We start from the raw sequence: 115343 nt of genomic DNA, 5'->3' as shown, positions 1-115343 counted from the left end.
ATTGCGACTGGCTCCTCATGAGACCACCGACCGAATGTTAGCTTACATGCGAGCAAGAGGTGAAGGTAATCCACAAACCTATTTAGCCAATTACGACTGGGATAACGCCCAAAAAAACATGAATGAAACTCTAGATACCTTGCTAGAGAAAATCAAAACGCGCTTAATATTCCTGCGAGATGAAGCCAGCAAACTAAAATATGCCTATCTATCTGAAGAAGTATTCGATAAACACATAGATACTGTAAGCACTTATGCTAAAGGGCTACCTGACCTCATCTCTGGAGCATTTAATAAAATGCGCAACAAAGCTGCCGCCTTACTTGCTGACACGAGTAACGTAAAGGTGATTAAAGCCGCTGATGATACACACTCAACCGAAGGTGACGGCATTGAAGCCGTGGTAAACACCACAAAAACCATCGATACGGTCGAGCCATTCATGAACGAAGTGCCTGGTGTGATTGACAATGTCATTCCGATTTATCCAGTACGTTATGGTTACGCGAATTTCTTTGATGAATTGATGCCAGCGCAAGCACCGCCGAGCATGACAGAAATGAGTAGCGCGACAGGGCTTAAAGACACCGGTGGTTATCTGCTTCGCCTTCTACGTGAAGGTTGGTTGTACATCAAAGAAGAGAACGAAGAGGAGGACTCACCTTTACACATCTTCAAGTACGCCCAAACTGAAACCGCGACAGGTGTGATTGAAAAGTTTGAGAAATACTATTTCACTAATGAAGAAAATGCCCAAGGTGGACTAACGCTCGATACCTCTTCGGGTTCCACTTTTTATCCTTTTGCGTTTGTGACGCCGAAAGCGAAAAAAATCTCTATCGTTTACTCTGAGCATGAATGGGCGGCCGAAATCATCGATAACATGAACGGTGATCAAGAGTGGCGGGGCAAAGCAATGCAGCAAGTGGATTTGAGTTCACCGCAAACCGAGTTTAGCCAAGAGGCAACGCAAGAGAACCTCAGCGCCTTGGTTGAGGATTATCGCAGAAGCGATGAGAAGTGGTTGGCTAATCAGAACAACAGTCAAGCCAATCCGATGGGGCTCGATGTTTTCACTACGGAAAATAACCACTACCTTTCCCCTTTAGGGATAGTGGAAACCATGCAAAAAAGTCACAGTGAAAAGAAAGAAGGAACACTTGTCGCTTTGTTTGATCCAGTTGGGCGGCAGGCAGACATCGCATTATCATTATCAATGTTGTTTATCGCAGAAAAGGCTTTTGAAGCAGGCAGAGTATACCCAAAGACAATTGGAGATATTATTTTACAATTGCAAAAAAGCGGCAGTGGAGTGGTCAAGGAATCTATTAATGAAAATGTCGACCTTACCGAACTAAATAACTTTTACCAAGATAATTCCGTTGTCAAAGAGCAAGCGAAAGCGCGAAGAAAAGAAATTTTAGAGCTCTATTCCGCTTTCGCTTACAAGGCGCTTTCAGATAACTCCCTAGGTTCTTTAAATGCTTATTTCGACCTTTATTTTTATTCTCAATCCCCAAAGAATAAAGTGAAAGAAATTGAAAAACTAAGCAGAGTGATGCAAGCCACGTTGGATGGAATCGAAGGTACCGAAGAAGGCCAAAAAGTTGTCTTTTATATGGTGAGTGACGAGGCTGCAGAAGATTCTGCCTACGTAACGTACCAACGGCATTTAGAGGCAATCCTACTTCAATGTCAAGATGATGTTGATTGGAGTGATGTGACCAAAGCTCTTACTAAAAACACAGCGAATATTTTAGAGTTTGTTTATTGTTGGATCAGTTCATCTTCAAAATATGTACAAAAAGGAACGATAACGTCAGCACTAATTTTAAGGCCGCTCGCTTTCACAAAGCTGTTAAACTTCATACCTATCTTCTTTGAGAAAGGATTCGGTATAAAAGAGATCGACGGACATGTGAGAATAACTCTGGACAAACTAGCAGAAGTGTTGGCCAAAAATATTGATTCTATTGGCAAACATGATAGCCCACTGAACAGAGCAATCACAGCTCATCATGCTGGAAAGAAAATGATTAATTGGGCAAATAGTCAATGGAAAAACAGAATGCCCGAATTTGAATCCAGTGCAAAAGGTGCAAAATGGCCTGAACTTGAAATTCCAAGGTTTGGTGGACGTTTCTCCAATTTTACTGCCGAGTCATCACTCGAACTACTTGGGAAAGGAGGGGATGGAGCTATCTCTATGGTTTCACTGCGCGCCAATATTGATGTCCTTATTCAGCTAATACAAAGTAGTGCCTTCGAGAAAGCTGATCCTCTCAGACGTGGAACAGAAACGGATACAATGCTCGACTATGCTAAAATAGTCACGGCTTTGTCTGCGGGCATTACCGATTTTGTTAGTGTGTCTCGCGCAAAGTTACTTCTCCAAAAGAGATTGCTCAATTCAAATGGTGTTCATTATGCATTGAGATCTGGTTTGCCTCAGTTATTGTCGACAAAGGCCATTGGGGCCAGGAACGTGATAACCGCAAAGATTGATTCGCTTATTGGTAGTCTAGAAAGCATTTCAAATGGGAGCACGATTTCTAAGCTTGTTATAATTTCTAACTTGGCAGTAATGGCTTCATCTGGCTACGGAGCTTATGACGCTTATCAAACTGGCAATCGAGCATTATTTAATGGTCATATATATACAATACTAGGATCTACCTTTTTCTTAGCTGGGCCTGTTATGACGCTAAGAAATATGGCAACGATAAGGTATGGTAATGCCTATTTCTTCCTCTTTGGCATGATATTTTTGCTCGCCGCAGATGCGGCAAAAAAAATTGGCTTTAAGTCAGATTTTGATAACTTGTTATATCGTGGGTTTTGGGGAAAAGGTGATAAATATTCGTTCTGGTATTTCGAAGATGGCGGAGAGTTCACGATTCCAAAACGCTTAGCAGTTGCTGCCAAACATTATCAAAGTGACAAATATCAACTGGCACTGCAGATTGAACAACAAGAGTTTTTAAATTATTTTTACCAGCCACGAATGCTTGTGGAAGTCTCCGAGATATCTACAACCAAAAAGTGTTATACATACGAGTTCAGACTACCAAACTTTAAGCTTGGTGAATCAAATATCATTGCGGCGGTTTACAACACAAGAGTGATAAACATAGGGCAAACTTATCCAGCAAAAAATAGTACGCAAGTTGAGGCTTCTTTAAATCCAGAAGCAACGGAAGCCTTTAGAAAAGCATTATCTGAGGCGGAGACCGATATAGAGAGATTCCCACAGTACGCCCTATCTGAGCTCTGTCAAAATTTCAATATCTACTTTTCGGTCATAATGGAGAGTGAACCTGGAGAAACACTGGAAGTTCGTTGGTATTATGAGCAAAGTCCGGGTATCACAGTACCAAAGCGTATGGTTACTCGCGAGGGTCATTTAGTAAAAACCTACCACGGCATGATTGATGGTAACTATAGCAATATTTAATAGGATTAAAAGATGAGTGAAGTCAATACTGAAGATTCCCTAGTTAGGTTTCGGTACGCGCAAAAGTTGGTGGATGGGCGAGATGAATTTGCCAATCGTAAAGTTATAGAGCCTACTGGTCAACCACCAGAGCCATTTATGCAGGTTACGGATGATATTATATCTATCCGCGATGCAAGGCACGATATTCGTTCCGTTTACCTTATTCCTGTTGTGGTAGTGGTTTGGTTTCTATTTATTTTTATATTAAGCGATTTGGGCTTAAATTCAGCTTCTATATCTCGTGGTAAAGAGTTGTTGATTCACTATCAAGAAAAAGAACAAAATGGAGGCTATTTTGATGACTATGATTCGCGAGATTATTCGTATTATAAAATAATGTTTGCTAATAATGGTGATTATTCATTGGTAAATTATATTCGAGCCGTATACAAAGTTGGTCATGAAGGTGCACGTAAAGGCTTAAAAAAACGACTTGAAGCTACTGGTGTTTCGGCTTTAATCGTTTTTCTCGTGACTGTGTTTTTCATAAGAACGTTAAGACCTACAGATATTTTCTTTGACCGAAAACGAGGGATTGTTTACACCTGGTTCTATGGACGTGTAGCCGCTTGTCGATTTGAAAACTTGGGATTCTTGGAGAAAAGTTCCGGTATTGTCTTTTACTTATACGCTGAAAATAAAAAGAGTAAAGGTGGATACGATATGGTTCCAATCAGAATACAACCTACTCGTAAAGTAATCCTTAATACTGCTCGAGACAATAATGACTTCTTTCAACAAATCTTCAACTTTATGGAAAATGGAAAAAGTGCAGTTATTACGGGCGAACAGTTTCACCGTCCGCAACCTAAAACATATTTTATGATTGATAAAAAACCAGAGCCTTTCGAAGAACGATTGGAAAAGCTTTTGGAGCGAGAACATGAGCTTCCAAAATTGTATAGGTATTTACAAGAGTAGTGAGATTTACCGCAACTAACCCGGTTCTATCGCATTATTCTCAAGGCTAGTGGAAGTGCTTAATGATGAAACGTCGATTTTGGGGCATGTTTACTACTAAAGCCCAACCTTTTTCCAAGTGGTGGCAGGAGTTTCGCTCTGAGGTAATTGTCATTCCGATGGAAGACCCACTCGACCCTATAGTGTCGGTAGATGATAAGGTGCTAACCGTAAGAACAGGCTATCATAACCGGCGCAATGCGATCCTTATTCCTCTGATGCTGGTGTTTAGCTTTTTATCGATTTATATGCTTAATGATTTGCTGCCTGATTTTGAAAGTGAGCAGGTGTATGCACATGAAATGCTCGAATATGTTGAGGAACAAAGGGCGCTGCCAAACCCATCTTACAGAACTGACGATATTGAAAAGCGTTACAGAGCACTGCTCAACGAAAATGGCGAGGTGACATGGTCTACTTATATAAGAGCTAAGGAAGTAGCCGGTACACTTGAGCATTTCATGAGTGGTTTTTATCTTTTATGCTTTTTCTTATTACCGAGCATTGCTATGTGGCTCATTTTCTTTCTAAAACCCAGAGATGCCGAAGTCTACTTTGACCGCGAACGCCAAATTGTTTACTCGTGGCGCCATGGAAGGGTTGGAGCTGCCTACTTTGATAAAATGGGGCTGATTGAAAACCAAGTTGGTATCAATATCGTGTTGCAGTTTGAAAACAAAAAGCAGAAGGGCTATCGCCCGATGGCGATTGTCGGTATTGATACGGGTAAGCTCGCTTTTCATACCGAAGCCGATACCACCTACCCATTAGCGCAAATTCTTGCGTTTATGGATCATGGTAAAGAGGCAGTTATCACAGTGCCGTCGTTTAAGCGCAAACCCGCAAAGCTATTTTGGCGAATTGATCCCAAGCCAGAAAACTTTGAAGGACGTGTAGATGCAGCATTAAAGGCTGAAGGGGATTTAGTCCAGCACTACCAAACTCGCAGGCCCAAAGGTCATGCGATATAGGCCTTTTTCCAAACAACAACTGGATAACTAGCTTGAAAAAACAAAAAATCAGTGCTCAGAGATAGAAGCGGTATCAACAAGCTCATTAAGATAAAAGATGAGTGCTTAGATGAAATAGAAATAGTCGCGTTAGATGATCCGCGAGAGCCCATTATGACGGTTAATAATCGTATTTTGGCGATTAGAAGTGGTGTGCATAATTATAGTTCACATTATGTGCTACCTATGGTTATTGGCGCTTGGTGTTTCTTGGCTTTTCTAATCTCTAACATAGGCCCAAGTCCAAGTGAAGTATATGCAGCAAAAAATGCTTTAGAGCACAAATCAGTGTTGAGTGAAGAGGATGTTAATTATTTTGAAGCCCTATTAGGTGATAGTGGAAATGCAACGACTTTTGATTATATTAATGCAGTGTTCAATTATAGCGTTGAAAGTCATAAAAAAACCTTAAAGAGAATTTGGTCATTAATTTTTTAATGTTCCTTATTTGTATAGCGCTAATCTATTGGTACTTCCGCTTTCGTATTATGGCGTATCTCTTTTTCGATAGAGAAAAACAGATTGTTTACACATGGCGCAAAGGACGTGTAGCTGCCTGTCGTTTTGAAAATATAGGTTTTCGCGAAAAGACAGTTGGTTTAAGGCTGTTTTTATATGGCGAAAAGAAAAAAGCAGGTAATGGCTATACATATAAAGAAGTCGAGTTTCTCGTTCAGCCTTCAGAAGCGATGTTTTTCAATCAAAAGCGCGACAATAATCTTCTATTAGCCCAATTATTTGCTTTTATGGACGAAGGAAAACAAGCCGTGATTAAAAGCTCTAGTTTTGAAAGAAAGCTTCCGAAAACATGGCAAACTAAAGACAAAAAGCCAGAAGATTTTGATGCGAGGCTCGATGAAATATTAAAGCATGAGCATGACTTGCCAGGCCTGTACCTCAAGCGTTTGATCTAAGATGTCCGGTGAGTCTTCTTTACGCATGAGAAGAATATGAATCGCAGCTCGAAAGGGATATTGAAAGAGAGCACCAGCGACCAGAACTTTACAATACGATACAGCCCGCTTGTGAGATTATTATCGCTAAGTTGAATTTATCTTCGGTCACAGCTGCTCAAGTACTGCCTAACTTACTCAAGCAAACACGCCCTATTAGTTCTCCAGACTAAAACTGAACAAAGTTCACAAAACGAACAACCAAGTCAAGCTCAAAGTACTGCATTTTATCTAATGTTTATTCTATCTTGACTATAAGATAAGTTATTTACACAACAAAAAAAGTTCACCTAAACATTATTAATGGGGTTAACTGCTTTATATCAAAAGTATTAAAAACAAACTATTCAGTTAAAATTAAAAGTAAACTTATTAAAGTAAAATTTCCATGGATTTAGAGACAGTACTTTATTGGCTAAATGAAGCTACGGAGTTTTTTCAGCGCGTTTTGACTGGAGAAATCCCTATCCCTGCAATGCCTGCTATTGGCGGAAGCCTTCTCTTATTAATGGCTTCACTGAATAGAAAGCACTATCAGCCTATAATGGATTGGGTTGCCCGTTCAGAAAATCATGCTAATTCAGCACCGTACGATGATCCATTACCACCGATCATGTCAGTAAATAACGACATACTGACCATCAAAGATGCATCTTCGCATAAGCTGAGAGTGCTTTTGTTACTACCTATCTTAGCTCTCGTTTGGGCCTTTGGCCTATGGCGTATCGCTGATTTTGGGCCAAGTAATTACCTTGTTAGGGATGCTAACGCTACTTTAGAGGAATTAGAGCAAGATATAACGCCCGATAAAAGCCGATATCTCAGCATAATTTCACGCACTTCCATCAACCCGCGAACCTTTACATACGAATACTTCGTATTTACCAGAAAGCGCAGAGGCGAGGATATTGATGCCCTACTCCAAGATGACCAGCGAAGGATAAACTTCTACCAAGTGTTGATATCCGACAAGGAAACAAGCTCACCAATTCGATATATAAAAGCAATAAATTCACATGGCACAGAGTCAGAAAAAGAACGATTAAAAGAAACAATGAGATTTAATGCCGCTTATCTCTTATTCGCCATCATTATATCTGCCGCCATTCTTGCCATTCCTCGCAGAGCTTATCTGCACTTTGATCGAAAACAAGGGATTGTTTACACATGGCGTTTAGGCAAAATCTCTGCATGCTCATTTCAGAACCTAGGCTATCGATACATCGATTTACATGGCGGATTTTTTTGCCTACTCGGTGAGAAAGCTTTGGCTTTCAGTACCTTTAAGCCTCGTACTTTTTGTCTCGAAACCACCTCACGAAACCATGTAAATAGTGAACAAGGAAACCAAAATTTCCTGCTAGCCCAGATAGTTGACTTCATGAAGTATGGCAAACAAGCAATAATTACGGGCGAGGTATTTGAAAGAGCCCCTCCTAAAACTTACTTTTTTATTTCTAAAAAACCAAAGCGCTTCGAAGAGAGATTAGAAAGAATACTGAGTAAAGAACATGAGCTACCCGCTATTTACAAGGCAAAGAAGTTATAGGGAATGCTTGTAAGCAATCGATATGCTACAGAGACGAATATTATAACTAACATGAATAAAAAACTTTTTGAACAAGCTTTCATTCACCGTCTACTCATCGAACAGAACTATAGTTTGTTAATCGATGCTGACGAGCAAACAACCATGCTCCCTGAGCAAGAGGAATGGGAGTACAAACTAGAACATAGCGAACCGGACTCTCTTGAACAGAATGTTTTAGACTACCTCGAAGCATGCCAAAGCTATCACGACAGCCTACCAACGGTTGGAGGGAGTTTGGATAGAGCAGTCACTCAAGGAGAAAGTGATGACACCTGGAAACCTAATAGAGTTACACTTCCTGAGCTTTTGCCCCTTAAACACTATGGTTCTAGAATTTTAGTGAAGGCAACTCCAGTCAACACTCAAATCATCTTGTTTTCTGAACCAAGCCATTCACTTCCTAGTCGTGAATGGCTTGTCCAACTTTGTAATAATGTTCGAAGAGAAGTTCTAGCAAACTATGAAATTGAAAAGAGCAGTCTTCATACCGTAGCAGTCACGACGATTCTCATTGGTGCATCTAGTAATGAACAATTTCAACTAGTGAAGAAGCTCTCAAACAAATTTGCACGAGACAAAAACTTTTTTCGGTATGTGTGTGTTGACCCTGAAAACAAGCAAGTTAGGACACCTACAACGTTTCATACAATGAAGGAAAGGCATATTATCAAAGCTGTCTTTTCTTCGAATGAACACAGCGTAGAATCTTTATATGCGAACTATCAAGCAAAGGTATTTAGCTGGTGGCGAGTTATTTTGTCAGGAAGTATTGCGTTTTTCTTAACTCACGCTTTCCTGTTGGTCTTCATAGGCTCGGATATCCCCAGCTTGTCGACCCTAAGCCAGATATTTGTACCCATGATTGTATTTACGATTACTTTTTCCACAATGAAAAATAGGCAAAAAGTCTATCAACAAGTCATGTACGGTGTGCTCATTCATGTGACATTAACTGCAGGTTTGTATATTTTGTTTCGCTCTCCCTCCAATTTAATAGAGTGGATACCACTAGCACAGATGTTATTCATAACAGGGGCACCAAGCCTACTAGTCGGCCGCGTCCTAGAAACAACTAACTAAGCAAACGTTGATGGAGAAGCACTTGGATTCAGGTGCCATTTTATATTGTCAGGAGTAATCACTTATGTTGGGTTCCGATGACTCGAACAGAAGACCATTGGCGGTAAGAAATACTGCTATTACAAAAAAGATATCTATATACCTTAATAACAAAGCAATAACCCCCAACCAAATTTCTATTATGAGTATTGTATTCGCTATAGCGGGGTTGTTAGCTTGTAGCTTCTACTTTCAATCACACAATAGTTTATGGCTATTGTCTTTTGCTCTCATGATTCAAATGCGATTGTTATGTAATCTGTTCGATGGCATGGTGGCGATCGAAGGCGGAAAGAAGACACCTGCAGGTGAGCTTTTTAACGATGTTCCCGATCGAATTGCCGACCCTCTACTTATTCTCGCCGCAGGTCTACTCACCTCCTCCCAATGGGGGATGACATTGGCCTGGTTAGCTGCAATATTCTCCATATTCACTGCCTATATAAGAGTGCTCGGGGTAAGTATGGGGTGCCCAGCAGATTTTAGTGGTCCAATGGCAAAACAACATCGCATGGCTTTGCTCACAGGCTCTGCAATCTTGCTATTCATATTATCTTGGTGGCAAGTTATGCCTTCAATCACTGATTATTTGTTTGATGTAAGCCTCGCAGTCATGGTAGTTGGCTGTATCTTTACTTGTTGGCGGAGATTGTCATTTATCTATAGCTATAAATCGGCCTCATTAGCAGAAGGGACACTGCATGATTAATCTCCCTGTACATTCATTACATATGATGGTCGCTATCGTTGCCGTTTTAGTTTTGGGAACATTGAGCTATTTATATTTATCACGCTCAAACCCAGACAAAGACTATCACGAGCTTAAATTGCGCATCCGTTCTTGGTGGTGGATGGTTGGTATCGTGTTTGTCACCTTAGCGCTGCCAACTTCTTACACCTTGGCTTTTGTTGCTTTTTTGAGCTTCATGGCATTCAAGGAGTTTTTGTCGATAGTACCAACTCGTCTAACCGATCGTAGGGTGATTTTTTGGGCGTATCTTTCCATACCGTTCCAATACTATTGGTTATCGATAGAATGGTACGGCATGTATATTATCTTTATCCCTGTATACATGTTTCTTTATCTGCCAATGGTCGCTGTCATCATCGGTGATACAAAAGGATTTATACGTTCGGCAGGAATCATACATTGGGCATTAATGCTGACTGTTTTTTGTGTCAGTCATATGGCTTACTTGCTAGTTTTACCAAGTAAAAATCCATCAGCAGGCTCAATGGGAATGTTGCTATTTTTGTTGGTGTCGACTCAATTTAACGATGTATGCCAATACGTTTGGGGCAAAGCCTTCGGTAAACATAAAATAGTCCCTAAAGTTAGCCCTAATAAAACTTGGCAAGGTTTTCTAGGAGGTGCATTAACGACTATTGTTGTCAGCTATTTTATGGCTCCTTACCTCACTCCATTAACAGCAAGCCAGGGGCTAGTCGCTGGAATCATCATTGCGTTTAGTGGCTTTATTGGTGATTTAGTCATTTCATCGGTAAAACGAGATCTAAAAATCAAAGATACAAGTTTGTTTATTCCCGGACACGGAGGGATCTTGGATAGAATCGATAGCCTAATGTTCACTGCACCATTGTTCTTCCACTACATCTATTATCTGCATTACTAAAGGAGGAAAAGTGAGAATATTTAAGTTTTTGTTCGTACTTTTATTGGTTAAACCTCTGGTTTACATCGGCCTTGGGCTCAATATCATTAACCGAAAAAACCTCCCAGCTAGTGGACCTATAGTTGTCGCAGCTAACCACAACAGTCATTTAGACACTTTAGTTCTACTCGCTCTATTTCCCATCAGTATGGTGCACAAGGTTCGCCCAGTCGCTGCGGCTGATTATTTTTTAAGAAACAAGGTCACTACTTGGCTTTCACTTAATATCCTTGGCATTATTCCTATTCAACGCTCTCCAAGTCAGTCTCAACGTGTTGCTATTTTTGAAGAGTGTCATAATGCATTAAACGAAGGTGACATTTTGCTCATTTTCCCAGAAGGAAGTCGAGGTGAACCTGAAGTAATGAGTGGCCTCAAAAAAGGCATATACCATTTAATTAAAGACCATCAAGATTGTAGTGTCCTTCCAGTCGTCATGCGCGGCTTGGGCCGCTCTTTACCAAAAGGGACCGCCATGTTTGTCCCTTTTAATTGTGATGTCGTATTGGGAGAACCTATCAAACATTTTTCAAGCGCAGATGATTTTCTGATTTGTATGGAGCAGCAATACACCCATTTAGCGCAAGAATGTATTGTCACAAATTTCGAATAGCCTTCATTATCCTTACTACGGAATGTGAATGAAAATAGAGAAATCAAGCTTTCACTATTAACAACAATTGAAACTACAAGTAAGTTTGATTCAAACACTCTAAGGAAAATCTGCATGGCTAAAAAATTCTTTATCGGCTTCGTCCTTCTCATTGGCTATTTTCTAATACCATTTTTACTCGTTAATATCGGGAAAGATTGGTTATCAGAATCCATCCTAATTGGCATTGCTGTAGTAAGTGCTGTTGGCTTCTTTCCTTTCTTTTTTTTCATATCTCGTAAAGTCTTTGTATTTAAAGCCTTACATGGTAATGCAATTGATGAAGGTGAGCTTGTAGGCAAGATCACTCAAATCAAAGTCAAAGACTGCAGCTTTACTGTCGAACAGCATGCTGATGCTCTAGTATTAACATCGCCTTATATGGATGCAGATTTCATTTCTGCCTTCCAAGCTAAAAAGATAAAAGAAACTTACTACATGAAGCTTTGGTTCGACGAAAGCAAGCACTTAGTTCGATTTAAAGATCATCTTGTTTCCAGTAAATCAGTCGTCGGGGCAGATGGTTGTTCATTTGAAGTAAGTGGAAACTCTGGCTATGTCTCTTCGCAAATCTATCTTCTGGATAGTGAGTTGAATTTAGTCAAATTTTCCAATAGCCAGCTGCACAAAGAGCTTATTAAGGTTGTGACTGAAAATGGTTGGGATCTTAGATTAAAAATGATCTAGGAGACCCCTTGCAAGTCATATTATTGGCGTAACTTGTAGCAATTCGTTAAAAGCTAAAGCTTCGCATAATGCGGACACCAAACTGAGACAAAACGCAAGAGGAGCAATATGCTCCTATTATCATATTTTAATCGTTCTTCAAGTTTCTGTCAGGTTTTTCTAAAACATGCAAATCGCCCTTAAATTTTTGGAAGTCGATGCGTAAAATCCCCCCTCTTGTACGCATGATTGACTTGTACGTAGGGTAAAAAACCAATGAGATTGTTGTCTGGATTCTCACTTAAAGAATGGGCCTGTGCCACCGTGTTGCTCGGCGGGTTGAGTGTATTTGCCGTCCACCACTCCAATCAACGCACTTCCGATGCCCGTACCGCTGCCATACAAGTCATCTTTGCCGATATGCAGTATTACGTCTCTGTGCTTCATGACAATGCCAAGACCTTTAAGCAAGACCAAGGGGCAGACCAATGCGTCTTAACCGCCGCTGGGTATCAAGAGTTTTACAATGGCTACCCAGAAACCCAAAGTGAGTGTGGTGAGCAAGTCAGCTTCTTCGATAACCTAACCATCACCGATGAGATGAAACAGACAGATTTAGTCTTCATCGAGAACAACCAATACTCCATGGTTGGGTATGGCAGTGATGAATCACCAGCAGCGCTGATAGCTGGCAAGTGCTACGCGTATTACCGCTTGGACGGAAAAGGGGATGATGGACACAGCTTTAAGGTAGACACCTCTCGCTGTTAGCGCGGATTCACGTTATTTATAACGGATCGTAGAGATCAAAAAAGGGAGCGTTGTGCTCCCTTTCTGCTACTTACAACCTGAGTTTACGCTTGGCTGAGTGTCACTTCTTCCAATGGGAAGTGCGCACTTGGCTCTACAAACTCTTGTTGCGCTGCGATGGTTTGAAGTTCCCATTCGCCAGCTTGGTAAGTCGCGTTAAGTACGCCGTAGCAAGCATCGTGACAGTGTTGGAAGGCTTGTTTTGGCGTCCAACCTTTCAATAGGCCAGCAGTGAAGATCGCCGAGATCAAATCGCCAGCGCCGACAGGTGCTTTGGCAAATTCAAAGTGAGGACGCTTCGCTAGGTAAGTGCCTTCTGGCGTCGCGAGCAACATATTGAAGCTATCATCTGACAGGCAGTAAAGGTGTTTCACCAACACCACTTTTGGGCCTTTCGCTAGCGCACGCTGACAAGCATTAATAGCGTCATCCAACGTGTGAATTTCCATCTCTGCAAATTGGCCTAGCTCGAACTGATTAGGTACGATCACATCTGCCATTGGCATCAGGCGGTTTAACAAGTTTTCTGCGATGCCCGGCGCCACGATACAGCCTTTGTCTGGCGCGCCCATCACTGGGTCACATACGTAAAGCGCTTCTGGATTCGCTTGTTTAACTTTGGTGACGGTGTCTTCTACGGCAAGACATTGCTCAGCACTGCCTTGGTAACCAGTTAAAACGGCTTGGCACTTTTCTAGCGCGCCAATGTTGCCAAGACCACGAACTAATTCGCTGATGTCATCAGCCGAAAACGCACGACCCGTCCAGCCTTCTTGATACTGGGTGTGGTTAGAAAATTGAACCGTGTGAATAGGCCACACTTCGAAACCCATGCGTTGCATTGGGAAAACGGCACTGCTGTTACCAGCGTGACCAAAAGAAACATGAGATTGTATAGAGAGGATACCTTGCATAGTACCAGACCTCTTCTTGTTGTTATCAATAGTTCAAAGACAGCGGCGAACGCCAGATTTGCGAAACCAGTAGTGTATCCGACAAACCAAGATTCTCTAACTCAATTCTAGTCTTCTTCGCTTGAATCGGTTGGAGAGCTGGTTTTCAGAACCATTTTCTTAATTTCCATTTTGTCTTTATTGAGCGCAATTTCGAGGGTGTCCCCTTCCCTTATCCCGAGCTCGCTCAGGATCACGCTTGGAATGACTACGACGGTATCGTCACCGATCTTAACAGGTTGGCTAATCATCTTTCGTCCCCCAATTATCGAAAATGAGTTTTCACGTTACGAGTGGCGAGTAACTTTCTTTTGTGTCCTTAATCTGCCAAATGGATAAAAACAAAAGAGCCTTCCACACCGCGTATGGGAAGGCTCGATTGAAAAAACTTAGTTCACTAGCGGTTCATGCTTAGAAGCAATCAGACCATAAGCGCTCCAACCTAGGAAGGTAACGATAGAGCCCCACATCATGGCTTCATAGCCAGAACCGTACAACGCGTAGAAGCTGTAGAGAGAACCAACCAAAGCGATGATGTTGGTGGTTTTCATTTCTCGGTCAGGCACATGCGCCACTTTTTGCATGATGAAAATCGCACCCATACATAGAATGTAAGGAATAACGTTAGTCACAACCGCAAGGTTAACCAATGCTTCAAACTGCTCGTTCAAAGTCGGAGAGATCGTCATAAGCGACAAGACGGATTGAATGACTGTAATAGCAAGCATACCTTTGATTGGCGTACCGCGTTTATCAACTTCTGAGAACAGTTTAGGGAAGAAGCCCGCATCTGAAGACGATTTGAATACCGACGCGATGGTGAACTGCCAGCCAAGTAATGAACCAGCACAAGCAAGAACTGCCATGCCCGCAACCACTTTACCAGCCGTAGAACCTAGCATCACTGTCCATACCGTTGAGAACGGCGCTGTAGAGGCAGCCAGTTCAGAGTTCGCTACGATACCAGAACAGATGTTGGTTGAAACAATATAAACCACAGCCGCAATCAACGTACCGCCCAATACTGCGATTGGAACGTTCTTCTCTGGGTTTTCTACCGCTTCTGAGTTTGCGCAAGCCGATTCAAGACCTAGGAACGCCCAAAGTGTCATCGCAATTGACGCACTTACCGCTTCACCAAATGGTAAGTGGTGTGGGTTCCACGCTTCTACGTACATAGTTGGGCTGAAGTAGAACCAACCAACAATGCCCAAAGAACAGACAGGAAGGATAACGCCCCAAACCGTAAACGAGCCGATTTGACCTGTGATCTTCGCACCACCAAAGTTAGCGAAGGTACAAATCCAAAGGATAGCGATGGTGTACAGACAGGTCTCTACTGGCGACAAGGTCACTTCAAAAAACGCTGAGCCGTAACCGACACAGGTAATGGCAATTGCGATATTGGCAATCAACAATGACAAGCCGTAGGTCCAACCCGCCATAAACGCACCCGATTTACCAAACGCGTACGACGCATAACCGTTCATACCACCGTCACGTTTGCTAAAGCGACCACATTTTGCGAACACATAAGCGAGAGCCAAAGAGCCAGCAGCTGTGATCAACCAAGACAAAATCGAAATAGTGCCAACCTGTGCTAGCTTACTTGGCAACATGATGATGCCCGAGCCAGCCATGTTAATGAACGTCAGAATGGTAAGCTGCACCACCGACATTTTTTTGGTTTCAGTACTCATAAATTATTCTCCACGAATAAACGGTTCGCACCGCGGTTTTCACGCACGGTGCGAACGGGTAGATTAATCTTTTAGGGCGTAACAATGGGCGGTGGTGCGGCCATTGACGTCTTCTAGGTACACACCTTGGATCTCTGGTGCAAAGCCTGGGAATCGGTTGATGCCTTCTTCTAGAGATAAGAAGTAGTCGACAACGTGCTGTGTCCAAACCTCACCAGTGATCACACAGATGATGCCGGGAGGGTAAGGAAGCGCGCCTTCTGCTGCGACACGACCTACCGCTTCTTTAAGTGGTAAGTAATCACACTCTCCACGGAAGTATTTGCGTGTTGCCACATCTGGTTTGTGCACCATGGTTGGGAAGTATTCGCTACGGAACATCGCTTTTTGTAGCTGTTTGACGTTCAGCTCTTTGTACATGTCATGCATTTCCTGACATAGCTGACGGATGGTGTAGCCGCGGTAGCGTTCTTTGTTTGCTTCATAAACGCGAGGCAGCACGATGTTTAGCGGTGCATCATCACGAATGAACTTCTCGAAGCGGTTGATTTGCGCCACAAGGTGACGGATCTTGCCCATGTCTTCTGCTGGAGTAAGCAGGAACAAGATAGAGTTCAAATCACACTTCTCAGGGATAATGCCGTTTTCACGTAGAAAGTTAGCCAATAACGTGGCAGGAATACCAAAGTCTGCGTAGCTACCATCTTCTGCAATACCTGCTGTGGTGAGTAGCAATTTACAAGGGTCAACGAAGTACTGACCTTCACCGTAGCCTTCGAATTTATGCCAGCTTGCATTTGGCTCGAACATGAAGAATTTCTTGTTAGTTGCGATAAGATCGGTGTCGTAGCTACCCCATGGCTGGCCTTCGACTTCATCCGGAATGAATGGACGGATCAGCTCACAGCTTTTCAGAATTTCTTTACGTGCTTCGATACCTGTCTTAACTGCGTCTCGCCATAGACGTAGACCTGCTTCACCATCGTGGATCTTCGCGTTCACATCTAGAGCAGAGAACAGCGCGTAGAATGGTGAGGTTGACGCATGCATCATAAACGCGTTGTTGAAGCGTTTGTGGTTACAGTAGCGAGCCTGACCTTTAATATGGTGGTCTTTTTTGTGGATTTGCGAGGTTTGTGAGAAGCCAGCTTGTTGCTTGTGAACAGACTGAGTCACAATCACACCCGCATCTTCTGGTTTCAGATCCAGTAGCAATGGAGAACAGTCTTTCATCATAGGAATGAACTGCTCGTAGCCTACCCATGCAGAGTCAAATAGGATGTAGTCACAAAGATGACCAATCTTATCCATCACGTAACGCGCGTTGTAGATAGTACCGTCATAAGTACCTAACTGAATGATCGCGAGACGGAATGGACGTTCATCACGCGCACGCTCTGGTGATACTTTCGCGATTTGAGCACGAATGTATTCCTCATCAAAACAGTGCTCATCCATACCACCGATAAAGCCCCAAGGGTTACGTGCCGTTTCTAGATAAACTGGCGTACCGCCCGCTTGAATTAACGCACCGTGGTGGTTTGATTTGTGGTTGTTTCGGTCAAACATCACCAAATCACCCTCGGTCACTAACGCGTTACAGACCACTTTGTTTGAAGCAGAAGTGCCGTTTAGAACGAAGTAAGTTTTGTCTGAGTTGAACACTTTCGCTGCGTGCGCTTGAGCTTGGTGTGCAGAACCTTCGTGGATCAGCAAGTCACCTAAATCAACGTCCGCGTTACACAAGTCACTGCGGAATAGGTTTTCACCGAAGAAATCGTAGAACTGTTTACCCGCTGGGTGTTTTTTGAAGAACTGACCGCCTTGGTGCCCTGGACAGTCGAATGCAGAGTTGCCCATTTCCACGTAGTGAGTCAATTGTTTGAAGAAAGGCGGTAATAGGCGGCATTCGTATTTGGTCACCGCTTCGTTGATTTGACGACCGTAGTATTCAATTGACTGTCTTTCTAGATCAATAACACCGGTTAACCAGACATAATCGTCGGCGGATACCGGATTTTCATCTGTTACTAAGAAGACCGGGATACCATAACCCGTCTCAGAAATAATTTTGTGCAGACCAGCCTTAATATCTGAAGAAGTAATAATTGCGGCGCCAACGTCGGTTAATTCGACATGCTCTAGCGGTTTTAAAGTTCGGTTAAATTGTTCATCCAAAGATTCAGATAATAAACTGAAGTCTTCTGGCATGTAATTGCTAACACCGATAATTAAACGTTTCATTGAAATATCTCTTATTTGTTCTGTAAAAACGATAAGACAGATATTACAAATTAAATTAATATTTAAAATTCAAAAACCAAATTTCGTGATTATTCGTTCATATTTATAACTCTTATTTTCTCGAAATAAAATTTCGCGATCTTTATCACTTTCCTTTCGATAGTCCAATGATATTGGATTCAGCATCAATTAAAATTCAAGTAAGAAATTATGTGACACTGACAGTTATTATTAAAAAATGAATCATAAGAAAATATTTTTTTGCGATTTCCATCACTCTATATTTGCACCTTTTGCTTTATTGGCTAATATTAAACAATAATCACATTTATATTTAACAATTTATAAACCATAACAAAAAGCCATCAACATTTCTGCTGATGGCTTTTTACTTAAACAAGAATAGGCTCAGATATTTAAGGATATAAACCGTTAATCAAATTGGTGACTGTCTAACTTTACGCCATTATTGGACCACTGCTGATACCGCTTTACTGCGATACCAGAGGAATACATGGTGTGCTTGCAATCCATGCATTCCACGAAGTACAAGCCACTCATACCAGCCATAACGTGTAACCTTCTACTGTCACAGCGCTTACAAGAAAGGCGCTGAACCTTACTGTTTACGTCAACACGACGAGCGAAGTTAAGTGTCTCATGGGAGCACAAGGCGTCCACCGCACTGTCTTTAAACGGATGCTCACTGAGCAAATGATTGATGGCGTAATCGTACACCGGGGGAATCGAAGATTTGCCATTCTCTATATTGGTTATCTTAGCTACGGAAACACCCAACAAAGATGCAAACTCCACTTTGCTGTATTCCAAGATAAACCTTGAAGAGATGAACTTATCTGCACTAATGATTCTCAACATACACAAATCTCTAATAGAAACAAAAAGAGCACGACGTTGCTCTTTTATGTTGAAAAGGATAATAACAGGTTACTTCCGACTGTATTTATACGCAGAGTATGCGTTATTTTTATTTTTGGTATCTTGCGCTTAATTTAATTAAAGATCAATAGCATTCACTTAGTAACAAAAATAGAAATTAAGATTTAGTAATATAATTCCTAATAACAGATATTAGTTAAAGTGATGGTTCTAGTTAACTCAAAACAATTTAAGCTAACAAAGTAATTTCATAGCTGTGATATGAGCTAATCAATAATAATGGATTGGAGCTTAATTCATGTATTTGCAGCAAGGGGGGATTTCCCTCTATTTGTCCATTTATATAACAACAGCTCGGTGACAGATAGAATTCTGTTGAAGCTTTGCATAAAGATCACTCAGCAATTATGCAAGTAATGGAACAAGGGTTGATGTGAGCGAAAAAAAGCCTCACGAATGAGGCTTATTGAGATTCTGAGGCTGTAAGAAGTTTTGTGTAAAATCGAGCACGTCTTTCGACGGTTGTTTTGGTGGAGACGCAAACTCTTGTTGTACAGGAACTTCACTTTCGAAGTTTAACTCTGACATCCCATCAGGTACGTTTGCTTCTTCATGATGCTCTTCATTAAGCAACTCGTTCAGCTCTTCCTCACCTGGGAAGTACGGCTCACGTTTGTAGACTTTGTTTAAGGCTCTGATGATTGAGTGCTTCTTAACCACACCAGAAGCCAGCTTTCTTTGTAGAGGCTTCGCAATGGACTGCAAACCCACCACAACATCCACACCGATGTTGCTGGCCACCTCATCACGCACTACTCGCGCAGGCTCATAACCCATGTTAGCAGACAAGAACAACCAAACGTAAGCAATCGCATTGCCTGTTTTACCCGTGTCTTTCCATGCCTCACCTGCATGGTACATGGCTTCTGCACTGCCGCCTTCAGCCGCTCTTTCTAACCAATAACAGCCTTTGACCATGCTCTTTTCAGTACCAACCCCATTGAGATAACACAAACCCACTTGGATTTTACCATCGGCACTGTCTTGCTCTGCCGCTTTCATAAACCAAAACAAGGCGTCCGCACGCTGACCTGCTGTGTTTTCTGGCGACAATTGCCATTCGCCCATGTAAAGCATGGCAGGAATACAGCCTTCATCGGCAGCTTCTTCGATCAACTGATGACCTTTAGGGATGTTTTTCTCGGTACCACGCCCAAACACAAGCGCTTTACCGGTCGCGAATTTCGCGTCGATATCACCTTCCATGCCAGAAATCGCAGTACGCCAGAAGTTTGCCTGCTCTCTTAAGATCACGTCTTCGCGCATGCGCTCGGCTAGTCTTACTACACCGTACATACCGGTGACGTTATCCAGCTTGGCCGCTTTATCGTACCAATAGAGCGCTTGTTTAATATTTTCTCGTTCCGCTTCTTTTGCTAAATAAAGAATGGTAGGGATATGCCCAGTTTCCGCCTTAAACGCACGTTCTTTACGCTCTTGCTCTCGTGCCTTATGCATCGCTTTGCGGTATGCCGCTTCACGCGCTTTCCTCTCGGTCTCAAGACGTTGCTTACGCATCGACAACGAGATCATCCAAACAAATATCAGGACGAGTGAAAGGCCAGTTGCCACAATAGCAATGCCCATACTACTCATAAACAGCCTCTTTTTAGGTCAGGGCCCATAAGGATTTCCCACTTTCGGGTAATCTAGAAAATTTGAATCCGGGTGTGAAACCAATAATTCACTGCACACCGCCTCTATTATATAACGACCATGTAGGCAAAATCTGAAGTTTCCAACTTGAGTATGAGGATAATTTGTTCGATATCACCTCAACTTATTTTTCAAAGAGAAATATCACCCTTACTTTTATAGAACCTAATCACAGTTTTGGGGCTTAGACATTCTCCTCCCCTATCATCCCCCCGATCTCCTCCTATAGAAATTTACATTTTTAGGCTGTGCTTAACATCTCACTATGCGCTCGTTTTATTATTTAATTTGTGAACAAAATCTAGTGTGATAGAAAATTTTCTCTTGTAAAAAACTTAACTGCCTGCTCTCACATTTTGCTGATAGTTCAGTGTATTAGCATTTAGTTGAACATTTCCTTTTCGGCATCTTGCCCAATCTATTCTCAATTCAATAACAATGGATTTGTAAACGTGGACAATAAAACATTTAAATTATCAGCGATTGCCAAAACCGTGCTGCCTCTACTTTCTGTAGCAGTGATCAGCGGCTGTGGCAGTGACAGCTCTAGCGATGACACAACGAACCCTGGCTCCGGCCTTCACCCTGCGGGAGAGAACGAAGTTGTCATCTATTACAAACGCGATGTTGCTTCGGCTTCAACAGCGAGTGATTACGATGGTTGGGGTCTGCACCTTTGGAATGGCGAAGGCTGTACCAGTACTGACCTAGAAGCAATGGGGATCGCTGATGGCGGTACGGATTGGGCAGCACCGCTTCCGTTCGAAGGCATCAGCGAAACTTACGGCGCTTACTACGTGCTTAAGGTGAACCCTGACGCATCAGACCCACACGAGTGTATGAACTTCATCTTGCACAAAGGCGATGAAAAAGCCTTTGGCAGCGCAAACTCTAAAGTGGAGTTAACCAAACTGGGTGAGTCTCAAGGTCTATTCGGCTTCCACGGCAGCAGTGAGCTTTACTATGAGCCAATTGCAGATCGTCCTGTTGATATTGATGGTCAGAAAGCACACTGGTTAGATGCCGACACTATCGCTTGGGAAGCGGCAGCAAACGCCGACTCGATGAAGCTTTTCTACAGCTTGACCAACGACATCAAGATGGACGAAGACAAGCAGATTTCTGGCGGTACAGCCGTTGAGTTGACGAAAGCAGGAGACCTGTCTGAAGAACTGAAATCTCGTTTCCGTCACCTTGCGAGCCTACAAGCCGCAGGCATTGATGTGGATTCTGATACGCTACGCTCTATTCTGAAGTCACAAATCGTGATGGTGGCATACAACGCAAATGGCGATGTTATCTCTGCCACTGAAGTCCAAAAGCCAGGTGTGCTTGATGCGGTATTCGCAGATGCAGACGCAGGCAACGCAATTGGCCAGGAACTTGGTGCCATTGTTGAAGGCAATGCAGCAACATTCAAACTTTGGGCACCAACAGCGCAAGACGTTGACCTAATCATCTACGATGCGAACTTTGCGGAAGAAGCGACAGTTGCAATGACTGAGAACCCAGAAACAGGTATCTGGGAATCGGAAGCGCAAGGCAACGTACTGAACAAGTTCTACCGTTACCAAGTGAAGGTTTACCACCCGACGACTGGTGTTGTTGAAACTCGCCTAGTGACTGACCCTTACTCGCTAAGTTTGTCGCAAAACTCAATGTACTCACAAGTTGTCGATCTAGACAGCGCTGCGTTGAAACCAGCAGAGTGGGATAACTACGACCGCCCAACGGTTGCAAAAGATGAAGACCACGTTCTTTACGAATCACATCTTCGTGACTTCAGCTTTAGCGATACTAAAGGTACGCAATCTCTAAACGGTAAGTACCTAGCACTGACAGAAGCAGAGCGTGAGTCGGTTACTCACCTTCAAGCTCTGAAAGACGCAGGTCTAACCACGCTTCACATTCTTCCAGCGTTCGATATTGCAACGGTTGACGAAAACGCAGAAAACCGCGTTGATATCACCGATACCGTAGGCAAGCTGTGTGGCATCAAACCAGCGGCTTCAATCTGTGAAACAGAAGACGACGCTAAAATCATTGAAGACGTGCTAAACAGCTACGATCCAGCAACGGGTGCTGCACAAGCACTGATGAACGATCTACGCATGCTAGACAGCTTCAACTGGGGTTACGACCCATTCCACTACACTGTTCCAGAAGGCAGCTACGCGACCGATCCAAACGGTTCTAAACGTATCCTTGAATTCCGTGAAATGGTTCAAGCGACACACAAAATGGATCTGAAGCTGGTTATGGACGTGGTGTACAACCACACTAACGCATCTGGCGTAAACGAAAAATCTGTCCTAGATAAGATCGTCCCAGGATACTACCACCGTCTGAATGTGAACACGGGTGGCGTTGAGAACTCAACTTGTTGTGACAACACAGCAACTGAGAACTTGATGATGGGTAAACTGATGGTTGACTCATTGCTTGTGTGGGCTGACGACTACAAAGTTGACGGCTTCCGTTTTGACTTGATGGCACACCAACCAAAAGACTTGATGGAATACGCTCTGGAGCGCGTTAAACAAGTCGATAAAAACACGCTATTCTACGGTGAAGGTTGGGACTTCGGTGAAGTAGCAAACAACGCTCGCTTCGACCAAGCAACACAAATCAACATGGCTGGCACTGGCATCGGTACCTTCTCTGACCGTCTACGTGACGCGGTTCGTGGTGGTAGCCCATTCGATGGCGGTGTGGACTCTGAAGGGAAGCACCCACTTCGCTTTAACCAAGGTTTTGGTAACGCAGGTTACCCGAACGAAGAAACGAAGACAGATGCAGAAGCGGTAAACGGTCGTCTACACAACCAAGACTTAGTACGTCTGGGTATGGCAGGTAACCTAGCAGAATTCGTTCTTCTAGACTTCGAAGGTGAAACTAAACTTGGTAAGAATGTAGACTACAACGGTGCGCCAGCGGGTTACACTAAGATCCCTTCTGAGAACATCTCTTACGTATCTAAGCACGATAACCAAACGCTATGGGACAACAACGCGTACAAGATCGCGACTGGCACTTCATCTGCTGACCGCGCACGTATGCAAACTGTGTCTCTATCTACGGTAATGCTTGGTCAAGGTATCCCGTTCATCCACATGGGTTCTGAGCTACTGCGTTCGAAATCAATGCAGCGTGACTCTTACGATTCAGGTGACTGGTTCAACCGCGTTTACTTTGACGGTAGCGACAACAACTGGAACGTTGGTCTACCTCGTGAAGACAAAGACGGCGCAAACTGGGAGCTGATCAAAACTATCGTTGCTGACAGCACTGCGATGCCAAACACTGACGATATCGAGCTAACTAAGCAGCAATTCTTAGAACTACTGACTATCCGTAGCTCAAGCGAACTGTTCCGTTTAGATACCGCTCAAGAAGTCATGAACCGCGTTGATTTCCGCAACGTAGGTAAAGACCAAGTTGAAGGCTTGATTGTGATGTCTATTGATGACGGCACGTCAGCGGGTGCGGATCTAGATACAAACTACGACGCCATCGTCGCGGTAGTGAACTCAACAGCAGAAGAGAAATCTTTCAAAGTAGAGGGCGCGACGGGTTTCGAACTGCATGACGTTCAGAAGAACTCGGCTGACATGACCGTGAAGAGCGCAAGCTTCTCCGGTGAGACTTTCACTGTTCCGGCACTTACAACGGCGGTATTTGTACAACCTCAAGGTAACGCACAAGGTGCTGGTCTGCCTGTTGATACAGATAACAAAGATGTATCGAGCATTCCTCCTTACGGTGAAACCAAGGTTTATGTTCGTGGTGACATGAACGGTTGGAATCCATCAGAAGAATGGGAAATGTCATTCATTGGCAACGGCATGTACTCGGTAACGGGTGTACTTGAAGCTGGTGATTACGGCTTTAAGTTTGCTGATGATAGCTGGGGTACACCAAACTTTGGCTGTGATTACGCAGAACAAGCTTCTGGATCTCTAGACTTGGGTACTGAGGGTAACTGTGCATTGTCCGTTACTGAAACAGGCAAATACACCTTCGTTCTAAATGCAATTCATGAGCAAAGCGATTCAGCTGACAAACCGGTTGTTTCTGTAACGAAAGCGGCAGACGCGCCAACGTTTGGTGAAACTTCACTGTTCCTACGTGGCACGATCACAACTTGGGATACGCCAGCTGAAGATTCAAGTGCGAAGTTCAACTACGTAGCCGCCGATGTTTACTCTTTAGATATCGACCTAGCAGCAGGCAGCTACGAAATGAAGATCGCTAGTGCAGATTGGGCTGATGCAACCAACTTTGGTGGCGAAGGCAGTGTTGAGCTAGACACAGCCGTTACTATGGATGCAGGCGGTTCAAGTGCGAACCTTAAGATCACGATTGCAGAGGCAGGAAACTACAACTTCCACTTCAACGCAGCAGATAAAGCAGCGCCAATCGTGACAGTGACTAAGAACTAAAAACAGTAGGCGCAATCATGTGCTAGCTTGGGGAGGGTAAAACCTCCCCTTTTTTGTGCCTGTACAACGGTATTAAAAAAGCCGCACGAGCAGTGACGATGGCGGCTTTGTTGTTTCTAACGATTTGCTTTAGCTATGGGGTTAGTTTCCCCAAATGATCTCTACAAACTCAGGGTAATCCACAAACGGGTTGCGGTTACCTTGGAATTCAAACACCGCTTGGTTACGGCTGATCTCTTTCGCGCTGACAGGATCGTTTTTGTGCCAACGTTTCAACATGTTCAGCATCCATGGTTCAAAGACGGTCGTTTTCGTGCCGTTCAATACCGCGTCAGAGTTGCTAGTGTTGCTTTCCCAGTTGCCAATGACGTTTTCATAGCGCGTCGCCATGTAGAAATACGCACGAGCAAAATCACCTTTGAACTCATCAATAGGCTCAAATACCGTTCCTGAATAGCCCAAAGTAGAGCTTGCTGAACCGACTTTTGAGCCATTGCTAGATACGTAAGTGCTGTTACCCACTTCACCAAATGGCCAGTTGCTGCGCTTCGCATTCACATAACCATCGGTTGCAAACAAGTGGTGACCATCCGAGTTCATCGGTTCAACCTTGCCACCAAACCAGCTCTTAGGGAATGAGTGTTCACGGTTGTAGCAATCGCCTTCCGTTTTGTATTGGCCACATTGGTCAGTGACTTTGGTAAAGCTCACCGTATCGCTGCCAGATGGTTTTTCAGAATACATATCGAGAATGGAGCCATCTTTCTCGTAGTAGTTGTCTAAATCTGCGTCTTTCACTAAGGTCCAAATCGCTGAGTAGCCGCGTCCTGTGTGATCCTTGATGATGTTAAACAGCGCTGTTTTCAACTCAAAACCTGTTTTGCCTTCTGCGGCTTTATAGTACTCACTGACAACAGGCGGAGGCGTCGTTGAACCGCCAAGAGTAAAGCTTGTGGTTTGAGATTTCGTGAATTCACCACCAGACGCTAATGTGGTTTGGCCAAACATTAAGGCGTATGAACCACTGCCGTTGCCGCAACAAATGCCATCACCATAACTGTCACTGATCGTAAACTGGTAATCGCCGTTCGCTAGGCACATGGTTTTTTCGTAAGTTTTCGAAGAGTCAAAACCTTGGCCTGAAAACAGAACTTGCGATTGGCTATCTTTCAGTTCCCAACTCGTTTCTGAGCCATAACTGTCAGTGTTCAATGTCAGTAACACTTCGTTGTCATTACAGCTTTCTACCGGTGGCTGAGTACCACCACTTTGATTTGGCTGAAAGTTATCGACATAAACGACTTCAGAGCCGTCAAAGCCCGACTCATCATAAAAGCGTAACCCGACATTGATCGCTTTGTTTGATGATGCAGTGTAACTGTGCGTGAGTTGTTGCCACTGATTGGTTTGCTGAGGGTTAGAGTAGTTGTGGTATCCATCAACCACCAAACGCGCTTTAACATTTCCTTCCGTATGATAAACCGCGACAGAAAATGGGTAGGTTTTCCCTTGCTCCACATTAATGGTTTGCAAAAAGTCGGTGTTGCTTTGGGTACCTGTATTTACGATAACTTGAGCCGCAAGACCACCAGATTGGTGCGGGTCACTGGTCGGTGAAACAGCAATGCCGGAATCAATCACAGACCACTGCGTTGGTGCATTACCATTCCACTGTTCAAAGTCGCCATTAAGAACGTGACTGAACGCGAATGGAGAGCAAATAAGAGATAATAGACAGAGGGGTTTCGTTATGGATTTCATTATAATTTTCCATTAGTTATATAAATCCACAAAAAGATAAACATAACAATTACACATGAGTAAGCCTTAAATCACACTTTGACTTTGCATGAATGTGAATATTCTCATTATCGTGCAGCACATCTCACAAACTGCGTACTGTTTCTTTCAATTTTTAGCGGTGAATGTTCGATATAAAACAAATAGATGTAGAAAGGAAAGCTGGAATTCAACGTGCAATATCGCCACCGAAGAACAAGAAAGAACGGCATCTTAGACAAAGATACGAAAAAAGCCAAGCGTGCGCCTATGGGGGTCAGCAGCAACACTTGGCTTTGGATGAATGGGGAAAACTTATTGTCCGCTTTGCCTCACTTTGAAGAAGCGCCCTTGTAATGATGACATCGGGATCTGGTATTGCCCGTTACTTAGTGTGATTTGTTGGTTAGTGATTAAATCCACCAGCGCTTGATTGCTGCCGACTTGCGCTTCTGTCAGCACAATATTGCGGGCACTCTCAAGGGTATTCAAAGCAAATAAGACTTGGTCATCGCCAGATACTTTCAAGTCCACATAACTGCCATTACTTGCTACCAAGTTAGTGCGGCTGCCTTGATACAAAGCAGGATGAGCAGCACGCATATCCATCAATGACTTAACGTAGTTTTTTAGGTCAAATTGGTTGGCATCTAAGGTAGCGGTTACGCCTTCGATCTTGGCACTGCTTCGCGCGACGTGATCATCACACACCCCACGAACCGCACACGTATTGTTGTCTTCTTTTGCTGCAAAACCATCAACTTGGTCACCAATTTCATCTCCGTAATAGAGAGTGATTGGTCCGGTATAAGCCGCTTGGAATGCAAACGCGGCTTTGTGGCGTTGCCAGTATTCGGCGTCGTTCACATCAGCTAACCCGCCTCGTTGCAACAAGTCACCAAAGCGGACCAAATCGTGATTGCCAATCATCAAGTTTGGCTGAGCATGAGACGGATATTGGTTGTGTGTTTGGTAGCCATTGTCTAACCAATCCACACCTCGACCGCCAACGCCGCTCTCGTTCACAGCAAGAGTTTCCACCACGCGATAGCGCATTGGGAAATCAAATGCAGAGCACAACGCAGGTTCATCAGCCGCACCGTATGCGTCACTCGCGATTTCTGATTCACCTTTCCAGATCTCAGCGACCATGTAACCCAAAGCATTCACTTGCTCACCACCCGCGTTGGTGTAAGTCACACTTTGCGAGGCTTCATCCACCGCTTTGCGGATTTGTGTCCATGCGTCGGTTGGAACTTGGTACGCTTGGTCTAAACGCCAACCATCAATTTTGAGCTCTTTTACCCAGTAAGTAGCGACTTCTTTATAGAAATCTAAGCTTGCTGGGTAATCCACTGGATTGCTCGAACCAGAAGGTAACAAACCCAATGGAGATGGTTTAATCAACCCTTCTTTGTGATGACCAAACACGCCATCAAAGAAGACATACAAGCCACGTTTGTGTGCTTCATCTACCAGCGTTCTCGCGGTTTCTACATCGCCAAAGCGAGGATCAATTTTAAAATAATCCGTGGCAAAATAGCCCGTTGCATCCAAACGATCGGCCCAATGATCTTGTCCCGTGATCGCTTGGGACTCAAAAATCGGAGTAAGCCAAATTGCGTTCATCCCCAAATCTTGGATGTAATCGAGCGAATCAATAATCCCTTGAAGATCACCGTTGTGATGACTGGTGCCGTAACCCGTTCCATGGCCTATATTCGAATCGCCATCAACAAAGCTTTCAACCATGATCTGATAGGTACGGAGCTGATTACTTTGCTCCATTACATTCGCTTGGCAAGCATAACTTGTATCAGGAAGCGGAGTACTGCCACTATCGCTTCCACCAGAGGAATTACACGCGGATAAAACGCCGACAACACTCAAGGCAATAAGAGATTTACCGAGCAGATTTTTATATCGGATATGATGCATTAAAACTCTCCCAGATAAAATTAACCCCAACATGAATTACATGCTGGGGTTAATAAATAACAAATAAAATCTAAATAACTGAATGGAATATTATTGGCACTTATTAACCATTACGTGAACTGGCTTACCTTTTCCTTCAAATTGAAGACTCCAGACATATTTACCATCTTCTTTAATATCAACCGAAGTATCCGTCCCGTAGCCACCAAATGTAAGTAGGGTTAATTCACCAACATTCATTCGGTTTCCTTTTGCAGTAAATTGAGGAAACCACAATTCTGTTGCATATTGCATTTTGTACGAGCCTACTTTTTCTTGCGTCACAACTTGGTAAAAGTTATTGCCTTTATAGGTATATTGACGCTGAGGTACATGTTTCCAATCAGAATCAGCAAACGTACCGACAACAAATAAAGGTTTAGAGATCGGGCCTTTCGCCGTGCTATCTGGGTTGTCACAAGCCGCCATGAAAGTAACGACTTCGTCTTGAGACAGATTAACAATTGGCTCGGCAACCGCTTCAGGTTCAGTCGTCGATTGACAACCAACAAGAGCGACAACTAGGGCAGCAGCAAGCGAAGTTTTCATCATGTTCATTTTCACGTTAATTCCTTTTTAATATTCCAAAGTAAATAAAAACTCACCAAGTTGGTAAAAGTTTAATATTTAAAAAGAAACAAATATCGAACTACTGACAAAGAGTATTATTCTCTACCTTGCTGAGCTGAATTACTTTGATAGGTTTAATTATTTCCTAATCGATGACGAGTAAGGTTAGGAACACACTTTAATTATTGATCTGTTAAATATGAAAAACAAAGTAAAACAAATAAATTTGTGAATAAGCTAACTCTATGTAGGGGTGAGTTTTATCGTTCTAAATGCAATTAAAAAAGGCCAGCAATTTGCTGGCCTTTTTTATTCGTTTATTTGGTATTTACTGCTTTAACAAATACAGTTTGTGCACCTTCAATGCCCAGTTCTTTTGCCTCATCGAGAAGCGTCAGAGCTTTCGGAATATCATCCGCTTCGACGGCTGCTTTGATGGCGTTATGGTAGTAACTGGTTAAGTCTGTACCTTGCGGAATATTGTCGTTTTTCGCGATAATCTTAGTATTCACGATATCATTCGCGGATACTGAAAAACGGAACTGACCGAGTGGGCTATGTTTCGCTTGAGGATCTGCAATATCTGGCGGCTGAGTGTGATTTGCCAGAGCGAAGGCTTTTGCAGGGTGAAGAACTTCTGAGCTTCCTTTGAGATCAGAAGAAGTCGTGTAAACCAAAACATGCAAGTCGTTACCTGTCATGTCAGGAATCACATTCATTTCAAGTACGAATTTATCGTTATCCAACAGTTTTGCTGGCTCGTACTTAAACTTTGAGAAATCTGCTTGGTAAATAGTTTCGCCAGCCGTGTTCATTACCACGACGTTAGGAGCGAAAAACTCTAGATTTTTGTTTACGAATGTCTCTAGTTTGATATCGAGACTGCCACGATTACCTGGTAACGCGAACGCTGCAATTGCACCAGCGCTATTACCATCTAACAGCATTTGGCTTTTGTCAGTCAAAGCGAACTCAGTAACCACAGGCACATCAATTGGTACCCATTGAATGTCGCCCGATTGCGTGATCACTTGTTGCTGACCTTTCGGGCTCATATCGACTTGTTCTACAGAAGTACAACCTGTAGCCAACATTCCCAACAGTACGGGAGCAAGCCATTTTTTCATTACCGTCTACCTCGACTCATTATTGTTTTTTGAAATAAATACAGCCAGATAAGGTTCTGGCTGTATCATTCTAGGACAATTTAGGACTTAGTGGCTAGATGATTACCACCAAGCTTCAGCTTGTACACCGAACTGGAAAGTATCGTCAGAACGACCGTTGTCGAATGTGTTCGAGTTGTCGTCTTTATCCGCTGTTAGGTAAGAAGCGTATAGACGGATTTCAGGACGAGCCCAGAAGCTAGAGCCAGCAGACCATGCTTGAGCAACTGTTAGCTTACCGTATTTGTTCTCTGCACCGTCGTTATCATCAATAGCGTAACCTGCTTCGAAGATAGTTTTGTGGTTGTCATCCCATTTGTACATTGGACGAACAACAGCAGACATTGCTTCCCACTTGTCTTGGCCGTCCCACATGTCTTCACCTACACCGTAAACAAGTTGGTGACCAAGTTCCCAGCTATCACCCATACCGATTACACCCCAGTTGATTAGGCGGTAACCAGATGCGCCACTGTTTGCTTCTGCACCGTACCAGCTACCGTCACCGTAAAACGCCATTGTTTTAGAGTAACCTTCAGTACCGTATTGAATTACAGTTTTGTTGAAGCCTGAATCTAGACCTTGAGTCAATTCAGCTGTGAACATTACGCCATCTTTCGCATCTTTAGTGCTGTTTGGCGCAGCGTCAGTTTCGTTAACTAGCGCGTAGTTTAGACCTAGTTCTAGAGAACCGTTATCCCATACTTGAAGACCCGCGTAACGCGCATCAAGTGTATTTACGTTTGCGTCACCGCCATCGTTACCTGGGTCAGCGATGTCAGAACGGTCGTTACGAACCCATGCTAGAGATAGTTTACCTGGACCAGCTTCGATGTTTTCGATACCAGCGCCTGCGCCAGAGATGTTCCAGTAGTAGAAGTCAGAGATATGGATGTCGTGACGTTGGTAGTAACGCTTACCTGCCCATAGAGTCGCTTCAGGAGCGAAATCTAGAACACCTTTAGCTTGAACGTTGAACTGACGTAGTGCGAATTGTGCATCATCAACACATTTAACATCGCCAGCGCCGTCAAGACCACAGTTAGCAGAAGTGCTTTCCCAGTCGTTTGAACCGTTAGAAGTCATTGCAAACATAGAGTCAACGTAGAACGTTTTACCGTTGTTGTTGTAAACTTCTTTACCTAGTTGAACTTCACCGTATACATCGCCTTCGTTACCTAGACGACCGATTTTGTTCTTTTCAAATGTTACTTGTTGGCCACCGTCAGCGCTAACGCCAACACCAGCACGCATATAACCATGGAAATCCACTGCGAACGCAGAACCAGCAGCTAAAGTTGCAGCAACAGCCGCTGCAATTGCACTTACTTTTTTCATTCTTAACTCCATTAAGGGTATTTATAATTCTGTCTTCCCTGCTCGCTCTTTTTGGTGAATATAGGCAGTAAAAACGCACCAAAAGAAAGAGAGGTAAGATGGGAACAAGTCCCCGTTTGTTTCAACAGTCTTAAGATTACCCAAGGAGTACAAGGATGACGTCCTCCACCCCAAACTAATTTAGGGGGGATGAGAAGGGATGAGAAAATTTACCGAATGGTGTTTTTTCGAGTCAGATCACCAATCTAGGGAGGAATTAGTAAGTTTCTTCAATTTTAGGCCGCTACAAAGTGATAGCCAATTCATAATTTTGACAAAAATGAGTCATAGAAAGTAATTAAATTACAGTGATATTTTTCGATCTAAGGTGGTTGACCTTAGTAAGACAAAGTTTTTAACTTATAGTTTCTTAAAGGTAGCAATAAAATTAAAAAAAGATTCGCTGATGACACAACTTCATTCTCGCCCATACCCACTCGGTGCAACCGTTAATAAAGAAGGTTGTAACTTCTCTATTCACGCACCGAGTAGTAAAGATATCCAACTGGCCTTGTTTTCTGACGATGGCCGTTATTCACTGTACGATCTGCCCAATGAATACGCTGGTATTCGGTACACGTTTATCCCTGACATCAAACCGGGGCAGAAATATGGTTATGTGGTAGAGCATCAAGATCAACCGTTGCTCATCTCCGATCCTTACGCTAAATCGATTGATAAGGCCCTCCATTACCAACCACCTTTCTCTCCCGCTAAAAGCTTTGATATGCCAAAGTGTGTCGTCATTGAAGATAACTTCGATTGGCAAGATACCGATCATCCGCGCATACCAAGGGAAGAGATGGTGTTATTTGAAACCCATGTGAAAGGGTTAACTCAACAACACCCAGAGATTGAAGGCTCAGCGAAAGGACATTATAAAGGCCTAGCGTCTCCGGAGATGCTTGCCTTCTACAAACAGCAAAACATCAATACGTTGCAATTGCTACCTGTCGCAGCGTGTATGCATGAACCGCATTTGCTTAAGATGGATAAAGTGAACTACTGGGGTTACAACCCATACTTGTTCATGGTTCCAGATCCTCGCTATGCGGAAAAAGACGCGGTAACCGAGCTCAAAACCACCATCCGCGAGCTACATAAACACGGCATCGAGGTGATCCTTGACGTGGTCTACAACCATACAGCGGAAGGCGGTGAAGGCCCTACCATCTTCAATCTAAAAGCGCTCGACCCGCATTTCTACATCAAGCACGGCCAGCATTTTGCGAACTTTACCGGTTGCGGCAACACCGTTGATTTGACCTACCAACCTGCGCTAAATCTCGTCATGGATACGCTGCGTTATTGGGTAAGCGAGTTTAAAGTCGACGGTTTCCGATTTGACTTGGCAGCAACACTAGGTCGACAGGGTGACGATTACAATCCAGAAGCGGCCTTCTTCAAAGCGGTCGCGCAAGATCCTGTATTACGAGAAACTAAGCTGATTGCAGAGCCTTGGGACATTGGTCCTAACGGCTACCAAGTGGGTAACTTCCCATTTGGTTGGAATGAGTGTAACGACAAGCTTCGCGATATCTCTCGCAGCTTTTGGCGCGGTGACCAAGGTTACCTGAAAGAGTTTGCAACACGTTTGATGGGCTCTCGTGATATCTACAGCGCAGCGAACTGGCCATACAAACTCACGGTCAACTACATCACTTATCACGATGGCTTTACCCTGCAAGATTTGGTGTCATACAAGCAAAAACACAATGAAGCCAACGGGGAAGAAAACCGCGACGGTCACGGTGACAACCGCTCAGAAAACTATGGCGTAGAGGGTGAAACCGAAAACCTGATGATCATCGCCACGCGCGAAAAACAAAAACGCAACTTAATGGCGAGCTTGCTGTTTGCTTTTGGTATCCCTCATATCCTAACCGCGGATGTGCTGTCGCACACTCAAGGGGGCAACAACAATGCATACTGTCAGGATAATGAAACCAGTTGGCTAGATTGGTCGAGCACAGAACGCAAGCAGCACTTTAAAGTGTGGATGTCACAAATGGTCGCCAATCGCAATCAGTATATGGTGCCATTCATTCGAGCGTTTAGTGGTGAGAATCGCAATAACAACCGCATCTTCTGGCGTCGTATTGATGGTAGCCTAATGGAGCACGACGATTGGAACCGTTTAAGCTCTGTGGCGCTTCACTTAGGCATCGGCAAGGAAGGGCAAGAGTTGGTGTACCTAATCAACCAAACCAACGCACCTGCGCGATTTAAGCTACCAAATGAGCGTGGTCAAGAGTGGGTGACCGTTTGTGATACCAATGTGCGTAACCTCAATCCTGGTCATGCCGAGGGCGAAGTACTGCTTTCTCCTACGTCGATGGCGATTCTGCATTATCAACCGGAGTAAAAAGCTTACCTGACAGAAATGCAGCTTATTCCTACAAGTTCTGACAAGCCCAGCCGTAAGCTGGGTTTGTTTTATCGACGTTTCGAATACATAAACAGCAATCAGCTCAAAGAACACACCATACGCATTGATGCGCAAGTGAAACTAATCTAATATTGTTAGCCAAATCACATTTATAATATATACAACGTTATTTGGCATATGGCTTTACCTAAATTCTTAATCCGTATTCTGCGGCCTTACCTGCTATTACTCGCAGGCTTCATGGTCTATCTGGCTTATGCTCAGTTAGTCGATTCCGAGTCGATGGTCTATCGGCAATCACAAACCAATATCATCACTGCCGAACGGTTGATACACTCCCAAATCGAAGCGGCTTTCAGCAAATTTTATCTTCTAGAAACCGCATTAAAAGCAAGCAAACAAGACCTCAATGATCCTGACTTCCGTGAACTAAGCCAAGGCATCATCGACTACTCTCCTCAATACTCCAACATTCTCTATACCACAGCAGATGACAGCGTCGCTTATGGCCTTTCTGGGCAAATCAAGCAGGCAGATACCAGCGCTATTCAATGGCATAAACTGGATACTGTCAGCGACAAATTCTCTATCTCCTCGCTGTACCAAAACCCGCAACAACGCTGGGTATTCGCTATCAAACACACCAATCCAAATCTGAAATACCAACTTTGGCTTGAGTTCGATCTGCTCCACACCACTCAGCAATTGCGTGGTCTCAAAACATTGAATAAAGGTTATGTGTTTGTCGTAGACAGAGATACCGAACGCTTGGTATTCCATCCAGATCCAAGCCGCATCGGTGACTATTCGGTGAGTTATCATGGTGGCATCAGTGACAAAGTCGCGTCGGGTTTGCTGTTTGGTAAACACGAATACTATTACCAAGATAACTTCAAAATTTCAGTCTTCGATGCAGACAACGGATTAAACTGGGTGTTTGTCGCTGGAACAGACCGTGCCGACATCCTTAACAGCAGTTATCCTTTCACACTTACCGCTGGAGTCATCGCTTCTCTGCTCGCACTCGCCATCGGAATCAACTACCTCACTTACCAACTGCATTTATCATTAGCACGCTTAAATGGCACGGAGAGCGTTGGTGAGTTCAAAACCCAACTCAAGCATGTCTTGGATCGCTTTTGCTACCACAAAGGCATACAGTTCTGTGTCTACGACAGCTTGAATTACAGCTTTTACACGCTCGATTATCACGGCAACAAAAAGCTGGTGTTAACCGATGCTGAGCTCGCAGCGCGTTTTTCTCATAGTGTGCTGACTTACCGCAACAAGAAGTACGGCGACGAGCTAACGACAAAACTCAAAATCAATAGCAACCACTACTGCATTCCTCTGTTTGATGGCCGTGAATTACTTGGCGTGACTTACGTAAGCTGCCGATTCCCAACTTACAAATGCGTGCTGAGCTTGATTCAGAACTACGCCCAAGTGGCGTTGGCAAACCTCAAATTGCATGACCGTTTGCGCCATCAAGATCCAATTACGCAACTCGAAAACAAAGCGTGCTTGGCAGCAAAAGTGTCGAGAGAGCTTCATTCAGAGAACCGTTTTATCGCGATGGTCGACATTGATAACTTCAAATACATCAACGATAAATTCGGCCATCCAGTGGGCGATTTAGTCATCCAAAAAACGGCTGAAGTGATGCGCGACTGTTTCCCTAAACCAAAAGGGATTTGCTTAGCGCGTTATGGCGGTGAAGAGTTTGCAATCGTGTTCCAAGCCAACGACGAATTCGATGCCAAACACCAGCTTGATAGCTTCCTAACGGCGCTGCAAAGAAATCACCTCGCATTGGGCTGTGGCGATGTACGATTTACGGCAAGTGTGGGATTTACTCCGTTAGAAACCAGCTACCATCATGTAGTGGAACAAGCCGATAAAGCACTTTATCAAGCAAAAAGATTGGGAAAAAATCGCGTCTGCCATTTAAAAGCAGCATAACGCTTTTCGTCCCAAAAGACATAAAGCCAGAACAGATATCGTTCTGGCTTTTTACGGTTTTCATCTTCTATCCAAAGCACTAACAAACCAATACAGGCACCTTATTAAGCAACTTACCTCGAAAATAATTATTGTTAGTTACGCATAGTGTTACTTTTAGTCTTGTGCGCTATGACTTGTTTTACATTGATGGTGACGTTCGTTCGACTCAGGCAATCTTCCTCTCAACCAAGGCTCATCCCGATAACCAAAACCAGAGCCAAAATACTATTTTTGAGAGTCACCATTATGAAAGCCATCAAATCAATCATCATTGCACTGCTATTTACGTCTACACTTTCTGGCTGTGTTTCCACTCCAAGCCACTATCGCTTAGCTCCCAACGTTCGCCCTACTTTGATGAATGCCAATATCAACGTTCAACCACTGGTAAACACCGCGGTATCTGTTGGTAAAGTCGTACTGCCTTATGCGATTTCAGCGGGACACGCTTACGTAAATACGCCTTACTTCCTATTGCGATAAACCCACCGAACTCATTCAGTCACACCAACAAAAAACAAAGCCGATGCTTATCAGTACATCGGCTTTTTTGTTGGTTAGGCTTGCTTAACTCATTATTCGCAAGGCGGTGCTAGGTGAATCAAAGCCAATCCACCCAGTGACGTTTCGCGGTATTTCTTGTTCATGTCTTTGCCCGTTTGGTACATGGTTTCAATCACCTTATCCAACGAGATCAAACATTTACTATTACGCTTTAATGCCATGCGAGAAGCATTGATCGCTTTCATTGCACCCATCGCATTACGCTCAATACATGGTACTTGCACTAAGCCACCAATTGGGTCACAAGTCATGCCTAGTGAGTGCTCCATGGCAATCTCGGCCGCAATACAAATTTGCTCATTGCTGCCACCACGTAGCGCCGTCAAGCCAGCTGCCGCCATGGAAGAAGACACGCCGACTTCGCCCTGACAGCCTACTTCAGCACCCGAAATAGAGGCATTGGTTTTGTACAAGATGCCAATCGCACCAGAGACTGCGAGGAAGTCTTTGAGCTGTTTGGTATCAAGCTCTTTGATGAAGCGATGGTAGTACATCAATACCGCTGGAATCACACCCGCCGCACCATTCGTTGGTGACGTAACAACTTGTCCACCAGCGGCGTTTTCTTCACTTACAGCGAAGGCAAACAAGTTAATCCAATCCATGACTTCCATCGGATCGTTCTCTATTGCTGCGTTCGCTTCTAGCTTCTTCAGCAAGTTCGGCGCTCGACGAGTGACGTTCAGGCCACCATCTAAAATACCTTCTGTCTCAAAGCCGCGTTCCATACAACGCGTCATCACGCGCCAGATCTGTTCTGCGCGCTGATTGATGGCTTCCATATCCTGAAATGCTTGCTCGTTTTTCAGAATCATACCGCCAAGGCTCATGCCATTCTTATCGGCTTGCGCCAGCATTTCATCCGCACTTGAGAATGGGAATTCAACCTCTACTGGAGCAGTCGCGCTGCCATTTTGCAACTCATCTGCTGTTGCGATGAAACCGCCACCGATAGAATAGTAAGTTTCAAAGCCAACCTGATTGCCGTGCGCATCTAACGCAGTAATCGTCATGCCATTCTCATGCAGAGGAAGGTTCTCTTCATGGAACAACATATCCGTTTTGTAGTTGAATTCGATTTCATGACGGCCATCGACAGACATCATGCCCTCTTCTACCGCTTTACGCATGGCTTTGTTCGCAGAAGCGATTTTGATGGTGTCTGGTTTATTGCCCAGTAAACCCAGAATTGTTGCACGATCCGTGTGGTGACCAATTCCCGTCAACGAAAGTGAGCCGTATAAATCAACTTGAATACGAACCACTTTTGCCAAGTTCGATTCAATCAAACGAGTGAAGTGGTAACCCGCGATCATTGGACCATTGGTGTGAGAGCTAGAAGGACCAACACCAATCTTGTAAATATCAAAGATGGACAGCATAAACTTACCTATTACGACAATGCAGCATAAAGCCAATCAGGGAGAACCATACAAGCAGCGATGGTCGCCACGGCGAACACCAATAGCCCGTAATGGCTTGCGGTTGGCTTTGCAAAAAGATGTTTTTGATTATTGATAAAGATTTGTTGCTCGGCAGTCACGGAGCCCCAACGACGGCTCACTAACACACCAAACAAAAGAAAGATAAACGTACCGATTGGCGCAAACCACGGCCAAGCCACGTCGAGATACATTGCAGTAAACACCGCAATGACACTCATGATACTGCCGACTATCACGCCTTTCTCATTGGCTTTTTCCCAGAACAAACCAAGCACGAACGAACCTAAACGGATACCAACAAAAATAGACGTCAAACTTGCGATGGTTTTGAGTACCGATTCATTCGACACCGCCAGAAGCGCAGGCACAACCACCAGTGCAGCAGCAAGTAGACTCATCTTTCTTGCCACTTTCTCGTAGTGCTCGCCGTTTGCACTTTTGCGAACAAAGCGTTTGTAGATATCAAACGTGGCAACGGTTGCCATTGAATTGTATGTAGAGTCCAACGTGGACATCGCCGCTGCCGCAAGTGCCGAGATGACTAAACCCACGACGATTGGATTGGTATGATTGAATACGAAATCCAAAATCACTTCATTGCTGTTCTCAAACGATTGGTCTTGATAAAAGACGCTCAACAACACGCCAAGCACAGCAAAGAACAAGTAAATGAAAAAAGAGCCGTAACCACAAAGCAGCATCGATTTTTGTGCGGTCTTCTCACACTTCGTCGCCAGCGTACGTTGAATGATCAATTGGTTGGTGCCGTACACACTCAAATGCAAAAAGCTCACTGCGACCACGCCAGCCCAGAGTGTGGTATCCACGCCTAAATCAAAGTCTAAGTTGATGATATTCAGGTGATCACGAGAAAGGTAATCTGCCGCATTAATCTCTGTCATTAGAATGGCAAAGATAGCGATGCTGCCCGCAACCAATACTGCAGATTGCAACATATCGGTCCAGATAACCGTGGAAATCCCGCCCGCATAGGTATAGCAAGCGGTGAAAATACTAATGTAGATGATGGCTTCAGAAATACTAATGGGCAGAACTTGCACTAAGATCAGCGCCACGGCATACAAAATCACACCCGCAGAGATACATTGAACCACAATGAACACAATCGAGTTGATGGTTCTTGCATACACCCCAAAGCGGTGCTCAAGGTATTCATAAATCGAAGTCAGACCCAGCTTATAGAAGACAGGTACAAAGAAAATAACAGTGAAAAAGATAACGATGGGATAGTTAAGGTGAATACTCATCGCTTCCATGCCAGAGCTATAAACCCAACCAGGCATCCCTACAAACGTCATCGCACTAATGTAAGTCGCAAGTATCGAAACACCTGCCGTAAACCAGCCAAATTGCTTTCCACCCGTGGAAAAGTCGCCACCAACACTGTAGCGCTTATTCACTAAATAGCTGATTATTATGGTAATTGCTACATATAACGCAATCACCACAAAACTTGAGTACGTAACCATTTTAAGGTTTTCCTAATTCTGGGTAGCTAATTATTATGCCCAGATATTACTGTAAAAAGGCATTTTTAAACGACAATCCCACTGTAAGTGTGATTATTATCACCAATATAGGTGAAAATGTATTCAAAATCGCCAAAAGCGCCGATTAGTGAGATCCTTGTCACTAAAACCCACAAAATGGGTACGCATTCATTTTAAAATTGATTTTGATCACGGATCTAATAACCTTAAAAAAACTATGATTCACCCCGACACGAAATCGAAGATGATCCCAATAAGATCGTGTTCATTAAGTTTGAATAGCAACAAATCCTAAGTGAAATAGAGGTTTATCGGTCATGAATGCCAAAAGACACATGAGCGAAGTTCCTATGATTCAAAGGGTAGCTGCCTATCTAGCGATACTGGTTGGTTACTTTTTCTATTGTTATAACTTTGTAATTATTGACTACGTACGCCCATACATCGTTGAAGCGTATGATGGTATTAGCCTGTCAGACACTGCCCAGTTCTATACATGGCAGTCGGTTGGTGCACTCATCGGTGCATTAAGCTGTGCTTGGTTCGCAACAAAATTTGGTAAGAAATCCACTCTTATTACCATCACAGCCCTTAATGGTGGCGCAACTATCATCAATATGATGTTCACCGACTACGCAACATGGGCAGCAATGCGTTTCATCATTGGTTTGTCACTGGGTGGTTACTTCACCGTAGCAGTGAGCCTGATGATCGGCCTATTTACGCCAACGGTACGTGGTAAGTTGACGGCATTCGCGTCTTCTATGTTCTCTGTAGCACTGATGGTAATGGGTGCGTATGCAGCATTCATTGCAAGCATCGATGCACCATGGGAAAGCCTAATGCTTGTGGGTGGTATCCCACCATTGGCAGCGGCTGTCGTCATGATCTTTGTGCTACCTAGTGACAACAAAGTGATCGCTTACGGTGAAGAAGAGCAAGCAAAAGCTGAGGCATCAAATGCACCAGCGAAAAAAGGCTCTTGGGGCGAAATGCTAAGCAAACCTTACCGTAAGATCACATTAACGTGTCTATTGCTGGCTGGCCTGAACTTCTACGGTTTCCAATTCTTCGGTGGCTTCGTAACCACTTACCTACGTGATGTACGTATGTTCGACGGTGCAACCATCGGTCTCATCTTCTCTATCTCAGCGTTTGGTTCACTGTTTGGTGCGTGGTTCTGGGGTTGGGCGGCAGATAAATTCGGCCGTAAGGTGAACGCATTTGGTTTCATCCTAGCGGGCATCATGGTTTCAATCTTCTTCGTTGCCCCTGGCGACATGGTGATTGGCGGCCTAAACATGCTGGCTATCCTAGGTCTGATTTACAACTTCGGCCTGTCTTCTTCTGCGGTATGGGGAGGTTACTTCTCAGAACTGTTCCCTGCACACCTACGTAGCTACGGCGCAGCGCTATTCCACGGCGGTCGTATCATCGGTATGTGGGCACCAATGGTACTTATCTTCATCCAAGAGCGTACCGACCTACAAACCGCGATGTGGGGTTCACCAATCGTATGGATCCTTGCTGGTCTTCTATGGCTATCACTGCCAGAGACACTAAAAGGCGGCGTGTTCGATAAGAGCAAAAAAGCTGAAGCAGCAAAAGCGTAACTGAATTTCAAAAACTCCGGCTGGCTCCCCGGCCGGATGAAAAAACTTAATTTCGAGTCCTGTTCCCAAAGCCGACTCGACAGCAAATAAGAGAGTTTATTATGTCTAAATATCAAGAAGCGAAACGCGTTGTACGTGAATACTTCAGCGCAATGGAAAACGCAACTCACGAGAACGTTGCAGAAGTACTAAAAGCACACACTTCAGAAGATTACCTATGGCGTGGTGTTTACCCATTCCGTGAGCAACAAGGCGCTCAAGCAGCGGCTGACGTTTTCTGGGCTCCTTTGATGAAATCAATGACTCGCATGCAGCGTCGTCAAGACATCTTCATCGGTGGTGAGAACGAAGTAACATCGGGTGAAATCTGGGTAATGAGCATGGGTCACTTCATGGGTCTATTCGACGCTGAATACCTAGGTATGCGTCCAACTGGCAAGATCATGAACATCCGTTACGCAGAATTTAACTGTGTTGAAAACGGCAAGATCACTAAGACTGGCCTATTCCTAGACCTTCTAGGTGCGATGGACCAAGCGGGTTGTTACCCACTGCCACCATCAACAGGTAAGCACTTCGTATACCCTGGTCCTCGTAACCACGATGGTCTACTGTTCGAAGACGCAGCACCAGAAGAAGGCGTAGCAACATTAGCACTAGTGAACAAGATGGTTGATGACCTATCTGCACTGAACGACAGCGGCGCAATGGGTTGCCCACCAGAAGTTCTTGAGAAGAGCTGGTCTAAAGACATGATTTGGTACGGTCCATGTGGTATCGGTGCGTCTTACACAATTCCTCGTTACCAACAGCAGCACCAATTGCCGTTCCGTAACAACCTAAAAGACAAAAAGTTTAACGGCCACGTATGTCGCTTCGCTGAAGGTAACTTCTCTTGTTTCTTCGGCTGGCCAAACCTATCGAACACGCCAATCGGTGGTTTCCTAGGTATGACGGGCGGTGAAGTACGCGCAGACATGCAAGTGGTTGACGTTTACTACCGTGACGGCGACAAGCTATCTGAGAACTGGGTACTGATCGACCTTCCTTACTGGCTAAAACAGCAAGGTCTAGATGTGTTTGAGCGTACTCAACAGATCCTAAACCCTTCTCTATAAGAAGTCCTAGGGGCGGATTGTCAACCCGCCTTTATGTTGCCTGAATCCCCTCTCGGTTCAGGCGACATGCTCCCAACTCGTGCCTCAAGGATGGGGCACAACCTCAAGATAGAACCCTTATTCAAAACGGGCATGAACGCACGGTGGCTTTCTGCGCCCTGAATAATGAGATTGATGATGAAAAAGTCGACCCTTTCTGCAGTGATTTTAGCAGCGCTTACTTCTAGCTCAGCCTTTGCTGCACACACTTTTGTTAATGACGCTGGCGACAGCCTAACCATCGATGGCCGTTTCGATCTTCGCTACCAAGACCGTGGCGGTGATGACAACGGCGAATGGAACAGCGGCAGCTCACGTTTCGGTTTGAAAGGCCAAATGGGCCTAGATAACGGCTGGACTGGTTTCGGTCACGCGGAATGGGGCTACAACTCTGGCGCGAACGGCGACAACATTTACGACCGCTTGCTATACGCAGGTGTTGATCACGAAAAATACGGCAAGATTGCTGCGGGTACTAAGCAGTGGTCTACCTTCTACGACGTAGCATGGTACACCGATTTAGGTCGTGTATTCGGTACTCGTGGCTCAGGTGTTTACAACCTAGCTGACTGGGGTATCGCATCAGGTGCTGGTCGTGCTGAAAACTCAATTACGTACCGCAATTCAATCAATGAAAAAGTGAGCTACGGCTTTACTTACCAAACCACGCGTGAAGATGTTGCTCTAGCAAGCAATGCGACAGCCTCACTGAAAAACGGCATGGGTGCGTCGATCACTTACAAACCCGTTGATGGCGTAACACTTGGTGCGGCTTACCATCAAAATGAAGTAGCCGATCTAGACGCAAGCGTGGTTGGCGTAGAAAACGGCGACAACATGCGCATCATGCTATTGGGTGCGAACTACAGCAACGGTGGCTTTTACGCAGGTGCGACTTTCCACGTTGGCGAAAACTGGGAAGCGGTGAGCCAAGGCGGTACGGACGTGATGTTCGATACCCTAGGTGGCGAAATTTACACTTACTACCACTTCGACAACGGCCTACGCCCAACGTTGAACTACAACTACATGGAAGATCGTGGTGACGAGACGCAAGGTTACGAGCGTAACTTGCTGATTCCTGGTCTTGAATACCACTTCCAGAAGAACAAATTCCTAGTTTGGACTGAATACCAGTTCGACCTAGGTAAAGATCAGTACGATGGCAGCAAATTCGAAAATCGTGATGATCAATTCGCGGCAGGTATTCGCTACTACTTCTGATAGCCACGAGATAAGTTATTCCGGTTACGTAACTTATTCGATTTAGTGGAAATGGGAAATAAGAGCAAGCCTTACCTTTTTTGGGTAGGGCTTTTTTCATATCCAAAACATGAGTTGCAATTTGGGTACGACCCAAACCGCCTTGGAAAATACAATCTAACCCTTTATTTACCTAAATCTTGCCGATTTCTCTTTATGACTACGTACCTATTTGTGTTAACCTAGTCACAGTTAAACTGACTTATGAATCAACTCACATGAATCCTGCAAAACAAACCGTAACATCGAAGGACGTTGCCAAACTGGCTGGCGTTTCTCAATCTACTGTATCGCGTGTGTTTGTTCCGGGCAGCTCAGTGTCAGAAAAGACCAAGCAAAAGGTCTTCGAAGCCGCGAAAGCCCTAAACTACCGTCCAAATGCTTTTGCACGTAGCTTGACCACCAACGAATCTAAGTTGATCGGTTTGGTATTCCCAGATGCGGACTACCCTATCCACATGAAAACACTTCAATTGATTTCAAGTGAATTGCAGAAGCAAGGCTACTCAGCGGTGTTGATTCCATGGCAAGTGGATGATGAAGACAACCACTCAATCCCGAACATCTTCCAATACCGCGTAGATGGTGTCATTGCCGCTTCAGCTACCTTCAACAAATCACTGTATGAAGAGTGTGAAGAGTTCAATATCCCTATCGTTCAGTATGCACGCGTCGTAGAAGGCACTAAGAGCAGTTACGTTATCAGTGACAACTACGAAGCTGGCCAACAAGCGGCACAACTGCTGCACGAAAGTGGGGTGAAAAACGCGGTTTATCTGACAGGTGAAGTCCCAACCTTTACCAATGACGAGCGCCAAAGTGGCTTCTGCTCGGAGTTTGAAGATCTAACAGGTAAAACGCCGCGCATCATTGAAGCGAGCTACGACTACGCAAGCTCACTGGATAAAGTACGTGCCATGCTGGCCGATAAGAATCGTCCAGAAGCGGTGTTTTGTGCGACCGATAACCTTGCGATGGCGGTCATGGATGTTGCGCGTCTCGAGTGTGGTATCCGTATCCCTCAAGATCTGAAAGTCATCGGCTTCGACAACATCCCACAAACGGAATGGTTGAGCTACCAACTGACCACTTTCCGCCAAGACTTCCGTCGTCTAGCGCGTGAATGTGTGAAAATTATCGTTGATCAAATCAACAATAAAAACAGCAGCTTGGTGAAGATGATGGTACCAGTCAAATTGATAGAGCGCAGCACAACCAAAGCCTAGTTCCAGAGAAGCCAACCCAAGCGGTTGGCTTTTTTATTTCCTCATTTCTTCTGTCTCTTGCTTCTACCTCTAAGATTTCGAACCAATGGTTCATTTGGTGTTGTGGTTACTAATAAACCTCTGTATATTTATGGACCATTACAGTATATGACCCAATTTCAAGAGACGCATTGCACCCATGGCTACCTTTCTATATACGCGGCACTCCCCTAAAAACCGAGCTTACCCCGAGCAGCTCAACGCTTTGAAAGCCTTTGCTCCTGAAGCAATCCACCTTGAGGACAAGGTACGCGGCTGCACGCCACCAGCCGAGCGACAAGCCTTTCAACAACTCTTAAGTACCGTGCAATCTGGCGACACCGTTGTACTTTGGTGGCTAACCGCCTTTGGTCGAGACTTCAGCCAAGCCTTAAGCACGATTCAAACTCTCCTTAACAAAGGCGCCACCCTAAAAACCGTTTGTGAGCCACTAACCTTTGAACCAGATTCCGTACAAACACAAACCTTGCTTTCGCTGCTTTCAGGCTACGGACACGTGCAAACTCAACATCGCTTGTTTGCTGCAGAACAAGGCCGCAAAGCACTAAAAGACGACCCACAGATGTGGAAGCAGAAATTCAGAGGTCGTCCAGCAGACAAAGCGAAGCATCAACACATTGCGACTTTGCTTCTGGAAGGCAATACGCTACAAAACGTCGCAGAACAATGCGAAGTCAGCCTATCGACGGTCAAACGTGTGAAAGCCAAATTGAATGAATTTGATGAGGAAGGAAGCCTGCGCCGCCGTGGCGATGGTGAAAAATCATGAGTCGACCAATTGAATTTAAAACCATCTTGCTGGCATGTCTTATCATCAGTGTTGGTCAGCTCAGCATGGGCTTGGTGTTCCCATCTCTTCCTTGGATCGCGAAAGATTTCGATATTTCCCTCGACCAAGCTCAGCTGTTAGTCAGTGTTTACTTACTTGGTTTTGGTCCGTCTCAGTTTATCTATGGCCCGGTATCCGATGCATTGGGCCGCAAAAAGGTGCTGCTGGCTGGCTTGTTGATTGCCATGCTCGGCCTGTTGATGATCATCTTCCTAAGCCACACTTTCACTGGCATGGTAGCAGGCCGTTTTCTGCAAGGTTTAGGCACAGGCTGTTGCGCGGTGTTAGCCCGAGCCTCAACTCGTGATCGTTTCAATGGTCCTGAACTCCCGGTCGCTTTGTCCTACATTGCGATGGCTGTCTCTATCACACCCTTGGTCGCTCCTGTCATTGGTGGCTTCATTAACGCCCACTTCGGCTGGACCATGGTGTTTATCTCGCTGTTGGGTTACGTATTGTTTGCTTGGACTGTGATCGTATTTCGCTTCCAAGAAACCATCACACAAACCTCAGCCTTGCCATCACCGAAAAAGATGCTGCTGCAATATCGTGATCTGCTGACTTCTCGTTACTTTATGAGCTTTGCCAGTATTGGTTGGCTTAACTTCAGCTTGATGATCACGACCGTTTCGGTGATGCCTTTTATCATGCAAAACCAAATCGGCATGACATCCGATCAATACGCAATGTGGGCACTGATTCCGGCGTTCGGCATGATTTGCGGCACCAGTATCTGTAACCGTGTGCGCCCAATCATCGGCACGAAGAAGATGCTATTGGTCACGCCAATCCTGCACGTAAGTTCCGCAGCGTGGCTGTTCTTCTGTCCTGTTGAGCCGCTGTACTTAATGCTAGGCCAACTGCTGATGATTTTAGGCAATGCTATCGCTCTACCTTGTGCTCAAGCTATGGTAATGCAACCCTATAAGAAACAAGCAGGTGCAGCTGCGGCGATGTCGGGTGGTGGCCAAATGGTGGTGTCATCGATTGTAAGTATGGCATTGGTGCAGCTCGGATTAAGCCAAGCGTGGCATCTGTCATTAGTGATTGTGGTCTTTGCGACCATTACACTGACCAACGTTCTGCGAGGCTTTGCCACTAAGCAACCTTCCGAGCAATAGCTCCTGGGCAATAGAAAGTAACAAGGAAGACAAATAACGACATGAAATCACTCAATCTTGCTCAAGCACAAAAATTGGCTCTGCTCTCTCAAGGATTGCCGCTAGCAAGCAACAAAGGCAGCGCCAAAGCAAAGACCTTAGCCGCCTTTGAGCAACTGGGCTATGTGCAAATTGATACGATTTCTGTCGTTCAGCGCGCTCACCATCATACTTTGTGGAGTCGAAACCCAAGCTACCAGCTTGAGCACCTAGACCAACTGGTAGCAGAAAAGAAAGTCTTCGAATATTGGTCTCATGCGGCGGCGTATTTACCTATGTCGCAATACCGTCATAGCTTACCTCGCAAAGCGGCGATCAAATCCGATCAGCAAAAGCATTGGTACAAAAAAGACCACGACTTGATGGCGTCTATCTTGAAGAGAATTGAGCAAGAAGGCCCATTGATGGCAAAGGACTTCGAATCTGCCAACCATAAGACCGATGGTTGGAATACTAAGCCAACCAAACGCGCCCTAGAGAACTTATTCATGCAAGGCGATTTGATGATTAGCGAACGTCGCAGCTTCCAGAAAGTGTATGACCTAACCTCACATGTTCTGCCTCAAGACGTTGATACATCGATGCCAACCGAGCAAGAACACGCGCGATTCTTAGTCCTCAACTATCTTAAATCTCATGGGTTCGGCACTTTGCCTGAAATGGTTTACCTACTGAAAGGGGTTAAGAAGCCAGTACAACAAGCTCTGTCCGAATTGGTCGATTTGGGTGAGATAGAAGCCATTAGCATCAACAATTCAGCTTACTATGCCTGTAGCGATACGCTGAACTTGCTCGACAAACGGCTCAACCGAAAACGCGCCAAAATCCTTTCCCCATTTGATAACCTGCTTATCCAACGAAAACGCGCCAGCGCAATTTTCAACTTTGATTACTTGTTAGAGTGTTATGTTCCAGAGCCAAAACGCCAGTTCGGTTACTTTTGTCTGCCAATATTGTGGGATGGGAAACTGGTCGCGCGCGCCGACTGCAAAGTGGATAAAACCAGTTCAACGCTGAACGTTCTTAACCTAGTTACCGAGCCTTCGCTCAAAGACAGAGAGGCGTTTTTCGTCGCTTTAGAAGAGGAACTACATGCTTTCGCACAGTTTAATCAGTGCCAAACGTTTGTGATTCAGAAAGTGGGTCAAAGAACGTAATGAAAGGAACTGTGTGGTATTTGAGGTTATTCTAGCGAGCCATAGTGAGGCGAAGAATCGAGTATCCAGAATATATTAGCAAATTGCTGAGAAACCAAACTGTTCTCATGAAGCCCATGTACTCTACATATCGATTCTGAATTACATCCGTCTCTCGCTATTCAAAGAGACGAGATACTTAGGTGATAGTGACCTTTAAGAACTTTGTAGGCTTACCAAAATCACGCCAACGGTGATCAAACCAATCCCCATCCAGTTGACCATGCTGAGCTTTTCTCCCAGTAAAACCACACTGAATATGGCCACCAGCACCACGCTTAGTTTGTCGATCGGTGCAACTTGAGAAGCTTGCCCCAATGACATCGCGCGGAAGTAACACAGCCACGATGCACCTGTCGCTAAACCCGATAGCACCAAGAACACCATGCCTTTGGTCGAGATCTCTCCAATAGCACTGAACTGCTTGGTCGCGTAAGCAATCAAACCAACCAAAACAAGAATCACGCAGGTACGAATAAAGGTCGCCAAGTCTGAGTTGATGTTCGCCACACCAAGTTTGGTCAACACTGCGGTCATCGCCGCAAATACCGCCGACATGAGCGCCCAAAATAACCAAGAAGTTTGAAGCATTGTCTTTTCCTATTCATCCCTAAAAGCAAAAAAGGCGTTACAGAGTGTACTGCAACGCCATGTCTTGCTTCGATTAAATTCGACTTAAATCCAATCGAATCAGTCTGTAATTAGAGCTTAAAAGTCTGCTGTCATACCAACGTAGTAAGTACGTGGCGCTTCAACATAGCCGATGTTTTCTAGCTCTCTTGATACGCTTTCATCGGTTAGGTTGGTGATACCCGCACGAATACGTAGTCCATCATTCACATGGTAAACCGTACCTAAGTCCATCGTGGTGTAAGCGTCTTGCGTTAACTGAGAATCAATCTTACGGTCACCACGGTAGCGTGCGCTCGCAAACAGGTTCAAATCTTGGGTTGGGTACCAGTTTAGGCGAGCAAATGCAGAGTGCTTGTAACGCTCGTTCAGCTCTTCACCGGTCGACTTATCTTCGGTGTCTAAGTAAGTGTAGTTACCAGACATCGCCCATTGCTCATTGAACTGAATGCTACCGGTTAGCTCCACACCTTGAATAACGGCTTTCGATACGTTTTGGTAAGACTTGTACGGGTTAGACAGTTCACGATCGATTGGGTCGCCGTTGTCATCAATACAACTCATCACCGCGCTCGACCACGTACCGACTTCACAGAAGATGTCCGTCTGTTCGATTAGGTTTTCGATTTCGTTACGGAATACCGCGCCTTCTAAGTTCCAGTTACGACCGCTGTATAGCGCCGAGAACTCATAGTTCACGCTGGTTTCTGCTTCCAGATCTTCGTTACCTACGATGTTACAGTTACCTTTACAGCTGCTCATCGAGAAGTCTGGGTGGTTTTGCGTCATGGTTGGTGCTTTAAACGCTTTACCCACGCCACCTTTCAGTACCAAGTCGTCCGTTGTTTGGTGTACTAGGTACACACGCGGGCTGAACTCTTCACCGTAGTGCTCGTGCTTATCTAAACGACCACCAATCGTCGCCATTAGCGTATCGGTCATTTCCCATTGGTCTTGGATAAATACCGCACCTTGGTAAGCTTCTGCTTTGTTACCCACGATGTGCTCTGGGTTGGTTAGCTCACTAGTTTGGTAGTCCACACCAAACGTCACAGTGTGGCTTTCACCTAGGTAAGTCGTTGCTGATGCTTCAAAAATTTGTGTTAGTTCTTCAATTGAATCAGCACCATCATTTGCCGCTTCAATGTTCTCTACGTTTTCACGTGAGTAACGAACTTGTGTATCACCCCAAGACCAAAAACCGGTGTGCGATAGCGCTTGGCTGTTACGTTTAACGCGAGACTCCGAGAACAGAACCGTAGTGCCACTTTCTGCTGCGGTATCACGCTCGTCGTCACTGTAACCAAGGTCAAGATCGATAAATTGATTGTCCGCCAAATGCCATGAAAGTGTACCGAACATCGCTAAACTATCGCGATCTTCAAGTGCAGTAACCTCTTCACGATCAATGCCGCCTTTCTCGCCAGAGTATGGCTGCCACGCGTTGCGACTCGTTTGAGAAACAGAGAAACGAGCAAATAGTGTGTCTTCAATCAGAGCGCCAGACGTGGTTAGACCCACTGTGTATTCTTGACCACCATTGCCATCATTTGGCGTCGTGTTGTCTAAGCTAAGCTGGGAGCTCCAATCGTTGCTTGGTGACTTAGTGATGATGTTGATCGTACCGCCCATACCGTCAGAACCGTAAAGCGCCGACATAGGACCACGGATGATCTCTACTCGCTCAATTGAATCCATTGGGATCGCAGAAAGATCGAAGTCGTTACCACGTACGATCGCACTTGCCGAACTCATACGACGGCCATTTACCATGATCAGTGTGTATTTCGAATCCATACCACGAATCGAGATTTGCTGACGACCTGCACGTGTGCTGTCGAAGTCTGACTCCACGCTGGTTGCGTTAGACACGATGTCTGCCAGCGTGATGCCTGGATCGTTTTCGATGTCTTCAGCGGTGATCACCGACATAGAAGCTGGAGCGTCTTTCAGCTCCATCTGGGTACGGGTTGCTGTTACAACAAGCTGCTCATCGGTTTCGATTGGCGTTGTATCAGCAAAGACGGAAAAAGAGGTACATAGCGCACCGATCACCACTGCTAATGGTTTTGGCGCAAACGGAGTCGTCTTCGACATGGTAAAAACCTATAAATTTTAATGGAACTTATAATGATAATGGTTCGCATTAAATAGCCTTTATTTGACGAAGACAAGCAACCGAGCATTTGTAGGATTAATTACCACTATGTCGAAAATGAATAATAATATTCTTTACCATTCAGACTCAGTTGAGCCATATATTTCCTTGAACAATGACTTAACCCAGTTACACATCGGGTCGTTATGATAGCGCTTATGCCAGTACAAATAGACCGATTCACTGTCCATTCGAATCGCTTTTGGTACAGTTTTGGTGATCAATTTTCTGCCCTGACAAGCGTCTTGTGCAAACGGCGTTGGTAAGTGGAAAATCACATCCGTTTGCTCGGCAATCGCTGGCGCAGCATTAAAGTTTGAAAGCTGAACAGGAATCGATAATTGGCGTTTTTTATCCACCACGCCAAGCTCAACAAAACGATGATAAATCGACAGTGTTTTGCCACCTTGAAGTGAGATCTGACCGAAGTTGCAATCGAGCAGCATCTCCACCGTCAGTTCCTCAACATGGGCAAGTGGATGGGTTTCGCTCATCAAGAATCGGTAGTCGCGATTGGCAATTTTCATGCGGTACAAATTCTGCTCAGAGCTAGGTGGCTCAGCGGTTGAGAGCACAAAATGCACATCCCCTGCGATCAGTGCATCGAAATGGCGTTTCGGGATGGAATCGATATCGACAATCATGTTCGGCGCTTCTTCACGGATACGCGAAACAATCGGTGGCAGTAAGAAAATCACCTGCGGAACCAAGCCGTAGAAACGGATCGTACCGTTGCTCTTTTCTGGCACAAATGACTGGCCGTACATCAGCTTTTCTAGCCCGGTTAGAACGGTGTTCAAATCTTGCTTGATCACTTCGGCTTTTGGGGTCAATTCATAGCCGTGTGCAGTACGTACTAACAGCTCATCGTTGAACAAGTTTCTGAGTTTCTGTAAAGAGCGGCTCACCGATGGTTGACTCATATTGAGCGATACCGCGGTGTTGGAAACATGCTTCTCTTCAAGTAGGTGTTTGAGAATAAACAATAAGTTCAAGTCGACTTGAGCTAAATTCATTTTTTGAATACTCACTATTCCGCTAATTCTGTTGCTGCATATAGACTATCTGCTAATGTGTCTGCAATCAATAATCATTCTTATTTGATTTTAATCAAATAAGTTATACCGCTTTACGACTAATCTCGCGCTCTATTTTTTTAAAGCATTATTTGTTTTTAAGGCACTCTTGCGAGATTGCATCGCACCTTTTGGAAATCATTATGTTTGGTAAAACTTCTCTTCGCGTAGCAACGGGAGCTTTGCTGCTTGCATTGGCTCCTATGGGGGCAATGGCTAAAACCTACCAACACAGCTTGGGCACAGTAGACATTGATGGCGTACCACAACGCGTCGTTGTATTGGGCTACGGCAGTTTAGACTACATTGATGCTTTGGGCGTCACACCCGTCGGCATGCCAAAGACGCTACTGCCAAAGTCACTAGAAAAATTCCAAATCGACTCGTTCGCAAATACGGGTAGCGTGAAAGAAGTGAACTTCGAGACGCTGTTTATGCTCAAGCCAGACTTAATCATCGCAGAAGGTCGCATGGCAGATATCTACAAAGATCTGAGCGACATCGCGCCAACTTACATGTTCCGTATCGACACCACCGACTACTGGAAAACAACCCAAGAACACTGGCGCACGCTGGGTGACATCTTCGACAAAGAAGAGCACGCAGAGCAGTTGATTGAAGGCGTTCAAGAGCAAATTAATCACCTTCACGCAAAAGTAGAAGCTCAACCACCACGCACACTGACCGTCTCAAACAGCGGTAACAGCTTGGCGATGTTTGGCACCAACAGCCGTTTCTCATTCGTGTATGAAGAAGCAGGTTTTGCAACTTCGACTTCTGAGAACGTGAAATCAGTACCACGCACCCACGGTAACTTGATTTCATTCGAATACATCGCTGATGCGCAACCTGAAGTACTGCTTATCCTTGACCGCGAACAAGCGATCGGTCAGAGCAGTGGTAAAGCAAAACAGCTGTTCGACAACGATCTTGTGAAGTCCACACCAGCAGCGAAAAACAACCGCGTGCTGTTTATGGACCCAGCGGCTTGGTACTTAACCGCAGGTGGCTACCAATCGACGCAAACCATGATTAAAGAGTTGAACCAAGTCATTGCTAACTAACAGATTCGGTTCAATCTCACTCTAATCGATGACCTTTCCCGCTTCACGGTGCGAAAGGTCATTGTTGTTTTTATCACCCTATAAATACACCATGAAATTACATCATATCTTGGCTTTTTTATTGCTCGTTGTACTCGCCTGCGCCTCTTTGCTGGTTGGGGTGGCGAACGTTTCTCTCTCGCAGATTTTGGCCGGTGACAGCCACAGTTTGAACATCTTGTTGGTTAGCCGATTACCCCGCTTGTTGGCCATCGTCTTAGCTGGTGCAGGCTTAAGTATTGCTGGTTTGATCATGCAGCAGATCGTGCAAAACCGCTTTGCAGCCCCATCTACTACGGGTACGGTCGATTGGGCAATGTTCGGCTACATCGTCGCGCTGATTCTGTTTGCAGACATGAGCAGTTGGGTACACCTGATCACCATCTTCGCTTTCTCTGTGATTGGTACGGTGATCTTCGTGCGCTTCTTACAACGTTTGAAGTTTAAGAACACCGTGCTCGTCCCGCTGATAGGCATCATGTATGGCAACGTAGTTTCTTCCATGACCACCTTTATTGCCTACAAATACGACCTAGTACAGACCCTTGGTTCTTGGACGGTGGCTAACTTTGCATCGGTATTGCGTGGTAACTACGAATTCTTGTACCTTGCGCTCCCTGTCTCGGTTCTGGCTTACGCTTATGCCAACCGCTTTAGTGCGGCGAGCGTGGGTGAGAGTTTCGCGAAAAACATTGGTTTGAACTACCAGCGCATTGTTTTGGTCGGTGTCATCCTTGTGGCTGTGCTGTCGTCATCGGTGGTGATGATCGTTGGCATGATTCCGTTTCTCGGACTTATCGTGCCAAACCTTGTGTCGCTGTTCATTGGTGACAACATGCGTCGCAACTTGCCTTGGACCGCATACGCAGGCGTGATTTTGGTGCTTACTTGCGACATCCTCGGTCGTCTCATCATCTTCCCTTACGAGATTCCAATTTCGATGATCATCAGCATCTTGGGTGGCTCAATCTTCATTTACCTAGTTCTGAGAGACAAATCGAATGCGTGATTCTATGAAAGTAACGCTGCTGGCAATCGCGGCAGTTTTGATTTGTGCGGTGTTCATCGGCAAAGGCTTAACGCCAGATAACTACCAGTTCTTCTTGTCACGTCGCATCCCGAAAGTGCTGGCGATTGTCTTGGCAGCGATGGCGATTGCGTCGTCGTCACTGATTTTCCAGACCATCACCAACAACCGAATCCTCACCCCTTCAATTCTGGGTTTTGATTCCATGTACGTGATGATTCAAGTGCTGCTCGTAGTAATGTTTGGCGGCTTGAGTGCTTTAGTCATCAACAGCAAACTCAACTTCGTGTTGTCGACTGGCATCATGATTGTGTGTGCAATGACTTTGTTCAGCTTCTACTTCCGTGGTCGTCAGCGCAATATCTTCACCCTTTTGTTGATTGGTATCGTGCTGAGCAGCTTGTTCAACAGTGTCACTGGTTTCTTCACCATGATCACCGACCCAGATGAGTTCACTTTCATCCAAAGTTCAATGTTCGCGAGCTTTAACAACATCAACAGTGAGTTGGTGTACTGGTGTGCGGTTCCGATGCTGCTGTGTGGTGCGTACCTAATGCGTATTGCCCACAAATTGGACGTGATGTGGCTTGGCGTCGACAACGCGAAAAGCCTAGGTGTGGATACCCATAAACTGACCATGCAAGTCATGTTCATCATCACTTTGATGGTGTCTATCTCGACCGCATTGATTGGTCCAATTCTGTTCTTTGGCTTGATTGTTGTGGCTCTGGCTCGCCAAATCTTCACTGGCTACCAGCATCGCTTATTGATTGTCGCGAGCTCAGTACTGTCAGTTGTACTGCTGTCCGGCGGTCAATGGGTGGTAGAAAATCTGTTCGATTTCGACACCACCATCAGCGTTATCATCAACTTTATCGGCGGCGGCTACTTCTTGCTTCTGCTTATGAAAAACAAATTCGATTAAGGGTTTATCGCATGATCCGTATTCAAGGTCTTAGCAAAAAATACAACGAAAAATACGTGGTAAAAAACGCCGATGCCCTTTTTCCACTGGGCAAAGTAACCAGCATTATTGGCCCTAACGGTGCGGGTAAAAGTACCCTGCTGTCTATGGCAAGCCGACTAACAGAAAGCGATGCTGGTAGCGTCGTAATTGGTGATAAGCCGCTTGACCAATGGAACACCGAAGACTTGGCAAAGCGCCTATCAGTGCTGCGCCAATCAAACAACATCAACATGCGCTTTACGGTGCGTGATTTAGTGGCGTTTGGTCGCTTCCCGTACTCGCAAGGTCGTCTGACAGAAGAAGATCACCGCATCATTGATGAATCGATGCAACATCTGGAAATCGACCATTTGAAAGATCGCTTTATCGACCAACTGTCGGGCGGTCAACGTCAAATGGCGTTTATTGCTATGGTGGTGGCGCAAGATACCGACTATATATTCTTGGATGAACCGCTGAATAACCTCGACATCAAACACTCCGTCGACATCATGAGTACGCTTCGCAAGCTAGCGGAGATGAAGAACAAAGCCGTAGTAATCGTAATTCACGACATCAACTTCGCGTCTTGTTATTCCGACCACATCGTGGCGATGAAACTTGGTGAAGTCATCAAAGCGGGCTTGGTTGAAGAAGTGATTGATGCCGAAGTGCTGAGCGATATTTACGAGATTCCATTTATAGTCCAAGAAATTAATGGCAACCGTATTTCTTTGTACTACCGACGCTAGAGAAAACCCCAAGACCTAAAAGTAAGTTGAAAAAAGGCGGCATCAAATGCCGCCTTTTGCTTAAATAAGAAATGCTTCGTCATTGAAGAATAACGCTTACTGCTGCACAACCTTCACTTGTGGTTTGGTTGAGCCTGTGTAGTCGAAGTCAAACGCAATGCCGTCTTTGGTCACATCCAGAGACATGCCACCGATCAGCTCACCTTGCAGGCTCATTTTCACATCTTCTGGTACCGGTTCACCAGAAACTTTAGACGCCGTTTCAATCACTTCAAGTACGCGATCTGAGTCCATAGTGAAGCTCAATAGACCATTTGCAGTTAACGGCTGAGCCATCACTTTCTCACTTGCTGCCGCCGCCGCATCACCACTGTACAGCGTTAGATGGCTGCCATTTAGACGAGCAAACACATCCATTGGTTTACCTGCATATGGTTCAAGCAAACCACCAATGTTCACTGGTTGGTTGTCTGGCTGAATTTGAATCTGTGACAGTTCAGGCATGAACATTTGTGCCGTTTGCAGCAGCATGTTTGGATCGTCTGCTGAGATCGAGAAGATCGCATCCAACTGACCTAGCTCAGGCCCGTATTCGCCATTCATGTTTACATCAAGACCGAACATTTCCATGCTCAAACCTTTCAGACCATTTGCCATGCCTGCGCCCATGCTGATCGCTGGTGCAGGGTTCTGACCACGCATGTCGTTCTGTGCTTGCGCTAGGATCGAACATTGGTATTCAGGAGTGGTTAAATCCGTCCAGATCTTACCTATAGCAGGAGCAAGCGTTGCAACATCTAAGCCTAAAGCCACGCTGAACATGCTCTGCTCACCATTTGACTCAGCAAGTACTCCACGCATTGATTGTAATGCTTCCAAAATGACTTGGTTTTTCGATTCCACAACGAAGCTGCCGTTGATACGAGCTTTGTTGTCGCTTGCACTGTATTTAGCAAACGCCACCATTTGTGGCCAGTTCTCTGCAATTTGAGTGAACTCAGTGTGACAAGCTGGTGAGCGAAGTGCATCAAGCGTCGGGTCAGATTCAGCCATCTTCAGCTGACGCGCCATTCTGTTGCCATCTAGCGTAGTTAACCCCTTAATGACTTCGCGGATATCAAAAATACCAAATGAGTTATTGCTCGCACCGTATTTAGTTTTCACTGCCTCTAAACGGCCAGAGTCAACAATGTTGTTCTTTGGAGATTCAAGGCCAAACGCCAATTTAAGCGGATTTTCAACACCCAGCTCTGGAATATCGAACGTTACGGTCAGCACGTTGTTTACGACACCAACCGCTAGGCCAATCCCCAATTGCGGGTCTTGCGAATCAGTCAGCTCATAACGACGAAACTCAATCGTGTCCAGCTTCACAAGCTCATGCTGAATGCCTGCGAGCTGTTCTTGCTCATCTAAGGTTTTCCACAATGCAGTAGGAGTCTCGAGTTGCAATTTGTAAACCGGAACAAGCCCCAATGTGTAGATGATAGGGTTCACCATATCGCCTGTACCCAAGAAGGCTTTTAGGCTCTCTGGAGAAGACGCTGACGCCATATAAGCATCTAAGAAGTTCACCGCGAACTGCAAACCAGGAGTCAAATCTTCTTCAGTAAACAGCTCTGCCATTGGTGGCTGCTGTGATGTACCGAAGGCGTTCATGTATTCGTAGTGACTGAAAGGTTCCGTTTGGTAAGTAATCATCAAGGTATCTGCTGGAACTAGTGTAAGTAATGAGCTTGATGATTCACCTTGAGTAAGGTTGTTTTGGTACAGATAGCCTGCACCACCCGCTGCTGCGACCACTGCAGTAGCTAATAATAGTTTTTTCACGACCAACTCCGTTGTCTTGATTTTATGTCCTCAAACCAGTAGGTCTGAGTTAGCAATAAGCCTTTAATGAACGTCTTAATCGGTGAGAGTTTTCATTCTCGAATTCAGACGTTTATTCGAGTTCAACGCCATCATAAACCCCCAAACAGAGTTATCAATTTACTGAATGCCAATTTCTTAAAATATCCGACATTTATAAGACAAACGTGAACTACATTGAATTGCTTAACCATACTATTGGCAATTTACTCAATCAAAAGTATTAGTTCCTCAGCGCCTACCGACCAAAACCCACTCAAGATTAAATCTGACTGCGGACTTTTCTTTATTGTCTGAAAACAGCTCACGCCCTGACATTTCGCTCCTTTTTAGCTCTAGAAGCGACAACGCGTTTTCCTTACAGTCAGAGTTATCAGTAATAAATCTCGTGTAATTATCGCCCCAAGACCGCCATGAAAGATCAGCTGACGCTCTCCATCTCGACCATTAATGGCTCCAAGCATTGGTATTTCAGCAAAGCCACGCAACGCAAACTGCAAACCTTTTTGGCTGTGTTTATTTTAGCGTTAGCGGCAACGGCAGTTCTGGTGAACCACCTTTATACACAAGTCGATAATGCGGAGAGTAAACAAGCAGAACTAACTGAGCATACGCGTAGCATCGGCCAAGAGCTCAGCGATTTAAAAACGCTCAAATCAGAACTAGAAAACGACTTGTCTGAACGAGAAGAACGTGTGCAGTTGGTATCCGAACGTCTGGGAGAATTAGAGAAAGTGCTCGGCGTAGCTAAAGAGTCCACCAGCAACAGTTTGGAGGCGCGCTTTGATACTGCCGCCATCACTTCCAATGTTCGTATGGTGATGCTCAATCAAATTCCTAATAGCTCACCCGTAGGGAAAGCTCGCCTCTCTTCAGGCTTTGGTAAGCGGATTCACCCAGTAACCAAAGTCTCTAAGATGCATCGTGGATTAGATTTCGCGGTGAACACCGGAACCAAGATTTACGCCCCAGCAGATGGGATCGTTGAAGTGACTCGACGCAGTAAAAAAGGTTCAGGCAACTTCTTACGGTTACAACATTCATTCGGCTTTTCGAGCTCTTATTCGCACTTGAAAGGGTTCAAAGTCAAAACCGGTGAGTTTGTCAAAAAAGGACAGCTAATCGCCATTTCTGGCAATACAGGCCTCTCTTCTGGTCCTCACCTTCATTATGAAGTGAGATTTATTGGACGGGCTTTAAACCCAAGGCCATTCGTGGATTGGAACCTCAATAATTTTGAAGACATCTTTACCAAGGAGCGAAGAATACGATGGGAATCTTTAATCAAAACCGTGGAACAGCGAGTGGCTCATCAGCTTCAACTCTCATCGCCAAAGGCTGTTCTGTTAGCGGAGAACTCAAAGTAGAAAGCGATATTCAGGTCGATGGCATTATCGAAGGCCAATTGCACGTAGAAGGCACATTGGTCGTTGCAGAAAGCGGCCGTGTTAAAGGCGACATCTACGCTAAACAACTGATCGTCAACGGCCTTCTTGATGGTAACTGTCACGCTGAACACATCCAAGTACTAGCAAAAGGCCGTGTCAGTGGCAAAATTTGGAGCAACAACCTGAGCATTGAACCGGGAGGAAAGTTCTTCGGGGAAGCAGCAGAACTGCCGGAAAAAGAAGTAGTGACACTGAAAGATAAGTCCACTGAAACCAATAAACCCGATAAGTCACAAGATCGCAAAGATGATATCTTGAACTAATTCTTCGTATTTCTTCATAAGCATTCAATTATTATCGACAATGGGTGATTTATACCATCTTTTACTTATCAATATAATCCAAACATTAAAACTTAAGAGAAAAATAAAGAGTGTGTGCAGGTTATTTAAATTGGGGAAGATACTTAAGGCATTCAAAGAGAAGGGAAATGAATCGCTTGATTAACTTTACTTGTAACTAGAAAAGAAAACCCGCCCCGAAGGGCGGTAAACTTAGGTCAAGTTTATAGGTAATTCATGTATTTGACTCAAAATGTTGAGCTAAACCAATTGCTTTTTACCAAGCATAAGAAACACCAGCACCTACGGAGTAATCAATCTCATTGCCACTCGTACCAGATACATTAGCATTAGCCGTCCAATTGTCGTTAATTCGATGAGCATAGCCCAATGCAAATGCTGCTTGGTCACCAGCTTGTCCCAAACCAACACCAATTGCAGATGTTTGGTTGATTGATAGGTAAGGACGAGCAGCTGTCACCGCTTGTGCTGTTGCCATCACTGAGCTTAAGTCTTCTTCAATGCCGTCGATGCGAGAATTGATACCTGCAATCTGTGTATCTGTATAAGACTTGGCATCAGCGAGTGCTTTACCAGCCGCTTGATCCGCATACTCGTTTCCAGCGTTATACAGCTCTTCCATTCCATTTTGAACGTAGGCGACTGCTTGACCTTGGCCGACAGAACCAAGTTCATGGCTAGGCTTTGTATTTGCTGGAGGGTTAATACCAACTTCGCCATTTCCTTTATCTGCGTAGCGTAGACCGTCTGCAGCTTTTTCTAGACCTTGACGAGCATCTTGTAACTTGTTTACTGCCACATCCATTTTAGCTTGTAGCGTTGCGCTAGCCTGACGTAGCGCACCTTCAGCTTCAGGAGAAATTCCAGAATTTGGTACTGTTGGGTTCTCACCAGCTTGAAGTTCAGCAATTAATTTAGCCTGTTCGTCTAGTTGAGCTTGCATTGCTGCAAATTGAGCTGCCATTTGATCTGTCGAGATTGCTGCTACCGCTTCCAACTCCGCTTTACTATCAGTTAGCTCCGCAGTCATTGCTGTCGCTGCATCGTCTAAGTTGTCTTTACCACCATTCAGTTGAGCATTTACATCTGCGAACGCTAACTCAACCTTCTCGCGAGCAACCTTAAGGCCTGCTTCCAGATCTGGGTTAACACCACCATCCACTGGTGGGTTTGTACCTGCACCTAGAGAGTCAATTTGAGCTTGTAGATTCTTAATCGCTGCTGTCATTGACGCTTCTGCATCCACAAATTTCGCTGTCATTTGCGTTTCCATAGATTGAGCCGCATGCTCTAGATTTGTTTTCGCTAGGCCTAGTTGGTACTCTGCTGCACCTTTTTGACCAGCAAAGTGAGCTTTCATCGCTTCCTCTGCTGATTGCGCTGCATTACGCAGTGCCATTTCGCCTTGCGCAATGCTGTTTGCGTTTGACTTCGCTACTTCTTGAACTTCAAATACTGCAACCTGAGTCTTAGAAACCGCCTCATTCAAACCTTCAATATGTTGAGCATTCGTCATTACAGCATTTTGTGTATCGGTGATGGTTTCTTTCAACTGAGTTTCTGCATTGTATGCCGCGTCACGTAACTCCACTTCGCCAGTTAGCAACTTAGAATCAATTTCATCGAACTTTGGCATAAGCCCTTTACGAAGAGCTAATTCATCTTGAGTCATTCCATTTTCAGGAGAAGTAGTCCCATCAGCGACACCATTAAAGAAGTCCAACATTGATTTGGTTTCAGTTTCACCATTGCTACCCGTTGGGACTTCAAAGGTAATTTGAGACAACGTACGATGAAGGTCTTCATTTGAATCTGAATATTTAATAAGCGCTTGCGCCATGGCTTTTTTGTCTTCAGCGCTAGAAGTTAAATATTTATCGATACGATGACTATCACCACCAAGGTCAGAAACGATAGCATTCACTTCGTTCATTAACTCAGCACGATTAGTGACCATTTTTTCACCAGAGATAGGATCGACAATGACATCTTCAATTGGTGGAAGCTCGCCATCTTCTGGGTCTTTAGGATCAAGACCTGGTAGATCTTCTATAATACGTTGTTTAGCTTGAGCTTTGATGAGATCCAAGTAACCAGCAGCGACTTCTTTAGTAAGGTCGATAGTTCTTTCATTGCCTGAGACCGGATCGATAAAGGTAAGATCAAAGTGCCCTTCATCATTCATTGTTACCTTAGCTTTATAACCAACCTCTTCAAAAGCTCGATTAAGAATACGAGCTTGTGCATGACCTTCCATATCTGCAAGGATATTGCGTTTGTGAGCCAAAGAAGTTTCTTTTGCTTTCTCACGCATCGCTTTTTTAACTTCACTTTCTTTACCTTCCAAGCTCAAAGGAGTCTCCCCTGGACGATACAAAGTTGGTTTACCTGTCATCGGGTCAAAGTCGATGAAAGCATCTTTGCCCGCTTTATCCATTGCTCCATTAAACCAAGCAATCTTAGTTTCAAGCTCAGTCGGGGGAGTAATAGGTTCAACAATAACATCCTCCACGGGAGGTAGATCATCACTAATTGGAGGAAGGTTCCCTTCTTCAAATTGACGACGACGTTCAGCAATCCCATCAGTAGCAACATCTCTCATTGCCCCCTTAACTTTTACAAGGTTCTCTTCCGAGATTGTTGCTAAATCGATCGTCATTTGGCCGTGTTCAGGATGGTTAAACGTAAAGCTTGTGCCTTCCAAAGATGCTTCGATGTTACTTACTGATAATAAGTGCGTTACCAACGCAAGTTTTTGTTCATTGGTAACTGGCTTAGCTGGTTCAACAATAACATCTTCGATTGGCTGAAGGTCTCCATCTGCAGGCTGACCAGGTAGTTCAATTAGTTCAAATGGATTTTCTGAAGGCAATGTAATTTTTCCGTCTGCCTTCGCTTGCTCAAATGCATTGTAAGCATCTTTTATTGCTTTCTCTTGCTCTGGGTTATCACCAACCATGTTGCCACCATTGATGATTTGATCTAGCAGAGAGTCATAACCTTCTTCCTCAGGAGTCAGAGGGTTATCGTTGTAAACAGTAATATTATTAAGAACTGCAAATGCTGCCAGCTTTTGCTCGTTAGACATTGCTTGAATGGCATCGTATACCGCTTTATTCGCCAATTCTTTTTCTTCAATAGTGCCATTCTCATACGCATCAAAAAGATCATTAATCAAATCAGGATTTGCTCCTTTCTCTGACCAGTCATCCAGCTTTTTCCAACCAGCGCAATCTGAAGGCGATACTGAAATACCACACTTAATATCTGAAGCAAAAGCATTAGAAGAAAGACCAAATGATGCTACTACCGAAAGAGCTAACAGCGTTTTTTTCATTACATTACCTATATACCATTACGTACTCAGGACGAATTAATTACAAAAAATAAGAGCGTTCACCCGCTCCACAATTATTCGTACCAAGGACGATTTAAGTTTAAATTTTTGGGCAGCATTTAGGCTGCCCTTACTTTCGGAAAGGATAATAAATGAACTAAATTATGAGATCAACAACTTTTTCGTACTTAGTACGGATAAGTTTAATCTGTGCTATTTGGAAACGCTAGGAGCATAAGAGCAGCGCCAAAACACTCCTTAATTGCTGAACTAGCTTCGTCATGACCAATATTTTTACCCAACTCACTGACCAATCGCTGTATCGGTGCTTGGATACGAGGACGAGGCTCACCACCATTCTTAACGATTGTAATCAACAACATCTTTACAGCTTGTTGGAACACATTATTGGTAGCAAGAAGATGTGACCAAGCGTCTATAAAGGCAGATCTTGAAGTGAAATCTAACTGTCCGACTATGTGCGGAAACACTCGCCCTTGAAGAACATTTAAGAATGCATCTTTATCGGGGTAATACCCTTGAAGCGTAGACTTTCTTATACCTAAACCTTTAGAGATCCTATCCAATGTAACGCACTCCCACCCCTCAGCTACGAACAGGTTGAAAATGTACTCATCGTATGTTCTTTGGTTTTGTTCTCTTTCTTGTTTGCTAATTCGAGCCATAAAATTGCCTGCGATTCTCGGGAGTTTTGTTGCGATCATAATGGATAAAGAACACTGTTTAAATGCTCGATTAAAGAAATTACATTTTTAATAGATACTCTGTAGTAATGTCCTTCAACGTAGTCTATTTGCCAAAAACTTCGCCTATTAGGCTCCAAGAAATACTTACTTGGATTGTCGAACTACTGTTCAACTTCCCACCTTAAAGTCAGCGGACTGTGAAATTTCATTCACAAAGAAAAATATTGCTAGCTGAATTTTATTGAGCTCGACTATGATTCGCGCTCCTGTGTTTTGGTGATTTTTAAATGAGAATTTATACCGCTATTATCACGGCAGCATTGGCTGCAACAACACTTATCGCTCCTGCACACGCAGACGATAAATTCACTTTAGGTCGTACTATCTTGCTTGAGCACGGTAACCTAGCTGCAAAAATCCCAATGGTGATTTGCCGCAACACCAACGCGATCAAAGTGAAAGCAGAGAAAGACCTAGAATTAAGAAAGATCGTTGTGCGCTTCCAAAACGGTGACGAGAAAACCATTCGATTCCACCGCGACCTGAAGAAAGACAAAATGACCGACTGGCGTTACTTCGGTTACCGTCGCTGTGTGAAAAACATCGAAGTGTACGGCAACTCAGAAGGCTCTAAAGCAGGCGTACGCGTTTACGGTAAAGAGAAAAACGATTAACAGTTGTTACCGCTAGTTAAACGCTATTCACTGGCAACAAAATAAAAAAGACCCCAGCTAGGAGTCTTTTTTATTCTTAATGAAGAATAGAAGCTATTCGAGCTTACTGAGCTTGTTGTTTCATCGCTTCAAACTTTTTGATTTGTTCTTGCTGACGCTTTTCTAGTGTCGACTTTTGATCGTCAGTTAACACATTATAAATGTCGTTTTGTGCTTTTAGCTTCGCGATTTGGATATCTACTTGTTTCTTGTTCGCACGCTCAAGCAACGCCTTTGCTTTTGCTTCGTCAAACGACGGTGCTTTCACCAACTTCTCAAATTGCTTGGCACTTTCTTGGATATCTTGTGGCGATTGTTCCTGCGTCAGCGTGCTGCTCAAGTTAAGCTGAATCTCTTCAATTTTCGCTTGCTGCTCAGCAGTAATGCTCTCTAGACCAAATGGTTTTGGCGCTACAGGTTGTGTTGGTGCAGATTCTGCGAATACATTGGCACTGCTTAGGAGTAAAATCGTCGACAATAAGTAGCGTTTCATTGGGGGAACCTTTATTTGCTTCAATTTGGAGTAAGGTGAGACTCAAGCGATACCATATGGTTTCCTGCCCCTTACAAATATGCGACTTTCCTTCACAAAAACAAAAAAGAAGACAATCGAAAGGAACCTTACAAAAAAGGTAAAACCCTTTCGTCTTTTATCGACCTCTTCGTTATTGTTTCACTGAATTTTAATGACTTATGTTTACTGTCATACCAGTGCGAGTAATGTGTAAGGCAAGATAGAGAACAAAGGACGACTCGTAAGTCGCCCTTTTTGATGGCTAAGGTTTTGGATTCAAAATAATTGTGCTTCGTTTAGCTTTAGTTCCAAATGCTTCTTTCGCTTTGGCTTTTATCTCTTCCAGCGTCACGCTCTGAGCAGCTTTGTCTACATCCAGTAATGCATCTAAACCATATCCGTGTACGAGATAACGCGTATAAGCCCAGCTGCGTTGACCTGGATTATCATCCAAATCCTTCATTGCGACGGCGAGTTGTTTTGCTGCGGTATCGACTTCTTTTTGAGTAATGTTCTTCGCGAGTTCATCAAAAACCTTATCTAACTGCGCATCCATTTTGCTGACATCTTTAGGGTCGATTTGCGACTCCAAGAACCAGTCAGACACCATTTCACGGTCTTGTGTGATTGGGTAAATACTCGGGCTGTAATCCAAGCTCGCTTCTTCACGCAATTGTTCCGTTACTCGCGCAGCTGCAATGCGCTGCAACATGTCTTCAACGACAGTATCACGCCCCGTTCTTGGTGATTCGTGCTGATTGGTAAGGCGCAATAAATACATGGATGATGGCTCATTGCCCTCTTCCATCACAGTTTTGCTTAATGCATGGGGGTTAAAGGCTATTGAATAATCCACCGCCTCACCTGCCGGCATATCGATAGATGCAACGTATTTACGTAGTAATGGCGTAATTTGTTCTGGCTCTACATCCGCAACGATGACCATTTTGAAACCACGATTGTAGTTGAAAAGAGCATCATGTACGGCTTGAACTTGCTCTGACGTCACATCCTTTGCGCCATCGATTGGCAGCAGACGATGACGACTGTTTGGTAAGTACGAATTTTCGTTCGCCGCTTTAATCCATTTGCCCATTGATGACTCAAAGAAGGCACGACGTTGCTGAAGAAACTCACGTTTGACCGCTTCCAACTGGCGCTCATCCACTTTGATATCGGTTGCGATGTTGTACAAACCGTTTAAAGCACTCGCCAAATGCGCTTTCGGGGTGATGACCTCTATACCATGGTTGGTTGGACCTAAAATAGGGAACAGCGAGATGTCGTTTTTGCGCAAGTAGCTATCGAGTTCTGTACCGGAGAAATCGCCCAAGCCACTGCGAGCCGCCGCCATGGTTGCCACTTCAAATGCTGGATAAAGTGATTTATCTAACGCCGCTTTACCACCTTGGCTGACGAAATAAACGTAGGCTCGATTCGCAGCTTTGTCGTCTTTTTGGAACCAAACATCCACCCCGTTCGACAACGTATACACTTGAAAACCACCCGCTTCTTCGCGAGTACTGATAATGGTGCCTTCTTTCTTTGGCTGAACAAAACCATCTGTCTTGGCATACATGTCCAAAGGCTTTTCACCCGCTTGAGCATAAGCGGCACTCAATAGTGCAAACTCACCAGCAAATTGCGCCTTAGTTTCCGTTTTACCTAAACCCACTACAAAACTTGCTGGTTGAGAAAGCAGTGCTTCCAACGCTTCATTCGTATGACTTAACGTGTTGTTCTTAACAAACGTCGACAAGCTAAGCTCATACCCTTCTTTGGATTGGCTTACTGAATTTTGCTCCAATTGGAATACACGCGCTTCTGCGTAACCTGCTGGCTTGCGTTTCGACCAATCAGAATCGAGGTTTGCCAGTTCCCCATACCAGCCCGACATAATGCCATCGAGTTCTTCTTGAGTAACACCATAGTCACGTAATGACGTGAGTGTGTTCATGAAGATCTGTTGGATTTTCTCACGGCGTTCCGGGGCAAATGAAATGCCAGCAGACATCATACGGTGATAACTTGAAGAATATGGCTGAGCATATGCGTATTGGAACGACTCTGCGGCATCATTTAACACCCTAAGCAGGCGCTGTTGGATAAGCTGAGCACTAATTTCGTCCTGCCATGCTTTGTGTTGATCTTGCATGGTTTGACGGCTTACCGAATCTCGGTCGATGATCAAATGCAAACTTGGGGATTCCATCTGACTACTCGGTAAAATGCGATCTGCGTTTTTCGCTCGGATATCACGGCGCTTTTCTACCACGGCATCGGAAGTGCTATCCCAGTTAGAAAATTTACTCTCAATAATTTTTGATAGCGACGCCGCATCCACATTCCCCGTTACGATCAGTTCGGCATATTGTGGTTGATACCATTTCTCATAAAACGTTTTGAGTGCAGGTGAAGTGGTGTTTTCAATTGAGCTTCGCGTACCAATAGGATCGTGTTCTGCGTAAGGCGTTCCCTCAATAGAAGCTTGGTAAGCATTAAAAGATAGGGATTTATCGTCAGGACGTGAACGTCGCCACTCTCCCAAAATCACGCCTTTTTCTTTTTCAACTTGTGTGGGATCAAACTGAATGCCATCACTGATGTCGCGCATCCACGTTAGCGCATCGTCAAGCTTATCTGGATTGGCGAGATCCAACTTATAGGTCGTCTGTTGGTAAGTCGTCGTGGCGTTAATGTCAGCACCAAAGCTACCACCAGAAGCTTCGAACAACTTCACCACATCATTACCAGAAAAATGGGTACTACCATTAAATGCCATGTGCTCAATAAAGTGCGCATAACCTTTCTGGTTGGCTTCTTCTTGGAATGAACCAACGTTCATCATCAAACGAACCGAGACTTCTTCATCTTGGGTTGGATAAATGTGATATTTCATCCCGTTGGGAAGTTGGTCGACCACCCAGTTCGGGTCAGCCTGGAGAGGTGTAGATTGGGGAGTCAGAGTACACCCTGACAGCAATAATGCGGGGATTAACAACGTACTACGCATAACTATCGTCCCTAAAAATGATTAATTGAGGCAATATATCGATCACGTCATATGCTTGATATTTAATATGAAATATACGCCCAAATAGTAAGATCTCGATCACACTTTATAAAAATAAGAATCATTTACAAAGACTTAGATAACGCTTTGCTAATAAACAACTTAGCTCAAAAAAGTAAACAACATTGAAGATTAATTCCGCATAAACACCAATATGGCTCAAATACGCGACATAGATCGGAATTTATTTTGACCACTAAAATATAATGGCGCGTGCAACACCACTTTTTATAAATATAACGAGCCAATCATAATTTTATGCTTAAGAATTTATCTTTGAAAAATAAGCTGGCGATATCTGCCAGTGCTGCCATCATCCTCGGGGGAGTGTTGGTAGAGGGGCTGTCTTTTCGTGATTCTTTGCAGCGACTGGATGTTGAAGTCGCGCAACGTTTAGAAAGCACTAGCGCATCTTACAATCAATATGTGAGTGACTGGCTACTGTCAAAAGAACGCGCACTCACTTCGCTATCACAGGATGCAGAGAAATCTGCCATCGTGACACACCTAAAACAAGTTCGTGACTCTGCGGCGTTCGATAACGTTTTCCTTGCCTATCCTGACGGCTCTCAAGACAACGCGAACGGTGTTGTTCTGCCACCTGGAAATGATGATCCTCGACAATGGGGTTGGTACACCAATGCCATCGCCAATCCATCCCAAGTTTTTATGGATAACCCCACCGTCGCAGCAGCAACCGGTGCAAACGTAGTATCACTCGGCAAAGCGTTGCAACTTCATGGTCAAACAACAGTATTGGGAGCTGATGTTGAGATCGGAGATATCCTCAACAGCCTTAACCAAGTGATTCTGCCGGGTGATGGTTATATGTTCATCGCCAATGACCAAGGTAATATCTTTACACACAACGACAGCAAATTACTCAACCAACCAGTAAGCAAACTGGGGTTGAGCAACAACGATATTGTCGCGGCATCCAATACCGGTCTAGAGCAAAATGTTTCCATTGATGGCAAAGATTTCGTGGTTTACGCAAAAGCTATCGACGGCACTAAGCTAACGAGCGTAACCGTTCTGGACAATGACTCTTTAGTTGCACCACTTTACGATGCCGTTTGGGGACAAATCATCGCGACTACGATTGTGGTTATTATCTGTGTGGCGTTGTTTAACCTGTTGTGTAACATCCTGTTCCGCCCACTCTACAACGTTTCCAATGCCCTGTCGCAAATCGCAAACGGTAGTGGTGATTTAACTCAGCGCATCAAAGTAGAAAATCGAGATGAGGTGGGTGAACTGGCAGAAAACTTCAACCAATTCGTTGAGAGTCTACAGCAACTTATTGGCCATATTCGTCACCAAGCGGAAGACTTAAATAAACAGTCAGAGTTGAGCACCAAACGTGCAAACCAATCGGTCGATGAGCTAAACCACCAGCAGCAAGAAATCACACTTGTGGCAACAGCTGTAACTGAAATGGCATCAGCAACGCAAGAGATCGCCTCTCATGCAGAGCAAACAGCAAAAGTGGCGCAAGACTCTTCTGTGAGCACACAAAACGGTCACTCACTCGTTGTGAACACCAAAGACTCAATTAACCACTTGTCTTCGGAAGTAAACCAAGCGAGTGGCGTCATCTCAGAGCTGAACCAACATGCGCAAGACATCAACACCGTACTTTCCACCATTCGTGACATCGCAGAGCAAACGAACCTACTCGCACTGAATGCTGCAATCGAAGCGGCACGCGCAGGTGAACAAGGCCGTGGCTTTGCCGTCGTTGCTGATGAAGTTCGTGTATTGTCGCAACGTACACACACTTCAACGGAAGAAATTAAATCCACTATCGAGACGCTACAGCGCACCACGCAACGCGCAGTGACCTTAATGGAGCGCAGTTCTGAGTTGGCATTAGGCTCGGTAGAAGATGCCGACCGCGCTTCTAAAGCGTTGGATGAAATCAACTCGGCAGTAGCGATGATCAGCGATATGGCAACCCAAATCGCGACCGCAGCAGAAGAACAAACGCACGTCACCAACGAGATCACGCAGAACGTCACATCAATCAAAGATGTTACCGACCACTTAGTGATTGGAGCAGAAGAGTCGATGAACCAGTCTTCTGAGCTTAAATCGCAAGCGGAAGAGCTCAACTCAAAAGTCGCGACCTTTAAACTGGCGTAACCTACCCGATCTACTCTCCAGTCCAAACCCCGCCTCGCTGCGGGGTTTATTTTTCCCTTTCATCACTTTCTTTCCAAATTGACCCGAAAGCCACATAAAGCCGTACATAAAGGCAAAACGTTCAATATTATCGCCTGTCGACACGAGTAAACTCCACGGAGAGCAAGGCAGGTTTTATTTAAGAGAAACGGCTTTTCAATCTCGTCCAGAATACGTTTGAAGGGATGCGCTTATGAATCTTATGGATCTGCCCAAAAAACACGGGAAATGGAGTCTCGAACTGTGTAAACAGAGCGCGGCCCATTTCAAAACACGAACAGAGTGGAGCGAAAAGTGCAAAGCTGCTTACAGCGCTGCCTATCGCAACGGTTGGCTGGATCAGTGTTGCGTTCACATGCAGCGTGTCGGCATTAAATGGACATTCGAAAAGTGCAAGCAAAGCGCATCACAATATAAAACGCGATCAGAATGGAATCACGGCTGCAAAAGTGCTTATCACGCCGCGAGAAAAAACGGTTGGATAGAAGATTGCTGCACGCACATGATTCCCTCACGAACGGGTAAGAAATGGACCTTTGAAGCCTGCACAGAAAACGCTAAGCAATACCAAACACGATCCGAATGGCAACGCGGTTGCAGTGGCGCTTACAATGCTGCGAACCGTAATGGCTGGCTGGATGATTGCTGCCAACACATGAAGCAGGTCGAATTGAAGTGGAACCGTCAAGCATGCATCAAAAGCGCAAGAGCTTGCCGAACTCGCACCGAGTGGATTGCTGCGTGCAAAAGTGCCTATCAAGCGGCAAGAAACCGAGGCTGGTTAGACGAATGTTGTGCACACATGGGCGCGCCAAGAACACAGAAAAAATGGACGTTTGAAGCATGTCAGGCGAGTGCGGCAAGTTACAAAACCCGAACTGCGTGGCAAGAGGGATGCAGCGGTGCGTATTTTGCGGCGCACCGCAATGGCTGGACACAAAAGTGCTGTCAACACATGCGCTCAGCCAGAGCAAAATGGACGCTGAAAATCTGCAAGGGCAGCGCTTCCTACTTCGCAAACAAGCGAGATTGGTTACGCTGCTGCCGAGGCGCTTATAATGCCGCCCATCGCAACGGTTGGCTCTCGGAGTGTTGCTCACACATGGAAAGGCCTAGACCACAAGCGGCTTGATTGCTTCCCCCCTATTTGGCCGCCGCCCCCGTTAGTTTGCTCAACACGCCACTGACCTTGTTTAACACCTCGTCACAACCTTGGATGTTGTGGCGCTCTTTTAAGTACATCGGATTGTTGTAAGCCAACCATGTTTTGCCTTCAGCATCTTCATACACCAAAACCTTCTGTGGTAAATCGATGGCCACTTCCTGAGCACACTGCATCAGCGGCGTACCCACTCTCGGGTTGCCAAAAACAATCACCTCAGTTGGTCTCAATGCCATATCAACCTTCGCCGCATTTTGTTGGTGATTGACGCGGGCAAACACATTCAAGCCTTTGTCTTGCGCTATAACCACAAACTTATTCGCCGTATCTTGCACCGAATGTTGGCTTGCGACTCGTACCACACTTTCTTCTGCCAAAGAGGAAAACGAAGCCAAGGCGACCATCAATCCTACCGTTATTGTTTTTACCATTTGCTCATTCCTTATTCTTCCTATTGAGTACCCAAAAACTATAGAAGCCAAGGTGATGAGTCGCGAACTTCTCATGTCTGAATTTCGGTTTTCCTCATTAACAATAGACCCGAGCACAACGAATAATTGATTCAGATTAATAAAGCGTTAACTAGCGCTAGCTCACACTTTTGAACCCCGTAGAATACGTGCTTATTTTATAGCTGAGTAAGAGTAAACGAGTGACACGCGATCAATTTGAGTTATTAGCCCCGGGCGGCGATTTAGATTCCATCAAAGCGGCCATTGCTGCGGATGCTGACGCTATTTACTGCGGACTTGACCGCTTTAATGCACGAAACCGAGCGACCAACTTAACGTTAGATAACTTAAATGGCGTACTCATGCTAGCGCATCAACACAACTGTAAGATCTTCCTGACTCTGAACGTGTTGATTCTGGAGAGTGAAATCCCCGCTATTGTTCGCTTACTTAGCCAATTGAACACCACTGCCATCGACGGCGTGATCGTTCAAGACCTTGGCCTTGCCTACATTCTGAAGAACCATTTTCCTGATTTAGATGTGCATGCTTCAACACAATTGAATACACACAATGAAGGGCAAATCTTGTTCCTAAATCAGCTAACGGCTAGCCGCGTAAACCTCTCTCGTGAATTGAACATCAACGAGATCAAGCATCTGGCTCAATTTGGTCGCGAACATGACGTGATGATGGAAGTATTCGTTCACGGCTCTTACTGCATTGGCTTTTCAGGCATTTGCTACATCAGCTCGGCACGCAATGGCGCATCGGGTAACCGTGGTCGCTGCAGCCAACCTTGTCGTGAACAATACGAAACCACCAAAACCGGCAACAACTACCCACTGAACATGAAAGACAACTCTGCATTTGGCGATTTAGAAGCACTTGCTGATGCTGGGGTGTACTCCTTGAAAGTGGAAGGTCGCATTAAGAAATCTCACTACGTGTACACCGTGGTCGATAACTGGCGTAAACAGATTGACCGCTTGTGTGACGGCATAGAACTGTCGAACGACACCATAGAGTTGTACACCGTATTTAACCGCGATTTCTCTAATGCGTTTTTGCAAGGCGATTTCGGCAAAGCGATGTACATCGACAACCCTCGCGATCACGCCGTAAAACACTTCTCGAAGATCTACAAATGCGAATCCGCCGATGATGTGCAAGGCGTGAAGAAGAAGCTCTACGACGACAAAACCGCAATCATTGAGAAGGTTGCAGAGAAGACTCAAGATTTTGATGTGACTTCAACGCAAGCCTCTGGCAGCAGCCTAAAAGGCGCGATTGATGTACCGACTTTACCGACGCTGCCTCAACCAGATATGCGTGAAGGCGCTCCGAAGCTATCCGTACTGATTTCATCAGTAGAAGACACCGCACTATGCGAAGACAGCAATGTCGATGTGTATTTCCAGCTACCAATGGGATTGGCGGGTGAGCTGAATGCGATGATCGAGTTGTTCCAAGCAAACCCAAGATTGAAACCTTGGTTCCCCACGATTTTGATTGGTGACGATTACCAAGCCGCACGTGCATTCTTAGAAGCAGTGAAACCAGAATTATCAATCACCAATAACTCTGGTGTGGGCATTTTGGCTCAAACGCTAGGTTTAGGTTGGGTTGCAGGTCCGCAGATGAACACGGTGAACTCCTACTCGTTCAAATGTTTGCAAGAAGAGTTCGCCGCAAGCGGTGCGTTTATCTCTAACGAGCTGAACATGAAGCAGATGCGCCACATTAAGCGCCCGCACAACATGCGCAGCTACTACAGCATTTACCACCCGAACACTCTGCTGACCAGTCGCCAGTGTTTGTTCCAACAAACCGAGGGTTGTCGCAAAATTAAGGTGAATAAAGGCTGTTTGAAGCGTTGTGACAAACGTACTTCAATCATCAACTTGAAAGACAACCCATACGTAGTGCAAAAGCAAAAAGGCAGTCACAACTCGATCTACAGCGAGCACAACGTGTTGAACCTACAAGTGCTGCAAGATTTGCCGCAGCTGTTAACTGACGTGTTGATCGACCTACGCGACATCCAGACAGAAACTAAAGTCACGATGACCAAACCTGAATTGATCGATGCCTTTACCGCTCTGCTTAATGAACACAATGAGCAGCATGTTGAAGCACTTAATACCGCGATTCACCCGACGGCAAACGCTCAATACTTGAAAGGCTTGTAAGCGAAGCTCATCAAATTCAACTGCAAAATTTATGGAAGACTTATGCACCCAATGAAGCAAGACACGCTGACCTACTTTGATGATTTGAACTACAACGTGATGGCGCAAACCGAAGAGGTTTACGATCTCAAACAAAACCGTACGGGTTTAACCGTTGAGCTTAACTTCTTTGCACTTGGTAAAGGCGAATTACCCACAGAAAGCGAGCAAAGAACCGATAAGAAGCTGTATTTCCTCGATATTAAAGACATCGAGGAGATTGGCTTTGAAACGCTAGAGCCTTTCGTTGATGGGCTGGGTGAGCATTGTTCGATGGTGGTATTTGAAGAGGAATTCTTCGAACAAAGTATGAAAGAGATGTGGATGTTTCTATCAAACGATCCTCGTGAACGTGATGTGTTCAACGACAGTAAATTTTATCTAGCCTAAACTAAATATCGCACCTATATACCCAAGTGACTTCAAGATGCAGGGTCCAGCGCTTTGCCACTGATTCAGTTCAAGGAAAACAGCACAGTATAAAGGCCAGCTCTTTCCAAGATGTTTGACAACACTATTTATTTAACGAAGAACGCGGCTCAGTGACAAGCTCCCAAAGGGCGAGTGGTCTTGGCTCGCATACTTTGTTGCCAATTTTTGATTTAGAACCACTAGATCTTCAAATACTCGCCGCGTCTGCAAACCAAGTCATTCTCGCTGAACCAAGTATCTCGGGGTTACTTGGGTATAACAAGTCCTCTTAATTCCATTTGGTAATTATCTAAATACCTTAAATTCATTTCTTTCAAATCCGAAGAGTCGATAAATTTCAGCTATCCTTTGATGGCGTTCTCGTTCATAAAAACACTCATTATTGTCGTGTAAAGCTATGAGGGCTATCTCTCAATATACTTAATATTAAGGAATGATTTGTTATGAGTTTACTCTTAAATATTGGTAAGTGGATGGTGCCACTTTGCCTTTTTTTCGGCATAGCATCACCTACCTATGCACAATCATCTATAGATAACAAAACGATCCAAGAAAATGCCAAAGAGGCTTATATTTTCACCTTTCCCCTAGTCATGAATTATCGAACAATGTATGCACAAGCGATCGAAAATGGAAGTTTCGGTCAATGGCTACACCTTGATTTGTCCTCTCCAAAAGATACCGATATTGTTACCCCAAACAATGACACTCCATACTCTTACGCGTGGGTTGATGTACGCTCTGAACCTTGGGTGCTGACAACGCCAAAAATCGAAGATGAACGTTTCTATACCAGTCAATGGGATGACCTTTGGGGTTACGTGTTAGATAATGCTGGTTCTGTTATTGATGGAAATAGTGGGTATTCGTATCTACTCGCCTCTCCTTCTTGGAAAGGGGAAACACCTAAAGGAATAAAACGTGTAATTCGAGGGGAAAGCGACTTTTTAGGCACTCTAACTCGAACGCAAGTCCTTGGTGGAAAAGAAGACATAAAACGAGTTAAAGAGATTCAAAGCCAATATAAACTTCAACCTTTGAGTGAGTTTCTTGGTCAAAAAGCGCGAGCTGCAGCGATACCAATCACGTGGCCTAAATGGACTGAAGGTGATGAGACTTCTGTGAAGTTCTTTGAATACGCAAGCTTTTTACTTAAATTTACTTCCCCACACGATGAAGATAAAGCTATGTATAAAAAGCTCTCTAGTCTAGGTATCGAAGCCAACAAACAATGGGAAGCTAAAAACGTAGATCCAGAAACACTCAAAGCGATTGAAGCGGGTATTGCAGATGCTCGCAAAGAGCTAGAGCAACGCTCAGAGCAATCCTTCGACCCCGCACTTTTCTTCAATAATCGTGAGACAATAAGTACCGACTATCTTAACCGAGCTCTTGGCGTTTACGTGGGTATTTTTGGAAATACAACACAGCAATCTGTTTATTTTACCGAAGTTCGGGATATTAATGGTGATCTTACGGATGGCAGCAAACATGACTACACGGTCACTTTTGAGGCAGGGCAGCTTCCACCAATTAAATACTTTTGGTCTTATACTATGTACCGACTACCTGAGCGTTGGTTAGTTGATAACCCTATAGATCGTTACTCAATCGGCAGCTCAACGCCGGGCCTAAAAGAAAACGAAGATGGCTCAGTCACTATATACGTCTCTAAAAAATCACCGGGGAAAGATAAAGAAAGCAATTGGTTACCCGCTCCTAACGGGCCTTTCTGGATGGTTTTAAGAACCTACGGCCCTAAAGACAACATTCGCGATAGCTGGAAGCAGCCACCTTTTGTCCCTGTGACAGAGTAAATATCACGCCCAATTCTGCTTACAAATGATGTCCTAGTGTAATGATTCACTAGGACATCTTCAAAGGAGCGTAAAAATATTGGGGGCTATTCACCACTTTGGTCCCTTCATTTTTATCTCCCTCCCTTCCGCAGGCCACAATGAAATCTGTCCTAAAACGCTTATTTTTATTCGTATTAGCAATCCATTTTATTCACTTAACGAATGCCTTCACTCCCAACCAACACCATAACTCAAGCAAATACTCTAGAAATCAATAATTGAAATCAATATTCACTCAAATCAATAAATTAACCGCCCATAAACATCTAGATGCATACGATGTTTTTTTTCTGAATACGTATTCCATTTTTGAGTGATTTGCTTTTATTTGTAACTAAATGTAAGCAAAAAATAATGGTGATTTCGGCAGTGGTTTGATAACGGAGTTGCTATTTTCTTCGCATTGTTTGCTGAGTTCTGAAAGCTCCCGCCGGAAATCCCCCACCAATAAAAACGCAACATGGACAGTCACTTAGCGTTTTATGCGTGAGTGACGAGGATTCAATCATGAAAAAGAAAACAATCAGTTTAATGGTAACGGCAGCGTTGATGAGCTCCCAATTGTTATTGCCGACATACGTACTTGGGGCGACACAAGACAGCATCGCAATAGCAGCTCAAAGCGAATCGGTATCCACAACGTTAACGGTCCCACAAGTTGGCGAATGGTACTCACAAGCACAGGTCGATTTGAAGAATGTTTCAGGTCAACAATTAGACTTGGCTGACGCTGAAATTTGGGTAAGTTCGGACAAAGACGCGACGGTTAACAGCTCATGGGGCGCACCTTTTAATGTCAGTAGCCCAGCACCTAATACGTTTGTATTTACTCACGATAGTACGTCACAACTATTAAACGACGGTCAAACGGCTCAACTTTTCTTCGGCCTAAACGCGACCAATGGCGACTTTATCGACCAGAGTGATGTTCATGTTGAGAAGGTCATCATCAAGAACGACCCTGCCCTTCAGGGCAAAATAACCCTCCAAGCACCAAATGCTCCACACACCAGTCTAACTGCGGCTTCCGTTTTGGTTGAAAGCGAAAACTACAGTGAAACCGTGTCTGTACCGTGGGGAGGTAGCTTTGTTCTTGACCACCTAAAAGATGGCGAATACCAAGTCACCGCGCAGGATGTGTCTAGCGAAATGGGGATTGCGAATGCATCCTCGCCGACGTCAACGGTGACGGTAGACAGCGATGCCACGCAGCCAAGTGTTGATGTCCAGTATGATGCTTTTGTGTATTACGCGACACTAGCACTAACAATGCCTGCTCTTGACGATGTTTCTGGCAGCCTAACCACAGATGCGACCGTCCGTATGGCGGGCAGCGATGAGATTGAACGCAACCTTGTGGTGCCATTTGGAGCCGAGCTAGACATCAACAAATTACTTGATGACCACAAATACGACCTCTCATACTCACCAATTACGGTGAACAACGTGCTTTACCAACCGAGCGACAATCTCGATGTATTAGTGAACAAGGACACTACCACAAAAATAACCACAAACATTGTTGAAAACCCAATCGCGACTGATGGTTTCCGCACAGTACAAACTAGTCTTGTCGACTTACCTCAAGAAGCAATGCCAATCTTACTGAACCTTGTCGCGAAAGATGGCTCAAGCCGCTACAGCTATGAGATCGCAAGCTCGTCATTTACCTTGCCTGATGACGTTAAGCCAGGCGAATACGACGTCCAAATCGATTCAGTATTCGCTGGCGAAACCCGCTATGCGTATGATGGTGATGAGTCCGTCTCAGTGCCACAAGGTGACGCTCCGTTGTTGCTTACGCTACCGTTTCGTGAAGCGATGAGCCTTGCAGTAAAAGGCTTCCCAGATTACGTAGCAAATGGCACGGTAACCAATGACAGTGAACAAACCACAACCGAAATTGGCGCAACCAAAGTCAATGCTATTTTCAAATACGCGGGGTTAAGTGGGTCTGGTGATCCGGGTGTGATTTTAGAAAAAGACAAACTACCACTGCACAATACTTACGCAAACGCACAAAGCGCCTCCCAGCTTTCTGGTCATCACGTTTTGCCTGTCATGGTGGTTTACACGGCGAACGCAAGTGGCGGCGCAAGTTGGACTGATTTGGTCGATAACGATCTGCTCTACATGCACTACGCGACCTTTATTACCCAAGCTATTGCAGCACAAGAATACGCTGCGGGCGATGGCAGTTCGCCAATGTCTTTCGTTCTCAACCCGGATTTCCTTGGTGAATTGCAGAAAAACCCAAGTCATGTGGACGATTTGAACCAAGCGGGCTCAATAGATGTGAATGCTCAACTCGCTCGCGCATTGGACTACATGAAGACCACTTACGGCTATCAACCACCTGTTGCGGTTCCTGAATTCGAGAACACGCTAAAAGGCTACATTGCGTCACTCAACTTCATCATGAATGGCCTGGCGGAAGACGTTACCTACGGTTGGCAAATCAACCTGTGGGCGGTAGGCTCAGCAAACTGGATTCACCAAACCGAAGACCCGTCGAGTGACAAAGGACAAGAAGTCGCAAACTTCGTCAACTCACTTGATGTTTACACTGGCGCTTACAAACCGGATTACATTGTGTTCGATAAATACGAGCGCGACGGTTTTGGTTCAGAAGCAATTGCTAATTACGCTTATAACGCCACCAGCTGGACTCGTTATCTATCGTATGTCAAAACCATCAGTGACGGCGTTGAGTCTCCAGCGATGATTTGGCAAATTCCAGGCGGCCACATGCCAACGCAAGAAGAAGGCAATAGCCTAATCAATGTTGAACATGAAGCCTCTGGCGGATCTTACTTTATGGGTGATGCGCGAATTGGTTCGGACATCAGCACCATCCGTACTGGTCTGCTCGACAAACAGCTCAGCTCAGCAACCTACAACGGCGCAAGTAATGTACGTGAACTGCTTGAGAAAGATGACGGCTACGATTGGTCTCAAGTGGCAATGCATAACTTACCTAAGAGCAACGTATTTGCACTCTTGTGGGGTGGAGGTTCTACCACGGCGGTTGTTTCCATCGGTTCTAACGGCACCGACAATGGTTGGCTAGATAACAAAGTTGATGCTTACGCCCAGAACCCCGCTTGTTTGGTTGGTAACGATTGTGATGGTTCAATCTGGGGCGGAGATGGTGGCGATAAACCACCTGTCGACAACCACACTCCAACCGTGTCACTCACTTCGAGTTTTCAAGTCAACAGTGGTGAAAGCGTGACAATCACGGCCGATGCGGCCGACCCTGATGGTGATGTGATCAGCTACCAATGGACGGTTCCAGCAGAGTTAACCGTTGTTGGCGATACCAACAGCGACACCTTGGTTGTGACTGCGCCGGTGACCGATCCTGATTTAACTTTCTCGATTTCGCTGGATGTTTCAGATGGCGAGTTAAGTGCCACAGATTCCACCACACTGAAAGTCGTTGGTGACAACAGCAGCGGCGGTGACGGGATTTGTGCCGATGTTCCAGAGTTCGAGCAAAGACAATATCAACCAGGGGAACAAGTCACTTATCAAGGTAACTTATATAAAGCAGATCGTTGGACAGATTCCACGCTCACCCCTGCCGATCCATACGCAGGTTGGACGTTAGTTGGCAGTTGCTCGTAAGCAAAGCCTGATAGAAATAACCTGAATGAGCATTAAAGATACCGCCGGAATTGGCGGTATCTTTCTGTTTTCATAATATCGGTCACCTTAGTTTCACTGACATTACTGGCTGCTGATTTTTTACCCTCAATACAGAGCAATGGCTTAACAACCTTAACATCGTGATATTAAGGTTCTTGCTTAGTGCTCAAGATCGAGTTGGTAGAAACTAACCTGAGTATAGTCCCCTGCCTCAATCCCTTCGTTCTTACAACGCACTACACCCGTATTGCATTGATTGTATGCACCCGCTTTGAAGAAGAACCATTCATTTTTATATCCAGCGTCGTACTTATTACCGAGGTAATGTCCTTTCGCTAGGTCAATCGCAAAGGAACGAGTGATAGGCGCTTTGCTCTCCAAGTTTTTCGTGAACTCGAGATACATAACATCACCATCGACTTGGATATCGTAAGAGAACTTCTCTCCGAGTTTGATTCCATCTGTAGGTTCTGGCTCACCAAATCGAATTTTGGCTTTGCCGAAAACGTTGTGAGAAATATCTAAACGGCGGTGGTAATCATCTCCTAATGCGTTATTTTCATAATTCCAATAAACCGACCCATATTCTTGATCTGGTAATTTGCGGTAAAAGATTTTAAGAGGTTCATTCGTTCCTGCATGAATCTGCCCAATGACAACAGAGAAAGAATCATTATGACGATGGTCACCGCTTTGGCTGACATGGTCGACGGCGAGCTTCGCACTCATTTTTCCACCAATTGCACCAAACTGCTCAGCATCGGGGTGCGAAGCAAGAACAAAATTATTCGCAGGTTCATAAGGATCAATCGACGCATTATCTGAAATTAGAGCATGAAGCTCTGATCGAGCATTGCTCGAATTCGGTGTCGTCATCGCTTTATTCGGCGCCGCAAATACCATTGCACCACTCTCTTTATCGGTATAAAACCATGGCGCATGTTGGTAGCCTTCATTCAACTCGGTTTTAGAGATTTCCATCACTTTACCTTTACGCTCAGGTTTCGTGTCTTCCATCGGTATCACTATTTTCCATTTGGACAAATCAAAGTTTTCAGATGGTGCTTTACTTGGATCAAGTTGCGCCATCGCATGAGAAGAAATCGCCGAAATGGTCAACGCTAGTAGGGTTTTAGAAGTAATATGCATTGTTGTTTCTCTTTATCGTTATATTAAAAATCCGCCACGATAAAGTTGCAGCGGATTTGGGATATCACTGAGGTTGAAGAAGACGTTCCTTGGTTCCTAGACGAAGAAGCAAACCATTCCACTCGATAGCAGCCCCCTCTTCATCAAGATGACAAATCAAGTCCACTTCTTTTACACAACTCATAAGTACACGATGAGTCAAACGTGCCGGTAACTTCCATTCAAGATGGTTAATTTGCTTCTGAGCATCCGATTCCACATCACCATAAAAACCATCAGCGTCATTGATTTCAGGAACAAACTGAGGGCTGCTCAATTCCTCTCCAGTAACCTGAAGTGTGTACTCAAGATTGCCTTGAAGAAGTCGAGTAGTATCAGTCCCAAACTCGACTTGGCTCGGGGTATGCAGACGCCATTGAACATCTCTAGCCTCAGTTAGCTCTAAATCATCAAAAACCACCATTCCTTTGTCTGCGACTTGAACAAGCGTTCGCCAGTAATGTTTGCAGCCCACATAAGCCTCGGTTAAATCAAGAACAACGTAGTTGAAGTCAGCGTCGTTTTGCTGCTTGATTAACTGAGCAACACCAGAAGGGCAATCCAGCTTTTGTCCCATTCCAGCAACCAAAGGTAAGTTGTGCGCTTGAGTGGTCCGAGTCCACAAACTGTGATGTTGGCTACCGAATCGATAACCATAACTACCACTTGGCGTTAAGATATTTTGTCCACGGTCGACCAAAGCAAAGTTACCTTGGTCAGCATGACGGTGTGAGCTATTGCCAAATTGACTCGCGCGGTAATACAAAGCCATCTTGCTTTTCGACAACTTACCAAGGCCAGCATACGAGTAGTAAATATGCGCTAAGTCACTCGAACATTCGTCGACGCCATCAGTCATCTCCCGATGGTTTAACTGCGGTATTGTCGGTACAACATCTAGTAAATGCAGTTTGTAAGACTGGATGTCATCCTCTAACACATTGTCCAAATGACGCGCGGCCTGATCGCCGTAGCGTTGTGCGTAAATACGCAATGGATTCTGAGCAAAGAAGCCCGGCCACTCTTTACCTTCACGTTGACACCAAAAGCCGTCCCCAAATGGGTGAATACGTTCTTGAGTTGCGACAAAATCCATCGCAAATTTGACGTAGTTTTTGTAAAACGGATGATTGTAGAAAGAGAATCCGCTCAAACGTTCCACTGCTAAAAAGAACGGATGATGCCACTTGGTGTAAGACGACGAATAGAATGGCCCTTCTACCCAACTGCCATCTTCGCCTCCATAAAATGGCAAGACACCTCGATAAATCATCAATGCGTAATTCAACCAACGTTCACATGTGGTGATATCAAACTCTTTATGCAAAGTAAGAGCAGCGATACCTAAGTACGCTGGAAGTCTTGATGTATGAGAGTGCCCAGGAAATTGCTTAAATTGATCTTGTTCTAACCTTTCTTCCATTTGAAACGCTAAACGAACCAATAACGGACGAACAAAATCGCGTTCTTCCTCTGTCAATAAAGGCGTCAGCCAGTGGTAAGCAAGATATAGGTTTCTCGCCAAAGACAAACCGACCTCATCTCCCCATGTGCAAGGGCGAAGCAAAGAGGCTGGCCCCTCTGGACTCCACTCGGCAAGGCGCAGTAACACCTGACAAGCTTGATGACCCGCAGTTTCATCACCCCAAATTCGATAAAGTAACGTTAAGGCAATCAAATCCCGGTCAATCCAATTACGTACATTCGCAATGGCTGTGCGCTTCCCTTCTTCCAAACCTCTGCGATAGTGATTTGGGTACTGAATGGCTTCAATATCAATGCCTTCAACACTTGCAGCAAGTTTCCGTCTGCACTCTGAGGACGCATTTTGTATCACGGGGATATCCGCATCAAAATAGAGTAAGAACTGGTCATGCCCATCACATAAAGCGAACAACTCTTTCGCCGATGGTGCTAAGTACGCCTCGGTCTCCGCTTCAATAGAGAACTCGTTCCAGAGAGAGAACTCGCCACTTTGCTCACACTTTACTCGCCAACGGTAGTTGCCCTGTTCAAGAGGAAAGTCCAACTGCATCGGAGACTGGACACGCTCCCAAGACCATGATTTTTTCTGGTCCACGGCCTCTAATTCAATGCGATACAGTGCTTCATAACGCTCATGTGGCCAATTAAAACTTGGCGGGTTTACCACAACAGAGTGCTTTGTTGGTGACGTAAATAACTGAAAGTCATGCTTTCTTGTTAGGGGTAACATTTATTGCTTACTCCTTATTAAACCAGTGATATTGGCCTGACTCAGGGTCAATGCGACCAACCTGTTTAGCTGGCGTACCAGCAACTATCGCATAGGGAGGGATATCTGAAGTAACCACGGAATTTGCACAGACAAGTGCGCATTCACCGACTGTCGTTCCAGGTGTAATAACAACACCAGTGGTAAGCCATACTCCTCTTTGAATGACAACTTTCCCCGCCTCCCAGCAACTGCGCCCACTGAAACAATTCGTCACTGGGTCAAACACATGGTTGCCAGCAACAATAGAGACGTGCGGACCAATCGCGACATCTTCGCCAATGACGACGTCACCATTGATGTAGCTGTACAAACCAATATAGCTGCGTGGACCTATCTGGTTCTCACCAATACGAACGATGGCTCCCGGCGCAATACGCACGTTTTCATTCGTGAAACCAAGAATTTGAGCACGAGCTTCATCATCCTGCTTGTTGTTGCTTTGGGTGGTATATAAGGTGAATTTGCGAAACTCTTCATCGGTGAGTTCGCCGCCAAACTTTTCTTGTACAGACATAGTGAGTTCCTAAGGCTGAACGAATTCAGCCCATTTTAATTAAGCATTATTTGTTGCAGAGACGTGATTTACTGAACGGTTAGCTCTTTTTGAAGCAATGAGAAGTAAGCCACCAATTCCACCAATGATCAGTGCAACAATCACAAACAACATACGTCCCCACATTGGGTTTGGAATAAGGACCAACATCGAAAGGAACACCGCTGCAATCAGAAGCATTTTCCCAAGCATATCGCGCTGTTTGTTGTCCATTGCAATGCTTGTTGCGTTGTCTTCAACCACGACTTCAGTATCAACATTGGTAAAGAAACGATTTACTTCAGCTTCTCGCTCCGGAGCATGTCCTTTATAGAAGAACTGAGAGAGAACGAAAAACGGCAAAGTAATCGACATATGACCAACCACGCCCAGCGTCACTGATTTCATTTCCGCAAATTCACGTGCCGATAGAGGTTGATCAAGCCCGAGAATGCTTTGCAACATCTCTGGAGTGATGACAAACGCAATGATAGATGAGACCACCATACCGACTAAGATTGTGCCCCAACCAGCCCAATCTGGCGTTTTTCTGATGAAGAAACACATGATCGATGGAATAAGAACGGGGAACCCTACCAAAGTACCAACAAGCATCATTAGGTCGAAAAGACCAAATTGCTTCAATGAAGTAAGGAACAGAGCAGAAATGATAATGATGATTCCGAACGCGGCAGTAAGTACTCGGCTCGCATTCATTAATTTGGCTTCTGTTGCGTCTTTACAGAAATAAGGTTCGTAAACGCTTTTTAAAATAATTCCCGCGTTACGGTTTAATGCAGAGTCCATCGATGACATCGTTGCAGCGAACATAGCAGCTAACATCAATCCAACCATCCCGACTGGCATCTCATTCTTAACGAACATGTAGTATGTTGCGTCTGCAACTTTGCTGCCTAAACCTTCAAGCCCCCAAGTGCTGGTATCCGGATAATTCCCCGCGACAAACCAAGCAGGTAGGAACCACATCAAAGGACCAATGATCATCAAACTGCATGCTAACAGTGCAGCTTTTCGAGCATTCTTAGTGTCTTTTGATGCAATAAATCGATAAGAATCCACCATGTTGTTGGTGCTAAAAAACTGCTTAACAAAAATACAGATAAACCAACCAACAAATAGATATGAATAGCTGTACCCCTCGCCGATGAGTTGCTGTGTCGGTAAACCAACTTCAAGTAAGTTGCCAACACCGCCTGACTTCCAGATGGCAACCATCGCGGCAATAAACGTCATAACAGTGATGATGATCATCTGCATAAAGTCTGAAGCGATAACCGCCCAACTGCCACCAACCAAAGAAATGAAAAGAACAACGAGCCCTGCACCGACAATGGTTTGTTCTAGAGGAACACCGATTACAGCGCTAGTGAAAACGGCTAAGCCATTCAGCCAAATCGCGGCTTGTAGCACGCTAAGGGGAACGTTAGCCCACGTGAAAACTTGTTCATTAACACGCCCAAGACGTAAACGTACACCTTGTATCGGGCTGATCACGCGCATTTGTCTGGCTTTCGCCGCAAAGAATAGATAGTTGATAAAATAACCAAGGGCGTTAGCGAAAAAAACAATCGCTACTGACATACCACTGGTTAATGCTTTGCCCATCAAACCAGTGAATGTCATGGCACTCAGCGCCATCATGAAGGCACTAGAGCCAACCATCCACCAGAGCATCTTACCGCCACCGCGAAAGTACTCGCTTGTGTTCTCCGAGGCAGAGCGAAACACCCAACCTAACCCGATAAGAAAGGCGAAGTATCCTAAAACTATGATTACATCGATGTCCATTTTCCGTTTCCTGTTTTTGTAGGGAGGTACACACATCTCATGCTGTTCGACACGTTCTCGTCGACATGTTTTAGAAACAACTGAGACTTACACCATAAACAAAACTAAACGGACTTAAAGAAAGTTGGAAATAGTATTAATGTATAACAATAATACAAAGAAAAAATGAGCACCCGATGGACCTAAAAACACTGACCACTTTTGTCACAGTAGCGCGCTTAAAGAACTTCACAGCCGCCGCTCGAGAACTTCACACGGTGCAGCCCACCGTGTCTCGTCATATTTCCGATCTGGAAAATGAACTGCAAACAAAACTGTTTGATCGTACGACCCATCAGGTGGATCTGACCCCGTCAGGAGAACGATTACTGCCAGAAGCACTGCATATCATCGAAAATGATCAGCGAGTAAAATCCGTGATCAAACAAATCGATTCTGATGAACATCAGGAAATTAAGGTAGGGTATCTCGCTACGGCTTGCACTTTTTTCCTTCCGGAGCTAATTAACCGCTTTCGCTCCAAGCAACCAAACGTCCAGCTACGCCTTTATGAGATGACACCTGCCGAGCAAATTGAAGCCATAGTCGATAATAAAGTTGATATCATTTTTAGCCGAGAGAGCCATCACTTAAACGAAAGTTATTTTTCTTCTTATCTTGTCTACGAAGACAGTTTGACTGCATTACTCCCCCGAAATCATTCTCTCGCCTCTAAAAAGCGTATCGATATTGATGACCTCCACAATGAAAGCCTCCACCTGTTTCATCGCAATGAGTGGCTAGGGGTTTATGAGAGAATCATTCGAGTTTGTAGGGAAAACGGCTTTGCTCCCAATGTTGTTGGGAATCCGATGAATATGCGTCACTTGGTTACCACCATCTCTTCTGGATTAGGCATCTCCATCGCTCCGGGATGCATTAAGTTTATTGCAGATGGCAGTTGTGTGTGCAGACCAATCAATCAAATCGATATTCAATTACCTTTAACGGTCTATTTCCGTAAACACAACAAAAGCCGTATTGTCGATGAATTTGTTTCACACACCATTGCTCAAAGTGTAGACATTCAAGCGATGCTTCAAGGTGAGATAGCGACCAGTGATTGAGTGTTTAACCAAGTCGACAAACCAAATTACAGTTATCACAGGTCACGTTTAAGCCTTGTTCATGGAATGGCATCTTATTGCCGTGTAATCTCCGCAAAACTCGCTACAATTCTTGAACACTCGCCTTGCACTGACTACAATGGCGCACTTTTTTTACGGACTTCAAGGTCACACAACATGACAGATACAGCTAAACCAGCTCTACCAGATCGCCTAGCGGGTAACCCACGTAGCCCATTCTTCATCAAAGAATGCTTCGAACACCAAATCGGCATCCGTATTAACGGCCAAGAGCGTACTGACGTAGAAGAGTACTGCATCAGCGAAGGTTGGGTAAAAATTGCTTCACCTAAAGCAAAAGACCGTTTCGGTAACCCAATGCTTATCAAACTAAAAGGCGAAGTTGAAGCGTACTACGTGTAAGCTGTTCAAGTTGAACCAAACGCCAAAAGCTCGAGTCTCACTCGGGCTTTTTTAATATCTGCATCTCCTTCCTTCTATTAATCTATCTCCGGCTCTTTTAAGTACAAGTGATTAAACACTCGCTTTAAATCGCTATCTTTTTCAGTTTGTTGACTAAAGTTTTATAGAACTTACCTTAACGACAGTTGCCAAAAGAAACGACACAACTTGAACCACAAGGAGAGGAAATGGAAAGCCCACTTGTCACACTGAAAAGTGCCAGTAAAAGCTTTGTTGATGGCAAAGAGACCCATCGCGTGTTGGAAAATGTCGACTTCTCCTTACCCTGTGGAGCGAGCATCGCATTAACAGGTGCAAGTGGCTGTGGCAAAAGTACCTTACTCAATGTGATTGCTGGCTTTGAACCGCTTTCCGGTGGCCAATTGTGGTTGGATGGCGATAATGCAGCTGCATGGAAAGATCCACAATGGAGCCTATTCCGCCATCAAAAGCTCGGCGTTATCTTTCAGCAATTCAATTTGTTAACGCCATTGGACGTAAAGCAAAACATCGCCTTCCCACTTCATTTGAATCAACAAAAGTGGAATGACTGGTGTGATTATCTAGTTGATACATTAGGCATCAACGCCCTTCTCGATAGGCATGTTTCTGCGTTATCTGGGGGCCAACAGCAAAGAGTTGCCATCGCACGCGCATTAGCTCATAAACCCAAGCTGTTGCTTGCCGATGAACCAACAGGCAACCTAGACCAAAAGGCCGGGTTAGAGGTGATGAAGCTATTGAGTGAAATCACCACACAGGGTAACACCGCAGTGCTTTTAGTGACGCACAGTCCTGAATGTGCCGAATTTATGCAGATTCGGTTACGTTTGGAGAATGGGCAGCTTGAATTCGGGCAAATAAACCAAGAGCTGCACCATGAAGCAAACTAGGCTCACGCATACCAAGCTCACACTAAACTTATTTACGGCGCACTATCGGCAAGCGCCCCTTCAAGCTGCTGCCATTCTGATTGGCATCGTGCTTGCGGTGACTTTGTTTGTCGCCGTCCAAGCTATCAACCTCAATGCGAAACGTAGCTATGCAGAATCCACCAAGCAACTCAGCGCGCAAGCACAAGATTTGATCATTCCTCCAGCAGGGCAAAACGACTTACCTGAGTCACTCTACTTCACCCTCAGACAAAACGGTTTGAGCGCGGCGCTGCCTGTCATTGAAGGGCGAGTGAGAGATGAACAAGGTCGTCGATGGTCGGTGCAAGGCAGTGAACTGATTGCAGCGCTCACTTCACGAGCTCGTTACTCGACCGATAATGAGCAAGACGTTTCTTTATTCGATAGCGCGTTACCTCTGCCTGAACTTTTGGCAGGTGACCCCATTGTGATGATAAGCCAATCACAGCACCAGAATCTCGGAGAAATAGACACACTGACTCTGGACGATATCAAAACTAAGGTCATTGTATTGCCCGATGAATGGCAGCTAGGTAGCCGCATGTTGATGGATATTGGCTTCGCGCAGCAGTTACTCAACAAACAAGACCAGCTTAGTTACATTGCCATCTTTGATGCCGACCTTGATTCTCGGACCCAATGGCAACACTTGGTTGGGAAGCAGGGGCAATGGATAGCCAACAACCAAAGCACCGATCTTGGTTCGTTAACCGACAGCTTCCACCTCAACCTCACTGCGATGAGTCTGCTCGCATTTTTAGTTGGGCTTTTCATCGCTTACAACGGCGTCAAATACAGCCTGCTCAAACGAAATCGACTATTGGTACAAATCCAGCAAGCGGGCATTGCCCCCGTAGTCGTCTTTTCTGCTCTATTAATCGAATTAACCATTTTGGTCACGCTTGGGGCTTCCCTTGGTTTTGTACTAGGAATGCAACTGAGTCACTGGCTGCACCCTACCGTTGCCCTAACACTGGAACAGCTTTACGGCGCGACCTTGCTTCCCGAAACATGGCAGTGGCAATGGTGGGCACAAGCTCTGTTACTCACCTTAGCCGCAACTTTGCTTGCTTGTTGGCAGCACTTTGAGCAGCGAGTGCGACAACCCCTCTCTTCTCATGGCGGCTTTTATCAAGCGCCAGAAAGGTCCAACGAGAACCAACTGTTCGTTATTGGCATTGTGTTGACGGCTCTCGCGCTCGCAGGGTTATGGCTGAGTGAGCATCATCGCTTCACCATGGCGTGGCTCGGCATACTCATGGTGTCGATTCCTTTGTATCTCCCGAAAACACTCAGCGTATTAGCCCATTGGAGCGAGCAACGCACCAAATCTGGGTTACTCCAATACTTGTTTGCTGAGCTGCGCGAACTGATCTCGCCTCTTTCACTCGCCATGATGGCGTTACTTCTCGCGGTGACTGCCAATATGGGGATGAATACTTTAGTTGGCAGCTTTGAATCGACACTCAAACAGTGGCTCGAACAAAGGTTGCATGCGGATATTTATGTCAGTCCTGCTCAAGGTGAAATTGCCAATGTTGAACGCGCTCTAGAACAGTTCGATAACGTAGAGACCGTTTACAAGCAATACTACGTCGATGATAACTTGCAAGGCTTACCGATTTTGCTTGGTACCAAAGACAAAGACACCTTAGAACAAACCATGGTGTTCAATTCGCATTTGGAAAACTTCTGGCAACGCTTTTACCAAGGTGAGTTAGTCGCCATCAGTGAACCAACCGCGGTCAAACTGGGTTTATCACTGGGTAGCGAGCTTAAGCTTGATGCAATTCCAAATAAGAACCTGCTTGTGGGTGCGATATTCCATGATTACGGCTCACCCAATGGTGAAGTGTTATTGGCACCAAAATTATGGCAAGAGAGTGGCTTTACCGACCTGCCGACAAGCCTCGGCATTAAAGTCTCGGGGGACCCACAAATCGTATACGACCAACTGCGCGAGCAACTGAATCTGCATCCAAGTCAGCTCTACGATCAGGCGCAAATCAAATCCATCGCGTTGGATATATTCTCGCAAACCTTCGCCATTACGCGCGCGCTCAACGGCGTGACGTTGATGGTCGCCGTGATTGGTTTGTTCAGCGCTTGTTTCATGTTGCTCGACGCGCGAAAAGCCGCCATTGCAAGGCTATATGCCCTTGGCGTCAGTCGCCGTAAATTGATGGCAATGGTGGTAGGACAGATCGTCGCTTTGGTCAGCTTTACTCTGGTTATCGCCGTACCGCTCGGTGCCATGGTGGGTTATGTGCTTACAGATATTGTCACCCTGCGCGCTTTTGGTTGGAGCCTAAATTATCTGTGGAATTGGAGTGATGCGCTGAGCATTGCGGCGATCACCATCTTGGTGGCGGTGATTGCAACCTTAATTCCTCTGTGGCGATTGGTCAGCAAACCAGTCGTGTCCAGTCTGCAAAGCGAGGTGCTGTGATGAATCCACTCATTCAAACTTCCGCTCTCGCACTCAGTATTTTAGTCCTTGCTGGCTGCAAAGAGTCCCAACCAAAACAGCAAAGTATGGGCGCATTACTTGGCGGAGATAGAAAGGTCGGAAATCAAATCGACGGCAATGAAACTCAGGCCGATAATCCGTTGTTCACGCCTGTAGTTAAAGGAGTTGAACTCACTTTCCCAGCAGACCATCAAGCGCACCCGAATTTTCGTCATGAATGGTGGTACTTAACCGCTAACTTAATTGATGAAGATGGCAATCCACTTGGCGTTCAATGGACACAATTTCGCTTTGCTGCTGCGCCGCCAACGGCCGAAGATGACGTGAAGAAAACCGATTGGCAAACTCAGCAAATCTATATGGCGCACAGCGCAGTCACTACAACCGATAAACATTACGCCGATGAAAAATGGTCACGTGACCAAGTCTCTCTAGCAGGTGTTGATACTTCTCCATTTCGGGTTTACCTCGATGATTGGCAGTGGACTTCTTCAACCAACGATCTGTTCCCTGCTACATTGAATGCGAACTCCGAACAGTTTGGCTATTCGCTGACTCTTACCAGCAACGCGCCTTATCAAAAGCAAGGCGAGCAAGGTTACAGCACCAAAAGTGCCAATGGTCAGGTGGCTTCGTATTACTACAGCCAACCGTTTATTGATGTCTCCGGTGAAGTCACGATCGACGGCGAAACCCATCAAGTGTCGGGCAAAGGTTGGATAGACCGAGAGTGGAGCTCTCAATTCTTACTCGATTCACAACAAGGCTGGGACTGGTTTGCCTTAAGGTTGAGTGACGAAACCAGCTTGGTGGTGTTCCAATTGCGGGATTCCAAAACCGGACAGGCCAACTATTCGCACGCACGATTGATGCAAAAAGATGGCGAGGGAATCAAGATTGAGCAAAATGAAATTCGCTTAAAACCAACGAAGCAAACCCAAATCGAAGGCAGAGATTACCCAACCGAATGGCTAGTCTCTATTCCTGCTCAGCGAATTGAAGTCACGGTTTCAGCATTCAATCCCAATGCAAAAATGCCACTGTCCGTGCCGTACTGGGAAGGACCAGTAAGTATTGAAGGTTCACATTCAGGTACTGGCTACATGGAGCTTACAGGCTATTAAGCAAGAGAAAAGCGTGCACAATCTTGATTATTCGATTCATAATGATGGCATCATCACCACTAAGAGCTATTGGATGCCATCATGAGCGATATGATTCTGCCAATCCGACAAGTACGACTCAATTTAGGTGAACCGTGTCGAGCGATTGAAGTTTCTCACGATCAAGACGATCCCTTTCTTGAGCCTCATCGCCACGAATATTGGGAATTGGTTTGGTGTAAAGAAGACAAAGGCACGCAAAGCATCGATTTCGTTGAATACGAAAACCGCACCAATCGCTTATTCACCATTGCACCGGGCCAGGTGCACCTGTCTGAGTTTATGGGCAACAATGTCCGCTTGCTGGTGTTTGTACCCGGCTTTGTTGAAACCAACAAACGCAGTACACAACTGGTCGAAAGCGTCTTTGCTACTCACAGCAACCGTCCTCCTTACATTGATTGCAGTGAAGAAGGCATTCCGTACTTAGAGCCTCTGTTCAATATGATCAGAGAAGAATGTGAACGTGGCGAAAAGGAGTGTGATTGGGGCTTGGTGGAGTCACTCATCAACTGCTTTTTACGTTATTTACTACGTTACGCCAAAGCATCAAGCGAGAAAGGCGAACAGCGCGATACACGTGTTGGGCAATTGGTTGAGCTTATCGACCTGCATTACAAAGAAGAGAAAAAGTGCCAGTTCTATGCGTCGAAGCTCGCGCTAACCAGCAAGCGCCTTAACGAGATCGTCAAAGCTGAGCGAGGCAAAACCGTTACCCAACTGATTCATGACCGCATCATGCTCGAAGCCAATCGCGATCTGGTTTTTTCTGTTAAAACTATTAAAACCATCGCCCTTGAATTAGGTTTTGAGGATCCGGCCTATTTTAGCCGTTTCTATCGTAAACAGATGAGTGAATCACCTGCCGAGTTTCGACTCAGATGTGTAGATAGTACAACATTATAAGCGGATAATCCCTTTTCGTACGCCTTGGATGTACTGATAATACCTGAACATAAATTCACCACATTCGGGTATTATTCTATTCCATGGCTATCAATCTAAAAACTGATCCCATTTCAAAATCCTTTTATCAGTATCTATGGCCAGCTCTCACAGGAATGGTGATCAAATCACTTTTCATCATGGGGGATGCCCTATTTATTGGCTTGGGTGTCGGCCCGGATGGTCTTGGCGCTATCGCCCTGATTATCCCACCGTTCTCCATTTTTACCGCCATTGCGATGATGGTCGGTATTGGTGGCGCAGCGAAAATGTCGATAGAAATTGGCAAAGGCAACACCGAGTCCAGTCAGGTGTGGTTCAGCCAATCCATGTTGATTACCACTCTGTTATCAACATTCACAGTGGTTTTCGCACTGATTTGGTTAGATGAACTGATTGCCTTTATGGGGGCGTCAGGCAACTTGGCTCAGCTTGCTCATGATTACCTCATTGTGCTGCTGCCCTTCTTTGTTCTTTACTCGCTTGCTTGGGTACTCTCTTGTTTCGTGCGCAACGACACCAACCCCAAATTAGCGACCTATGCGATGTCAATTGGTGCAATTACCAACCTTGCATTTGATTACCTGTTCATCATTGAAATGAACATGGGAATGAAAGGTGCGGCCTACGGAACAGCCATAGCTCAAGCAGTCATTGCGCTGATTCTGTTGGCCCACTTCGTGCGTAAGAAAGGCTCGTTGCAGCTCAGCCTAAAAGGTATTGGTTTGAGCAAAACCAAAGAGATTTTGAGCATCGGCACACCAACCTTCTTTATCGAAGTAACCTCGGCGATGACTATCGTGTTGTTTAACTACGTGTTGCTATCGCAGTTTGGTGAGAGCCACATCATTGCCTACGGCTTAACCACTAACGTGGGTGTGTTTGCACTGTTTGTGATGGTCGGCATCGCGCAAGCTTGTCAGCCAATCATCAGCTTTAACCATGGTGCGGGTCGCCCAGAACGCATTGATGAGATTCTAAAACTGGGAATAAAAGCAGCCATGGGCAGTGGCACTGTATTCCTTCTAGGCATCTGGTTGTTAGCACCATTGATTGCGGCGATTTACTTAGGTAACGCGAACGACTTAATCCCGATTGCGGCAAGTGCACTGACGTTCTACTTCTTCGGTGTGCCGCTGATGGGGTTGAACATGGTGATTGCCAACCTGTTCCAAGCGATTGCCAAGCCAAAGCAGGCGACGCTGATTTCATTGAGCCGAGGATTTGTATTTGTTGCTATAGGTGTTTTGCTACTGCCTAAGTTCTTCCCGCAAGACGGCATTTGGGCGAGCATTCTCTTCGCAGAAACTCTCACCGCGGTGATCAGTTTGAGCATGTTATTCAACTACCGAAAACGCGCAATGGAGCTAACTGCTTCCTTGGTAAGCAGTTCCTAGTTCAACCAAGCTCAGCCAAATGATAAACTCGGGTTCTATTTCATTCTGTGATTAAAAGGAAATGCGATGAACCCGATTATTGCGCTGCTGAAAGAGAACAATATCAGCGACGAACAAATCAACGAGATTTTTCAGACTCTGACGCAAAACCCTCTAGCGGCAATGGCAACAATCAGCCAACTAGGTTTGCCACAAGACAAACTGCAAATGCTGATGGCGCAAGTGATGCAAAACCCTGCGCTAATCAAAGAAGCCGTAGATGAGCTGGGATTGGATTTCTCAAAGGTTGAAGAAGCAAAAGAGAAGCTTCAAAGCCAAAACCAAAACCAAGGCAACTAAATCTTTGTCGTTCAGTGCTGAATATAGAAAAGGCCGTTAACCCGAGTATTGGGGTTAACGGCCTTTTTGTTAGCCACTATGCTGAGTGATTTCGTTAAGCGGCCGCTTAGCGATTGAAAGACGCAAACTGCTCTGCGGTCATACCGTAGTAAAGCTTGTCGTCAAAGCCTTGCTCTAGCTTGTAATAGTCTTTCTGACGGCCTTCTTGAGTAAAGCCATTTTTCTCAAGAGTCTTGTAAGACCCAGCATTAGACCCGTAGCAATCAGCACTAACTTTATGTGCGTTTAGCTCGGTAAATCCAATCTCCGTCATCATTTGGCAAGCACGGGTTGCAACACCTTTACCCCAAGCACAAACTGGCAGTTGATAGCCTACTTCGTAGTTACCCGCTAAGAACATCACAGATGTGACGGCGCACATCCCCATGTACTTGCCTAGGTGATCGCGAATGACGAACGTCGGGCTGTCCGCCCAAACTCCGTCTTTAATCGCTTGTGCCGTACTCTCGATGATTGGTCCAAAGAAACCTTCAAACAAGCTGTTGTCAGCAGGTGCGAAGAACAGATACTGATTGACCTGATCGTCGTTCAGCATATTGATAATATCTTGTAGATCAGAGCCTTGAATCAGTTGGATAGTCAACGATTCGTTAAATGGGATGGCTTCGCCTTGTTTTAGTGTTTGAAATGACATGTGTTACCTCGTTATCTGCTGAAAATAGTAGCCCAGCGGATAAGAGAAAAATTGGATTTTTGCGACAACTTTCTGGCTGAATAGCAACATATTACAACTCAAAATCGCCATAGATATCGATGGTTAAGTCACGCTTTTTCAAGTACTTGCTCGGCGTTTTTCTTAGCTGCTGTTTGAGGGTACGAATCAAATGCGATTGGTCACTGAAACCAAATTGCTGTGAGAAGCTCGCCCAATCAATCGCTTCTTGTTGCTTGTAGAGCGTCAAAATCATCTGCTCCAGACGTGCCATTTGTTGATACTGCTTAACGCTCAACCCCACCACTTGCTTGAAACTGCGCTCAAGCGTTCTGCGAGAACAGGCGCACTGTTTGGCGATCTCATCAATATCCATCGCTAACTCGGGTGAAAGTAGTGCTTGAGCATCCATCACGGACACCGCTTTTTGCGACACCAAAAACGGTTTGGTACGACAAGGTTCAATATCTAACGCATCTAAATGTCGCTTGATATAGCCAAGCAAACATTGCGGTGAATCTTGCAACTCTAACTCTAGTTGCCATAAACCTTGTTGAAATCGCTCATCAAACGCAGTGTTAAGCCAATCAAACCATTCGCATTGGTTAATTGCGGCGACTTGGGATGCATCACTAAACAGTGACTCAATGGCATGCAAACCCCCTGGGCGAAAGGTGATACCAATACGTTTGATGGGAGCCATATCTTCCAACAACAGCAAATGTTCGTTGGCCGTTAATAAGTGGCAGCCTTTGCCAGCAAGCTTTGTGTCTCCCGTGTCATAGCTGTAGCCTTGCTCTGGTGGCGTAAAGAGTAAATGAGCACGCGGGTTTGGAATAAGGTGCGGCTTGGGGTCAATGACTTCACCCTCTGGCACTTCCAAGTACCAAACTTGATGAATGAGCCATTCGTACTCTGGCAGAGACTGTTTCCAAGCTATCATGATTGTCCTAGCGGTTAGTAAAGATAATAAGCGCAACGTTTTTGCTTAAACATCTGCTCGTTAAGTGTGACTGATTGACGCTAATCTCGCCACGCATTTCTCACCCTGCTCCCTTGCAAGCTTGTTGGATTACGGTAGGCTTTGAGCAGAGAAAACAAGCTGAACAGAACAAGGAAATACCACGATGCGCGTCGATTACCACCAACGACTGGTTCCTGTGATTCGTTATTTAGAACAACACTTTAATGAACCACTCAACCTGCCAGAAGTGGCTGCGCTGGCAAACCTTTCCCCTTATCACTTTCATCGCACCTTCAAAGCCGTGCAAGGCGAGACATTGGCCGATTTCATTCGACGTTTACGTCTAGAAGCCGCCGCCGATGACTTATTCAAATCCAAGCAACCGGTATTGAACATTGCCCTAGAGTACGGATTTTCTAGCTCACAGAGCTTAGCCAAAGCCTTCAAACAACATTATGGCGTCACACCTACAGCCTTTCGTGACTGCGAAAACTACCAGCAGTTTTCTGAATTAGCACGAAACAGCAAGATTGGACACACGTTGCGCAAGAATGGAAACGAAGTAACACCAAGCGATTCATATACTGGCTCTGAACTCACCAAATGGAGCACGACAATGGAAACGCAAAACTTTGAAAAAGCAAAACTGGCTTACATTCGCGTAAACGGCCCTTACGGCCAAGGCTATGAAGAGCCATCAGGTCGCTTGTATCAATGGGCAGGAATGAAAGGTTTGGCGGGCAATACCTGCATCTTCATCTACCATGACAACCCGGAAATTACGCCAGACGAGAAGTGTCGTACTGACATCTGTCTAATGGTGCCAGAAGATACGGAAGTACCGAAAGGCATTGAGCTGCAGGACTTCCCCGGCGGTCAATATGCGGTGATGCGCCAGCACATTACCGACCCGAGCCAATACTCAAAAGCGTGGGATGATGTCATGAGCAAGGTGATTAAATCCGGTATTGAGAACGACGACCGTCCTTGCTTTGAGCTCTACCACAGCTTCGACCCACAAACGCACCATGCAGACGTTAGCTTCTGCACCGCCATCAAATAAACCAAAAGCCTGCATCGTTGCCTGTCTCTTGATCACAAGTCTAGTGATCAAGAGACAGGCGCACTTTTAAGGCTTACTTTACCTTCACGTGCTACGTGTAAAATAGCGTTAGAAAAACACGCCGAATAGCCCGCTGCAAAAAGCTGCTCTGGGTTAGTTGCTGCACCTGTGCCGCCCATTTCCTTCGAGTATGACAGCTCTAGATCGAGAAAACCAAGTTTGCTTCCCGCTGTATAGTGCAGCAAATGCGGTGATCCGAGCTTACCGTCCATTGTTGGACGAGCTTGATCTGACCTACTCACAATACTTAGTGATGATGGTGTTGTGGGAGAAAGACGGAGCCAGCGTTAAAGAATTGGGGTCACAACTTCATTTGGACTCAGGCACACTCACACCGCTGCTTAAACGCTTAGAAGCAAAAGGCTATGTGGATGGAGCGTGGTCGCAGTGAAACCGATGAACGCGTTCGTGTACTCAATCTAACAGAGCAAGGTCGTGATCTTAAAGAGCAAGCCAAATCAGTGCCAAACGCCATGATGTGCAAAATCACATTGGAGCTGGATGAAATGATCATGCTGAAGAAGTTGTGTGGCAAAGTGCTCGACAATCTGAGCTAACAAAATAGAAGCATTAGCTTCCCCACTTCCTATTAGAAAGAACCTGCCAAGATGCAGGCTCTTTTGATCTTATCCAGACGCTCCACTCAAGGTCATCATCGCTATTCTCTATTGCTAATCTGCCTTCATCTTCAATAAAACCTATCAAAGCAAACCCGCTTACATCGGATATGCCTATCAAGTGAAATAGGAAATGGCTATCAATAGGATAGTTACAAGCGATTTTCCTTAAACACACTCCGATGAGAATATACTTTCCGAAAGCAACAACAGCTCAGCTTAAAACATTCAAAGGAAAGTAAATTATGATTAATACTCAAATCAAACCATTTGCAGCTACAGCGTACAAAAACGGCGAATTCGTTGAAGTAACAGAACAAGACGTTCTAGGTAAATGGGCAGTATTCTTCTTCTACCCAGCAGACTTTACGTTTGTATGTCCAACAGAACTGGGCGACCTAGCAGACCACTACGAAGAGCTACAAAAACGTGGCGTAGAAGTTTACTCAGTATCAACTGACACACACTTCACTCACAAAGCATGGCACGACAGCTCAGACACAATCGGTAAGATTCAGTACTACATGCTTGGCGACCAAACAGGCAACATCACAAATAACTTCGGTGTGATGCGTGAAGGTCAAGGTCTTGCAGACCGTGCAACGTTCCTAATCGACCCAGAAGGTACTATCCAAGCAATGGAAATCACTGCTGAAGGTATCGGTCGTGACGCAGAAGACCTACTACGCAAAGTGAAAGCAGCTCAATACGTAGCAGCGCACCCAGGCGAAGTTTGCCCAGCTAAATGGAAAGAAGGTGAAGAGACACTAGCTCCATCACTAGACCTAGTTGGCAAAATCTAAGTCACTGAAATTTAAGTTCTAATCAGTTCCCGATTTCCTTTTTCTGATTAGAACTGAATTAGAGAGCACTTCAGGTTAGATACCTTGACGACCTTCTGCCTGATTTGCTCTCCCCCTCAGGTTTTATCTACAGTAACCACTTTTTAGTTTTAATTAAGGTAGTAACAACTATGTTAGACCAAGCGATCCAACAACAACTCAAACAATATCTGGCTAATGTAAAAGAAGAAGTTCGTTTAGTGGTTAGTCTAGATGAAAGCAAAGCATCGAATGATATTTTGTCTCTGGCGAACCAAATCGCCGAGATGAGCGACCTAATCACTGTTGAACGTGACGACAACGCAAGCGCACGTAAACCAGTGATGGCGGTAACTAACCCAGCAAAAGGCACAGCACTACGCTTTGCAGGCTTGCCAATGGGTCACGAATTTACCTCTCTAGTATTGGCACTGCTTCACTCTGGCGGTCACCCAATCAAACTAGAACCAGAAGTGATTGAGCAAATCGCAGCACTAGACAAAGAGCTAGACGTCGAAATCTTCATTTCACTGTCGTGCCAAAACTGTCCAGACGTGGTTCAAGCGTTCAACATGATGGCGGCGATCAACCCGAAAGTAAAAGCAACCATGATCGACGGTGGTTTGTTCCAAGATGAAGTGAAGAAGCGCGACATCATGGCCGTACCAAGCGTATTCGTGAACGGTGAGCTGTTCGGTCAAGGCCGTATGTCTCTGACTGAAATCCTAAACAAAGTCGATGACGGCGCGAGCGAGAAAGCCGCGAAAGCACTGAGCGAAAAAGACCCATACGATGTACTTGTTGTCGGCGGTGGTCCTGGTGGTAGCGCAGCTGCTCTATACGCTGCTCGTAAAGGTATTCGCACTGGCGTTGTTGCTAAACGCTTTGGTGGTCAGGTTATGGACACCATGGCAATTGAGAACTTCATTTCGGTAAAACGCACTGAAGGTCCAAAACTGGCAACTGACCTAGCAGAACACTTAAAAGAATACGACGTAGACGTCGTGACTGAGCAACAAGCTGAGAAGCTAATGGGCGCAGCACACACAGAAGACGGTTTGATTCACATCCAACTTGAAAGCGGCGCAACGCTGAAGAGTAAGAGTGTCATCCTAAGCCCTGGTGCACGCTGGCGTGAAATGAACGTTCCGGGTGAGCAAGAGTACCGCAACAAAGGCGTCGCGTACTGCCCACACTGTGACGGCCCACTGTTCAAAGGCAAGAAAACTGCGGTTATCGGTGGTGGTAACTCAGGCATCGAAGCCGCTATCGACCTTGCAGGTATCGTAGAACACGTAACGGTTCTTGAATTCGCAGACGTACTTCGCGCAGACCAAGTGCTTATCGACAAAGCGAACTCACTACCAAACGTAGACATCATCACGATGGCGCAAACAACAGAAGTAGTGGGCGACGGTACTCGCGTAACAAGCTTGAAGTACAAAGACCGCAACACAGATGAAATCAAAGAGATTGAACTGTCAGGTATCTTTGTTCAAATCGGTCTAGTACCAAACACAGAATGGCTAAAAGATTCAGAAGTAGCCCTATCTGAGCGCGGCGAGATTGAAGTCGGTAGCCGTGGCGATACTAGCCTAGAAGGTGTCTTCGCAGCCGGTGACGCTACAACCGTCCCTTATAAACAGATCATCATTGCGATGGGTGAAGGTGCAAAAGCAAGCTTAGGCGCATTTGATTACCTAATCCGTAAGCAAGGTTAATCTCCAATTTCTTGAGCACAAAGCGCACGGTGCTGTGTTTTCTTCCCCGGAAAACCAATCGGGGCACCGTGACAGCGATGAGTAACAAGAAATAAAAGCAAAAAACCTAGAAGCCCAAAGACTTTGCCAGCAGGTATTAACTGCTGGCTTTTTTAGGATAAATCTATAAGTGGCAATATTTCTTATGCTAACTAAAGTGCTAATTACTAGGGTCTGTTGACCTTTCGAGCTGATTTTATCTCGAACAAAATTTAACCGCGAAAGATCAACAGACCCTAATTAAACCAAAGAGTTATTTGAACAATACTTTCTGAGTTAAACTTAAAGAAAAACATGGTACTTCCCATTGCTGTATTACTGGTTAAAAAAGCTCTGTTTTAACGCATATTCAACACCGCGAATTTCCGCTAAGCCTTTGAGCCTACCAATACATGAATACCCCGGATTGGTTTTTTTATTCAGATCATCAATGATTTGGTGTCCGTGGTCCGGCCTCATTGGAATAAGGTCAAAATCCCCCTCGATACGTCGCCTATTTTCCTCTTTTAGTAAAGAAAAAATGACGCCGTACATATCAACATCACCGTCTAGGTGTGCGGCTTCATAAAAACTGTTCTGATCAGCTTCACGTTTAGTCGAACGCAAATGAGTGAAGTAAATCCGCTCGCCAAAAGTCTCAATCATTTTTACTAAGTCATTATCTCCACGAACACCGTACGATCCCGTACACATAGTTATCCCATTTATGGCACTTGGCACAGCTTCAGTTAGGAAAGCAATGTCTTCAATAGTAGAGACAATTCGTGGCAGACCTAAAATAGCACGTGGTGGATCATCTGGATGAATCGCTAACTTAACGCCATATTCTTCGCAAATAGGGGTAATTTCTTTCAGAAAAAACACTAGGTGTTCACGTAGTTTAGCTTTGTCAATTGCATCATATTTTGCTAACTGACATCTAAATTCATCCAGAGTGTAGCCTTCCTCAGCACCCGGGAGCCCCGCGATAATATTAGAAGTTAATTGTTCGACTTCCTTAATTGACATGGATTGAAATCGATCGTGTGCTTTTTCGATGTCTTCTTGGCTGTATTCGTTTTCTGCTTGTTCACGTTTTAATATACAAATATCAAACACAGCAAAATCTATATGATTAAAACGTAGTGCTTTTGAACCGTCAGGGAGAACATATTCCAAATCAGTCCGAGTCCAATCTAAAACTGGCATAAAGTTATAGCAAATGGTCTTGATTCCACACTTAGCTAAATTAATGATAGATTGTTTATAATTTTCAATACAAGCAAGGTAATTACCTGTTTGTGTTTTTATTTCTTCATGAACAGGAATACTTTCAACTACATCCCAAGTTAAATCATTACTCTCAATCATTTCTTTTCTATCGAGAATTTCATGTTCCTGCCATATATCACCATTTTCTTTGTAATGAAGCGCAGTAACAATACCTGTTGCACCGGCTTGTCGAATATCGCTCAGGGTCACAGGGTCATTAGGGCCATACCAACGCCATGTCTGTTTCATAGAATTCTCTCCAAAATAATTAACTCAATTAAGGTGGGCCAGGCACCGCACCCACCTTCAATAATCAAACAGTGCACTCTTTTAATTCAGCGTCTTTTAATTTACCTGCGCGTAGTAACAGCCAAGAGATGAATCCGACCATAAATGACATCAATACGAATAACATACGTCCCCATAACGGGTTGGGGATTAAGGTCAAAATCAACAGCGCTGCACTTGTCGCTAACAGAACTCGTCCTAACAACACATATTGCTGTCTATCAGCTTTGAAGCTTTCCGCTGTTTCTTCAACCACAACAGGAGTTGATACATCGTTGAAAAACTGGTTGATTTCCTCTGCACGCTCTCCTTGCGGCTCTTTGTAAAACAACTGAGTCAACAAGAAGAAACCACCAGTGATAATGATGTGAGCGGTAACCCCCATAGTGATGGATTTCATTTCCGCGAATTCACGTTTTGACAGTGGCTCTGCTAAGTTAAACAAACTTTCGATCATTGGCGCGCTCGTTGATGCAATCGCAGCGGATACACATGCACCGACAGCAATCGTTGCCCAACATGACCAATCAGGTGTCTTCTTGATAAAGAAGCATAATAACGATGGAATAAGTACAGGGAAGGCAACTAAGGTGCTCACCATCATGAGTGCGTCGAATAAACCAAAGTCTTTCAACTTACTCATAAATAAACCCGCAACAATGATCATTAAGCCGAAAACAATCGTCGCAACTTTACTTGCAAACAGAATCGACTTATCAGATTTATCTTTCGCAAAATAAGGTTCGTAAACGTTCTTAATAAAAATACCCGCATTTCGGTTCAGCGCTGAATCCATCGACGACATGGTTGCAGCAAACATCGCTGACATCATTAAACCAACCATACCAACTGGCATTTCATTTCGAACAAACACAAAATACGTTGCATTAGATATGTCTTTACCGAGTACATCTAGTCCCCAAGTGGACATGTCTGGGTAGTGACCACCCACATACCATGCAGGTAAGAACCAGATAAAAGGACCTAGCGCCATTAAACAACATGCTAAAACGGCAGCTTTACGTGCATTCTTAGTATCTTTAGCTGCAATGTAACGATAGGAATCAATCATGTTATTTGTACTAAAGAACTGTTTAATAAAGATACAAATAAACCAGCCCACAAATAAATATGCGTAACTATACCCTTCCCCAACAAAGCCTCGATCTGGTAAGCCCGCCTCCAAAATTGGCGTAACTCCACCAGCTTTGGAAATAGCGACGATGGTGGCAATGAATGTCACAACCGTGATGATAATCATCTGGATAAAATCTGAAGCAACAACCGCCCAGCTCCCACCAACTAATGACATAAACAACACAACGCCACCAGCCGAAATAATGGTTGTTTCAATCGGAATATTAAAGACGGCACTCGCAAAGATCGCCAAAGCGTTAAGCCACAATGACGCTTGCAATACGCTAGAGGGAACAGTAGCCCAAGTAACAACTTGTTCGCTCACTCGACCAAAGCGTAGTCGTATACCTTGAATAGGACTAATTACCCGCATTTGACGAGCTTTCGCGGCAAAAAAGAGATAGTTACAAAAATAACCAAGCGCATTAGCAAAAAAGATAACAACGATAGACACGCCAACGTCTAACGCCTTCCCCATTACGCCAGTAAATGTCATTGCACTCAATGCTTGGAGGAACGCTGTAGAGCCAACCATCCACCACAACATTTTACCTCCACCACGAAAGTACTCACTCGTCGAAGACGTGGCAGACCGAAACATCCACCCGACGATCATTAGGAATACGAAGTATCCTAAAACTATATATATATCAATATTCATTATTCTGCCTTTGTCCACGTAATGTTTAAAAAATTAGTTCATTTTTATTCTTCCTTATTAGACTGTCAGAATTGGCATACCAATTGGTTGACCAAAATCACAGAAATAAAACTTCTGGTATTAAAATATTTAAATAATACAAATGAGTGGTATGTTATAGACGAGAAAAGTTGATAACTATCTGTACAAAACACCTCAGGGCAAATGATGTCATTATGAGTAAAATCAATATAAAACCATGTATTACAAATAAACCTAAAATCATTCACATCGGTTTAGGCGCATTTCACCGTGCACACCAAGCTCTATATACCAGCGAGTTAATTGACAAAGAAAAAACACTCTGGTCGATTAGCTCTATTAATCTCTTCGGTTCTGTGGAATTGATCAAAGAGCTACGTCAACAAGATAACGTGTATGCGGTTCTGGAAAGAGGGTCAAACCGCGAACAAGTAAAAATATCCAAGTCAATTACACATTCTCTGCACCCTCTTTTAGATGGAAGAGAGAAAGTTTTAGAAACACTCGCAGATGTAAACACAGCCATAGTTTCTTTAACCATTACTGAAAAGGGTTATTGTATCGAACCAAGCTCCGGTACTCTCGATACCAACAATCCCCTAATACAAGACGATTTGAAATCTGCACAAAGCCCTAAGTCAGCCATCGGCTATATTGTCGAGGCCCTTAGGTTGAGAAAAGAACGTCAACGACCGCCATTTACTGTAATGTCATGTGACAACATTCAAAGTAACGGAGACGTCGCCCGCAAAGCCATCCTCGGATACGCCAAGCTAGTTGATTCTGAACTTTACGAATGGATTCAGGATCACGTAACTTTCCCAAATACGATGGTCGATAGGATCGTCCCAGCGGTTACACCTGAAACTTTAGCTTACATTGAAAGTAAATTAGGTTATGCAGACCATTGCGCCATTGCGTGCGAACCATTTCGTCAATGGGTAATAGAAGACAACTTCGTCAATGGACGACCAAACTGGAACGAAGTCGGTGCAGAATTTGTTGAAGACGTAATCCCATATGAGCAAATGAAGCTGAGAATGCTCAACGGAAGCCACTCATTTTTGTCCTATTTGGGTTATTTGAGTGGGTACAAATACATTTCAGAAGTCATTGATGATAAAGAGTTTCTTAAAGCGACCCTTGATTTCATGTTAGCGGAACAAGCGCCCACATTGAACTTACCAAGTGAGGTCAATATAGAGCAATACGCGAAGTTATTGATTGAACGTTTCTCTAATAACAAGTTGCAGCACGCCACCTCCCAAATTGCAACGGATGGAAGCCACAAGTTGCCACCAAGATTTTGCGAATCATTGATCTATAACCGAAGCAAGAGGATTCAGACGCATTGGCTAGAGTTGGGGATTGCAGCTTGGATGAATTACGTTATCGGCACTGATGATGATGGGAATTCGATAGAAGTTAACGACCCACTATCACCGATATTTGACAGTATCAAATCGGACTGTAAGAGCAGCAGAGATAGCGCCCTAGCTTTGATTAATCTTGAATGTATATTCAATGAGAGCATCACAAACGATACAGAACTGGTCAACAACATCATAGAAAAATTTATTAGCATCCAAGAGTCAGGAGCGAAAGCCACACTTTATAGAATGGCTAATAAAATAGACTTAAACCAATAACAACCCGAGAACTCCATGAAATACAAAGATAAATTAGTACAGTTTAAACAAAATAGAGTATGGCGTTCATATAAAGGCGGAAAAGTACTCGATGACATTGCCGGAAAAATACCAGCAAAAGATGCTCACTTTCCGGAAGATTGGATTGCATCGACAACAAAAGCGGTTAACCCTGGTCGAGAACATATTGAAGAAGGGGAATCCGTCGCCATACTAAGTGATCAGTGCATCCAGTTTTCAGAACTGATTGCTTTAGATCCTGAATACTTTTTGGGTCATGAGCACGTTGAAAAATTTGGCATAAATCCGATGGTTTTAGTCAAGTTCTTAGACTCGTCGATTCGACTACACTTCCAAGCTCACCCCACAAGAGAGTTCTCACAACAGTTTTTAAACTCAGATTCGGGGAAAGCCGAAGCCTACTACATTCTGAAAGTCAGAGAAGATATCAACAATCCTTATATTTATTTAGGCTTTCAGCACCCTCCCAAAAAAGAAGAATTCAAAAACATCATTATCAACCAAGATATCGCGACGCTCAAAAAATGCTTCGAAAAAGTTCCAGTCGAAGAGGGACAGTGTTATTTCATCCCTGGAGGCATGCCCCATGCGATTGGGGAAGGCATTATGATGATCGAAATCATGGAGCCTTCCGACTGGGCAGTACGTTTTGAATTTGAGCGTGGTGGTTATACCCTTCCAGAAGAAGCTCGTTTTATGAAGCGAGACCTCGACTTTTGCCTGGATGTTTTTGATTATTCTCAACAATCTATTGATGATGTTGTCGCTAAAAACAAAAAAACACCAATACCAATTGAAACCTATTCTGATGGCTCATCGAAATACATGCTAATCGATGCATCGACCACTGATCGCTATCGTGTTTGTCGAAGTAATATAACTAACCATATTTTCAAACAAGAGGAGGACTTTTACATTGGTATAGTCACACGAGGAGAATGTACGATAACGCTTGGTGATGAGCAGTTGACATTACGTCAATTCGACAAGTTTTTTTGTCCTGCTGGTGTCGACACAGTTGAGATAAAAACAGCAGGTGGTGTAGAGATCATTGAATGTTATCCCCCTCTCTCTGTTTAGGGCCTTTTGACCTTTCGAGCTGATTTTTGCAGCGAATTGTTGGGTGTTTATACAAGGCAGAGGCTTTGATGTGTAGTTAGCCTACATAAAAGTCGATAACGCAGTAGAAATGACCAACAAACGCTGCCCAAAGGGTTCGAGCTAGGCGCCCCCGCAAAAATCGTTTTATGCTTTGCTAAGGAGTATTTGCTTAGAATGACTAGGCGACACACTCCTTGCCTCACCTAAAACGATTTTGACTAGGCGTCCCCATCCGAACAGAATTTAACCACGAAAGATCAACAGGCCCTAGCAACAAAGGCATTAAGTAGTGAAAACTTACGACGCATATTTGTTCGACATGGATGGAACACTTGTCAAATCAGAACCATTGAAAGGAAAAGCGTTAGCCCTTGCGTGCCTCGATTTCGAGGTGAATATAGACTATTTTCTCTATAAAAAGGTGATGGGCAAGAGTTGGCATATCGTAACTGAGTATATCTTTCATCATACTGGTATTAACCCAAAACTTACCGAATTTAATCTCAGTTTCAAAAAACACTATGAGCGTTTGTTAAATGAGCAACTCGACGTTAACTTGGGTGTACGACGGTATTTGGCATACCTACACCAAAACGGAAATAAATGCGCGCTCGTCACTTCCTCAAAATATTGGGCTGTTGAATTGATTTTAAATAGATTACAACTTCAGCACTTCTTTGAGGTAATTGTGACTCAAGAGAATGTTCAGCGTCACAAACCAGATCCTGAAGCGTATTTATTCGCATTGTCCAGACTTGGTGTCTCCGCAACTAATGCAATCATCTTTGAAGATTCCCACGCCGGTGTATTAGCGGCTACAGCGAGTGGTTGTGATGTAGTTGGTTTCCGGCATGATTTTAACCATAACAATAATTTTAGTTCTGTGAAGAAAGTGATCACTGACTTTTCAGAAATGATTTAATCGGCCACTAATACCAACACCAGCTATTTAATTGTATTAACAGAAAGGATGTAGATGTAACCAAGCACAACATCCTTTTTGTTATTTTAATGCGCTTTGGTTATTTTTCTTGAGACACTAAATTCGCAGGAATAGAGTCAAACAAATAACCATCAAACTGCGGATCATTAAAGTCAGACAACTCGAGTAATCTCACTTTCACATGTTCTAAGTGTTGCCACATCGCGTGCTTCGCTGCACGTGGATCTTTTCGCTTCATGGCAAGCAATATCTGCGCATGGTCATCAAGCCACTCTTTGCAATAGTCTTTGTTTTCAATGTGACAATGGAGCTTTTTCCACATAGGGCTGGACTCTCTTCGTTCCCACAATTGCTTAAGCATATCAACGAGAAGAGAATTTTGTGTGGCTTCCGCAATACACAAATGAAAAAGTCTATCACCAGTTGGATCTAGGCTACCTTCACTTTCGATCTCATTTTTCTCAATTTCGAGCGCTTCACGCATTCTCTCTATATCAGACGGTGTGGCTTGCACTGCAGCAAACTCAGCAATAGTACTTTCCAATAACTGTCTTGCTTGCAGCATTTCGAAAGGACCGATATCTTCTTGTCGGACAAAGCTTGAATCTGCCTGGCTGTTCTTGTCTTGCGGCAAGTTGATAACATAAACGCCTGAACCTTTTTTCACTTCAACTAAGTTTTCCAGTTCGAGCATGATGATCGCTTCTCGCACAACCGTCCTACCAACATTTAAACGCTCTGCAATATCGCGTTCAGGAGGTAAACGACTGCCGATTGTATACAATCCATCCGAGAGTTCTTTTCTTAAAATTAATCCTATCGTTTGATAAGAGCGTTTGGGTTCAAAGTTTATCATCAGCAATTGGTTTAACTAATCGGAAGTTATCGAATATTGGATTTATTGTATTCTGTAACCTAAGGAAATTCGAGAGAAAATATAAAGAGAGCACTAAGGGACTTTGTTGTACAGCGGCTTTGATGCTTAATTCAGAGAGAAGATATGCCTGCGCCATTATTGCCTAATTTTTTAAACGACACACTGAGTTTCAGGCATACCTAGTCCCGTAAGCTTGTTCAGCGCTTTAATCATTGCGTAAGTCTCACCAACCTGAGCGTTGTAATTTCTTAGGCTTAACTTTACGCCTAACAATTGCTTCACTCGATACATTACTGTCTCTGATAGCGAACGTTTATGATAGCCATATCGCTTTTCCCACTTCTTGTTGGAGCCGTAGAGCTTCTGACAGCCTACCGCTAAATTGCGAGGTGTCCTTGCTCCCAACAAGCTGCCCCTTCTCGTGGCGGGATGAGCGGAACCGCTCGCTTGATTCGTATTGCATCATGACATTGCCTTGTGTCATAAGCTCCGTCGCCTGATATTTCAATAATTTCACGACGTGTCTGCCCAAGCAAGTTGGGGAGCACTTCGGCATCGGTTACGTTAGATAAACTCAGCTCTGCTGCGACTATTGCGTGGGTGCTTGTATCTACTGCGATATGCAGCTTACGCCAGACTCTGCGCTTCCCGTCAGTACCATGTTTCTTGACCTTCCATTCACCTTCGCCATAAACCATGTGAGTCTGTACTTTTTCGGTGTTTATTTCATAAGTCGTTACACAACTCGAGGCTTTAACGCTTTACATCTGGCGCAAGGAGTAGAACACTTCCCCCAAAGTAAATTCAGCCGAAATAATAGAGTCAGTAAAATTATGAGTAACACCACGGCGAAAAAGTCGAATCCATTATTCGAAATCCTGTTTAACGTCATCATCCCTTCATTTATTTTGATGAAGTTCAGTGGTGAAGAGCACCTAGGCACAGCAATGGCGCTGGTTGTCGCGTTGCTGTTCCCAGTGATTTACGGCAGCATGGATCTTATCCGCAACAAGAAATTCAACTTCATTTCTGCACTTGGTTTTATCAGCGTGCTATTAACCGGTGGTATTGGCTTATTAGAGCTAGACACGCGTTGGTTAGCGCTAAAAGAAGCGTTGATCCCAGGTTTGATTGGTCTTGCAGTATTAGGCTCAACTTTTACGCGTTACCCACTCATGCAGAAAATGCTGTTGAATGACACAATTTTGAATCTGCCGCTTATCCACGAGCGTTTAGAACAGAATGGGAAAACTCAAGCATTTGAGCGCTGCTTAATGTCATCGAACTACCTGTTCGCGAGTACATTCGCGTTCTCATCGGCGATGAACTACTTCTTAGCAACGTGGATTGTCACCAGTCCAGCCGGTACAGCCGCATTTAATGAAGAACTAGGCAAGCTAACCCTTTACAGCTACCCGATGATTGCTATCCCGAGTATGTTGATGATGTTTGGTATTTTCTACTACATCTGGCGTCAAGTTCGCGCGATGACCTCGCTAGAAACCGAGCAGATTTTCCACACTAAGTAATACTCACTCAGCAGTAATAAGATAAAAAGAACCCCGATAATTGGCGACCAGTTATCGGGGTTTTGTTATTTAGAATGAGTGAGATATTTGTACATGTACTCGTCATTCATAATTCGGTGTTAGACTCAATTCAATGCTCTCAACCATGGATAGCCGATGCCTCCTCACCCAAAGACATTCTACGAACTAGAAATTGATCGCGCATACAGTGAGGCTGCACTGAGCCCTAAGCAGTACCTTCTCATCAGACAATCCAAAGCCTTCATGGAAAAACATCATTCTGAAAATATCGAGTTAAACGATTTAGCCAAGGCCGCGTTTATGTCTCGCTTTCACTATGTACGGATTTTCAAGCAAATGTATGGCATCACACCCAGAAGCTATTTGCGAGACATGCGGATATCAAAAGCGAAAGCACTATTGCGTGAAGGTCGCTCCATCACCGACACCTGTTTTGCAGTGGGTTATGAAAGCTTAACGACCTTCTCCAGTGTTTTTAGAAAATGTACCGGCTACTCACCAAAAGCGTTTCAAAAACTGCATAAAAGCAATCGGGAATAAGTTTTCTATGGCGCGTTTCGCTATCTTTTACGTATTCCAAAACACAAAAGGCATATACCAGTGATCAGAATATCTCTTACTAGTGTTCCTGTTGATAATCAGGACAAAGCGCTCGATTTCTACACGAATGTTCTGGGTTTCATCAAAAAAGCGGAAGTCCCTATTGGGGAGCATAAATGGTTAACGGTGGTCTCTCCACTTGAGCAATCCGGTGTTGAATTGTTGCTTGAGCCGATGACTTTTGGGCCAGCAAAAGTGTACCAAACAGCACTCAAAGAGGCAGGCATCCCTTGGACTTCTTTCGCAGTCGATGACTTGCAAAAAGAATTCAAGAAACTTTCTGAACTCGGTGTTCATTTTTCGATAGAACCAAGAGAAGCTGGCCCTGTGATGATTGCGGTACTCGACGATACTTGTGGAAACTACATACAACTCATGCAAGAGCTATAACGCATTCATCACACGCTATTTCACCTAGAAGAAGCCAAGTTCAACATCGTTTAACCTTGGCTTCTCTTATTCAAATAAACCTTACTCAAAAAGTGTGATTCGACTAAGCAAATATATGAATGTAATCGTGTATTCGATACTCAACTCGATTAGCATGCAATTTTTAACATTATGTTACATTTATAAAACCTATGTTTGGATTAAAACGAATCAAAGCAGAAAATGAGGCGCTAAAGCAAGAGTTAGCAGACCTTAAGCAGAAGTATCAAACCGACGTTGCCGTTCTAGAAAATCAGCTCCAAGAAACTCAACAACTTGTGGGCTCTGCACAACAAAATCACCACAACAGTGATGAGTTGATGTCGAGCAGTCTGAAAGGTGGAGATATGCTCCAAACCATTCGAACAGAGATGGTCGAAAGTGCTCAGTCCATGGCGCATGAAAACCAAGAACTGCAACAACTTGATGAAATGTTTGAGCAAACGCATCAAGCATTAGCACGTCTTGATAACCGAGCCGTTAAGATAAGCACACAAGCGTCTCAGAGCATTGAATCGGTTCAAATATTAGATAACACTGCCACTTCTATTTCCCACCTTGTATCTACTATTCAAGAGATTTCCGATCAAACTAACTTACTGGCACTGAATGCAGCAATTGAAGCTGCACGTGCAGGCGAAGCAGGGCGTGGGTTTGCCGTGGTTGCCGACGAGGTAAGAAACCTTGCCGGCAAAGCAAGTGAAGCCAGTGAGCAGATTGATTCCCTCGTGAACCAAGTGCTGACTCAAGTAAGCGCGATTAAAAACTCGATTGATGAGAACCAAACCTGTGCAGAGGAAGTCTCGGCATCTTCGGCACAAATTGGCTCTATCGTGAACGAAGTGGTCGTGAAGTCGGAACACATGCAGCAAGTGATTCATATCGCTTCGACTCGCGCTTTCTTAGATACGGTGAAGCTTGATCACGCGATCTGGAAGAACAACATCTACCGCTTACTACAAAAAGGCGCATTCAGTGAAACCGTCAATAGCCATTCAGAGTGCCGCTTAGGTCAGTGGTACTACCGTGGTGATGGTAAGGCTTACAGCCACCTAAGAAGCTATGCGTTACTTGAAGAACCACATAAAGGCGTACATGACAGCGGACGTGAAGCAATGAGCCAAGCCAAATCTGGCAACATGGCAGGCATGGTCGCAGCAATTAACGCCATGGAAGACGCGAGTGAACAAGTGGTGGTTCAAATCGACCGCTTAATGGATGAGATTATCGCGAGTTAAAAGCGATACCGGTTAGTCCTCCCTTCATATCGGATGAGGGAGGACGTTTTACTCATACGTTCAATTAGCCCTTATTCACGCTTTGGCAACAGCGTCTCTAACCACTCAATAAATGCCGCGTTTTTTGGTCTGTGTTGCTGCCCATTCAGGCAGATCAAATCATAGCCTCTCTCTGCACTGACGCGCTCAAAAGGTGCCACTAGCTCACCGTTTTCTAGACTGTTTTTCACCAAAGACTCGCGAGCGATCCCCAACCCCATTCCGTTCTTAGCCGCCGTCATTGCCATATCAGCGTGGTTAAACAAATAGGTTCTGTCCATCACGTTAAGCGTATTCAGCAGCGGGTTGGATTGTTTGGTTAGCCACATCGCCCACTCTTGGTTTGGCTCACTCGCCTCTAATGATTCAGAGCAATGAATAAAAGTCACGCCAGCCAACTGCTCAAGCAACGGCGCTTGATCTGAAAAATGGTCGTTAAAGTATTTCGGGCTACAAACAGGCAGCAGTACTTCATCGAACAAACGTTGATGGTAGAAACCCGGATGCTCGCTATTGCTGTAGTAAATCGCGATATCGACGGGCTCATGCTGAAAGTCCAAACGGCTCGCTTTCACCCTCAGTTTAATATTGAGATGCGGATACAAGCGTTGAAAATCTGGCAACCTTGGCAAAAGCCAACTCTGGGCGAACGTCGGTGCAGCACCAATGTACAACTCACCGCGCAGTTCATTGAACTTGATGTCTTCGAGTTCAGAGAAAATTACCTCGAACGATTGGTTTAACGCATGCAGTAATCGCTCACCTTCTTTGGTCAGTTCTAATCGTCTCGTCATGCGCACAAACAAACTGAAACCCAGTTGCTCTTCTAACGATTTAATTCGCTGGCTCACCGCCCCTTGGGTGATAAAGAGCTCTTCCGCTGCTTTGGTAAAGCTAAGAAACTTACCTGCAATCGCAAAAGTGTACATATTGGAGAGCATCTGCTGTTTTCTGTCCATCACTCGACTTCCTATAAATTAGCTGCACTAATCCATAGCAAGATTTGTTTGGTTTGTGAAGCCAATCAGGATGCTTTTTAATCACATTGTCTTATCCATAACGAGAACATCACGATGAAAAAGAATCTTAAAATTACCATTATTGGCGCAGGCTCTAGCTACACACCAGAGCTGATCGAAGGTCTGATCAAACGCAATCATGAACTGCCAATCGGCGAGCTGTGGTTGGTCGATATTGAAGATGGTGCAGAGAAAGTCAGCATCATTGGCGATTTAACACGTCGTATGTTGGCTAAAAACGACATGTCGCATATTGATGTGCACGTAACCTTGGATCGCAAACCCGCTTTGAAAAACGCAGACTTTGTGTGCTCTCAATTTCGCGCTGGCTGTTTGGAAGGCCGAATCCGTGATGAACGCATCTCGCTGAAGTACGGCATGATCGGTCAGGAGACCAATGGGTTAGGCGGTTTTGCCAATGCCTGCCGCACCATCCCTATCGCGCTGGAAATCTGTAAAGAGATGGAAGTGTTGTGTCCAGATGCTTGGTTGCTAAACTTTACCAACCCATCAGGCATGGTGACAGAAGCGATTCTCAAACACACCAAAGTGAAAGCGGTCGGTTTATGTAACGTGCCAGTGATCATGCAAAAAGGCATCGCCCAAATGCTAGGTGCTAACGAGCAAGAGTTTGTACTGCAAGTTGCGGGTTTGAACCACTTTATCTGGGCACGCCAGATCCTGCACGAAGGTCGCGACAAACTGCAAGAAGTGGTAGAAGAGATCCTATCTGGCAACGATCCTCTGGTGCCGCAAAACATTCCTCCATTCGACTGGCCACAAGAGCTGCTGCGTAATATGGGTATGATCCCGTGTGCTTACCTGCGCTATTACTACACCAGCGAAGACATCATGGGCCAAGAGATTGAAGAAGCGAACGACGAAGGTACACGCGGTGAAGTGGTTAAAGCCATGGAGAAGCGCCTATTCGATATCTACCGCAATCCAGAGCTAAACGAGAAACCAAAAGAGCTCGAAAAGCGTGGCGGTCAATACTATTCAGAAGCCGCCTGTGAACTAATGAGCTCTATCTACAACGATAAGCGCACCATCATGCACGTGAACACTCGTAACAACGGTGCCATTGCAGGTTTACCCGACGATTGCGCAGTGGAAGTCAGCTGCATGATCACAAAATCGGGACCAGTGGCTCTAAACGTCGCACCATTCCCAAGCGATACGCTGCGCTTGATTCAATTGATGAAAGACTTTGAATCACTCACGGTAGAAGCTGCTGTCACAGGCGACCGCAATGCAGCGCATCGAGCATTGATTTTGAACCCGTTAGTGACCACCGGAACGATTCTAGAAAAGGCTCTAGAAGAGACGATTGAAGCCAACCTCGACTACATGCCGCAGTTCCGTTAATCCTAACGAAAACGAAAAAGGGATGGTGAATACCATCCTTTTTTTATTCTTCAATTTACCCAGCAATCTCTACTTGAATATCGTCACTGCATTGTCAGAATGATTTTGCCTTGTAACGTAACCGACTCATCTTCTATCAGCTCGAATGCGCGCTTGAACTGTTCTAACGGAAGGCAGCGATCCACATCAAGTTGTATTTGGTGCTCCATAAAGTGTTCTAGCATCTCAGCAAAGACTTGTTTTCGAACGGTCTTACCAACCAACTCTTCCCAATAGCGCAAAAAGAACGTGCAGAAATCGATATTGTTCTGCTTCATACAAGCAAAAAAATCAGGGTCATAAGGCATGAGTGAAAGCGTTCCGTAATTGATGTATGTTCCAGAATTATGCAGAACTTGGATAAGTTCTGTTCCCACTTTGCCGCCAATAGCATCGAACGCGACATTCGGTTGAGGTAACTCTCGGGCATCGATTTGAGATTGCAGATCTTGCTTACTATCTAGCACTGCAATGGAGTCGTATGGATAACGCTCTGGCGCGGAGCTTATCGGAATCAAAGTAAATCCACGCGAGTGCGACAACTGAGCGAAGATCTTACCAATCGCAGAATTGCCCGCGTTGATGATCACCACGTCCTCTTTGCCCAACTTGGCAACGTGAGTGGTGATCACCCAAGCCGTCAGGGCATTGATATACAACTGGCAAGCGTAGCCATTCTCAAGTTCTTCCGGCACCACAAAGACATTCTCCGCAGGCACATCAACATAGCTTTGCCAAGTCCCGCTTTGTGCCACCA

General features: G+C 44.8%; 88 protein-coding genes and 3 pseudogenes (2 of these 91 running past the window's edge). 56 read left to right on the top strand and 35 right to left on the bottom strand.

Annotation, left to right across the window (positions count from 1 at the left end; translation table 11 throughout):
• The 12 genes from C1S74_RS18770 to C1S74_RS18715 form a co-directional block, all read left to right on the top strand.
• On the top strand, positions 1-3454 hold the 3' portion of the coding sequence (locus C1S74_RS18770; protein WP_045396786.1) for a PAAR-like domain-containing protein. The gene continues 983 nt to the left of window position 1, outside the view; the window shows 3454 of its 4437 coding nt (coding positions 984-4437); its start codon lies off the left edge, out of view; it ends in the stop codon at positions 3452-3454.
• A gap of 12 nt (positions 3455-3466) precedes the next feature.
• On the top strand, positions 3467-4417 hold the full coding sequence (locus C1S74_RS18765; protein ID WP_045396784.1) for a hypothetical protein: 951 nt from the start codon (positions 3467-3469) through the stop codon (positions 4415-4417).
• Between the two features lie 62 nt (positions 4418-4479).
• Positions 4480-5427: a hypothetical protein gene (locus C1S74_RS18760; protein WP_231578734.1), complete on the top strand. Its 948-nt coding sequence runs from the start codon at positions 4480-4482 to the stop codon at positions 5425-5427.
• 51 nt (positions 5428-5478) lie between these two features.
• On the top strand, positions 5479-5904 hold the full coding sequence (locus tag C1S74_RS18755) for a hypothetical protein (RefSeq protein WP_045396781.1): 426 nt from the start codon (positions 5479-5481) through the stop codon (positions 5902-5904).
• Between the two features lie 50 nt (positions 5905-5954).
• A complete protein-coding gene (locus tag C1S74_RS18750; protein ID WP_156145311.1) occupies positions 5955-6380 on the top strand; it encodes a hypothetical protein in 426 nt (141 codons plus the stop codon).
• Positions 6381-6807: 427 nt separating this feature from the next.
• Positions 6808-7968, top strand: a complete 1161-nt coding sequence (locus tag C1S74_RS18745) for a hypothetical protein (protein WP_045396777.1) — start codon at positions 6808-6810, stop codon at positions 7966-7968.
• A gap of 51 nt (positions 7969-8019) precedes the next feature.
• A complete protein-coding gene (locus C1S74_RS18740; protein ID WP_156145310.1) occupies positions 8020-9090 on the top strand; it encodes a hypothetical protein in 1071 nt (356 codons plus the stop codon).
• 64 nt (positions 9091-9154) lie between these two features.
• Complete coding sequence (locus tag C1S74_RS18735; protein ID WP_045396771.1) at positions 9155-9838, top strand: CDP-alcohol phosphatidyltransferase family protein; 684 nt, start codon at positions 9155-9157, stop codon at positions 9836-9838.
• Positions 9831-10763, top strand: coding sequence for a phosphatidate cytidylyltransferase (locus C1S74_RS18730; RefSeq protein WP_045396769.1), 933 nt, complete (start codon positions 9831-9833; stop codon positions 10761-10763). The genes C1S74_RS18735 and C1S74_RS18730 overlap by 8 nt, the downstream gene beginning before the upstream one ends.
• A 10-nt stretch (positions 10764-10773) precedes the next feature.
• The gene (locus tag C1S74_RS18725) at positions 10774-11415 is read left to right on the top strand and encodes a lysophospholipid acyltransferase family protein (RefSeq protein WP_045396767.1); all 642 of its coding nucleotides are present in this window, start codon (positions 10774-10776) and stop codon (positions 11413-11415) included.
• 114 nt (positions 11416-11529) lie between these two features.
• Complete coding sequence (locus tag C1S74_RS18720; protein WP_045396765.1) at positions 11530-12141, top strand: hypothetical protein; 612 nt, start codon at positions 11530-11532, stop codon at positions 12139-12141.
• A gap of 255 nt (positions 12142-12396) precedes the next feature.
• A complete protein-coding gene (locus C1S74_RS18715) occupies positions 12397-12891 on the top strand; it encodes a hypothetical protein (protein WP_045396762.1) in 495 nt (164 codons plus the stop codon).
• A gap of 83 nt (positions 12892-12974) precedes the next feature.
• On the opposite strand, the gene pdxY is transcribed toward C1S74_RS18715, so the two are convergent.
• From pdxY to C1S74_RS18685, 6 genes are all read right to left on the bottom strand, one after another.
• Positions 12975-13844 carry a pyridoxal kinase PdxY gene (gene pdxY / locus C1S74_RS18710; RefSeq protein WP_045396760.1) on the bottom strand — a complete coding sequence of 290 codons (870 nt, stop codon included), beginning with the start codon at positions 13842-13844 and terminating at the stop codon, positions 12975-12977.
• A 107-nt stretch (positions 13845-13951) separates the two neighbouring features.
• Entirely contained in the window at positions 13952-14134 is a 183-nt protein-coding gene (locus C1S74_RS18705) for an AbrB/MazE/SpoVT family DNA-binding domain-containing protein (protein ID WP_045396757.1), read from the bottom strand.
• A 138-nt stretch (positions 14135-14272) separates the two neighbouring features.
• Complete coding sequence (potE, locus tag C1S74_RS18700; protein WP_045396754.1) at positions 14273-15583, bottom strand: putrescine-ornithine antiporter; 1311 nt, start codon at positions 15581-15583, stop codon at positions 14273-14275.
• Between the two features lie 63 nt (positions 15584-15646).
• Positions 15647-17827, bottom strand: coding sequence for an ornithine decarboxylase SpeF (gene speF / locus C1S74_RS18695; protein ID WP_038868931.1), 2181 nt, complete (start codon positions 17825-17827; stop codon positions 15647-15649).
• Positions 17828-18259: 432 nt separating this feature from the next.
• A complete protein-coding gene (locus tag C1S74_RS18690; protein ID WP_045396750.1) occupies positions 18260-18706 on the bottom strand; it encodes a helix-turn-helix domain-containing protein in 447 nt (148 codons plus the stop codon).
• A 471-nt stretch (positions 18707-19177) separates the two neighbouring features.
• Positions 19178-20383, bottom strand: a complete 1206-nt coding sequence (locus C1S74_RS18685; protein WP_045396748.1) for a tetratricopeptide repeat protein — start codon at positions 20381-20383, stop codon at positions 19178-19180.
• Positions 20384-20895: 512 nt separating this feature from the next.
• Here C1S74_RS18685 and pulA point away from each other — a divergent pair.
• Positions 20896-24885, top strand: coding sequence for a pullulanase-type alpha-1,6-glucosidase (gene pulA, locus C1S74_RS18680; protein ID WP_045396745.1), 3990 nt, complete (start codon positions 20896-20898; stop codon positions 24883-24885).
• A 141-nt stretch (positions 24886-25026) separates the two neighbouring features.
• Here the strand turns inward: pulA and C1S74_RS18675 are convergent, their stop codons facing one another.
• The 5 genes from C1S74_RS18675 to C1S74_RS18650 all read right to left on the bottom strand — a co-directional run bounded on the left by C1S74_RS18675 (position 25027) and on the right by C1S74_RS18650 (position 31715).
• A complete protein-coding gene (locus tag C1S74_RS18675) occupies positions 25027-26646 on the bottom strand; it encodes an endonuclease (protein WP_045396743.1) in 1620 nt (539 codons plus the stop codon).
• Positions 26647-26979: 333 nt separating this feature from the next.
• A complete protein-coding gene (locus tag C1S74_RS18665; RefSeq protein WP_045396738.1) occupies positions 26980-28602 on the bottom strand; it encodes an alpha-amylase family glycosyl hydrolase in 1623 nt (540 codons plus the stop codon).
• A gap of 90 nt (positions 28603-28692) precedes the next feature.
• Positions 28693-29199: a hypothetical protein gene (locus C1S74_RS18660; RefSeq protein ID WP_045396735.1), complete on the bottom strand. Its 507-nt coding sequence runs from the start codon at positions 29197-29199 to the stop codon at positions 28693-28695.
• Positions 29200-29528: 329 nt separating this feature from the next.
• Positions 29529-30338, bottom strand: coding sequence for a MalM family protein (locus C1S74_RS18655; protein WP_045396732.1), 810 nt, complete (start codon positions 30336-30338; stop codon positions 29529-29531).
• 102 nt (positions 30339-30440) lie between these two features.
• Positions 30441-31715 (bottom strand): maltoporin, encoded by a 1275-nt coding sequence (locus C1S74_RS18650; RefSeq protein ID WP_038881260.1) that lies wholly within the window; start codon positions 31713-31715, stop codon positions 30441-30443.
• 445 nt (positions 31716-32160) lie between these two features.
• Between C1S74_RS18650 and glgX the strand changes: the two genes are divergently transcribed.
• From glgX to C1S74_RS18635, 3 genes are all read left to right on the top strand, one after another.
• Positions 32161-34119, top strand: a complete 1959-nt coding sequence (gene glgX, locus C1S74_RS18645; protein WP_045396729.1) for a glycogen debranching protein GlgX — start codon at positions 32161-32163, stop codon at positions 34117-34119.
• 264 nt (positions 34120-34383) lie between these two features.
• Complete coding sequence (locus C1S74_RS18640) at positions 34384-36105, top strand: sensor domain-containing diguanylate cyclase (protein ID WP_082038996.1); 1722 nt, start codon at positions 34384-34386, stop codon at positions 36103-36105.
• A gap of 288 nt (positions 36106-36393) precedes the next feature.
• A complete protein-coding gene (locus C1S74_RS18635; protein WP_045396724.1) occupies positions 36394-36630 on the top strand; it encodes a hypothetical protein in 237 nt (78 codons plus the stop codon).
• A gap of 92 nt (positions 36631-36722) precedes the next feature.
• On the opposite strand, the gene C1S74_RS18630 is transcribed toward C1S74_RS18635, so the two are convergent.
• Both C1S74_RS18630 and C1S74_RS18625 read right to left on the bottom strand, forming a co-directional pair.
• The gene (locus C1S74_RS18630) at positions 36723-38093 is read right to left on the bottom strand and encodes an L-serine ammonia-lyase (RefSeq protein ID WP_045396722.1); all 1371 of its coding nucleotides are present in this window, start codon (positions 38091-38093) and stop codon (positions 36723-36725) included.
• 11 nt (positions 38094-38104) lie between these two features.
• Complete coding sequence (locus C1S74_RS18625; protein WP_045396721.1) at positions 38105-39646, bottom strand: sodium:solute symporter family protein; 1542 nt, start codon at positions 39644-39646, stop codon at positions 38105-38107.
• A 338-nt stretch (positions 39647-39984) separates the two neighbouring features.
• On the opposite strand from C1S74_RS18625, the gene C1S74_RS18620 reads away from it, so the two are divergent.
• The 7 genes from C1S74_RS18620 to C1S74_RS18590 all read left to right on the top strand — a co-directional run bounded on the left by C1S74_RS18620 (position 39985) and on the right by C1S74_RS18590 (position 48111).
• Positions 39985-41280: an MFS transporter gene (locus C1S74_RS18620; protein WP_045396719.1), complete on the top strand. Its 1296-nt coding sequence runs from the start codon at positions 39985-39987 to the stop codon at positions 41278-41280.
• A gap of 101 nt (positions 41281-41381) precedes the next feature.
• Positions 41382-42398: a nuclear transport factor 2 family protein gene (locus C1S74_RS18615; protein WP_005374772.1), complete on the top strand. Its 1017-nt coding sequence runs from the start codon at positions 41382-41384 to the stop codon at positions 42396-42398.
• 177 nt (positions 42399-42575) lie between these two features.
• Positions 42576-43661: a porin gene (locus tag C1S74_RS18610; RefSeq protein WP_017634480.1), complete on the top strand. Its 1086-nt coding sequence runs from the start codon at positions 42576-42578 to the stop codon at positions 43659-43661.
• Positions 43662-43918: 257 nt separating this feature from the next.
• Positions 43919-44926 (top strand): LacI family DNA-binding transcriptional regulator, encoded by a 1008-nt coding sequence (locus C1S74_RS18605; RefSeq protein WP_045396718.1) that lies wholly within the window; start codon positions 43919-43921, stop codon positions 44924-44926.
• A gap of 178 nt (positions 44927-45104) precedes the next feature.
• Positions 45105-45734 carry a recombinase family protein gene (locus tag C1S74_RS18600; protein ID WP_045396716.1) on the top strand — a complete coding sequence of 210 codons (630 nt, stop codon included), beginning with the start codon at positions 45105-45107 and terminating at the stop codon, positions 45732-45734.
• Positions 45731-46915, top strand: a complete 1185-nt coding sequence (locus tag C1S74_RS18595) for a multidrug effflux MFS transporter (RefSeq protein WP_045396714.1) — start codon at positions 45731-45733, stop codon at positions 46913-46915. Before C1S74_RS18600 ends, C1S74_RS18595 begins: the two co-directional genes overlap by 4 nt.
• 41 nt (positions 46916-46956) lie before the next feature.
• Positions 46957-48111, top strand: coding sequence for a winged helix-turn-helix domain-containing protein (locus C1S74_RS18590; protein ID WP_045396711.1), 1155 nt, complete (start codon positions 46957-46959; stop codon positions 48109-48111).
• 195 nt (positions 48112-48306) lie between these two features.
• On the opposite strand, the gene C1S74_RS18585 is transcribed toward C1S74_RS18590, so the two are convergent.
• The 3 genes from C1S74_RS18585 to C1S74_RS18575 all read right to left on the bottom strand — a co-directional run bounded on the left by C1S74_RS18585 (position 48307) and on the right by C1S74_RS18575 (position 51954).
• Complete coding sequence (locus C1S74_RS18585) at positions 48307-48741, bottom strand: EamA family transporter (RefSeq protein WP_033004842.1); 435 nt, start codon at positions 48739-48741, stop codon at positions 48307-48309.
• A gap of 117 nt (positions 48742-48858) precedes the next feature.
• Positions 48859-50877 (bottom strand): TonB-dependent receptor domain-containing protein, encoded by a 2019-nt coding sequence (locus C1S74_RS18580; RefSeq protein WP_045396708.1) that lies wholly within the window; start codon positions 50875-50877, stop codon positions 48859-48861.
• A gap of 135 nt (positions 50878-51012) precedes the next feature.
• Positions 51013-51954: a LysR family transcriptional regulator gene (locus tag C1S74_RS18575; RefSeq protein WP_045396706.1), complete on the bottom strand. Its 942-nt coding sequence runs from the start codon at positions 51952-51954 to the stop codon at positions 51013-51015.
• Positions 51955-52157: 203 nt separating this feature from the next.
• On the opposite strand from C1S74_RS18575, the gene C1S74_RS18570 reads away from it, so the two are divergent.
• The 4 genes from C1S74_RS18570 (at position 52158) to C1S74_RS18555 (ending at position 55842) form a co-directional block, all read left to right on the top strand.
• A complete protein-coding gene (locus C1S74_RS18570) occupies positions 52158-53078 on the top strand; it encodes a siderophore ABC transporter substrate-binding protein (protein ID WP_045396703.1) in 921 nt (306 codons plus the stop codon).
• A 91-nt stretch (positions 53079-53169) separates the two neighbouring features.
• On the top strand, positions 53170-54126 hold the full coding sequence (locus C1S74_RS18565; RefSeq protein WP_005429179.1) for an ABC transporter permease: 957 nt from the start codon (positions 53170-53172) through the stop codon (positions 54124-54126).
• On the top strand, positions 54119-55069 hold the full coding sequence (locus C1S74_RS18560; RefSeq protein WP_045396701.1) for an iron chelate uptake ABC transporter family permease subunit: 951 nt from the start codon (positions 54119-54121) through the stop codon (positions 55067-55069). The genes C1S74_RS18565 and C1S74_RS18560 overlap by 8 nt, the downstream gene beginning before the upstream one ends.
• A gap of 11 nt (positions 55070-55080) precedes the next feature.
• Complete coding sequence (locus C1S74_RS18555; RefSeq protein ID WP_005449633.1) at positions 55081-55842, top strand: iron ABC transporter ATP-binding protein; 762 nt, start codon at positions 55081-55083, stop codon at positions 55840-55842.
• A gap of 96 nt (positions 55843-55938) precedes the next feature.
• On the opposite strand, the gene C1S74_RS18550 is transcribed toward C1S74_RS18555, so the two are convergent.
• Positions 55939-57672, bottom strand: coding sequence for a hypothetical protein (locus C1S74_RS18550; RefSeq protein WP_045396699.1), 1734 nt, complete (start codon positions 57670-57672; stop codon positions 55939-55941).
• A gap of 452 nt (positions 57673-58124) precedes the next feature.
• Here C1S74_RS18550 and C1S74_RS18545 point away from each other — a divergent pair, with 452 nt between their 5' ends.
• Together C1S74_RS18545 and C1S74_RS18540 are read left to right on the top strand one after the other, a co-directional pair.
• On the top strand, positions 58125-59078 hold the full coding sequence (locus C1S74_RS18545; protein WP_045396696.1) for a M23 family metallopeptidase: 954 nt from the start codon (positions 58125-58127) through the stop codon (positions 59076-59078).
• Entirely contained in the window at positions 58982-59422 is a 441-nt protein-coding gene (locus C1S74_RS18540) for a bactofilin family protein (RefSeq protein ID WP_082037663.1), read from the top strand. The genes C1S74_RS18545 and C1S74_RS18540 overlap by 97 nt, the downstream gene beginning before the upstream one ends.
• 295 nt (positions 59423-59717) lie before the next feature.
• Here C1S74_RS18540 and C1S74_RS18535 read toward each other — a convergent pair whose 3' ends face one another.
• Complete coding sequence (locus tag C1S74_RS18535) at positions 59718-62798, bottom strand: YadA-like family protein (protein WP_045396692.1); 3081 nt, start codon at positions 62796-62798, stop codon at positions 59718-59720.
• Between the two features lie 203 nt (positions 62799-63001).
• Entirely contained in the window at positions 63002-63484 is a 483-nt protein-coding gene (locus tag C1S74_RS18530) for a TetR/AcrR family transcriptional regulator (RefSeq protein ID WP_045397609.1), read from the bottom strand.
• Between the two features lie 308 nt (positions 63485-63792).
• Between C1S74_RS18530 and C1S74_RS18525 the strand changes: the two genes are divergently transcribed.
• The gene (locus C1S74_RS18525; protein WP_045396690.1) at positions 63793-64179 is read left to right on the top strand and encodes a DUF2541 family protein; all 387 of its coding nucleotides are present in this window, start codon (positions 63793-63795) and stop codon (positions 64177-64179) included.
• Between the two features lie 103 nt (positions 64180-64282).
• Here C1S74_RS18525 and C1S74_RS18520 read toward each other — a convergent pair whose 3' ends face one another.
• On the bottom strand, positions 64283-64711 hold the full coding sequence (locus tag C1S74_RS18520) for a Spy/CpxP family protein refolding chaperone (protein ID WP_045396688.1): 429 nt from the start codon (positions 64709-64711) through the stop codon (positions 64283-64285).
• A 283-nt stretch (positions 64712-64994) separates the two neighbouring features.
• Entirely contained in the window at positions 64995-67745 is a 2751-nt protein-coding gene (locus C1S74_RS18515) for a M16 family metallopeptidase (RefSeq protein WP_045396687.1), read from the bottom strand.
• Positions 67746-68063: 318 nt separating this feature from the next.
• On the opposite strand from C1S74_RS18515, the gene C1S74_RS18510 reads away from it, so the two are divergent.
• Both C1S74_RS18510 and C1S74_RS18505 read left to right on the top strand, forming a co-directional pair.
• Positions 68064-69950: a methyl-accepting chemotaxis protein gene (locus C1S74_RS18510; protein ID WP_045396685.1), complete on the top strand. Its 1887-nt coding sequence runs from the start codon at positions 68064-68066 to the stop codon at positions 69948-69950.
• A gap of 232 nt (positions 69951-70182) precedes the next feature.
• Positions 70183-71121, top strand: coding sequence for a hypothetical protein (locus C1S74_RS18505; protein ID WP_045396684.1), 939 nt, complete (start codon positions 70183-70185; stop codon positions 71119-71121).
• A gap of 11 nt (positions 71122-71132) precedes the next feature.
• Here C1S74_RS18505 and C1S74_RS18500 read toward each other — a convergent pair whose 3' ends face one another.
• Positions 71133-71582 carry a DUF302 domain-containing protein gene (locus C1S74_RS18500; protein ID WP_045396682.1) on the bottom strand — a complete coding sequence of 150 codons (450 nt, stop codon included), beginning with the start codon at positions 71580-71582 and terminating at the stop codon, positions 71133-71135.
• Positions 71583-71803: 221 nt separating this feature from the next.
• Between C1S74_RS18500 and C1S74_RS18495 the strand changes: the two genes are divergently transcribed.
• The 4 genes from C1S74_RS18495 to C1S74_RS18480 all read left to right on the top strand — a co-directional run bounded on the left by C1S74_RS18495 (position 71804) and on the right by C1S74_RS18480 (position 79755).
• Positions 71804-73795: a peptidase U32 family protein gene (locus C1S74_RS18495; protein WP_045396681.1), complete on the top strand. Its 1992-nt coding sequence runs from the start codon at positions 71804-71806 to the stop codon at positions 73793-73795.
• Positions 73796-73837: 42 nt separating this feature from the next.
• Positions 73838-74224, top strand: a complete 387-nt coding sequence (locus C1S74_RS18490; protein WP_045396679.1) for a hypothetical protein — start codon at positions 73838-73840, stop codon at positions 74222-74224.
• Between the two features lie 485 nt (positions 74225-74709).
• On the top strand, positions 74710-76083 hold the full coding sequence (locus tag C1S74_RS18485; RefSeq protein WP_208624117.1) for a DUF1254 domain-containing protein: 1374 nt from the start codon (positions 74710-74712) through the stop codon (positions 76081-76083).
• Between the two features lie 549 nt (positions 76084-76632).
• On the top strand, positions 76633-79755 hold the full coding sequence (locus C1S74_RS18480; RefSeq protein WP_045396677.1) for a hydrogenase expression protein: 3123 nt from the start codon (positions 76633-76635) through the stop codon (positions 79753-79755).
• Between the two features lie 180 nt (positions 79756-79935).
• On the opposite strand, the gene C1S74_RS18475 is transcribed toward C1S74_RS18480, so the two are convergent.
• From C1S74_RS18475 to C1S74_RS18460, 4 genes are all read right to left on the bottom strand, one after another.
• Positions 79936-80925, bottom strand: a complete 990-nt coding sequence (locus C1S74_RS18475; protein WP_045396675.1) for a polysaccharide lyase family 7 protein — start codon at positions 80923-80925, stop codon at positions 79936-79938.
• A gap of 64 nt (positions 80926-80989) precedes the next feature.
• Complete coding sequence (locus C1S74_RS18470; protein ID WP_045396672.1) at positions 80990-83179, bottom strand: heparinase II/III domain-containing protein; 2190 nt, start codon at positions 83177-83179, stop codon at positions 80990-80992.
• 7 nt (positions 83180-83186) lie between these two features.
• On the bottom strand, positions 83187-83735 hold the full coding sequence (locus C1S74_RS18465; RefSeq protein WP_045396670.1) for an acyltransferase: 549 nt from the start codon (positions 83733-83735) through the stop codon (positions 83187-83189).
• A gap of 39 nt (positions 83736-83774) precedes the next feature.
• On the bottom strand, positions 83775-85562 hold the full coding sequence (locus C1S74_RS18460; RefSeq protein WP_045396668.1) for a sodium:solute symporter family transporter: 1788 nt from the start codon (positions 85560-85562) through the stop codon (positions 83775-83777).
• A gap of 176 nt (positions 85563-85738) precedes the next feature.
• On the opposite strand from C1S74_RS18460, the gene C1S74_RS18455 reads away from it, so the two are divergent.
• From C1S74_RS18455 to C1S74_RS18420, 8 genes are all read left to right on the top strand, one after another.
• A complete protein-coding gene (locus C1S74_RS18455; RefSeq protein ID WP_045396666.1) occupies positions 85739-86668 on the top strand; it encodes a LysR family transcriptional regulator in 930 nt (309 codons plus the stop codon).
• A gap of 177 nt (positions 86669-86845) precedes the next feature.
• A complete protein-coding gene (locus C1S74_RS18450; protein ID WP_005374689.1) occupies positions 86846-87091 on the top strand; it encodes a DUF3297 family protein in 246 nt (81 codons plus the stop codon).
• 227 nt (positions 87092-87318) lie between these two features.
• Positions 87319-88023, top strand: a complete 705-nt coding sequence (locus tag C1S74_RS18445) for an ABC transporter ATP-binding protein (RefSeq protein WP_045396663.1) — start codon at positions 87319-87321, stop codon at positions 88021-88023.
• On the top strand, positions 88010-90493 hold the full coding sequence (locus C1S74_RS18440; protein WP_045396660.1) for an ABC transporter permease: 2484 nt from the start codon (positions 88010-88012) through the stop codon (positions 90491-90493). Before C1S74_RS18445 ends, C1S74_RS18440 begins: the two co-directional genes overlap by 14 nt.
• Positions 90493-91638, top strand: coding sequence for a lipocalin-like domain-containing protein (locus tag C1S74_RS18435; RefSeq protein ID WP_045396658.1), 1146 nt, complete (start codon positions 90493-90495; stop codon positions 91636-91638). Before C1S74_RS18440 ends, C1S74_RS18435 begins: the two co-directional genes overlap by 1 nt.
• A gap of 90 nt (positions 91639-91728) precedes the next feature.
• A complete protein-coding gene (locus C1S74_RS18430) occupies positions 91729-92583 on the top strand; it encodes a helix-turn-helix domain-containing protein (protein ID WP_045397603.1) in 855 nt (284 codons plus the stop codon).
• Positions 92584-92666: 83 nt separating this feature from the next.
• Complete coding sequence (locus tag C1S74_RS18425; RefSeq protein WP_045396656.1) at positions 92667-94019, top strand: MATE family efflux transporter; 1353 nt, start codon at positions 92667-92669, stop codon at positions 94017-94019.
• A 66-nt stretch (positions 94020-94085) separates the two neighbouring features.
• Positions 94086-94358 (top strand): DUF2999 family protein, encoded by a 273-nt coding sequence (locus C1S74_RS18420; protein WP_045396654.1) that lies wholly within the window; start codon positions 94086-94088, stop codon positions 94356-94358.
• A gap of 106 nt (positions 94359-94464) precedes the next feature.
• On the opposite strand, the gene C1S74_RS18415 is transcribed toward C1S74_RS18420, so the two are convergent.
• Together C1S74_RS18415 and C1S74_RS18410 are read right to left on the bottom strand one after the other, a co-directional pair.
• On the bottom strand, positions 94465-95052 hold the full coding sequence (locus tag C1S74_RS18415) for a GNAT family N-acetyltransferase (protein ID WP_045396652.1): 588 nt from the start codon (positions 95050-95052) through the stop codon (positions 94465-94467).
• A gap of 91 nt (positions 95053-95143) precedes the next feature.
• Complete coding sequence (locus tag C1S74_RS18410) at positions 95144-96013, bottom strand: helix-turn-helix domain-containing protein (protein WP_045396650.1); 870 nt, start codon at positions 96011-96013, stop codon at positions 95144-95146.
• A 184-nt stretch (positions 96014-96197) separates the two neighbouring features.
• Between C1S74_RS18410 and C1S74_RS18405 the strand changes: the two genes are divergently transcribed.
• Positions 96198-97097 carry an AraC family transcriptional regulator gene (locus tag C1S74_RS18405; RefSeq protein WP_045396648.1) on the top strand — a complete coding sequence of 300 codons (900 nt, stop codon included), beginning with the start codon at positions 96198-96200 and terminating at the stop codon, positions 97095-97097.
• Between the two features lie 50 nt (positions 97098-97147).
• On the opposite strand, the pseudogene C1S74_RS18400 reads toward C1S74_RS18405, so the two are convergent.
• Positions 97148-97306: pseudogene (locus tag C1S74_RS18400) on the bottom strand (OsmC family protein); the annotation flags it as partial.
• Between C1S74_RS18400 and ohrR the strand changes: the two are divergent.
• From ohrR to ahpF, 3 genes and pseudogenes are all read left to right on the top strand, one after another.
• A pseudogene (gene ohrR, locus C1S74_RS18395) lies at positions 97288-97714 on the top strand (transcriptional regulator OhrR). The pseudogenes C1S74_RS18400 and ohrR overlap by 19 nt on opposite strands.
• Positions 97715-98019: 305 nt before the next feature.
• On the top strand, positions 98020-98577 hold the full coding sequence (gene ahpC, locus C1S74_RS18390; RefSeq protein ID WP_005374632.1) for an alkyl hydroperoxide reductase subunit C: 558 nt from the start codon (positions 98020-98022) through the stop codon (positions 98575-98577).
• A 170-nt stretch (positions 98578-98747) separates the two neighbouring features.
• Entirely contained in the window at positions 98748-100316 is a 1569-nt protein-coding gene (ahpF, locus tag C1S74_RS18385; protein ID WP_045396646.1) for an alkyl hydroperoxide reductase subunit F, read from the top strand.
• A 354-nt stretch (positions 100317-100670) separates the two neighbouring features.
• On the opposite strand, the gene uxuA is transcribed toward ahpF, so the two are convergent.
• Both uxuA and C1S74_RS18375 read right to left on the bottom strand, forming a co-directional pair.
• Positions 100671-101855: a mannonate dehydratase gene (uxuA, locus tag C1S74_RS18380; RefSeq protein ID WP_045396643.1), complete on the bottom strand. Its 1185-nt coding sequence runs from the start codon at positions 101853-101855 to the stop codon at positions 100671-100673.
• A 64-nt stretch (positions 101856-101919) separates the two neighbouring features.
• The gene (locus C1S74_RS18375; RefSeq protein ID WP_045396642.1) at positions 101920-103692 is read right to left on the bottom strand and encodes a sodium:solute symporter family transporter; all 1773 of its coding nucleotides are present in this window, start codon (positions 103690-103692) and stop codon (positions 101920-101922) included.
• Between the two features lie 215 nt (positions 103693-103907).
• Here C1S74_RS18375 and C1S74_RS18370 point away from each other — a divergent pair, with 215 nt between their 5' ends.
• The 3 genes from C1S74_RS18370 to C1S74_RS18355 all read left to right on the top strand — a co-directional run bounded on the left by C1S74_RS18370 (position 103908) and on the right by C1S74_RS18355 (position 107406).
• Positions 103908-105362 (top strand): mannitol dehydrogenase family protein, encoded by a 1455-nt coding sequence (locus C1S74_RS18370; RefSeq protein WP_045396639.1) that lies wholly within the window; start codon positions 103908-103910, stop codon positions 105360-105362.
• 15 nt (positions 105363-105377) lie between these two features.
• Positions 105378-106463: a class I mannose-6-phosphate isomerase gene (locus tag C1S74_RS18365; RefSeq protein WP_045396636.1), complete on the top strand. Its 1086-nt coding sequence runs from the start codon at positions 105378-105380 to the stop codon at positions 106461-106463.
• A gap of 310 nt (positions 106464-106773) precedes the next feature.
• The gene (locus C1S74_RS18355) at positions 106774-107406 is read left to right on the top strand and encodes an HAD family hydrolase (RefSeq protein ID WP_045396633.1); all 633 of its coding nucleotides are present in this window, start codon (positions 106774-106776) and stop codon (positions 107404-107406) included.
• A gap of 100 nt (positions 107407-107506) precedes the next feature.
• Here the strand turns inward: C1S74_RS18355 and C1S74_RS18350 are convergent, their stop codons facing one another.
• Positions 107507-108283, bottom strand: a complete 777-nt coding sequence (locus C1S74_RS18350) for an FCD domain-containing protein (RefSeq protein WP_045396630.1) — start codon at positions 108281-108283, stop codon at positions 107507-107509.
• Between the two features lie 171 nt (positions 108284-108454).
• Positions 108455-108999 (bottom strand): annotated as a pseudogene (locus C1S74_RS18345) (IS5 family transposase); the annotation flags it as partial.
• 138 nt (positions 109000-109137) lie between these two features.
• Between C1S74_RS18345 and C1S74_RS18340 the strand changes: the two are divergent.
• From C1S74_RS18340 to C1S74_RS18325, 4 genes are all read left to right on the top strand, one after another.
• Positions 109138-109833, top strand: a complete 696-nt coding sequence (locus C1S74_RS18340; RefSeq protein WP_045396629.1) for a VC0807 family protein — start codon at positions 109138-109140, stop codon at positions 109831-109833.
• 156 nt (positions 109834-109989) lie between these two features.
• A complete protein-coding gene (locus C1S74_RS18335) occupies positions 109990-110394 on the top strand; it encodes a helix-turn-helix transcriptional regulator (RefSeq protein WP_045396627.1) in 405 nt (134 codons plus the stop codon).
• Positions 110395-110454: 60 nt separating this feature from the next.
• On the top strand, positions 110455-110844 hold the full coding sequence (locus C1S74_RS18330; protein WP_045396626.1) for a VOC family protein: 390 nt from the start codon (positions 110455-110457) through the stop codon (positions 110842-110844).
• A 191-nt stretch (positions 110845-111035) separates the two neighbouring features.
• On the top strand, positions 111036-112121 hold the full coding sequence (locus C1S74_RS18325) for a methyl-accepting chemotaxis protein (RefSeq protein ID WP_045396623.1): 1086 nt from the start codon (positions 111036-111038) through the stop codon (positions 112119-112121).
• A gap of 71 nt (positions 112122-112192) precedes the next feature.
• On the opposite strand, the gene C1S74_RS18320 is transcribed toward C1S74_RS18325, so the two are convergent.
• Positions 112193-113119 (bottom strand): LysR substrate-binding domain-containing protein, encoded by a 927-nt coding sequence (locus C1S74_RS18320; protein ID WP_045396620.1) that lies wholly within the window; start codon positions 113117-113119, stop codon positions 112193-112195.
• A gap of 114 nt (positions 113120-113233) precedes the next feature.
• Here C1S74_RS18320 and C1S74_RS18315 point away from each other — a divergent pair, with 114 nt between their 5' ends.
• Complete coding sequence (locus C1S74_RS18315) at positions 113234-114547, top strand: 6-phospho-beta-glucosidase (protein WP_045396618.1); 1314 nt, start codon at positions 113234-113236, stop codon at positions 114545-114547.
• An 83-nt stretch (positions 114548-114630) separates the two neighbouring features.
• Here C1S74_RS18315 and C1S74_RS18310 read toward each other — a convergent pair whose 3' ends face one another.
• Positions 114631-115343, bottom strand: partial view of a zinc-dependent alcohol dehydrogenase family protein gene (locus tag C1S74_RS18310; protein WP_045396615.1) — the 3' portion only. It continues 301 nt past the right edge of the window; the window shows 713 of its 1014 coding nt (coding positions 302-1014); its start codon lies beyond the right edge, outside the window — the gene reads right to left on this strand; it ends in the stop codon at positions 114631-114633.

The sequence above is a fragment of the Vibrio hyugaensis genome, from assembly GCF_002906655.1.
Lineage (GTDB): Bacteria > Pseudomonadota > Gammaproteobacteria > Enterobacterales > Vibrionaceae > Vibrio > Vibrio hyugaensis.
Note: the sequence above shows the minus strand (reverse complement) of the source record. Positions and strands in the feature narration are given on the sequence as shown.

What these genes read in the sequence shown, in the direction of transcription:
- C1S74_RS18765 (WP_045396784.1), top strand. Translation starts at nt 3,467, where the DNA reads ATGAGTGAAGTCAATACTGAAGATTCCCTAGTTAGGTTTCGGTACGCG.
- C1S74_RS18760 (WP_231578734.1), top strand. Translation starts at nt 4,480, where the DNA reads ATGATGAAACGTCGATTTTGGGGCATGTTTACTACTAAAGCCCAACCT.
- C1S74_RS18750 (WP_156145311.1), top strand. Translation starts at nt 5,955, where the DNA reads ATGGCGTATCTCTTTTTCGATAGAGAAAAACAGATTGTTTACACATGG.
- C1S74_RS18745 (WP_045396777.1), top strand. Translation starts at nt 6,808, where the DNA reads ATGGATTTAGAGACAGTACTTTATTGGCTAAATGAAGCTACGGAGTTT.
- C1S74_RS18740 (WP_156145310.1), top strand. Translation starts at nt 8,020, where the DNA reads ATGAATAAAAAACTTTTTGAACAAGCTTTCATTCACCGTCTACTCATC.
- C1S74_RS18735 (WP_045396771.1), top strand. Translation starts at nt 9,155, where the DNA reads ATGTTGGGTTCCGATGACTCGAACAGAAGACCATTGGCGGTAAGAAAT.
- C1S74_RS18730 (WP_045396769.1), top strand. Translation starts at nt 9,831, where the DNA reads ATGATTAATCTCCCTGTACATTCATTACATATGATGGTCGCTATCGTT.
- C1S74_RS18720 (WP_045396765.1), top strand. Translation starts at nt 11,530, where the DNA reads ATGGCTAAAAAATTCTTTATCGGCTTCGTCCTTCTCATTGGCTATTTT.
- C1S74_RS18715 (WP_045396762.1), top strand. Translation starts at nt 12,397, where the DNA reads ATGAGATTGTTGTCTGGATTCTCACTTAAAGAATGGGCCTGTGCCACC.
- pdxY (WP_045396760.1), bottom strand. Translation starts at nt 13,844, where the DNA reads ATGCAAGGTATCCTCTCTATACAATCTCATGTTTCTTTTGGTCACGCT.
- C1S74_RS18705 (WP_045396757.1), bottom strand. Translation starts at nt 14,134, where the DNA reads ATGATTAGCCAACCTGTTAAGATCGGTGACGATACCGTCGTAGTCATT.
- potE (WP_045396754.1), bottom strand. Translation starts at nt 15,583, where the DNA reads ATGAGTACTGAAACCAAAAAAATGTCGGTGGTGCAGCTTACCATTCTG.
- speF (WP_038868931.1), bottom strand. Translation starts at nt 17,827, where the DNA reads ATGAAACGTTTAATTATCGGTGTTAGCAATTACATGCCAGAAGACTTC.
- C1S74_RS18690 (WP_045396750.1), bottom strand. Translation starts at nt 18,706, where the DNA reads ATGTTGAGAATCATTAGTGCAGATAAGTTCATCTCTTCAAGGTTTATC.
- C1S74_RS18685 (WP_045396748.1), bottom strand. Translation starts at nt 20,383, where the DNA reads ATGAGTAGTATGGGCATTGCTATTGTGGCAACTGGCCTTTCACTCGTC.
- C1S74_RS18675 (WP_045396743.1), bottom strand. Translation starts at nt 26,646, where the DNA reads ATGAAATCCATAACGAAACCCCTCTGTCTATTATCTCTTATTTGCTCT.
- C1S74_RS18665 (WP_045396738.1), bottom strand. Translation starts at nt 28,602, where the DNA reads ATGCATCATATCCGATATAAAAATCTGCTCGGTAAATCTCTTATTGCC.
- C1S74_RS18660 (WP_045396735.1), bottom strand. Translation starts at nt 29,199, where the DNA reads ATGAACATGATGAAAACTTCGCTTGCTGCTGCCCTAGTTGTCGCTCTT.
- C1S74_RS18655 (WP_045396732.1), bottom strand. Translation starts at nt 30,338, where the DNA reads ATGAAAAAATGGCTTGCTCCCGTACTGTTGGGAATGTTGGCTACAGGT.
- C1S74_RS18650 (WP_038881260.1), bottom strand. Translation starts at nt 31,715, where the DNA reads ATGAAAAAAGTAAGTGCAATTGCAGCGGCTGTTGCTGCAACTTTAGCT.
- glgX (WP_045396729.1), top strand. Translation starts at nt 32,161, where the DNA reads ATGACACAACTTCATTCTCGCCCATACCCACTCGGTGCAACCGTTAAT.
- C1S74_RS18640 (WP_082038996.1), top strand. Translation starts at nt 34,384, where the DNA reads ATGGTCTATCTGGCTTATGCTCAGTTAGTCGATTCCGAGTCGATGGTC.
- C1S74_RS18635 (WP_045396724.1), top strand. Translation starts at nt 36,394, where the DNA reads ATGAAAGCCATCAAATCAATCATCATTGCACTGCTATTTACGTCTACA.
- C1S74_RS18630 (WP_045396722.1), bottom strand. Translation starts at nt 38,093, where the DNA reads ATGCTGTCCATCTTTGATATTTACAAGATTGGTGTTGGTCCTTCTAGC.
- C1S74_RS18625 (WP_045396721.1), bottom strand. Translation starts at nt 39,646, where the DNA reads ATGGTTACGTACTCAAGTTTTGTGGTGATTGCGTTATATGTAGCAATT.
- C1S74_RS18620 (WP_045396719.1), top strand. Translation starts at nt 39,985, where the DNA reads ATGAATGCCAAAAGACACATGAGCGAAGTTCCTATGATTCAAAGGGTA.
- C1S74_RS18615 (WP_005374772.1), top strand. Translation starts at nt 41,382, where the DNA reads ATGTCTAAATATCAAGAAGCGAAACGCGTTGTACGTGAATACTTCAGC.
- C1S74_RS18610 (WP_017634480.1), top strand. Translation starts at nt 42,576, where the DNA reads ATGAAAAAGTCGACCCTTTCTGCAGTGATTTTAGCAGCGCTTACTTCT.
- C1S74_RS18605 (WP_045396718.1), top strand. Translation starts at nt 43,919, where the DNA reads ATGAATCCTGCAAAACAAACCGTAACATCGAAGGACGTTGCCAAACTG.
- C1S74_RS18600 (WP_045396716.1), top strand. Translation starts at nt 45,105, where the DNA reads ATGGCTACCTTTCTATATACGCGGCACTCCCCTAAAAACCGAGCTTAC.
- C1S74_RS18595 (WP_045396714.1), top strand. Translation starts at nt 45,731, where the DNA reads ATGAGTCGACCAATTGAATTTAAAACCATCTTGCTGGCATGTCTTATC.
- C1S74_RS18590 (WP_045396711.1), top strand. Translation starts at nt 46,957, where the DNA reads ATGAAATCACTCAATCTTGCTCAAGCACAAAAATTGGCTCTGCTCTCT.
- C1S74_RS18585 (WP_033004842.1), bottom strand. Translation starts at nt 48,741, where the DNA reads ATGCTTCAAACTTCTTGGTTATTTTGGGCGCTCATGTCGGCGGTATTT.
- C1S74_RS18580 (WP_045396708.1), bottom strand. Translation starts at nt 50,877, where the DNA reads ATGTCGAAGACGACTCCGTTTGCGCCAAAACCATTAGCAGTGGTGATC.
- C1S74_RS18575 (WP_045396706.1), bottom strand. Translation starts at nt 51,954, where the DNA reads ATGAATTTAGCTCAAGTCGACTTGAACTTATTGTTTATTCTCAAACAC.
- C1S74_RS18570 (WP_045396703.1), top strand. Translation starts at nt 52,158, where the DNA reads ATGTTTGGTAAAACTTCTCTTCGCGTAGCAACGGGAGCTTTGCTGCTT.
- C1S74_RS18565 (WP_005429179.1), top strand. Translation starts at nt 53,170, where the DNA reads ATGAAATTACATCATATCTTGGCTTTTTTATTGCTCGTTGTACTCGCC.
- C1S74_RS18560 (WP_045396701.1), top strand. Translation starts at nt 54,119, where the DNA reads ATGCGTGATTCTATGAAAGTAACGCTGCTGGCAATCGCGGCAGTTTTG.
- C1S74_RS18555 (WP_005449633.1), top strand. Translation starts at nt 55,081, where the DNA reads ATGATCCGTATTCAAGGTCTTAGCAAAAAATACAACGAAAAATACGTG.
- C1S74_RS18545 (WP_045396696.1), top strand. Translation starts at nt 58,125, where the DNA reads ATGAAAGATCAGCTGACGCTCTCCATCTCGACCATTAATGGCTCCAAG.
- C1S74_RS18540 (WP_082037663.1), top strand. Translation starts at nt 58,982, where the DNA reads ATGGGAATCTTTAATCAAAACCGTGGAACAGCGAGTGGCTCATCAGCT.
- C1S74_RS18535 (WP_045396692.1), bottom strand. Translation starts at nt 62,798, where the DNA reads ATGAAAAAAACGCTGTTAGCTCTTTCGGTAGTAGCATCATTTGGTCTT.
- C1S74_RS18530 (WP_045397609.1), bottom strand. Translation starts at nt 63,484, where the DNA reads ATGGCTCGAATTAGCAAACAAGAAAGAGAACAAAACCAAAGAACATAC.
- C1S74_RS18525 (WP_045396690.1), top strand. Translation starts at nt 63,793, where the DNA reads ATGAGAATTTATACCGCTATTATCACGGCAGCATTGGCTGCAACAACA.
- C1S74_RS18520 (WP_045396688.1), bottom strand. Translation starts at nt 64,711, where the DNA reads ATGAAACGCTACTTATTGTCGACGATTTTACTCCTAAGCAGTGCCAAT.
- C1S74_RS18515 (WP_045396687.1), bottom strand. Translation starts at nt 67,745, where the DNA reads ATGCGTAGTACGTTGTTAATCCCCGCATTATTGCTGTCAGGGTGTACT.
- C1S74_RS18510 (WP_045396685.1), top strand. Translation starts at nt 68,064, where the DNA reads ATGCTTAAGAATTTATCTTTGAAAAATAAGCTGGCGATATCTGCCAGT.
- C1S74_RS18505 (WP_045396684.1), top strand. Translation starts at nt 70,183, where the DNA reads ATGAATCTTATGGATCTGCCCAAAAAACACGGGAAATGGAGTCTCGAA.
- C1S74_RS18500 (WP_045396682.1), bottom strand. Translation starts at nt 71,582, where the DNA reads ATGGTAAAAACAATAACGGTAGGATTGATGGTCGCCTTGGCTTCGTTT.
- C1S74_RS18490 (WP_045396679.1), top strand. Translation starts at nt 73,838, where the DNA reads ATGCACCCAATGAAGCAAGACACGCTGACCTACTTTGATGATTTGAAC.
- C1S74_RS18485 (WP_208624117.1), top strand. Translation starts at nt 74,710, where the DNA reads ATGAGTTTACTCTTAAATATTGGTAAGTGGATGGTGCCACTTTGCCTT.
- C1S74_RS18480 (WP_045396677.1), top strand. Translation starts at nt 76,633, where the DNA reads ATGAAAAAGAAAACAATCAGTTTAATGGTAACGGCAGCGTTGATGAGC.
- C1S74_RS18475 (WP_045396675.1), bottom strand. Translation starts at nt 80,925, where the DNA reads ATGCATATTACTTCTAAAACCCTACTAGCGTTGACCATTTCGGCGATT.
- C1S74_RS18470 (WP_045396672.1), bottom strand. Translation starts at nt 83,179, where the DNA reads ATGTTACCCCTAACAAGAAAGCATGACTTTCAGTTATTTACGTCACCA.
- C1S74_RS18465 (WP_045396670.1), bottom strand. Translation starts at nt 83,735, where the DNA reads ATGTCTGTACAAGAAAAGTTTGGCGGCGAACTCACCGATGAAGAGTTT.
- C1S74_RS18460 (WP_045396668.1), bottom strand. Translation starts at nt 85,562, where the DNA reads ATGGACATCGATGTAATCATAGTTTTAGGATACTTCGCCTTTCTTATC.
- C1S74_RS18455 (WP_045396666.1), top strand. Translation starts at nt 85,739, where the DNA reads ATGGACCTAAAAACACTGACCACTTTTGTCACAGTAGCGCGCTTAAAG.
- C1S74_RS18450 (WP_005374689.1), top strand. Translation starts at nt 86,846, where the DNA reads ATGACAGATACAGCTAAACCAGCTCTACCAGATCGCCTAGCGGGTAAC.
- C1S74_RS18445 (WP_045396663.1), top strand. Translation starts at nt 87,319, where the DNA reads ATGGAAAGCCCACTTGTCACACTGAAAAGTGCCAGTAAAAGCTTTGTT.
- C1S74_RS18440 (WP_045396660.1), top strand. Translation starts at nt 88,010, where the DNA reads ATGAAGCAAACTAGGCTCACGCATACCAAGCTCACACTAAACTTATTT.
- C1S74_RS18435 (WP_045396658.1), top strand. Translation starts at nt 90,493, where the DNA reads ATGAATCCACTCATTCAAACTTCCGCTCTCGCACTCAGTATTTTAGTC.
- C1S74_RS18430 (WP_045397603.1), top strand. Translation starts at nt 91,729, where the DNA reads ATGATTCTGCCAATCCGACAAGTACGACTCAATTTAGGTGAACCGTGT.
- C1S74_RS18425 (WP_045396656.1), top strand. Translation starts at nt 92,667, where the DNA reads ATGGCTATCAATCTAAAAACTGATCCCATTTCAAAATCCTTTTATCAG.
- C1S74_RS18420 (WP_045396654.1), top strand. Translation starts at nt 94,086, where the DNA reads ATGAACCCGATTATTGCGCTGCTGAAAGAGAACAATATCAGCGACGAA.
- C1S74_RS18415 (WP_045396652.1), bottom strand. Translation starts at nt 95,052, where the DNA reads ATGTCATTTCAAACACTAAAACAAGGCGAAGCCATCCCATTTAACGAA.
- C1S74_RS18410 (WP_045396650.1), bottom strand. Translation starts at nt 96,013, where the DNA reads ATGATAGCTTGGAAACAGTCTCTGCCAGAGTACGAATGGCTCATTCAT.
- C1S74_RS18405 (WP_045396648.1), top strand. Translation starts at nt 96,198, where the DNA reads ATGCGCGTCGATTACCACCAACGACTGGTTCCTGTGATTCGTTATTTA.
- ahpC (WP_005374632.1), top strand. Translation starts at nt 98,020, where the DNA reads ATGATTAATACTCAAATCAAACCATTTGCAGCTACAGCGTACAAAAAC.
- ahpF (WP_045396646.1), top strand. Translation starts at nt 98,748, where the DNA reads ATGTTAGACCAAGCGATCCAACAACAACTCAAACAATATCTGGCTAAT.
- uxuA (WP_045396643.1), bottom strand. Translation starts at nt 101,855, where the DNA reads ATGAAACAGACATGGCGTTGGTATGGCCCTAATGACCCTGTGACCCTG.
- C1S74_RS18375 (WP_045396642.1), bottom strand. Translation starts at nt 103,692, where the DNA reads ATGAATATTGATATATATATAGTTTTAGGATACTTCGTATTCCTAATG.
- C1S74_RS18370 (WP_045396639.1), top strand. Translation starts at nt 103,908, where the DNA reads ATGAGTAAAATCAATATAAAACCATGTATTACAAATAAACCTAAAATC.
- C1S74_RS18365 (WP_045396636.1), top strand. Translation starts at nt 105,378, where the DNA reads ATGAAATACAAAGATAAATTAGTACAGTTTAAACAAAATAGAGTATGG.
- C1S74_RS18350 (WP_045396630.1), bottom strand. Translation starts at nt 108,283, where the DNA reads ATGATAAACTTTGAACCCAAACGCTCTTATCAAACGATAGGATTAATT.
- C1S74_RS18340 (WP_045396629.1), top strand. Translation starts at nt 109,138, where the DNA reads ATGAGTAACACCACGGCGAAAAAGTCGAATCCATTATTCGAAATCCTG.
- C1S74_RS18335 (WP_045396627.1), top strand. Translation starts at nt 109,990, where the DNA reads ATGCCTCCTCACCCAAAGACATTCTACGAACTAGAAATTGATCGCGCA.
- C1S74_RS18325 (WP_045396623.1), top strand. Translation starts at nt 111,036, where the DNA reads ATGTTTGGATTAAAACGAATCAAAGCAGAAAATGAGGCGCTAAAGCAA.
- C1S74_RS18320 (WP_045396620.1), bottom strand. Translation starts at nt 113,119, where the DNA reads ATGGACAGAAAACAGCAGATGCTCTCCAATATGTACACTTTTGCGATT.
- C1S74_RS18315 (WP_045396618.1), top strand. Translation starts at nt 113,234, where the DNA reads ATGAAAAAGAATCTTAAAATTACCATTATTGGCGCAGGCTCTAGCTAC.